The organism is Antarctobacter heliothermus (assembly GCF_900188425.1).
Lineage (GTDB): Bacteria > Pseudomonadota > Alphaproteobacteria > Rhodobacterales > Rhodobacteraceae > Antarctobacter > Antarctobacter heliothermus.
In genome coordinates this window covers 1-115,343 of the sequence record NZ_FZON01000005.1, presented here as the reverse complement: position 1 = coordinate 115,343, position 115,343 = coordinate 1, and the positions used below count along the sequence as shown (strand labels likewise).

The 115,343-nt window shown below is 63.4% G+C and carries 100 protein-coding genes and 2 pseudogenes (1 of these 102 running past the window's edge); 49 read left to right on the top strand and 53 right to left on the bottom strand.

Going from position 1 to position 115,343, the window contains the following annotated elements:
• On the top strand, positions 1-806 hold the 3' end of the coding sequence (locus CHB90_RS04340; protein WP_089276627.1) for a S8/S53 family peptidase. It extends 1,237 nt beyond the left edge of the window; 806 of the gene's 2,043 nt are visible here — the last part of the coding sequence; its start codon lies off the left edge, out of view; it ends in the stop codon at positions 804-806.
• Between the two features lie 24 nt (positions 807-830).
• On the opposite strand, the gene CHB90_RS04335 is transcribed toward CHB90_RS04340, so the two are convergent.
• Entirely contained in the window at positions 831-1,937 is a 1,107-nt protein-coding gene (locus CHB90_RS04335; RefSeq protein WP_089276626.1) for a phosphatase PAP2 family protein, read from the bottom strand.
• 152 nt (positions 1,938-2,089) lie between these two features.
• On the opposite strand from CHB90_RS04335, the gene CHB90_RS04330 reads away from it, so the two are divergent.
• Both CHB90_RS04330 and CHB90_RS04325 read left to right on the top strand, forming a co-directional pair.
• Positions 2,090-3,700 carry an AfsR/SARP family transcriptional regulator gene (locus tag CHB90_RS04330; protein ID WP_089276625.1) on the top strand — a complete coding sequence of 537 codons (1,611 nt, stop codon included), beginning with the start codon at positions 2,090-2,092 and terminating at the stop codon, positions 3,698-3,700.
• A gap of 283 nt (positions 3,701-3,983) precedes the next feature.
• A complete protein-coding gene (locus tag CHB90_RS04325) occupies positions 3,984-9,068 on the top strand; it encodes a Hint domain-containing protein (RefSeq protein WP_089276624.1) in 5,085 nt (1,694 codons plus the stop codon).
• Between the two features lie 52 nt (positions 9,069-9,120).
• On the opposite strand, the gene CHB90_RS04320 is transcribed toward CHB90_RS04325, so the two are convergent.
• From CHB90_RS04320 to CHB90_RS04310, 3 genes are all read right to left on the bottom strand, one after another.
• Entirely contained in the window at positions 9,121-10,371 is a 1,251-nt protein-coding gene (locus CHB90_RS04320; protein WP_089276623.1) for a lytic murein transglycosylase, read from the bottom strand.
• Between the two features lie 374 nt (positions 10,372-10,745).
• Entirely contained in the window at positions 10,746-11,864 is a 1,119-nt protein-coding gene (gene nagA, locus CHB90_RS04315) for an N-acetylglucosamine-6-phosphate deacetylase (RefSeq protein ID WP_089276622.1), read from the bottom strand.
• Positions 11,861-12,739, bottom strand: coding sequence for a glucosamine kinase nucleotide-binding domain-containing protein (locus tag CHB90_RS04310; protein WP_089276621.1), 879 nt, complete (start codon positions 12,737-12,739; stop codon positions 11,861-11,863). The genes nagA and CHB90_RS04310 overlap by 4 nt, the downstream gene beginning before the upstream one ends.
• Before the next feature lie 397 nt (positions 12,740-13,136).
• Here CHB90_RS04310 and CHB90_RS27520 point away from each other — a divergent pair.
• Both CHB90_RS27520 and aroC read left to right on the top strand, forming a co-directional pair.
• Positions 13,137-13,334: pseudogene (locus CHB90_RS27520) on the top strand (IS5/IS1182 family transposase); the annotation flags it as partial.
• A 215-nt stretch (positions 13,335-13,549) separates the two neighbouring features.
• On the top strand, positions 13,550-14,665 hold the full coding sequence (aroC, locus tag CHB90_RS04300; RefSeq protein ID WP_089276620.1) for a chorismate synthase: 1,116 nt from the start codon (positions 13,550-13,552) through the stop codon (positions 14,663-14,665).
• Positions 14,666-14,681: 16 nt separating this feature from the next.
• Here the strand turns inward: aroC and CHB90_RS04295 are convergent, their stop codons facing one another.
• From CHB90_RS04295 to CHB90_RS04265, 7 genes are all read right to left on the bottom strand, one after another.
• A complete protein-coding gene (locus CHB90_RS04295; RefSeq protein ID WP_170940978.1) occupies positions 14,682-16,688 on the bottom strand; it encodes a methyl-accepting chemotaxis protein in 2,007 nt (668 codons plus the stop codon).
• A gap of 106 nt (positions 16,689-16,794) precedes the next feature.
• Positions 16,795-17,685, bottom strand: a complete 891-nt coding sequence (locus CHB90_RS04290) for a DMT family transporter (RefSeq protein ID WP_089276618.1) — start codon at positions 17,683-17,685, stop codon at positions 16,795-16,797.
• Between the two features lie 72 nt (positions 17,686-17,757).
• Positions 17,758-18,429 carry a cupin domain-containing protein gene (locus CHB90_RS04285; RefSeq protein ID WP_089276617.1) on the bottom strand — a complete coding sequence of 224 codons (672 nt, stop codon included), beginning with the start codon at positions 18,427-18,429 and terminating at the stop codon, positions 17,758-17,760.
• A 176-nt stretch (positions 18,430-18,605) separates the two neighbouring features.
• On the bottom strand, positions 18,606-19,721 hold the full coding sequence (locus tag CHB90_RS04280; protein WP_089276616.1) for a site-specific DNA-methyltransferase: 1,116 nt from the start codon (positions 19,719-19,721) through the stop codon (positions 18,606-18,608).
• Positions 19,722-19,810: 89 nt separating this feature from the next.
• On the bottom strand, positions 19,811-20,440 hold the full coding sequence (locus tag CHB90_RS04275) for a ribonuclease HII (RefSeq protein WP_089276615.1): 630 nt from the start codon (positions 20,438-20,440) through the stop codon (positions 19,811-19,813).
• Positions 20,441-20,445: 5 nt separating this feature from the next.
• Entirely contained in the window at positions 20,446-21,576 is a 1,131-nt protein-coding gene (locus tag CHB90_RS04270) for a hypothetical protein (protein ID WP_089276614.1), read from the bottom strand.
• Positions 21,577-21,669: 93 nt separating this feature from the next.
• On the bottom strand, positions 21,670-21,999 hold the full coding sequence (locus CHB90_RS04265) for a hypothetical protein (protein WP_141135798.1): 330 nt from the start codon (positions 21,997-21,999) through the stop codon (positions 21,670-21,672).
• Between the two features lie 171 nt (positions 22,000-22,170).
• Between CHB90_RS04265 and CHB90_RS04260 the strand changes: the two genes are divergently transcribed.
• On the top strand, positions 22,171-22,611 hold the full coding sequence (locus tag CHB90_RS04260) for a gamma-glutamylcyclotransferase family protein (protein ID WP_089276612.1): 441 nt from the start codon (positions 22,171-22,173) through the stop codon (positions 22,609-22,611).
• Between the two features lie 171 nt (positions 22,612-22,782).
• On the opposite strand, the gene groL is transcribed toward CHB90_RS04260, so the two are convergent.
• Both groL and CHB90_RS04250 read right to left on the bottom strand, forming a co-directional pair.
• Entirely contained in the window at positions 22,783-24,426 is a 1,644-nt protein-coding gene (gene groL / locus CHB90_RS04255; protein WP_089276611.1) for a chaperonin GroEL, read from the bottom strand.
• 45 nt (positions 24,427-24,471) lie between these two features.
• Positions 24,472-24,783: a co-chaperone GroES gene (locus CHB90_RS04250; protein WP_089276610.1), complete on the bottom strand. Its 312-nt coding sequence runs from the start codon at positions 24,781-24,783 to the stop codon at positions 24,472-24,474.
• Positions 24,784-25,147: 364 nt separating this feature from the next.
• Between CHB90_RS04250 and CHB90_RS04245 the strand changes: the two genes are divergently transcribed.
• From CHB90_RS04245 to CHB90_RS04235, 3 genes are all read left to right on the top strand, one after another.
• Positions 25,148-26,518, top strand: a complete 1,371-nt coding sequence (locus CHB90_RS04245; RefSeq protein WP_089276609.1) for a metallophosphoesterase family protein — start codon at positions 25,148-25,150, stop codon at positions 26,516-26,518.
• A gap of 127 nt (positions 26,519-26,645) precedes the next feature.
• Positions 26,646-27,566 (top strand): DMT family transporter, encoded by a 921-nt coding sequence (locus CHB90_RS04240; protein ID WP_170940977.1) that lies wholly within the window; start codon positions 26,646-26,648, stop codon positions 27,564-27,566.
• A gap of 54 nt (positions 27,567-27,620) precedes the next feature.
• Positions 27,621-28,493: a sulfotransferase domain-containing protein gene (locus CHB90_RS04235; RefSeq protein WP_089276608.1), complete on the top strand. Its 873-nt coding sequence runs from the start codon at positions 27,621-27,623 to the stop codon at positions 28,491-28,493.
• 3 nt (positions 28,494-28,496) lie between these two features.
• On the opposite strand, the gene CHB90_RS04230 is transcribed toward CHB90_RS04235, so the two are convergent.
• On the bottom strand, positions 28,497-29,168 hold the full coding sequence (locus tag CHB90_RS04230; protein ID WP_089276607.1) for a DUF2161 domain-containing phosphodiesterase: 672 nt from the start codon (positions 29,166-29,168) through the stop codon (positions 28,497-28,499).
• Between the two features lie 84 nt (positions 29,169-29,252).
• On the opposite strand from CHB90_RS04230, the gene CHB90_RS04225 reads away from it, so the two are divergent.
• Complete coding sequence (locus tag CHB90_RS04225; RefSeq protein WP_089276606.1) at positions 29,253-30,245, top strand: TraB/GumN family protein; 993 nt, start codon at positions 29,253-29,255, stop codon at positions 30,243-30,245.
• A gap of 100 nt (positions 30,246-30,345) precedes the next feature.
• Here CHB90_RS04225 and CHB90_RS04220 read toward each other — a convergent pair whose 3' ends face one another.
• The 6 genes from CHB90_RS04220 to CHB90_RS04195 all read right to left on the bottom strand — a co-directional run bounded on the left by CHB90_RS04220 (position 30,346) and on the right by CHB90_RS04195 (position 37,006).
• Positions 30,346-32,367 (bottom strand): M3 family metallopeptidase, encoded by a 2,022-nt coding sequence (locus CHB90_RS04220; RefSeq protein WP_089276605.1) that lies wholly within the window; start codon positions 32,365-32,367, stop codon positions 30,346-30,348.
• Between the two features lie 27 nt (positions 32,368-32,394).
• Positions 32,395-33,486 carry a HesA/MoeB/ThiF family protein gene (locus CHB90_RS04215; protein ID WP_089276604.1) on the bottom strand — a complete coding sequence of 364 codons (1,092 nt, stop codon included), beginning with the start codon at positions 33,484-33,486 and terminating at the stop codon, positions 32,395-32,397.
• Positions 33,486-33,956: a dUTP diphosphatase gene (gene dut / locus CHB90_RS04210; RefSeq protein ID WP_089276684.1), complete on the bottom strand. Its 471-nt coding sequence runs from the start codon at positions 33,954-33,956 to the stop codon at positions 33,486-33,488. The genes CHB90_RS04215 and dut overlap by 1 nt, the downstream gene beginning before the upstream one ends.
• A gap of 4 nt (positions 33,957-33,960) precedes the next feature.
• On the bottom strand, positions 33,961-35,208 hold the full coding sequence (gene coaBC, locus CHB90_RS04205; protein ID WP_089276603.1) for a bifunctional phosphopantothenoylcysteine decarboxylase/phosphopantothenate--cysteine ligase CoaBC: 1,248 nt from the start codon (positions 35,206-35,208) through the stop codon (positions 33,961-33,963).
• 131 nt (positions 35,209-35,339) lie between these two features.
• Positions 35,340-36,131 (bottom strand): ChaN family lipoprotein, encoded by a 792-nt coding sequence (locus CHB90_RS04200; protein ID WP_089276602.1) that lies wholly within the window; start codon positions 36,129-36,131, stop codon positions 35,340-35,342.
• On the bottom strand, positions 36,128-37,006 hold the full coding sequence (locus tag CHB90_RS04195; protein WP_089276601.1) for an RNA polymerase factor sigma-32: 879 nt from the start codon (positions 37,004-37,006) through the stop codon (positions 36,128-36,130). The genes CHB90_RS04200 and CHB90_RS04195 overlap by 4 nt, the downstream gene beginning before the upstream one ends.
• 212 nt (positions 37,007-37,218) lie before the next feature.
• Here CHB90_RS04195 and CHB90_RS04190 point away from each other — a divergent pair, with 212 nt between their 5' ends.
• The gene (locus CHB90_RS04190; RefSeq protein WP_089276600.1) at positions 37,219-38,100 is read left to right on the top strand and encodes a glutathione S-transferase; all 882 of its coding nucleotides are present in this window, start codon (positions 37,219-37,221) and stop codon (positions 38,098-38,100) included.
• A gap of 76 nt (positions 38,101-38,176) precedes the next feature.
• Complete coding sequence (locus CHB90_RS04185; RefSeq protein WP_089276599.1) at positions 38,177-39,691, top strand: YifB family Mg chelatase-like AAA ATPase; 1,515 nt, start codon at positions 38,177-38,179, stop codon at positions 39,689-39,691.
• Here CHB90_RS04185 and CHB90_RS04180 read toward each other — a convergent pair.
• From CHB90_RS04180 to rsmI, 4 genes are all read right to left on the bottom strand, one after another.
• Entirely contained in the window at positions 39,657-40,556 is a 900-nt protein-coding gene (locus tag CHB90_RS04180; RefSeq protein WP_089276598.1) for an alpha/beta hydrolase, read from the bottom strand. The genes CHB90_RS04185 and CHB90_RS04180 overlap by 35 nt on opposite strands.
• Positions 40,553-41,488: a glutathione synthase gene (gene gshB, locus CHB90_RS04175; RefSeq protein ID WP_089276597.1), complete on the bottom strand. Its 936-nt coding sequence runs from the start codon at positions 41,486-41,488 to the stop codon at positions 40,553-40,555. Before gshB ends, CHB90_RS04180 begins: the two co-directional genes overlap by 4 nt.
• Before the next feature lie 104 nt (positions 41,489-41,592).
• Positions 41,593-41,979: a YraN family protein gene (locus CHB90_RS04170; RefSeq protein WP_089276683.1), complete on the bottom strand. Its 387-nt coding sequence runs from the start codon at positions 41,977-41,979 to the stop codon at positions 41,593-41,595.
• Positions 41,966-42,835 (bottom strand): 16S rRNA (cytidine(1402)-2'-O)-methyltransferase, encoded by an 870-nt coding sequence (gene rsmI, locus CHB90_RS04165; RefSeq protein ID WP_089276682.1) that lies wholly within the window; start codon positions 42,833-42,835, stop codon positions 41,966-41,968. The genes CHB90_RS04170 and rsmI overlap by 14 nt, the downstream gene beginning before the upstream one ends.
• Positions 42,836-42,973: 138 nt before the next feature.
• On the opposite strand from rsmI, the gene CHB90_RS04160 reads away from it, so the two are divergent.
• Both CHB90_RS04160 and CHB90_RS04155 read left to right on the top strand, forming a co-directional pair.
• A complete protein-coding gene (locus CHB90_RS04160; RefSeq protein WP_089276596.1) occupies positions 42,974-44,164 on the top strand; it encodes a penicillin-binding protein activator in 1,191 nt (396 codons plus the stop codon).
• On the top strand, positions 44,124-46,919 hold the full coding sequence (locus CHB90_RS04155) for a [protein-PII] uridylyltransferase (protein ID WP_245823159.1): 2,796 nt from the start codon (positions 44,124-44,126) through the stop codon (positions 46,917-46,919). Before CHB90_RS04160 ends, CHB90_RS04155 begins: the two co-directional genes overlap by 41 nt.
• A 4-nt stretch (positions 46,920-46,923) precedes the next feature.
• Here CHB90_RS04155 and CHB90_RS04150 read toward each other — a convergent pair whose 3' ends face one another.
• From CHB90_RS04150 to CHB90_RS04140, 3 genes are all read right to left on the bottom strand, one after another.
• Positions 46,924-47,295: a hypothetical protein gene (locus tag CHB90_RS04150; RefSeq protein ID WP_089276595.1), complete on the bottom strand. Its 372-nt coding sequence runs from the start codon at positions 47,293-47,295 to the stop codon at positions 46,924-46,926.
• Positions 47,296-47,317: 22 nt separating this feature from the next.
• Positions 47,318-48,016, bottom strand: coding sequence for a hypothetical protein (locus CHB90_RS04145; RefSeq protein ID WP_089276594.1), 699 nt, complete (start codon positions 48,014-48,016; stop codon positions 47,318-47,320).
• 202 nt (positions 48,017-48,218) lie between these two features.
• The gene (locus CHB90_RS04140) at positions 48,219-48,647 is read right to left on the bottom strand and encodes a hypothetical protein (RefSeq protein ID WP_089276593.1); all 429 of its coding nucleotides are present in this window, start codon (positions 48,645-48,647) and stop codon (positions 48,219-48,221) included.
• A gap of 153 nt (positions 48,648-48,800) precedes the next feature.
• Here CHB90_RS04140 and CHB90_RS04130 point away from each other — a divergent pair, with 153 nt between their 5' ends.
• The 3 genes from CHB90_RS04130 to CHB90_RS04120 all read left to right on the top strand — a co-directional run bounded on the left by CHB90_RS04130 (position 48,801) and on the right by CHB90_RS04120 (position 52,271).
• Positions 48,801-49,394 (top strand): LysE family translocator, encoded by a 594-nt coding sequence (locus CHB90_RS04130; protein ID WP_089276592.1) that lies wholly within the window; start codon positions 48,801-48,803, stop codon positions 49,392-49,394.
• A 73-nt stretch (positions 49,395-49,467) separates the two neighbouring features.
• The gene (gene murJ, locus CHB90_RS04125; protein ID WP_089276591.1) at positions 49,468-51,015 is read left to right on the top strand and encodes a murein biosynthesis integral membrane protein MurJ; all 1,548 of its coding nucleotides are present in this window, start codon (positions 49,468-49,470) and stop codon (positions 51,013-51,015) included.
• A complete protein-coding gene (locus tag CHB90_RS04120) occupies positions 51,012-52,271 on the top strand; it encodes a phospholipase D-like domain-containing protein (RefSeq protein ID WP_089276590.1) in 1,260 nt (419 codons plus the stop codon). The genes murJ and CHB90_RS04120 overlap by 4 nt, the downstream gene beginning before the upstream one ends.
• Before the next feature lie 19 nt (positions 52,272-52,290).
• Here the strand turns inward: CHB90_RS04120 and CHB90_RS04115 are convergent, their stop codons facing one another.
• A complete protein-coding gene (locus CHB90_RS04115) occupies positions 52,291-52,974 on the bottom strand; it encodes a rhomboid family intramembrane serine protease (protein WP_089276589.1) in 684 nt (227 codons plus the stop codon).
• A gap of 80 nt (positions 52,975-53,054) precedes the next feature.
• On the opposite strand from CHB90_RS04115, the gene trpS reads away from it, so the two are divergent.
• Entirely contained in the window at positions 53,055-54,092 is a 1,038-nt protein-coding gene (trpS, locus tag CHB90_RS04110; RefSeq protein ID WP_089276588.1) for a tryptophan--tRNA ligase, read from the top strand.
• Between the two features lie 127 nt (positions 54,093-54,219).
• Here trpS and CHB90_RS04105 read toward each other — a convergent pair whose 3' ends face one another.
• Positions 54,220-54,855 carry a hypothetical protein gene (locus CHB90_RS04105; RefSeq protein WP_089276680.1) on the bottom strand — a complete coding sequence of 212 codons (636 nt, stop codon included), beginning with the start codon at positions 54,853-54,855 and terminating at the stop codon, positions 54,220-54,222.
• Positions 54,856-55,038: 183 nt separating this feature from the next.
• Here CHB90_RS04105 and CHB90_RS04100 point away from each other — a divergent pair, with 183 nt between their 5' ends.
• Positions 55,039-55,371 (top strand): RICIN domain-containing protein, encoded by a 333-nt coding sequence (locus CHB90_RS04100; protein WP_089276587.1) that lies wholly within the window; start codon positions 55,039-55,041, stop codon positions 55,369-55,371.
• 89 nt (positions 55,372-55,460) lie between these two features.
• Here the strand turns inward: CHB90_RS04100 and ruvB are convergent, their stop codons facing one another.
• Genes ruvB through ruvC form a run of 3 tightly spaced genes read right to left on the bottom strand, consistent with a single transcriptional unit; the run spans position 55,461 to position 57,640 of the window.
• Positions 55,461-56,483, bottom strand: a complete 1,023-nt coding sequence (gene ruvB / locus CHB90_RS04095) for a Holliday junction branch migration DNA helicase RuvB (protein WP_089276679.1) — start codon at positions 56,481-56,483, stop codon at positions 55,461-55,463.
• A 9-nt stretch (positions 56,484-56,492) separates the two neighbouring features.
• Positions 56,493-57,155, bottom strand: a complete 663-nt coding sequence (gene ruvA, locus CHB90_RS04090; RefSeq protein WP_089276586.1) for a Holliday junction branch migration protein RuvA — start codon at positions 57,153-57,155, stop codon at positions 56,493-56,495.
• Positions 57,152-57,640, bottom strand: a complete 489-nt coding sequence (ruvC, locus tag CHB90_RS04085; RefSeq protein ID WP_089276585.1) for a crossover junction endodeoxyribonuclease RuvC — start codon at positions 57,638-57,640, stop codon at positions 57,152-57,154. Before ruvC ends, ruvA begins: the two co-directional genes overlap by 4 nt.
• Before the next feature lie 315 nt (positions 57,641-57,955).
• Between ruvC and CHB90_RS04080 the strand changes: the two genes are divergently transcribed.
• Positions 57,956-58,162, top strand: coding sequence for a DUF1127 domain-containing protein (locus CHB90_RS04080; RefSeq protein ID WP_089276584.1), 207 nt, complete (start codon positions 57,956-57,958; stop codon positions 58,160-58,162).
• Between the two features lie 144 nt (positions 58,163-58,306).
• Here CHB90_RS04080 and CHB90_RS04075 read toward each other — a convergent pair whose 3' ends face one another.
• Both CHB90_RS04075 and CHB90_RS04070 read right to left on the bottom strand, forming a co-directional pair.
• On the bottom strand, positions 58,307-58,651 hold the full coding sequence (locus CHB90_RS04075) for a hypothetical protein (RefSeq protein WP_089276583.1): 345 nt from the start codon (positions 58,649-58,651) through the stop codon (positions 58,307-58,309).
• Between the two features lie 116 nt (positions 58,652-58,767).
• On the bottom strand, positions 58,768-59,643 hold the full coding sequence (locus CHB90_RS04070) for a 50S ribosomal protein L11 methyltransferase (protein ID WP_089276582.1): 876 nt from the start codon (positions 59,641-59,643) through the stop codon (positions 58,768-58,770).
• Between the two features lie 131 nt (positions 59,644-59,774).
• On the opposite strand from CHB90_RS04070, the gene CHB90_RS04065 reads away from it, so the two are divergent.
• Positions 59,775-61,094, top strand: a complete 1,320-nt coding sequence (locus CHB90_RS04065; RefSeq protein WP_089276581.1) for a ferredoxin reductase family protein — start codon at positions 59,775-59,777, stop codon at positions 61,092-61,094.
• Between the two features lie 84 nt (positions 61,095-61,178).
• Here the strand turns inward: CHB90_RS04065 and CHB90_RS04060 are convergent, their stop codons facing one another.
• Entirely contained in the window at positions 61,179-62,588 is a 1,410-nt protein-coding gene (locus CHB90_RS04060) for an MATE family efflux transporter (protein ID WP_245823158.1), read from the bottom strand.
• Positions 62,589-62,590: 2 nt separating this feature from the next.
• Complete coding sequence (locus CHB90_RS04055) at positions 62,591-63,823, bottom strand: MFS transporter (RefSeq protein WP_089276580.1); 1,233 nt, start codon at positions 63,821-63,823, stop codon at positions 62,591-62,593.
• A 198-nt stretch (positions 63,824-64,021) separates the two neighbouring features.
• Between CHB90_RS04055 and CHB90_RS04045 the strand changes: the two genes are divergently transcribed.
• A complete protein-coding gene (locus CHB90_RS04045) occupies positions 64,022-65,083 on the top strand; it encodes a YeeE/YedE family protein (protein WP_089276578.1) in 1,062 nt (353 codons plus the stop codon).
• Between the two features lie 5 nt (positions 65,084-65,088).
• On the opposite strand, the gene hemE is transcribed toward CHB90_RS04045, so the two are convergent.
• On the bottom strand, positions 65,089-66,117 hold the full coding sequence (hemE, locus tag CHB90_RS04040; protein ID WP_089276577.1) for a uroporphyrinogen decarboxylase: 1,029 nt from the start codon (positions 66,115-66,117) through the stop codon (positions 65,089-65,091).
• 144 nt (positions 66,118-66,261) lie between these two features.
• On the opposite strand from hemE, the gene hemC reads away from it, so the two are divergent.
• Positions 66,262-67,212, top strand: coding sequence for a hydroxymethylbilane synthase (hemC, locus tag CHB90_RS04035; RefSeq protein ID WP_170940975.1), 951 nt, complete (start codon positions 66,262-66,264; stop codon positions 67,210-67,212).
• A 137-nt stretch (positions 67,213-67,349) separates the two neighbouring features.
• Positions 67,350-68,204, top strand: a complete 855-nt coding sequence (locus CHB90_RS04030; protein WP_089276575.1) for a DUF2189 domain-containing protein — start codon at positions 67,350-67,352, stop codon at positions 68,202-68,204.
• Between the two features lie 105 nt (positions 68,205-68,309).
• Here CHB90_RS04030 and CHB90_RS04025 read toward each other — a convergent pair whose 3' ends face one another.
• Both CHB90_RS04025 and CHB90_RS04020 read right to left on the bottom strand, forming a co-directional pair.
• Positions 68,310-69,296 carry an NAD(P)H-quinone oxidoreductase gene (locus CHB90_RS04025; RefSeq protein ID WP_089276574.1) on the bottom strand — a complete coding sequence of 329 codons (987 nt, stop codon included), beginning with the start codon at positions 69,294-69,296 and terminating at the stop codon, positions 68,310-68,312.
• Between the two features lie 91 nt (positions 69,297-69,387).
• Positions 69,388-70,065, bottom strand: coding sequence for a COQ9 family protein (locus CHB90_RS04020; protein ID WP_089276573.1), 678 nt, complete (start codon positions 70,063-70,065; stop codon positions 69,388-69,390).
• A gap of 115 nt (positions 70,066-70,180) precedes the next feature.
• Between CHB90_RS04020 and rpsU the strand changes: the two genes are divergently transcribed.
• Together rpsU and CHB90_RS04010 are read left to right on the top strand one after the other, a co-directional pair.
• Positions 70,181-70,387, top strand: a complete 207-nt coding sequence (rpsU, locus tag CHB90_RS04015; RefSeq protein WP_008207378.1) for a 30S ribosomal protein S21 — start codon at positions 70,181-70,183, stop codon at positions 70,385-70,387.
• 190 nt (positions 70,388-70,577) lie between these two features.
• On the top strand, positions 70,578-72,320 hold the full coding sequence (locus CHB90_RS04010) for an alpha/beta hydrolase (RefSeq protein WP_089276572.1): 1,743 nt from the start codon (positions 70,578-70,580) through the stop codon (positions 72,318-72,320).
• Positions 72,321-72,405: 85 nt separating this feature from the next.
• Here the strand turns inward: CHB90_RS04010 and CHB90_RS04005 are convergent, their stop codons facing one another.
• Both CHB90_RS04005 and CHB90_RS04000 read right to left on the bottom strand, forming a co-directional pair.
• Entirely contained in the window at positions 72,406-73,863 is a 1,458-nt protein-coding gene (locus CHB90_RS04005; RefSeq protein WP_089276677.1) for a D-alanyl-D-alanine carboxypeptidase family protein, read from the bottom strand.
• A 332-nt stretch (positions 73,864-74,195) separates the two neighbouring features.
• Positions 74,196-74,894, bottom strand: coding sequence for an HAD family hydrolase (locus tag CHB90_RS04000; protein WP_089276571.1), 699 nt, complete (start codon positions 74,892-74,894; stop codon positions 74,196-74,198).
• Positions 74,895-75,016: 122 nt separating this feature from the next.
• On the opposite strand from CHB90_RS04000, the gene clpS reads away from it, so the two are divergent.
• The 4 genes from clpS to hemF all read left to right on the top strand — a co-directional run bounded on the left by clpS (position 75,017) and on the right by hemF (position 78,176).
• Positions 75,017-75,343, top strand: a complete 327-nt coding sequence (gene clpS / locus CHB90_RS03995) for an ATP-dependent Clp protease adapter ClpS (protein WP_245823163.1) — start codon at positions 75,017-75,019, stop codon at positions 75,341-75,343.
• A 21-nt stretch (positions 75,344-75,364) separates the two neighbouring features.
• Positions 75,365-76,354: a class I SAM-dependent methyltransferase gene (locus CHB90_RS03990; RefSeq protein ID WP_089276569.1), complete on the top strand. Its 990-nt coding sequence runs from the start codon at positions 75,365-75,367 to the stop codon at positions 76,352-76,354.
• Positions 76,355-76,393: 39 nt separating this feature from the next.
• Entirely contained in the window at positions 76,394-77,194 is an 801-nt protein-coding gene (locus CHB90_RS03985) for an SDR family NAD(P)-dependent oxidoreductase (RefSeq protein WP_089276568.1), read from the top strand.
• A gap of 100 nt (positions 77,195-77,294) precedes the next feature.
• Positions 77,295-78,176 carry an oxygen-dependent coproporphyrinogen oxidase gene (gene hemF, locus CHB90_RS03980; protein ID WP_089276567.1) on the top strand — a complete coding sequence of 294 codons (882 nt, stop codon included), beginning with the start codon at positions 77,295-77,297 and terminating at the stop codon, positions 78,174-78,176.
• 7 nt (positions 78,177-78,183) lie between these two features.
• Here the strand turns inward: hemF and CHB90_RS03975 are convergent, their stop codons facing one another.
• The 3 genes from CHB90_RS03975 to CHB90_RS03965 form a co-directional block, all read right to left on the bottom strand.
• Entirely contained in the window at positions 78,184-79,365 is a 1,182-nt protein-coding gene (locus CHB90_RS03975) for a M12 family metallopeptidase (protein WP_089276566.1), read from the bottom strand.
• Between the two features lie 74 nt (positions 79,366-79,439).
• The gene (locus tag CHB90_RS03970; protein ID WP_089276565.1) at positions 79,440-79,994 is read right to left on the bottom strand and encodes an rRNA large subunit pseudouridine synthase E; all 555 of its coding nucleotides are present in this window, start codon (positions 79,992-79,994) and stop codon (positions 79,440-79,442) included.
• A 3-nt stretch (positions 79,995-79,997) separates the two neighbouring features.
• The gene (locus CHB90_RS03965) at positions 79,998-80,447 is read right to left on the bottom strand and encodes a nucleoside deaminase (protein WP_089276564.1); all 450 of its coding nucleotides are present in this window, start codon (positions 80,445-80,447) and stop codon (positions 79,998-80,000) included.
• Positions 80,448-80,551: 104 nt separating this feature from the next.
• On the opposite strand from CHB90_RS03965, the gene CHB90_RS03960 reads away from it, so the two are divergent.
• The 9 genes from CHB90_RS03960 to CHB90_RS03920 all read left to right on the top strand — a co-directional run bounded on the left by CHB90_RS03960 (position 80,552) and on the right by CHB90_RS03920 (position 88,445).
• Positions 80,552-81,391 carry a pseudouridine synthase gene (locus CHB90_RS03960; protein ID WP_089276563.1) on the top strand — a complete coding sequence of 280 codons (840 nt, stop codon included), beginning with the start codon at positions 80,552-80,554 and terminating at the stop codon, positions 81,389-81,391.
• 101 nt (positions 81,392-81,492) lie between these two features.
• Entirely contained in the window at positions 81,493-81,690 is a 198-nt protein-coding gene (locus CHB90_RS03955) for a hypothetical protein (RefSeq protein ID WP_089276562.1), read from the top strand.
• Positions 81,691-81,702: 12 nt separating this feature from the next.
• The gene (locus tag CHB90_RS03950; RefSeq protein ID WP_089276561.1) at positions 81,703-82,551 is read left to right on the top strand and encodes a hypothetical protein; all 849 of its coding nucleotides are present in this window, start codon (positions 81,703-81,705) and stop codon (positions 82,549-82,551) included.
• Positions 82,552-82,742: 191 nt separating this feature from the next.
• Positions 82,743-83,645 carry a 5-bromo-4-chloroindolyl phosphate hydrolysis family protein gene (locus CHB90_RS03945; RefSeq protein WP_089276560.1) on the top strand — a complete coding sequence of 301 codons (903 nt, stop codon included), beginning with the start codon at positions 82,743-82,745 and terminating at the stop codon, positions 83,643-83,645.
• 21 nt (positions 83,646-83,666) lie between these two features.
• The gene (locus tag CHB90_RS03940; RefSeq protein WP_089276559.1) at positions 83,667-84,848 is read left to right on the top strand and encodes a toxic anion resistance protein; all 1,182 of its coding nucleotides are present in this window, start codon (positions 83,667-83,669) and stop codon (positions 84,846-84,848) included.
• 10 nt (positions 84,849-84,858) lie between these two features.
• Positions 84,859-85,830, top strand: a complete 972-nt coding sequence (locus CHB90_RS03935) for a DUF2927 domain-containing protein (RefSeq protein WP_170940974.1) — start codon at positions 84,859-84,861, stop codon at positions 85,828-85,830.
• A 140-nt stretch (positions 85,831-85,970) separates the two neighbouring features.
• Complete coding sequence (locus CHB90_RS03930) at positions 85,971-87,116, top strand: SPFH domain-containing protein (protein ID WP_089276557.1); 1,146 nt, start codon at positions 85,971-85,973, stop codon at positions 87,114-87,116.
• Positions 87,117-87,193: 77 nt separating this feature from the next.
• Positions 87,194-87,787, top strand: a complete 594-nt coding sequence (locus CHB90_RS03925) for a DUF3228 family protein (RefSeq protein ID WP_089276556.1) — start codon at positions 87,194-87,196, stop codon at positions 87,785-87,787.
• 112 nt (positions 87,788-87,899) lie between these two features.
• Complete coding sequence (locus CHB90_RS03920) at positions 87,900-88,445, top strand: YaeQ family protein (protein WP_089276555.1); 546 nt, start codon at positions 87,900-87,902, stop codon at positions 88,443-88,445.
• Between the two features lie 105 nt (positions 88,446-88,550).
• On the opposite strand, the gene CHB90_RS03915 is transcribed toward CHB90_RS03920, so the two are convergent.
• Both CHB90_RS03915 and CHB90_RS03910 read right to left on the bottom strand, forming a co-directional pair.
• Positions 88,551-89,465 carry a hypothetical protein gene (locus tag CHB90_RS03915; RefSeq protein WP_089276554.1) on the bottom strand — a complete coding sequence of 305 codons (915 nt, stop codon included), beginning with the start codon at positions 89,463-89,465 and terminating at the stop codon, positions 88,551-88,553.
• Between the two features lie 407 nt (positions 89,466-89,872).
• Positions 89,873-90,412, bottom strand: a complete 540-nt coding sequence (locus CHB90_RS03910; protein ID WP_089276553.1) for a hypothetical protein — start codon at positions 90,410-90,412, stop codon at positions 89,873-89,875.
• Positions 90,413-90,584: 172 nt separating this feature from the next.
• Here CHB90_RS03910 and CHB90_RS03905 point away from each other — a divergent pair, with 172 nt between their 5' ends.
• From CHB90_RS03905 to dtd, 3 genes are all read left to right on the top strand, one after another.
• A complete protein-coding gene (locus tag CHB90_RS03905; RefSeq protein WP_089276552.1) occupies positions 90,585-91,736 on the top strand; it encodes a TFIIB-type zinc finger domain-containing protein in 1,152 nt (383 codons plus the stop codon).
• 153 nt (positions 91,737-91,889) lie between these two features.
• Positions 91,890-92,789: a carbohydrate kinase family protein gene (locus tag CHB90_RS03900; RefSeq protein ID WP_089276551.1), complete on the top strand. Its 900-nt coding sequence runs from the start codon at positions 91,890-91,892 to the stop codon at positions 92,787-92,789.
• Positions 92,786-93,229, top strand: a complete 444-nt coding sequence (dtd, locus tag CHB90_RS03895; protein WP_089276550.1) for a D-aminoacyl-tRNA deacylase — start codon at positions 92,786-92,788, stop codon at positions 93,227-93,229. Before CHB90_RS03900 ends, dtd begins: the two co-directional genes overlap by 4 nt.
• A gap of 110 nt (positions 93,230-93,339) precedes the next feature.
• Here dtd and CHB90_RS03890 read toward each other — a convergent pair whose 3' ends face one another.
• The 4 genes from CHB90_RS03890 to CHB90_RS03875 all read right to left on the bottom strand — a co-directional run bounded on the left by CHB90_RS03890 (position 93,340) and on the right by CHB90_RS03875 (position 103,126).
• A complete protein-coding gene (locus CHB90_RS03890; protein WP_089276549.1) occupies positions 93,340-94,524 on the bottom strand; it encodes an HlyD family type I secretion periplasmic adaptor subunit in 1,185 nt (394 codons plus the stop codon).
• Positions 94,521-96,692, bottom strand: a complete 2,172-nt coding sequence (locus CHB90_RS03885; RefSeq protein WP_425426587.1) for an ATP-binding cassette domain-containing protein — start codon at positions 96,690-96,692, stop codon at positions 94,521-94,523. Before CHB90_RS03885 ends, CHB90_RS03890 begins: the two co-directional genes overlap by 4 nt.
• Positions 96,693-96,736: 44 nt before the next feature.
• On the bottom strand, positions 96,737-98,053 hold the full coding sequence (locus CHB90_RS03880) for a TolC family protein (RefSeq protein WP_245823157.1): 1,317 nt from the start codon (positions 98,051-98,053) through the stop codon (positions 96,737-96,739).
• A gap of 90 nt (positions 98,054-98,143) precedes the next feature.
• Positions 98,144-103,126 (bottom strand): Ig-like domain-containing protein, encoded by a 4,983-nt coding sequence (locus tag CHB90_RS03875; RefSeq protein WP_089276548.1) that lies wholly within the window; start codon positions 103,124-103,126, stop codon positions 98,144-98,146.
• Positions 103,127-103,456: 330 nt separating this feature from the next.
• Here CHB90_RS03875 and CHB90_RS03870 point away from each other — a divergent pair, with 330 nt between their 5' ends.
• Positions 103,457-103,951 carry a flavin reductase family protein gene (locus CHB90_RS03870; RefSeq protein WP_089276547.1) on the top strand — a complete coding sequence of 165 codons (495 nt, stop codon included), beginning with the start codon at positions 103,457-103,459 and terminating at the stop codon, positions 103,949-103,951.
• A gap of 205 nt (positions 103,952-104,156) precedes the next feature.
• Positions 104,157-105,497: a cytochrome-c peroxidase gene (locus CHB90_RS03865; RefSeq protein WP_089276546.1), complete on the top strand. Its 1,341-nt coding sequence runs from the start codon at positions 104,157-104,159 to the stop codon at positions 105,495-105,497.
• Positions 105,498-105,515: 18 nt separating this feature from the next.
• Here the strand turns inward: CHB90_RS03865 and CHB90_RS03860 are convergent, their stop codons facing one another.
• Positions 105,516-105,977, bottom strand: coding sequence for an NUDIX hydrolase (locus tag CHB90_RS03860; protein ID WP_089276545.1), 462 nt, complete (start codon positions 105,975-105,977; stop codon positions 105,516-105,518).
• A gap of 280 nt (positions 105,978-106,257) precedes the next feature.
• Positions 106,258-107,184: a LysR family transcriptional regulator gene (locus tag CHB90_RS03855; RefSeq protein WP_089276544.1), complete on the bottom strand. Its 927-nt coding sequence runs from the start codon at positions 107,182-107,184 to the stop codon at positions 106,258-106,260.
• A gap of 153 nt (positions 107,185-107,337) precedes the next feature.
• Between CHB90_RS03855 and xdhA the strand changes: the two genes are divergently transcribed.
• The 5 genes from xdhA to guaD all read left to right on the top strand — a co-directional run bounded on the left by xdhA (position 107,338) and on the right by guaD (position 115,025).
• The gene (xdhA, locus tag CHB90_RS03850) at positions 107,338-108,795 is read left to right on the top strand and encodes a xanthine dehydrogenase small subunit (RefSeq protein ID WP_089276543.1); all 1,458 of its coding nucleotides are present in this window, start codon (positions 107,338-107,340) and stop codon (positions 108,793-108,795) included.
• 12 nt (positions 108,796-108,807) lie between these two features.
• Positions 108,808-111,120: a xanthine dehydrogenase molybdopterin binding subunit gene (xdhB, locus tag CHB90_RS03845; protein WP_089276542.1), complete on the top strand. Its 2,313-nt coding sequence runs from the start codon at positions 108,808-108,810 to the stop codon at positions 111,118-111,120.
• Between the two features lie 4 nt (positions 111,121-111,124).
• Positions 111,125-111,973, top strand: coding sequence for a xanthine dehydrogenase accessory protein XdhC (gene xdhC / locus CHB90_RS03840; protein ID WP_089276541.1), 849 nt, complete (start codon positions 111,125-111,127; stop codon positions 111,971-111,973).
• Positions 111,974-112,040: 67 nt separating this feature from the next.
• The gene (locus CHB90_RS03835; protein WP_089276540.1) at positions 112,041-113,612 is read left to right on the top strand and encodes a xanthine/uracil/vitamin C permease; all 1,572 of its coding nucleotides are present in this window, start codon (positions 112,041-112,043) and stop codon (positions 113,610-113,612) included.
• A 75-nt stretch (positions 113,613-113,687) separates the two neighbouring features.
• Positions 113,688-115,025 carry a guanine deaminase gene (gene guaD / locus CHB90_RS03830; protein ID WP_089276539.1) on the top strand — a complete coding sequence of 446 codons (1,338 nt, stop codon included), beginning with the start codon at positions 113,688-113,690 and terminating at the stop codon, positions 115,023-115,025.
• Positions 115,026-115,091: 66 nt separating this feature from the next.
• Here guaD and CHB90_RS26930 read toward each other — a convergent pair.
• Positions 115,092-115,343: pseudogene (locus CHB90_RS26930) on the bottom strand (hypothetical protein); the annotation flags it as partial.

Below are 115,343 nucleotides of genomic sequence, written 5' to 3'. Positions count from 1 at the left end.
CGGGTCTCATGACCCTGAAACCGGGTGAGATCAGCACATTGGAACGGGCCGATGGGGCCGCGCTTGCCCGGATCTACCATGTGCCCGCGCGCCGCCATGACCCGGACACCGAAGGCGCGGCACACTATGTTCTGGCGCTTGCCCCGACGCGGGGACACAAGGCGGGAGAGCCATTGGCTCCCTGCGGCGCATGGGAAATCTCGATCAAGGCAGCGGTCGAGGTGTTGGTGCAGGTGCAGCGCGACGATGCGATCCGGGGCGCGGAAGCCCGCGGGCGGCAATCCTATCTTGACCATTCCGCCGCCTATGCGTGGGATCCCCTGCGCGCCGCCTATGTCGCGCCGGGCGCGGCGGGGCCGATTACGGATGAGGGCAGCCACAACGCCCTTGTCACCGCCGCGTGCCGTCAGGTTTTCTGTGTAGCGGCGGCGCAGCGTGCTGGCCGTGAAAACGGTCCGAACATCGGCAATTTTCGCGCTGCCGCCTATTCAGGACAGGGGGCGACATGGTCTGTGCCGGGGCCGTCCGTCGCCACGGTAGTCGGCCTTGGGGCCTTTGCAGCGGGGGTCCGCGCCGCAGGCACGCTCAGCGGCAGCACCCGACGTCTGACCGGAACCAGCGCTGCGGCCGGTCGTCTGACGCGCGCGCTTGCAGTGTCAGCCAGGCGCATCACCGCCAATGCCAAGGACCCCGCATCGACCAAGCTGGACGATATCGACCCCGCGTTGTTGATCCTGACCGAAACCCCGGACGCGCGTCTGGGCAAGGCCGTGGTCGACCTGCCCGATCCCCTGCCCGCCTGCTGAAAAGCGCGCCTCTGTGGCGCGCGCTTACCATTCGTCCTTGGCCTCATCCCACATCTTGGCCAGCCACCCGGGCACCATGCCGGGCGTCAGTGACAGCGTCCCGGTCTTGATCTCGGGCGGCGTTTCCAGCGCCTGCACCATGCGTCCAAGGCTGAAATCGCCGTCGTATCCCGCACCGTGAAAGACCCGCGTGCGGGTTTGCGTGGCTCCGTCCAGCAGGTTGATCAGTGCCTCGGCCACGGTCACACCCAGCACGGCCCCGGCCATGCTGTCCGTCGGGAAATGCACGCCCGCGACAGTCCGGTTCATCGCGATCCGTTCGGCATGGCGGTACAGTTCGCTGCCTGCCTTGATCTGCTCCACAGGGTCCACCGGCGCGTTCAAGAACAGGCGCGACAACAGCGTCGCGCAGGCAAACGCCTCTGTCGCGTGGCCTGAGGGCCAAGCGCCGTGTCCCGGTGTCTGAATCATCGGTTGCACCTTGCGGGACATGGCAATGGGCCGCGCCACGTCAAAGCCGTGTTTCAGCGGCATCTCGATCATCGTACACAGCCGCAGCATCGCCTGGTTGAGCGCGAGGCTCCATTTTGACGCGTCGGGAGACATGTATCCGACAAGGCCGAAAAAGCTCTGAATGTCGCCGGTCTGCATGATGATCTCATTCAGGCGGTCACCGCGCAGGTCAGCGTAGGTGCGCAGGTAGTGCAATTGCTTTTGCGCAAGATGCGCGCTGGTAGGCGCCTCCAACGTCACCAATGTCGCGCCGTTCAGCGCCACCGTTCCGGTTGTCGGCTTGTCCTTGGCCCCCGTCTCCAGCGTCACCCCGAACATCCCGTGCAGACAGGCATCCATCAGACCCCTGCGCGGCCCGGTTGCCATGGCTTTCAACGCATCCCACCCACTGCGCCCGTCCTGTTTGGGCGTGCGGTCGGCAGAACCATCCCAAAAACCCACGGTTCCATCGCGCGCTGTCCCCAGCGCAGCACTGGAAAACGTGTTGTCCGGCCCGGCTTGCGAATTTTCCGCTGCCTGACTGTTCTGCGAGTTTTGGGAATTCTGTGAGTTCTGCGAATTCTGGCTGCTTTGTGAATTTTGCGAGTTCTGTGAATTGTAGGGACCGGAGACAGGCATGGCATCCTCTTCTTTTTCAAGCTGATTTTTTGGCACAGCCCGACACAGGTCAAAGCCTATCTGCCCTGTTGCGCAAACATTTGCGGAAATTTCACGTCCGTTGCCGCCGCGTCACGGCAATGCTAGCGTTCGAAAGGATTTGGAACAATCGAATGAACCAGACGCACGCCAAGAAGATCACCATCGCCGTACTCGGACCATTTCAGGTCCGGGATTCCGATGACGTGATCGTGCCGCTCAAGGGGGCCAAGAACCAGGCACTTTTGGCGATGCTGGCGCTCAGCCCGGACATGGCCCGACCGCGCCGCTGGCTTGAGGACAAGCTGTGGTCGACCTTTGGCCCGGAACAGGCCAGTGCGAACCTGCGTCAGGCCCTGTCGAAACTGCGCGGTGCATTGGGATCGTCTGCCGGTGTTCTGCGCGCTGACCGCAGCAGCATCTCCTTTGACCCCAACGGTGTGACCGTAGACCTTCTGGAAGAAGTGGTGCCAGAAGACGACCGGGTCGAACTGCTGCAAGGCATTGATGTACGCGACCCTGAGTTTGAGGATTGGCTGCGGCAGGAACGTGCGGCGCTGCAATCCAAGCTGGCCAAGGCAAGCCCCTCGGACAGCCGCGGCATCCTAATCAATTGCCGCGCCCTGACCGAAGATCCGGGGCGGGAACGGATGCTGGGAGAGGTGCTGTCCAATCAGATTGGCGAGAACATTGCCGAACAGGTCCGCGCATGGCGACAATCCGAAGGCGACGGCCCGTTGCCCGAAGGAGCCCCGGCAAGCGACGTTCAGGTCAGCACGCAATTGATCCGAAATGGCGACGGAGGGCACGCACTTTTTATCAAGGCCACCCACCAACCCAGCGCCCGCATCCTGTATTCGAAATTGCAACAGCTGGACCGGCTGGAGGACATCCTGACGGCGGAAATCGCGGTCTCGCGAACCGTCTTCGAGGCCGCCGATCAGATCATCGGCAAGCTGCCGCATGTGCTGGAAAAGGACCGCCCGGAAACGCGGTCCACCGCACTGTCGCGGCTGGGTCTATACCGCATGTTTTCTTTTGAAAAGGACGCGCTGCGCGAGGCTTACGGCCTGATGGATCAGGCATTCAAGCGCGATCAGAATGGCATCTACCTGGCCTGGGCCAGCATGATCCGCCTGACCCAGATGATCGAAATGGCCGAAGCCGATCAGAAACCGCTTCTGGATGAGGCGGTTGAACTGCACTACCGGGCGATGGAACTGGCCCCGGACAACGTGTTGGTGCACGCCATCGTATCCAAGGTGCGTGGCACGGCGTTGGGGGACACCGCGGGGGTTCTGGACCTTGCCCAGAACGCGGTCGAACGCAATCCGGCCAGCGCCTTTGCGTGGAAATCCCTCTCTGAGGCGTTGATCCTGTCGGGGGACCTCGAGGGCGCATTCACAGCCTCGGCGCGGGCCTGCCTGATCGCGCGGACCTCACCGTTCAAACACTTCTGGGACACCGGGCATTGCATTGTCGCCGTTGCCTGCAACCGTCCACAAGAGGCCATAGAGGCGGGAGAGGCAGCGGTCCGCTCAGCCCCCTTGTCGCGGCCCGCACATCGGCACCTACTGGCGCTTTACGCGCTTGAAGGGCAGTTGGACAAGGCGCAGGCCGTGGCCGAGAAACTGGCCAAGATCGAACCCGGCTTTTCCCTCGACCGGCTGGTGAACGATGACAGCTACCCGGTTCGGACGCTGCGCAACAAAGGTATGCTGGAGCCGATCCGGGCATTGCTTTGACCAGCAATGCGGACAGGAAACACTGGTCCTGTCCGGCATGTTCTGTCGTGCCGAACACCAAAAGACAGCCGCCAGAGGGCCTGCACTAAGGCCAAACTGTGACGGCGCGCCGCCAATTATGGCCCAACCAGAAACAGTATCGCGCGTTTTTCTCCAAAAAACCGGCCCACTCCTGCCCCAATTGTCACGTCTAAACGCCTGCGCAGGACGCCGCAATTTGGGGCAGAACGAGGCGAAGCCGTGGTTTTGGCATTCGCGTCGGTAAAAGGTGGGTATTACTGAGATGGCGACATATACGGTCACGAATTTCAACTGGAATTCCGCGTCTTTCTGGAACGGCATCTCACATGGCGGGGCCGGTCATACGCTGGATTTCTCCAACCTTGGACCGGGCTTTACGGTCGACTACAACACTGCCACCGGCGAACTGCAGATCTCGAACGGGTCCACAACCTATACCGTTGGCGACAGGTTTCACAGCGGGTCCAGCGACGCGGATTTGGGGGGCTGGACGCAATTCGAGTATTTCACAACCGTACGCCTGCCCGACGGATCGGATTTCTATGCCGGCAGCGACCGCAGCGAAAACATCGACCTTGGCGGCGGCAACGACACAGTATTCACTGCGGACGGAACCGACACCGTTACCGGCATTGATGGCGGTGATTTCGTCAACCTTGGCGACGGGGACGAAAACGTCTCTGCCACAGGCGGCAACAATACGATCATGGGCGGCGAGGGCGACGATACGCTGACATCGGACGCCGGGTCGGACGAATTGCAGGGCGGCTCGGGCGCGGACGTGATCAACGCCCTTGGCGGCGACAACAGGATTGACGGCGGCACCGGCGCGGACAGCATCACATCCGGCGCGGGTGCGGATCTGATCACTGGCGGGTCGGGCCGGGACACCATCGACGCCGGTGGCGGCAACGACACGATCTTTGGCGACAGCAGCGACATCGGCGTCAGTTCCGGCACACTGTCTGCCTTCGACTTTGACACGGTCAGCGAAACCGGGGACGCGGGCACCGGCGTCATCGGGTCTTATGCGGTCTACGACAACATCGGCGTCACCGACGAAGGCGTGGTGGTACAGGCCCGCCTGACTGTTCTTGACGCCGACGATCCGAATATCCAGATCGAATTCAACACCAACTCTATCTACATCAACCGCGATGGCGAGTCGGACGCAGGCACCGGCGTCACGCTGGGGTTCGAATTCTTTGATCAGGCAACCGGCGAGCCGATCAAGATTACCGGCTCTTTCACCTTTCAGGACATCGACACCACCTCTGAAAGCGTCACCGCCCAGAGCGCCGATGTCGTCAGCGTCGGTCTTGCCTCCGCGCCGACCACCAATCTCAATGCCACGGACACGGGTGAAGAGCTCGGCGCGCAGTCGGACGGCACCAGTTCGGGCAACGCCGACGAAAACCATTGGGCGCAGTTCACCTATGCCGATCAGCAGCAGCTGGTCTTTGAGGTCACGTCGCGCGGAGCGGGCACAAACTACGCCTTTTCGACGGCCGGCTTTTCCAACCCGCCCACGGTGATCACGGCCACCCCCGAAAGCCAGGACGACCTTATCTTTGGCGGCGCGGGCGATGATCTCATTGACGGCATGGCGGGCAATGACACCATCGACGGCGGGGCAGACAACGACACGATTGATGGCGGCGCGGGCAACGATTCACTTTCTGGCGGCGACGGCATGGACTCGCTGAACGGCGGGCTGGATGCCGACACCATCGACGGCGGTGCGGACGACGACGTGATCGCGATTGACGATGGCTTTGGCGCTGACTTAATTCGCGGCGGCGAGGCGATCACCACCGGCAGCGACTACGACACGCTCGATTTCAGTGGTGTGAGCAGTGGCGTCGATGTGACCATGACCGGCGACGAGGCCGGTTTCGCCACCGATGGGTCCGACACGCTTACTTATTCCGAAATTGAACATGTCGTTCTGACCGATCAGGATGACAGCTTTTTCGGCCTATTCGGTCCCGCGGCCAGCGGCGTCACGGTCGAGGGCGGTGCGGGGGACGATTCCCTAGTCGGTACAGAGGGCGCGGATTCCCTTGATGGCGGGATCGATTCAGACACGTTGCGCGGGGGCATCGGCGCGGACACTCTGATCGGCGGCACGGGCAACGACAGCCTTTACGGCAATGAAGACGGCGATGAGATTTACGGCGGCGAAGGCAGCGACACGATCTTCGGCGAGACGGGCAATGACCTCGTGGACGGCGGCATCGGCGACGATACAGTCGAGGGCAACGAAGGCAATGACACGCTTATTGGCGGTGAGGGCAACGACTGGCTGCGCGGCTCCTACGATGAGGACGCTCTATATGGCGGCGCCGGCGACGACTATCTATGGGGCGGCTGGGGCGATGACACATTCTACATCGAAAACGGTTTTGGCAACGACACGGTAGACGCCGAAGGTGTCGACGAGACAACCGGCGACGTGCTGGACATGTCTGCAGTGACCGATGACCTGACCGTTGACTTGACCTCGGGCAATCCAGAAATCGGCACCGTGACTGACGGCACGGATACGCTGAGTTTTCAGGACATCGAGATGATCGTTCTGGGCAGCGGCACTGACACGCTGGTGCTTGCCGACGGGTCCGGCGCTGACAGCGTCAGCGGATTCGCCGCGCCAACCGACCTTGGCGGCGGCAATTATGCCGGCAACGATATGCTGGACGTATCGGGCATGCGCGACCTTGGCGGCGATCCGGTGAACGTAGCTGACGTGACGGTCAGCGACACCGTCGGCGACGGGACTGGTGACGCGATCCTCACATTCCCGAACGGCGAAACTCTGACTCTCATCGGTGTCTCGTCAGCGGACGTTTCCGCGCCCGCGCAACTGGTGGCGATGGGCATCCCACCGATACCGTCGGACTACGTGGTCTCGGGCACGTTGAACGGCGACCTTATCAACACCGCCTATCTCGATGACCCTGAAGGGGATCGGATCGACAACAATGACAATGCCGCACTGACAAACGACGATGTGGTGATGGCAGGTGCCGGCGATGACTCGATCGACGCCGGTGCAGGCGATGATACCGTCTATGGCGAAAGTGGCGACGATGAGATCTTTCTGGATGGCAAGCTCGACAATGACAGCATTGTCGGCGGCGAGGCCGGCGAGACTTTGGGCGACCGGATCAACTTTTCAGCCATCTCGGACGACATTACTATCGTCTACACCGGCGAGGAAACCGGCACGCTGACAGACGGCGTCAGCACCACCGCCTTTGAAGAAATCGAACGTTTTCAGATGGGCACCGGCAACGACAGTGTTGTCGGTTCCGCCGGGGCGGAACACATTATCGGCAACTATGGCGATGACACGATCCTTGGCGGCGGAGGAAACGACACGATCTTTTCCGGCTTTGACGATGACAGCGTCTCCGGAGGCACAGGCAACGACAGCCTGCTGACCTCTTCCGGCGCGGACACCGTCGAGGGCGGCGCCGGAGACGACATCATCGACGTCGGCGCGGGCGATGGTGAACAGGACGTGGTTGTGCTGGCCGATGGGTCGGGCGACGATGTGATTTCCAGCTTTGAGGCCCCCACAAACCTTGGCGGCGGCGCTTTTGCGGGCAACGACTTGCTGGACGTGACCGCGCTGACCGATCTGGACGGCAACCCGGTCATGACAGGGGATGTCACCGTCACCGACACTGCAGGTGACGGATCGGGCCACGCGATCCTGACCTTTCCCAACGGAGAATCCATCACACTGGTCGGTGTTACGATCTCCGAGGTCCAAACCCCGGCACAATTGAACGCTATGGGCATCCCCCTCAGTCCCGGCGATTTCATCGTCGAGGGGTCGGCTGTGGGCGAGGTCATCGACACGCTTTACGCGGGTGACCCCAACGACGATTTCGTCGACAACAGCGACGGCATCGGCGGCAGTCAGGATGACACGATCCTGGCCTATGGCGGCGACGACACCGTACAGGCGGGCCAGGGCGATGACAGCGTTCTTGGCGGAACCGGTGACGATTCCCTGGAAGGGGAAAGTGGCACCGACACGCTTGACGGCGGCGACGGTGCGGATGTGCTGCTGGGCGGCACCGATGGCGACCTGCTCCTCGGCGGCGCAGATGCGGACACCATCGTGCTGGAAACCGGCTTTGGCGCGGACACCATCGCGGGTGGCGAAACCGTCACAACCGGCACAGACAACGACACGCTGGATGCCTCTGCAATTCCCGGCGCGGTCACGGTCACCTACACCGGCGATGAGGCCGGAACGATCACCGATGGCACCGACGGCGCGGGATTCACAGAGATCGAAACCCTGACACTGGGCGGTGGCGATGACAGCGTCGACGGCAGCGCCGACAGTGCGGGCATCGCGGTCTTTGCCGACGGCGGCAGCGACAGCCTGACCGGTGGCTCCGGCGATGATACGCTGGACGGCGGCAGCGGCGCGGACAGCCTGACCGGCGGCGCGGGTGCAGATAATATGATCGGTGGAGATGGGGCAGACACGATCAACGCGGGCTCCGGCGACGTGGCCGAGGGCGGCGACGGCGACGATGTGTTCAACGTCAACGCAGCCGATATGTCCGGCGCAGACCTGAAACTTGCCGGTGGCGAAACCGGCGAAACTGGCGGCGACACGCTGAACATCACCGGACCGGCGGTCGTCACCATGACTGGCGCGGAATCCGGTACGGTCGAATGGGCCGACGGATCCACGCTCAGTTTCTCGGAAATCGAGAACGTAAATTACACGCCCTGCTTTACCCCCGGCACGATGATCAAGACCACCAGCGGAGAGGTCGATGCAGTTGCGATCACGCGCGGAGACCGAGTGTTGACTCGCGACAATGGATACAAGCGGGTACTTTGGACTGGCACAAAGACGCTAAGCGGTGCGGACCTGGCCGCATACCCTGACCTGCGCCCGATCCGCATACTTGCAGGCGCGCTGGGACGCGGTGTGCCTGAACGCGACATGCTGGTTTCGCCCCAACACCGGGTCGTCATGGGCGGAGCGACCGTGGAACTGCTGTTCGGCGAAGATGAGGTTCTTGTCGCGGCGAGCCACCTTGTTGGCCGCACAGGCATCACCCGTGAGTGCCCGCGCGATGGCATCACCTATGTGCATTTCATGTTCAATGCACATGAGCTGGTGATGTCGGACGGAGCCTGGACAGAAAGCTTTCAGCCGGGCGATCAGTCGCTGGCGGGTCTGGACACGGCGCAGCGCAAGGAACTGTTGACCCTGTTCCCGGAACTGTCCAATGCGCCGGGCCGGGACGCCTATACCGCTGCCCGCGCCTCACTGAAGGCTGATCAGGCGCGGATTCTGCTGGCGGCCTGAGCGGATCGAGTTTCGGGACGCGCTGCGGCCCGAAACCGTTCCGCGCTGCACGTCAGCCCAGAGCGTCCAGCAACGCGCGTGACGGCTCACCCGTGACGGCAAGTCCCTTGGCGGACTGATAGGCACTGATCGCGGCCTCGGTCTTTTTACCAAACACACCGTCCGGCGTGCCTGCGTCGAATCCGGCCCGCGTCAATCCGCGTTGCAGCGCCTTGCGTTCATCCTGGCTCAGCCCGTACTTGTCGCGTCCGAAATCCCCGACCAACGGCCCGGCACCGGCCAACCGGTCGGCCAGATAGCCCACCGCCAACGCGTAATTCTCGGATGGGTTGTACCGCATGATCATGTTGAAGTTGTGGAACACCAGAAAGGCCGGTTTGCCCACGCCCATCGGTGCCAGCACCGCCGCTGACCCATGATCGGGCAACGATCCGCCCTGCGCGGTGCGCACCCCAAGGTCACGAAAGCGCGAAACGGCGGCGCGGTTCTTGCGCCCTGTTGGCCCGGAATACCCTTGCGGCAGGCGCACCTCCACCCCCCATGGGGCCCCCCGTTTCCAACCGGCGCGCGACACAAAACGTGCCGTTGTAGCGAAGGCATCAATCGGGTTCTCCGACCATATGTCACGCTTGCCGTCGCCATCGAAATCGACCGCGTTTTCCTGGTAGGCGTTGGGGATCAATTGAGTGTGCCCCATGGCCCCCGCCCAGCTGCCCACCAGTTGGTCAGGGCGGGCATCCCCTGTCTGAACGATTCGCAGCGCGTCCATCAGGTTCGATTCGAAAAAGCGGCCGCGCCGCCCCTCCCACGCAAGGGTCGAGGTTGCCGAGATCACCGGGATCTTGCCGCGCTTGGTGCCGAAATAACTCTCGACCCCCCAGAATGAGGCCATGATTTCCGCCGGGACGCCGTATTGCGCCTCGACCCGGTCAAGCGCGTTGCGCTGCCGCGCATAGGCCGTCCGCCCGAACGCAACCTTTTCCTCTGGCGCGACGATGGCGATGTAGTCCTCAAGCGTGCGGTTGAATTCCGTCTGGTTGCGGTCACGCTCTATCACACCGGGCAAAAAGCCCTGCCCGCGAAAGGCACGGTCCAACGTCCCCTGGGTGATCCCCTGAGACATCGCGCGCGACCTGAACGCGACAACCCATTGATCATACTCTGGATTTGGTTGCGGGCGCAGTCCCGGCTCAAGCGCCGGATCGGGTCGCGCCACCTGCGGAAGCGCCCCGCCGCCCGGCAAGCATCCGGCCAGCCCAAAACCCGCTGCGCCCAGCGCAAATTCCCGTCTGGTCAGACGCATGTCATATCTCCTGCCCGATGTGTCCGCCGCTACGCTAGATCAGCCCCCCGTTCAACCACAACCACATCGGTCGCGGTGCGCGGATCACCACCAGTTGACCGAAACGATCACGCCGACCAAGACAAGAATGACAATCGGCAGCCAAATGCGGTTCCAGACCGGAGTTGGACGAAAACAGTAGCTGCATGTATTGGTGCCATAGCGGAGTTTGTGATTGCACCTGCACCTAAACGGACGGAAACGCACGTCTCTTCACCCCGTTGAAAAATATGAACTAACACTGAACTTAGCATATATTTCAGACTCTTAATGAAAAGCGTAAAAAGGCATCACCTTGCGTCACCTTGCCGGGAACGCGGCGCCTGCAGATCCACCTAAAACTCTGTCGACGACGCCTCGCCACTGTCCGACAAATGGATAAATGGCGCAATAAATCCGGGACCAGCCAAGGTGGATCCGGACAGCAAGCGGGCCGGGATCGTTGTCGCCATGCTCAGCGCCTGAACAAGCGGCACGCCCACCTCCTGCGTCAGCACTCGGATCGCCTGCGGCATTGTCAGATCGGCCCCAGCCAAAGTGCCGTCCTCCAATGTCAGCCGCCCCTCAGCGCGCAGGACACGGCGCCCGCCCAACCGAAACTCCTGCAACTCGGAGGAGAGCGTGGCCATGGCATCGGTCACAAGGAACAGGCCGCCCGGTCCACGCTTGGCCGCAACCGCAGCGCGCATCGCCGCAGGATGGACATGGACACCGTCTGCGATGATTCCCGCACAGGCCGCACCCGAATCCAGTGCCGCGCCAACAAGACCCGGCGCGCGATGCCGCAGCGGGCTCATGGCGTTGAACAGATGCGTGACACATCGCGCTCCGGCGGCAAAAGCCACCATGGCGGTGTCGTAGCTGCAATTGCTGTGCCCGAGCGAGATCAACACCCCAGCCCGCGCAAGCCGCGCGATCTGCGCGGGGCGGGTGCTCTCTGGCGCAACGGTCAGCATGAGCCGGGGCAGCCTGTGCGCCGCGTCCTCCAGAACCGCCACGTCCTGATCCGTCATCGGCCGGATCAGGTCTGCGTCATGAGCCCCCTTTTGTGCGACGTCCAGGTGCGGCCCCTCCAGGTGCAGACCCGCGATGCCGGGCACTCCGTCGGCGATGGCCGCCGCCACCGCCTCGATCGCGGCGCGGGTGCGATCGGGTGTGTCGGTGATCAGCGTGGGCAGGAAAGCCCGCGTCCCCGTAGAGGCATGGGCGGCGGCAATCACGCGCAAACCCTCGACGCTGGTTTCGTCGTTGAACATCACGCCGCCGCCGCCATTGGCCTGCAAATCCACGAAACCGGGCGTCAAAACGCCCCCTTCCAGGACCACAGCTGTGTCTGAGGGGGCCTCCTGGATGGGCAGGATGGCGACGGCGCCATCCTCGACGACCAAAACCGCGTCCTTGTGCAGGGTCACCCCGTCAAAAACCTGCGCGCCGCAGTAAACAATCCGCGTCATGCCCCGCGCTCCGCCGCGCTGCGGGCCATCTGCAGGGCCCCGTCCAGCGCAGTGCCCGCCGGTGCCACAAGGCGCTCCTGCATCTCCGGAGGCAGCCAGTCCGCATAGGCCGGCCCCAAGCCCCCCGCCAGACAGACCGGCGCAGCTTCCGCCGGATCCAGCACCATCAGCGCACGACGCAGATACGCCGCACCATCCTTCATCAGGGCACGACCGTGGGCATCCTCTGGCGCCGCCACGACAAGCGGGGCAAGTTTCGCATAATCCGCGGGCCGCGCCGTGGACGCAAAACGTACGATGGACATCGCCGTACCTCCGGTTTTCTCCAGCACGCCAAGCGTCAGGGCAGAATGCTTCTCCAGCCCATCATGACACAGCAAGACCCGTTCCAGCAGCGCTCGTCCCAGCCATGCACCCGAAGCCTGATCTGAAACCTGCAAACCCCAACCACCGAGCCGAACCAGCGCCCCACCTTGCCGCGCGGCCAATACCGATCCGGTCCCGACAGAGACCAGCACGCCGCTCCCGGCACCCAAAGCACCAGCCGCCGCCGTCTCAAGATCGTCGCTGACTGTCGCCCGGCGCACCCCGCAGCCTGCAGCGATCCGCAAGATCACCTCGTTCGTCAAGGCTCCGGCCAGTCCCAGATGCCCGACAGACGACTGCCAGACGTCCGCCGAAAGCGCCGCCGCATGAATCGCCGCCCCAATTGCCTCCCGCACGTTGGCCATCGCCTGATCCAGATCCGTTGTCGCATTGGCCGGGCCGGCAGTCCCCTCGCCCAATACCTGTCCTGCCAAGGTCGCGACCACCGCGCGGCAACCAGAGCCGCCGCCATCGACTGCGATCAGATAGGTTTCGGATACTTGCACCATAGATGGATCAATGGCACAGGCGTCTTCTTCGAAAAAGCCACAAATCCTGAACGCATGCTCCTTTGGCCTCGAGGCCTTGGATCCATTGATTTCAGTCGGCTGAGGTGATTCACCGTCCGATCACACAGCTGAAACCTGTCTGATCGTTTCTGGTTGAGCGATGTGCAGATGGCGCGTCTGGAACCCCGTTTTCAAATGCCCCACGAGAAGTCATGGGAATGTGATTCCAGTGTTCTGAACGGGACTATCTTCATTCAATCCAATCGGTTGCAATAGCGTGATGCTCCAAAGGCATACCGCCTTCACAAGACCCTGTTCGCCCGTTGAAAGCGGCGCGGACCGCGAACGGCTCGAGAGGTATGGGGAATCGTTGTAAAACAGATGGATAGCCTTCAGAATCCTAGGCTACAGGCAGCGCAAGGCGACGGCGAAAAACGTCAAACGCCGATACAAGCGGCGCAACTGCGTCGAGATTATGTTGTTCGGCAGGACCAAGGACGGTCGTCGCGTTGCGAGCCGATATGAGCACGGCCCAAAGGCCCTTCTCGCGGCAATCGCCCTTATCGCAAGCGGTATCAGGTGGGCAAAATCCTGAGTCTAGAGCAGGGCCCTGTTTGACTGAACCAATAGTGTTTCGGCTGGATGGCGGGTTTCGAATTGCCGCTTTGGCTGTCCACTTTCATCGTCACGACCGCAGACCGCACCACCGGTGCCGTCGCGGATATTGCCCGTCAACGTCAAGAGTTGCTCGAATAGTCTTGGCTTTGGCACCCGGCTTGCGTATTTCGCGCACAAAAGAGGGGACGCGCCATGAGCCTGAACACATTTGGACATCTCTTTCGTGTCACGACCTGGGGTGAAAGCCACGGACCCGCATTGGGCGCGACTGTGGACGGCTGCCCGCCGGGGATCGAAGTCACCGAGGCGCAGTTGCAGCACTGGCTGGACATGCGCAAACCGGGCCAGAACAAATACACGACCCAGCGGCGCGAAGCGGACGCGGTGAGGATCCTGTCCGGCGTGTTTGATGGACGCACCACCGGGACCCCGGTGCAGTTGATGATCGAGAACACCGATCAGCGGTCCAAGGATTACTCCGAGATCGCGCAAAAATTCCGGCCCGGCCATGCCGATATTACCTACTTCCAGAAATACGGCCTGCGCGACTATCGCGGCGGGGGGCGATCCTCGGCACGCGAAACCGCCGCGCGGGTGGCGGCCGGCGGGCTTGCACGGGCAGCTTTGACCGCGTTGATCCCCGGGATCGACCTGCGCGGCTACATGGTTCAGATGGGGCCGCGCAAGGCGGACAGGGCCCGTTTTGACGACGCACAGATATCCGCCAACCCGTTCTGGTGCCCCGATCCGCAGGCCGCCGAGGAATGGGCCGGGTATCTAGATACTTTGCGCAAATCGGGCGAAAGCGTCGGTGCCGTGATCGAGGTTGTGGCGCGCGGCGTGCCCGCAGGGCTTGGCGCACCGGTCTACGGCAAGTTGGACACTGATTTGGCGGCAGCGATGATGTCGATCAACGCCGTAAAAGGGGTAGAGATTGGCGACGGCATGGCGACCGCTGCCTTGACCGGCACCGAAAACGCCGACGAGATTACCATGGGCAAGGACGGGCCAGTCTACAGTTCGAACCACGCAGGCGGTATCCTTGGCGGCATTTCCTCCGGGCAGGACATCGTCGTGCGTTTTGCCGTCAAACCGACCTCATCCATCCTGACACCGCGCAAAACCATCACGGTTCAGGGCGAGAACACCGAAATCGTCACCAAGGGGCGCCATGATCCTTGTGTCGGCATCCGCGCCGTGCCGGTGGGCGAGGCGATGATGGCCTGTGTGCTGCTGGATCACCTGTTGCTGCATCGCGGTCAGATTGGCGACGCCGGTGGCCGGATTGGTGATACCGACCGATCCTGAACCGGATCGCCCGACGTCAGAAATCCGTCCACTGACCTTCGCCGCCCACGGCCTTGCGGCGTGTCGGCGTGGCGTTATACATGTCATGATCCTCCGCGCTGTCTGGGTCGACCACCACCTGAACCGGCGCCGGTTCCAAGGCCCCCGCCGACCAGTTCCCGTGCACCAAGGTCGCGGTGTCTGCGGCGGAAAAGCTGCCGTCCGCTACAGTCGTTTCAGGGCCTGAACGAACCATTTCAGGGCCTGACCGAACGTCTGTTCCGGGTGTCGGCGCTGCGGCCTCCCAAGACGCGGCTTGATCGCGTTTTTCCGCAGCAGAGAATTGCGCGAGGACATCCGACAGGCGCGTGGCCTCGACCCGCAATTCCTGGCTTGCCGTGTTGGTCTGACTGACCATAGCGGCATTTTGCTGAACCGCCTTGTCCAGTTCGCTCACCCCCATGTTGATCTCACGCACGCCGCTGGCCTGATCCTTGGCCGACGTGGCGATGTCAGAGACCATTTCAGAAACCTCTGTCACGCTATCAACGATGTGGTTCAGGGTTTCGCTGGTTTCTTGTACCAGCTTCTCGCCATCCTCTACCTGTTGCGAGCTGTTCAGAACCAGTTCCTTGATTTCGCTGGCAGATTCCGATGCGCGCTGCGCAAGGCTGCGCACTTCGGAGGCCACCACAGAGAACCCCTTGCCGGACTCGCCCGCGCGCGCCGCCTCAACCCCCGCGTTCAACGCCAGCAGATTGGTCTGGAACGCGATGTCGTCAATGACCGTGATGATCTGGGAAATCTGTTCGGACGATTTTGCGATCGACCCCATCGACTGCAGCGCGCGCGCCATGACCTCACCGCCTCTTTCGGCGCGTCGGCGCCCTTCGACGACCTTGGAATCCACATCCTGCGCCCGCTCCGACGCTGATTGCACACTGGCTGACAATTCATCCAGCGCCGCCGCCGATTCCTCCAGCGTGGCGGCCTGCACTTCGGTCCGGCGAGACATCTCATCCGACATTGTAGACAGTTCATTGGCATTGTCGGTCACCGCGTCGGCGCTTTGCTGCAGGGAGCCGACAAGCCCCTCAAGTGCCTCCGCAAGGCTGTTGAAATCTGTGCACAGGGTGACATAGCTCTCGCCCAGGTCATGCCATTCCTCACCGTCGATTCGGCTGCGCAGGTCGCCGTTCCGCAGCTTGCTCATGGCTACGCCAAAGGTCTGAAACAGGTCGATCCGGCGACTGTTTTCTTCGGCTGCGCGTGTCTCGGCGGCATCGGCAGAGATCAATTTGCCACGCAGATCTTCAAGCCCGCGCGAAATCATCCCCGCCTCGTCGGCACGGTTTGTATCGACAAGTTCAAATTCATAGTCGTGATCGGCCAAGCGGGCGACCGCATCGCTGGCGCGCCGAATGGGCAGCGACAGTGACCGGCCAAAGGCAAAGGCAAGAAACAGGGCAACCACCATGACCACCGCGTTGCCCACAAGCTGTTTGATATCAGCGGCTGCGGCGACCTTGTTTGCATCTGCATCCAGCGCCGACACGTTTTGGAACAGGGCCTCAGAGATGACGGCCAGTTCGGCGCGTGCATCCTCCAACCCTGGCAGGATCGCCTTGTAAGCAAACGCCTTGCGGTCGAACAATGAAAGCCCGGCGAGAGCCTCTACCTCAACAGCCAAAGGGCGGAGCTTCGCCGCCATCTCGTCCAGTTCGATCACCAAATCTTCTTCAGAGGCAGAGAACACTTCCGGGACAGCGCCAAAATGGCGCTGGACCGCCGTCATGCTGGTGCGCATTTCGTCAATCTGCGGGTCATCACCGGCAACGAACAACATCATCGCAAGCTCTGCGTTCTGGGCCTGCCGGATAATCTGCGCCAACAGTTCACTTTCCTTGGACAGATCCAAGGTCTGGTGCAGTTTGGCTGTCAGTTCGGATTTCACCGTCCAGGAAATGGCCGACAGAACCAGAAGTGTCGCGATAAAGGCCGATGCCAGCAACATCACCTGTATTCGGATCGTGAACCTGCCCATGAAGTGCCCTCGCGCCATGACGCCAGGCACACAGACACCCGGCTCCTGGAACCGGGTGTAGCGACAGGTCCGTAAACAAACGTTACCAACCCCTCTTCAGGGGCACTCAATTCTTGAGAGTTTTATCTTGTACCGCAGGAATCCTGGCCAATTGCACCGCCAGAATGCCCGCCGCGATCACCGCAACGCCGATCAGGTCCAGCGGCCGCAGCGATTCGCCCAAAAGGACTGCAGCAATGGCCACTCCGAAAAACGGGTTGAGAAAGTGGAACGTGGCCGAACGCACGGCACCGATCCGGTCGACCAACAGGAACCACACCAGCGTCGCGGCCAACCCCGGTACGAGAACCGTGTAGGAAAAAGCCACAACAAGGCTGACGGACCAGTCGATTTCTGGCGTCTCCAGTGCCAGCGCCGGAACCGTCAGGACCGCGCAGCCCACCAGCATCTGCAAGCCCACGACCATCAGAAAGTTCCCGCCCGATGTCGCTCCGCGCAGCGACAGCGTGGCGACCGTCAGCGCAATGACCCCGGCCACGCAAAGCGCCAGACCAAAGGGATCGACCCCACCGCCAAACCGCGCGCCCATGATCAAGGCAACGCCAAGGATACCCGCACAAAGCCCGGCAAGCGCAAGCGGGCGCGGCCTGTCACCGTGGAACATCCACCCCGCCAGCGCGACGAGCAGCGGCATCGTCGAGGCAATGATCGCCGCAAGCGAGGCCTCGACCGTTTGCATGGCGACAAAGTTCAGCCCCAGATACAGCGCGTTCTGGCACAGGCCGAAAATCATGGTCGCCCGCCACTGGCCACGCGTCAGGTGCCACGTCTGGCCCAGCATGCGCGCCACGGCAACCGCCAGCAGCCCGGAAATCAGGAACCGCAGCGCCAACGCCGACAGCGGCGGCGCTGCGGCAACGATGATACGGGCAGAGGTGAAGGCCGAGGACCACATCACCGCAAAGGCGAGGCCCATGAAAATCGCACGAATATCCATGGCCAAGGCTTAGGGCCTTTCAGGCACCTCGGAAAGCCCATAGTCACCCAGCCTGGCCGCCATGTGGCGGGCTCAGCCCCGCGCTCCGGCAGGCAAGTGTCCGGTCTTGATGAAGATGAGACAGCCCTCATCGGAATACGGCGCATGGTGCGACCGATCCGGGCTGCGCAACCATGTGCCGGCCGGGTAGCGCCCGTTTTCATCCTGCAATACGCCCTCGATCACAAAGACCTCTTCGCCCCCACGGTGGCCATGGGATTCCAGCCGGGTGCCGGGGGCAAAGCGCACCAGCCGGACGACCTCGGATCCGTGTGAGTGCAGCGGCAGCACGGTCAGGCCGTCTGCGGAACCGGGGAGAAAGGCCGCCGACCGCGTGTCGATCACCACTTGTTCAGTATCCGCCGGGTCGAACTGACAAAGCTTGACCAAAATGGTCGCGCCCCCTGGACCGATGTGGGGCGTGTGCGCGGTGCCGATTGGATTGCGCACATAGGTTCCGGCGGGATAATCCGCGTGCTCATCCGAAAACACACCGTCAAGGACCAGAAACTCCTCTCCGCCGCCGTGGCTGTGCCGGTCAAAGGCGCTGTCGGGAGCGAATTTCACGATCGTGGTCGCCCGCGCGACCTCATCACCGATCCGGTCCAGCATCATCCGTTCGACCCCGTTCGCAGGCGAGGGCCGCCAGTGATAGTCCTCCGGTCGGACCACCACCGGCTTCGAGAAATCGGCATTCAGTTCCATCCGGGTCTCTCCATATTGGCACCCATTCTATTTAGGGCGACGCGGAAAGGCAGACCAGCCCGGCATTGCCCCATGAAAAATGCCCCGCCTGCCAAAGGGCAAGCGGGGCCAGTTCGAGCCACGCGCATAGGCGCGGCATCGGCGGTGTTCGGTAAAATGTCCGGATGGATCGACGCTCAGCTTGGGCGTTCACTCATCTCCGAGCGGATCTGCTGACGCAGCACGTCGATGGGCACTGTCTTGCCGTCCCGTTTGAAGCACCAGTAGGTCCAGCCGTTGCAGGACGGCGCGCCTTCCAGCTGGGCGCCGACTTGATGGATCGACCCCTTGACGTCATTCCCCACCAGGGTGCCGTCGGCCCGGACCTTGGCCTTGTGGCGGCCATTCATGCTCCACAGTTCTTCACCCGGGCGCAACATGCCGCGCTCGACCAGCTGGCCAAAGGGCACACGCGGTTCGGCGCGTTTCGAGGTGCTGACCTGCAGCGCGGTCTTGTCAAAGGCGCGGACCTTGGCGATGCGCTTTTCGGCAACGGCGCGATAGGCATCCTCACGTTCGATCCCGATCCAGTCGCGGCCCAGCATCTTGGCCACGGCTCCGGTTGTTCCCGTACCAAAGAACGGGTCCAGAACCACATCGCCCGGATTGGTCGAGCCAACCAGAACGCGGTGCAGCAGCGAGGTCGGCTTTTGCGTCGGATGCGCCTTGTCGCCGTTGTCATCCTTGAGCCGCTCACCGCCATTGCAGATTGGCAGCACCCAGTCGCTACGCATCTGGATGCCCTCGTTCAGGGACTTCAGCGCCTCATAGTTGAAGGTGTATTTGGCTCCTTGACCCTTGGACGCCCAAATCATCGTCTCATGCGCGTTTGTAAACCGCTTGCCGCGAAAGTTGGGCATCGGGTTGGCCTTGCGCCATACCACATCGTTCAGGATCCAGTAGCCCGCGTCCTGCAACGCCGCCCCCACCCGAAAGATGTTGTGATATGAGCCGATCACCCAGATCGCCCCGTCGGGCTTGAGCAATCGGCGCGCCGCTGCGAGCCAGTCTTGGGTAAACTTGTCGTAGGCGGCAAAACTCGAAAACTGGTCCCAGTGGTCGTCGACCGCGTCCACCTGGGAATTGTCGGGGCGGTGCAGGGTGCCCTTGAGTTGCAGATTGTACGGCGGGTCGGCAAATATCAGATCAACGGACGCCTCCGGCAGACTGTTCATCACATCGATGCAGTCCCCCGCCAGGATCGTGTTGAGAGGGAGCGCATGCGCGCTCGTTACCTTGGTCATCTTCGTCATTCTCTGCCTCTGTCCCCGGCACGTTTTCGCGCTCATTGGTTAAGGAAAAGATGAGTCAAAGGTGATTCGCGGTCAATTCTATTTTTGAATCAGCCACTTGAGTTTTTCTCTTGCCACAAGATATCGCGCACCGGGGCAAAGGAACGTCTATGCAGAGGGGTCACCCCCAAATCTCGGAGTGCAGATTTGTGACACTTTGTCGGATACCCGGCGTTTGTTTCCCAGCCGTATCCGGGAAACCGTGTCGCGGCCTCTTTCATGACATCATCCCGCCAGTTTTTCGCCACAATTGAGGCCGCCGCAATCGACGGCGACACCCCGTCGCCGCCCACCACCGGTGTCGCGGGACAGGGCAAATCGGTTGGCAGCCGGTTGCCGTCGATCAACAGATGGTCGGGTACAACGGGCAGATCCGCCACCGCGCGCCGCATGGCCAGCAGGCTGGCTTGCAGGATGTTGATGGCGTCGATCTCTTCGACGCTGGCCATGCCCAGCCCCACCAGCGCGCTTTGCCGCAGCAGCGGCACCAGATGGTCGCGGCGCTTGGCGCTCAGCCTCTTGGAGTCGTTCAGCCCCTCGGGGACGGACTCACGGGTCAGGATCACGGCGGCGGCCATCACCGGCCCGGCCAGTGGCCCGCGCCCCACCTCGTCGACCCCGGCCACGCGGGTACATCCACGCGCCCAGAGCGCCTCTTCAAGGCGGAGCGTCAGTGCCATGTGGATCAGCCCGCCATGCGCCGCACGGCGCGCAGGCGCATTACAAGCCCACCCGCGCCTGCAATGGTCAGAACCACCAGCGCGCCCCACCCCAGATACGGGATCAAGCTGATCAGGCCAGCCAGCAATGCGCCAAGGAACGCCGCCGCAACCCGGCCGATCCACGGCACAGGCAGGTTTGGCACATAGCTCAGCGCCCAGTGGCCCAGCGCATAGGCCCCGACAAACAGCCCCGCCGCGCCCAACGCCGCCGCCGCCAGCCAGAAAAATGGCGTCAGTAGCGCACCGATCATCGTCACCGCCACCACAACGCCGCCCCCTGTCAGGACGGACAGGCCGACGAACCCGGCACCGACAAGGCGCAGGGGACGCGCTGCGATCTTGTCCGCCATATCCGTCATCCGTACCGGTGCCGCCAGCGCCGCCAGCGCCGCAATCGCCCAGACCACGAGCACCCAGTACACCATGTCGGACAGCTGTTCGCCAAAGCTGGGCTTTGGCAGTCCGGCTGGGTGCTGGAACGCGCCGCTGACACGTTTGTATTTCAATTCGATCCGGGTGAGCCGGTCCGCCCCGACCACGCTTTCCGGAACAACTGTCGCGCCGACCACGTCCTCGTACAGTGTCAGCGTCCCGTCAATGCGCGCCCCGGACCCGAACGTCAGTTCCCGCGACGAGATGACAGCGTCCCCCGCAACCGCAGCGTTCAGTTCCACAATCTCGCCGTTGGCAATCAGGCTTTCGCCGACGGTGCCGTTCACGACGACCTCGGACCCAAATGCGCGCAGGTCGCCCGCAATCGCCGCGTCCACCGACACGGTATAGCCCGCCAACGCCACGTCCCCGGCCACCGGCGCGCTGACCCGCACGCGCTGTCCGGCAGCGTAGAGACTGCCGCCCAGATCCGCGTCCACATCAACCCAGCGTCCGGCCATATGCGCCGTCCCCGTGACCGGCGCAGCCAGCTGCACCCGCTGGCCCGCCAGAAAGGCGTCGTCGCGCCCCGGTTCGGACATGCGAACGGTGGCCCCCGCCTTGTAGATGTCATTGCCAAACAGTGCCTGTTCGGTCCCATCCTGTGCCAGCGCCGGCGCGGCCAGCAACAGGCCCAGCGTCACCAGACATTTCTTCAACATAGGCTGAACTCCTCTGCTCTGCCGGAGCCGATTCTAGCCGCTGACCATGCCAGCCGCCTTGTTCTGCCTTAAAGCGCGGGTCGCGGGCCGGTCTCAACCCCTTTTGGGATCGACCTGCACGCCTTCGTCCGAAAGAAATGCCGTGATCAAGGTCAGTACGGCCTCTTCTTCGGTCACCTTGCGAGATCCTATCCACATCTCCAGCCGCGCACGTTCTTCACAGCTCAGTTGCACAAGGATCGGGCGCCGGTCGCCAGAAGAGACAGTCTTGGTCCAGCCGGTCCCTGCATCCAGTGCGCGACGCAAGGTTTGCCGCACCAGATAGGCCAGCGGAACATGAGCGGTGGACTGGCGTACCAAAACCTTCCGCAACGGTTCTGGCAGGCCCAAAACCAGCGCCTTTCTAGGGTCCCGGCGACTCATGGCTCTCCTCGTTTTTGGATTTGCGAACCTTAGCAGAATACCCGGTCGCCGCGAGACCCGATCTCGTGAAAGTTGTCATTGACGCAGTCTGCGCACGCGTAATGCCAAACCCTTTCAGCAATGGCCAAAGCACGCTAAGTCTGAGGGGCCAATCCAGCCGAGTGGGGTTTCATGTCACAGTTCACCTATCTTTTTGTCTATGGCACGCTTTTGACCTCCGCCGACCACCCGATCGGCACACGGCTCCGCGAGGGGTCCGATTTGATTGGACTGGGCTGGATTCGGGCCCGGCTGTATCACATCGAAGACCCCGAAGACCCCGGCCAACGCTATCCGGGCGCGGTACCATCAGGCTATGACCATGACCGGGTCCACGGCGAGGTGTACGCGCTGCATGACGGGGCTGAGGCGCTGATCGCCGCCTTTGACATCTACGAGGCCTGTGACCCCTCCCGCCCGGAGCCACATGAATTCATCCGCCGCCGCATCCCCGTGACGCTTGACGACAATCGCGTGATCGAAGCGATTTCCTATCTCTATTCCTGGGATCTGTCGCGTGCAACGCGGGTGCCGTCGGGCCGGTTCAACCGTCAGATTCCTCTAGTCGTCTGAACCACAGGCAACAGCATCCCGCGTCCCTGACCGCCGCGCCACGCCCGGGCAGTTGCAGTGGCGCCCGCGATCCTCAAACGCACAAAGGCGCCCGAGGGCGCCTTTGCTTTGTCTCTTGGCGATGTCGGGGGACTTGCGCCCCCCGGTCCCGCTTCGCTGGGCGAAGCGTGATTACATCATGCCGCCCATGCCGCCCATGTCGGGCATGCCGCCACCTGCGGGTGCGCCGTCTTTGGCGGGCTTGTCGGCAACCATTGCTTCGGTGGTGACCAGCAGGCCAGCAATCGATGCGGCGTCTTCCAGAGCGGTGCGGACAACCTTGGCCGGGTCGATCACGCCGAACTTGAACATGTCGCCATATTCATCGGTCTGCGCGTTGTAACCAAACTTGAGATCATCCGACTCGCGGATTTTGCCAGCCACAACAGACCCGTCAACGCCGGCGTTCTCGGCGATCTGGCGCAGAGGTGCTTCCAGTGCCTTGCGAACGATGGTGATACCCGCGTTCTGGTCACTGTTGGCGCCTGTCAGACCTTCGAGAACCTTGGCACCCTGAACCAGGGCCACACCGCCGCCAACGACGATACCTTCCTGAACAGCTGCACGAGTCGCGTTCAGAGCATCGTCCACACGGTCCTTGCGCTCTTTCACTTCGACTTCGGTCATGCCGCCGACGCGGATGACGGCAACGCCGCCTGCCAGCTTGGCAACACGTTCCTGCAGCTTTTCACGGTCGTAGTCCGAAGTGGTTTCTTCGATCTGGGTACGGATCTGGGAAACGCGTGCTTCGATCTCGGCCTTTTCGCCTGCACCGTCAACGATGGTGGTCTCGTCCTTGGTGATCGTGACTTTCTTGGCGGTGCCAAGCATGTCCATGGTCACCGACTCCAGCTTCATGCCGAGGTCTTCGGAGATCACCTGGCCGCCGGTCAGGATCGCGATGTCCTGCAGCATTGCCTTGCGACGATCGCCAAAGCCCGGTGCCTTGACGGCAGCGATCTTCAGGCCGCCACGCAGCTTGTTGACCACGAGAGTTGCCAAGGCTTCGCCTTCGACGTCCTCGGCGATGATCAGCAGCGGCTTTTGCGACTGGATGACCTGCTCGAGCAGCGGAACCATCGGCTGCAGCGACGAGAGTTTCTTCTCGTGCAGCAGGATCATGCAGTCTTCGAGATCTGCAACCATCTTGTCCGGGTTGGTCACAAAGTAGGGCGACAGGAAGCCACGGTCGAACTGCATGCCTTCGACGACATCGGTCTCTGTTTCCAGGCCTTTGTTCTCTTCGACGGTGATGACACCCTCGTTGCCGACTTTCTGCATCGCGTCCGCGATCTGACGACCGATTTCCGCTTCGCCGTTGGCGGAGATGGTGCCAACCTGCGCAACTTCGTCAGAGTTCTCAACCTTGCGGGCCGCGTCCTTGATCGACTGCACGACTTTCGAGGTCGCCAGATCGATGCCACGCTTGAGGTCCATCGGGTTCATGCCAGCGGCAACGGCCTTGAGGCCTTCCTTGACGATGGCCTGTGCCAGAACGGTCGCGGTGGTGGTGCCGTCGCCGGCCTCATCATTGGTGCGGGAAGCAACTTCCTTCACCATCTGTGCGCCCATGTTCTCGAACTTGTCTTCCAGTTCGATCTCTTTGGCGACAGACACACCGTCTTTGGTGATGCGCGGTGCGCCGAACGACTTGTCCAGGATCACGTTGCGGCCTTTGGGGCCCAGTGTCACCTTGACCGCATCGGCCAGAATGTTGACGCCACGCAGCATTTTATTGCGGGCATCAGTATCGAATTTCACATCTTTTGCAGACATCGCATGTCCTCCTTAGAAGTCTTCGTTGGCGATCACGACTGGCGTTCAGGCAGCGGCTGCTGCTGCGTCGTCAGTGATGATCCCGAGGATGTCGCTTTCCTTCATGATCAGCAGCTCTTCGCCACCGACATTGACTTCGGTGCCGGACCACTTGCCAAAAAGGACTTTGTCGCCTTCCTTGACGCCCATCTCGATCAGCTCGCCGCTGTCCTTGCGTGCGCCTTCGCCACACGAGACAACCACGCCTTCTGCCGGCTTTTCCTTGGCGCTGTCAGGAATGATCAGCCCACCAGCAGTCTTTTCGTCGCCTTCAACGCGACGGACAAGCACGCGGTCATGAAGCGGTTTGAATGCCATCTCCGAGTCTCCTAGCTCAAAGTTTCTTCTTGCCCCCTCACCGTATGAGCGGGGGCATTAGCACTCACCGTAGTCGAGTGCTAACGGCGTCTAGCTAAGGATGAGTCACAGTCCTGTCAACATGGAGACCGGGAAAATTTGGCGCGCTTGCCGCGACGGAGACGGGTGCGGACCGGCCAACCGGACAAACCAGAGGTCGCTGACATATGAGCAGCGCCAGATATTGCCACCCACCGCGCGCAAAAACATCGCTCGACGCCGCACTCTCATCCGACGCGTGCATTTGCAGAACACGACTCGCCTCGAATCGCCTTTTGCGAAAAGCTGTCCCTGATTGAGATCCAAGGTGCCACAAGGATATGCCATGACCATTTTGCCCAGAGTCCTCCGCACTCTTGCCCTTTGTCCCGCTGCGCTGCTGGCCTTTGGGCAACCAGCCAATGCGCAGAGCACGTTTCTCACCCTGTCGGACGTGCACTACGGCATCGCGGCAGAGGAACACGTCTGGGGCCACAGCCATGAAACCAGTAAGGCGCTTTGGGACAAGGCCCAGACCAAGGCCCGCGCCCTGCGCGACAGCGAGACCGCAGCCTTTACGCTGTATCTCGGCGACATTCCCGCTCACAATCAGGCGGATGCCGCGCGCAAGCTGGAGTTCACCACCGTTCTGTCCGGGTTGGCCGCGATCGCGGGGGACACGCATCGGCTCTATTTCCTGCCCGGCAACAACGACAGCCTGGACCGCGACTATTGCGCCTTCGACAGTGGCGGTCAGGTGCCGTTTGTGGCGGACGACAATTACGACCCTACCAAAGGCGGCCCGCCCACCAACCAATGGCCGACCCTGCGCGCCGGAGACACGCTGATCGACGCCAGCCATGTAGACCACGGCTATTACTCTGCCTATCCGCTGTTGCCGGACACCGGGTTGCGATTGATCGCGCTCAACACCGTCATGTTCACCGACGACTATGGCACCGGATTCCACTGGGACGCCTGCGAAAACGCCCTGTCCATCGCGGACATCGAAACCCGGATCGCAACGCAACTGGAATGGCTGGCCACCCAACTGGCGCAGGCCGAAACCACCGGTGAAAAGGTCATTCTGGCCATGCACGTGCCACCCGGCATCGACGGCTATGGCGGCGGTCCGATGTGGACCGATGCGCGCGGGTATTCAGGGGGCGGGTACACCGGCGATGATCCGCTGTTCAAAGCCGCAAGTGCGGCAGGTGACTATACCATTGAACGTGTTTTCCTGGCGCTGACAGCCCGCCACGCCACGACCATCTCCGCCATGCTGACCGCCCATACCCATCTGGACGATCTGCGCCTGCTGACCTCCTGTCAGGGCGACATCGCCGGGATCGCCTATGGCGTGCCGGGGATCACCACGGACCACGGCAACAACCCCGCGATGAAGGTCTTTGGCCTTGACGCCGCCTTTGCGCTGGATCGGGCCACCACCTATTTCGCAACTGAATTCACCGCGCCAAAGTACGATTGGCACAGCGACACGCACTACGGGTTCGCAGCCACTTATTGCCCGACAGGACAGAACTGTTCCGGCTGTCCTCTTTCCGCTGTGCTGGCAGCATGGGACGGCGACACCCCGAGTATTGCCCAGCGGATGCTGACAGTCCTGCGCACCGGGCGTGGCTCTGTCAGCGGTCACTACTACGCGGCAGCGCTGGACGCCGCACCAAACTGCACACGGCCCCGAGCCTTGCGGTAAGTCCCCCGGGCAACGGTCAAGACGGCGGCAGGGATCAACCCCGTCCAGACGGAACGGCGCGGTGGGCATTGCACTTGGCCTCAAAGCTGCACTAGGTTCGCTCCGACACCCCCAGACAGAGCCCCCCATGCCCGCACCGATCGCCGCGCCTCTGCGCCATGCGCCTCCGCCGTCGAGTTCCGATAACCTGCGCGGCATCGTCCTGATGGCGCTGGGGTTCTTTTCCTTTGCCGCCTGCGACGTGATGGCCAAGGTCCTGACCGAAGCGCTGCACCCGGTGCAGGTTGTGTGGTTCCGGCAAATCGGCCTCGCCCTGGGTGTGATCGTCCTGCTGGCTCTGCGCGGGCCGTCCGCGCTGCGCTCACGACTGCCAATCTTGCAGATCACCCGCGGCCTGCTGGCAGTTTGCTCGGCAATCTGTTTCATCATCTCGGTCAGCTTTGTTCCGCTGGCCGATGCCGTCGCCGTGACCTTTATCGCGCCCTTCATCGTCACCCTTTTGGGTGCGTTTGTCCTGCGCGAATCCGTCGGCATCCGCCGCTGGATCGCCGTTGGCATCGGTTTTGTCGGCATGCTGATCGTGATCCGCCCCGGTCTTGGCGTGTTTCATCCTGCCATCGGCTTTACCGTCGCCGCCGCCTGCTTTTTTGCCCTGCGCCAAGTCCTGTCGCGCAGCCTGAGTGGGGCGGACCCGGTCATCACAACCGTTACCTATACCTCGCTCACCTCCATCGTATTGGTCAGCGTCGCCCTGCCCTTTGTCTGGACCACACCGGACCAGCTGTCGCTCTGGCTCGTCGCGTTCGGACTTGCCGCCACCGCCGGACTGGGAGAGGTCCTGGTGATCCGCGCGCTGGACATCGCTCAGGCCGTTGTGCTGGCCCCGATCCACTATTCGATGATCATTTGGGGCACCTTCTACGGCTTTGTGGTCTTTTCCGACCTGCCCGATGGCTGGACACTGATCGGCTGTGGCATCATCGTCGCCTCAGGCCTGTATACGCTGCATCGCGAGCGTCTGGCGGCCAAGGCCCCGCCAAACACTTGACGCAGCGGCACCTGAGCGCGCACTCTGAGGGGTCGCAGCAGAAAGCCCCTCACCATGACCGCCGCCCCACCCGAACCGGCCTTGCGTGACTACAAGGATACGCTCACCGACTCGCGCCGATGGGGCGCCTTCACCCCGCGCGATGGCGATATCGTCGTCTCGACGCCGCCCAAATGCGGCACCACATGGACCCAGGGCATCCTTGCGATGCTGATCGCCGGGGATCCTCTGGTCGACGCAAAAACCTCGATGAAATCGCCGTGGGTCGACATCTGCATCCGCGATGTCGCCGAGGTCATGGCCCGGCTGGAGGCACAGGACCACCGCCGTCAGGTCAAGACCCACACCCCCTTTGACGGCGTCCCCTACTGGCCGCAGATGCGGTACATCACCGTCTACCGGCACCCGATCGACGTGCATTTTTCGTACCGCAAACACGTCGCCAACATGTCCGTCGATTTTGCAGCCGACCTTTTCCCGGACGACCTGTCCAGAGGGTTCCGGCTGTTCCTCGACGGCGATCACATCGACGCCGTCAGCCTTGAATTCATCCTGACCCACTACCGCGAGACCCTGGCACGAGAGCCCCGAGAGAACATCCTGCGCCTGCACTACGCCGACATGACCCGCGATTTGCCCCGCACCGTCGCCCGCATCGCAAAACACGTCGGCATCGACCACCCACAGGCGCTGCTGGACGCAATCGCCGATGCCGCAACCTTTGACAGCATGAAGTCCAACGCCCACCGCTTTACCCCCTCCGCCGGACAGGAATTCTGGCGCAACGACGCAGAGTTCTTCAACACCGCGTCATCGAATAAATGGGAAGGCAAACTTTCGCCCGAAGACCTTGCAGCTTATGACGCACGCATGGCCGCCGCGCTGTCGCCAGAGGACCGGCGCTGGCTGGAATGGGGAAGCGCCTGAGCGTCAGCGCGGCTCCCAGCTATAGGCCCAATGGGTTAGCGCCTTGTGACCATCCTTGGTCAACGCATAAATCCCGGTCCCGACCTTGTCGAACCAACCATAGTGGTTGTCGCGCATGATCCGCGTGGCTTGGGCCACACCCGTGGCCGCCGCCACATCGCGCCCCCGGCACCGTCCCGCCTCTGCCAGATGCGCCGCACAGGCCAGCGCATCCTGCCGGTAGCCGGTGACAATCCCGTGGCGGGTCGCCCCGCCATCGTTGGGGTCGCCCCGGAGCCGCGAAAACTCGCGCAACAGTTTGACCGCCTTTGCCTTGGATCGCCTTGGCGCATAGGGGCCGGGATCGCACATCACCTCAACCGTCCCGTCGGCGCGCACGGTGATGAACCCCAGACCCAACCGCCGACACAGCGACAGGTTGTCCTTCAACGCGCGCCGTGCCGTGCGCCCGGCGGGTCGAGGCACGGCGATATAGACAAAATCGGTCACGCCTAACCGCGCGCAAGCCTGATGAAACAGCGACAGGGTGATCCGCAGTTTCAGTTCGACAATCACCGGCGGTTCGTCCCCGCGCACAGCCACCAGATCGGCGGCGCCGACCTCGCCCTTGACCTCATAGCCTTGCGCCACCAGCAACGCCTTGACCGGCGCATACAAATCGCTTTCCCGCTCCATTTGCGCAGTCTCACCAGCCTGCGCGCCCTTGTCCAGAACCGGCGATGCCGACTATGAAAAGACACCCCTCAAGAAAGGCCCGCCATGCGACCGATCTTCCTTGCCCTGACCTTCCTCGGCCTGATGGCCGGACCGCTGCACGCCGCCTGCGACGGGCAAAGCCTGACCCCCACGCTGACCACCGCCGAACGGGCAGAACTGGACACGCGCCTTGCCGACCTGCCCTATGCCTCCGGCAACCACTGGCGCGCCACGCGGGGCGACGCGGTCCTGCACCTGGTTGGCACCATGCACCTGGGAGAGCCGCGCCTGGACGGCCCGACATCCCGTCTGACCCCACTGGTCGAGGGCGCGGGCCTGCTGTTGCTGGAAATGGCTGCCGACGAAAAAGCCGCACTGGAGACGGCGCTGGCCACCCGCATGGACATACTGCTGTTGCCAGACAAAACGCTGCCCGACCTCTTGCCAGAGGCGGAATGGCAAATGCTGGCCGATGCCATGCGGCAGCGCGGCGTGCCGCCGTTCATGGGGGCCAAGATGCGGCCGTGGTATGTCTCGATCCTGCTGGCGATCCCGTCCTGCATGAAAGAGCAACTGGCCGAGGCAGACGGCCTGGACGCGCGGCTTGAACGTCACGCCGTGGCGGCAGGCGTTCCCGCACGCTCGCTTGAACCGTATGAGACCGGGTTCAAAGCCTTTGCCGACATGCCGTTCGAGACTCAGATGCTCATGGTGCGCTCTGCGCTCAGTGCCCCCGAGGACGGCGAGGACCTGTTTGAAACCATGCTGACAGCCTATTTCGCAGAGGATCACGGCGCCAGCCAGGTGGTGCTTGAGGTGCTGTCGCCCCGTCTGACCCCCCTGAGCGAAGCCGAGAACAAACGCGTCTTTCGCGCGCTGGATGAGGCGTTGATCTCCAGCCGCAACCGCGCCTGGATTCCGGTGCTGGAGGATGCGCTGGAGGAGACCGATGGCTATGTCGTGGCGGCCTTTGGCGCGGCGCATCTGGCCGGACACGAAGGGGTATTGCAACTGCTGGCGGATGAGGGTTTTACCCTCGAACGCCTGCCGTTCTGAGCAGCCCTGTCTGGCAAGTACCAAATTGCCGGGGACGGTGGGCGGGGCGATGTTCGGGCCAAGGGCCCGGACGAGCGCCGTTGCCGTCCCCGGCTGACATTCAGGCGGCCAGACCGCGCCCCTTCAACAGCGCGTCAACCCCCGGCATCCGGCCCCGGAATGCCATGTACAGCTCTTCAGCCTCCGCAGATCCGCCTTTCGACAGGATGAACTGTTCCAGCTTTTGCGCCGTCTCGGGGTCAAACGCGCCGCCCGCCTCCTCAAAGGCCTCAAAGGCATCCGCGTCCATCACCTCGGACCACATGTAGCTGTAATAACCCGACGAATAGCCGTCCCCGGCAAAGACATGGGCAAAATGCGGCGTCGCATGGCGCATGGTGATAGCACGCGGCATCCCGATGCCTTCCAGCACCTCTGCCTGTTTCTGCATCGGATCGGCGGGAGGCGTACCGGAATGGAACTCCAGATCCACCAGCGCCGAGCCAATGTATTCGACCGTCTGAAACCCCATGTCGAAGGTCGCCGCCGACAGAACCTTGGTCAGCAAAACCTCCGGGATGGCCTCGCCGGTGTCCGCATGGGTCGCAAATTCGGCCAACACCTCCGGTACTTCCAGCCAGTGTTCGTACAGTTGTGAGGGCAGTTCGACAAAGTCGCGCGCCACCGATGTGCCAGACACCGAACCGAATTCCACATCCGACAACATCTGGTGCAACGCATGGCCAAATTCGTGGAACAGCGTGCGCGCGTCGTCATAGGACAACAGCGCAGGCTTGCCCGCTGACGGCTTGGCAAAGTTGCAGACATTGACCACGATCGGCGCTTTTTCCACCGGGCGCTTTGCCTGTGACTGGAACGCGGAACACCAGGCTCCCGACCGTTTTGAGGACCGCGCGAAATAGTCCCCGATGAACACCGCTACATGTGTGCCGCCGCGTGTCACTTCCCACGCCTTGCAGTCGGGGTGGTACATCGGCACGTCCAACGCGTTGAACTCCAATCCGAACAGCCGGTTGGCGCAGGCAAATGCGGCCTCGATCATCCGGTCCAGTTGCAGGTAGGGCTTCAGCTCTGCCTCATCCAGATCGTGCTGCGCCTTGCGCCGTTTTTCCGCGTAATAACGCCAGTCCCAAGGCTCCACCGGCCCGTCGATCCCGTCAGCGCGCAGCAACGCCTCGACCTCGGCGGCGTCCCGCTCGGCCGCTGCCTTGGCAGGTTCCCAAACCGCCATCAACAGCTCGCGCACCTTGTCAGGCGTGCCCGCCATTTCCGTCTCCAGCTTGTAGGACGCGAAATCCGCATAGCCCAACAACTGTGCCCGCTCCGCGCGCAGGCCCAGAACCTCGGCGGCTATCCCGCGATTGTCTGTCTTCCCGCCGTTTTCGCCCCGCATCACCCAGGCCCGCCACGCCTTTTCGCGCAGGTCGCGGCGCGGGGAGAATTGCAGAAACGGCACGATCAAGGACCGCGACAGGGTCACCACCGGCCCGTCCGCCCCTGCGGCCTCACCAGCGGAACGCGCCGTATCCACGACGAACTCTGGCAATCCCACCAGATCTGCCTCGGACAGCGCCATCGACCAGGCAGATTCATCCTTGAGCAGGTTCTGCGTGAACTCCGTCCCCAGAACCGCCAGCCGCGATTTGACCGCCGTCATCCGGTCCGCCTCATCGCCCTCCAGCGCGGCACCGGCCCGGACAAAGCCGCGGTGCGTCAGGTATAAAACCCGCGTCTCTTCCTCATTCAGGTCCAAAGCTTCCCGCCGGTCCCACAGATCCTGAATGCGCCCGAACAGCGCCGCGTTTGCATAGATCGCAGAGGAATGCGCCGACAGTTTCGGGCTGAAATCGCGTTGCAGCTCTTGACGCTTGTCGTTGCTGTCCGCCCCGGAGAGGTTGAAAAACACGCCCAACACCTTGTCCAGCGCCTCGCCCGATCCTTCCATCGCCTCGATGGTATTGGCAAATGTCGCCGCCTCGGGGTTGTTGGCTATCGCCTCGATCTCGGCCATGTGGAACGTCAGCGCCTCGTCCAGCGCCGGGGCGAAATCATCATCAGAAATCTCGGCAAAGGGGGCAATGCCGAACGGCGTCTGCCAGTCGGAAAGCAACGGGTTGGTCATGGAAGTCTCCTGTGTGTCGCCGTTTAGCTAGGCGTCGGGACCGCCTGCTTCAATCGCGGCGGTCGATTTCATGTGGCCCGTGCCGCAAACCGGGCAATCCTCGCGGCGCTTCAGCCGGATCTTGCGGGTCTCGCCCCAAAGCGCGTCATAAATCAACATCTCCCCCCGCAGGACAGCCCCGGCACCGGCGATCAGCTTGATGCATTCCACCGCCATCATGGTGCCGATCACGCCGGGCAATGGCCCTAAAACACCCGCCTCGGCGCAACTCGGCGCCAGATGCGCGGCCGGGGCCTCGGGAAAGATGCATTGATAGCAGGGACCGGACTGCGCCGGGTCAAACACCGACACTTGCCCCTCCCACTGGCTGAGCGCGCCTGAAATCAGCGGTTTGCCTGCCGCCACACAGGCGCGGTTCACAAGGTAGCGCGTGTCGAAATTGTCGGTCCCGTCCAGCACCACGTCGTAATCGGCCAGCAAATCAGCCACAACCTCCTCGGTCAGTCGCCGTTTATAGGGGCGCACCTCAAGGTAGGGGTTCAGTGCCTCCATCGCGGTCTGCGCGGAAAACACCTTGGGCATCCCGATCCGCGCATCCGTATGGATCACTTGTCGCTGCAAGTTGCCGCTGTCGACCACGTCATCGTCGATCACGCCCACCGTGCCGACACCTGCCCCAGCCAGATACAACAACACCGGCGAGCCTAACCCCCCGGCCCCCACCACCAGCACCTTTGCCTGTTTCAAACGCTTCTGACCCGGACCGCCCAGTTCCCGCAGCACGATATGGCGGGCGTAACGCTCCAGCTCACCGTCGCGGAACTTGCCCGCGTCCGGTTGCGGCGCATCATGCGTTTCCTTGTCCCGCACCCGCGCCTTGACCCGACGCAGGACCAACGCATAGCCAAACCCCAATGCGGCAAGCCCGCCCAAGATCAGCCATCCCGCTGCCCCGCCGCCTGTCGCCTCACGCAAGGGGTGCCCCACTGGCAGTACAACCTGCACAATCAGGACGACGACATACAGCAGCCCCAGCATGTAAAACCGCGCGCTGCGCGGCACCTTCATCAGGTGGCCAATCGCCCAGATCACCGTGGCAAGCCCTAAAACCAACAGCATCAGCCGCGCCCCGTCGAGCCAAAGCCGCCCGTTCCGCGCGCCGTGTCCTCCAAAGCGCCCTCTTGGAACAGCGCCCGCACCACCGGGGCCACCACCATCTGCGCAATCCGGTCGCCGTGGTGGATCACAAACGCCTCATTGCCGGCGTTCATGACAATCACCCCCAGCGGCCCGCGATAGTCGCTGTCAATCGTCCCCGGCGCATTCGGCAACGTAATCCCGTGTTTCAACGCCAATCCGGACCGAGGCCGCACCTGCACCTCGAACCCGTCCGGAATGGCAATCCGCAGCCCCGTCGGCACCAGCGCCCGCGCCCCCGGCACCAGCATTAGTTGCCCCCGGTCGGGCAGGTTGGCGCGCAGATCCGCGCCCGCCGCCCCTGCCGTGGCATAGACAGGCAGGCCCAGCGCCCTGTCCGCCGCGTCTTCCCACTCAAAGGCAATCGCGACCTGTGCTTCTTCTTGGGTCAAATGCTCATTCTCCGCCCGGGCCTCGCGCACCGTCCCATGGCCCAGGCGCGCGTACGACCGCCCCCAACGCCTCGGCGATCCGGCCCGCCAGCTTTTCGGCCACCGCCCGCTTGGAGGCGCGCGGCCAACTTTCCGCGCCTTTGTCAGAGATCAGTACCACGGCATTTTCGGCCCCGCCCATGATCCCCGTTGCGGGGGATACGTCATTGGCAAGAATCCAATCACACCCTTTGCGCGCGCGCTTGGCAGTGGCATTCTCAACCACATCGTTGGTCTCGGCAGCAAAGCCCACGACCAGCGCGGGCCGCCCCTCATCCATTTGCGACACCTCGCGCAGGATGTCCGGGTTCTCGACGAATTCCAGTACCGGTAACTTGCCACCGATCTTCTTGATCTTTGCATCCGACGCGCTGGCCACGCGCCAATCGGCCACGGCGGCGGCAAAAACCCCCGCCTCGACCGGCAATGCAGCCAGAACAGCCTCGCGCATCTCGCGCGCGCTTTGCACCTCGATCACCTGAACGCCCAGGGGCCGCGCCGCGTCGGCGGGGCCGGTGACAAAAACCACCTCGGCCCCCAGATCGCGCAGCGCCTCGGCAATCGCGGTGCCCTGCGCGCCGGATGAGCGGTTGGCGATATAGCGCACCGGGTCAATCGGTTCATGTGTGGGGCCGGAGGTGACCAGCACACGCCGCCCCCCCAACGGCCCGGCGACAAAGAACCGCTCTATCGCGGCGATGATCTCCATCGGTTCAGCCATACGACCCGGACCATGTTCGCCACAGGCCATGTCGCCCACATTCGGACCGACCACACGCACCCCATCCGCCTGCAAGGTGGCAAGATTGCGCTGCGTCGCCGGGTGCTCCCACATGCGCACATTCATCGCCGGTGCCATCATCACCGGCGTGTCGGTCGCCATCAGCAGGGTTGTGGCCAGATCGTTGGCGTGACCACCCGCCATCTTTGCCATCAGATCGGCGGTGCCAGGGGCCACCAGCACCAAGTCCGCCACGCGGCTGAGCTGGATATGGCCCATCTCTGCCTCCTTGGTCAGGTCAAAAAGGTCGCGATGCACCTCTTCTCCCGCCAGCGCAGAGACGGACAAGGGTGTTACGAACTGCTCTGCCGCGCGCGTCATCACCGGAGTGACCGACGCCCCGCGCTCTCGAACCCGTCGGATCAGGTCAAGACATTTGTAGGCGGCAATGCCGCCGCCGATGATTAGCAGAATGCGTTTTCCGGCCAGCACGTCGCGCCCCCATTTAAGACGTCCGCACTATGCAGCACCCGCGCCTGTCCGCAAGACCCGGCTCCCGCTCAGATCCCCTGCCCCAGACCCGTTCCGGGGTCTCTCGGCCACCAAGAACAACCCCGTCACTGTCAATTTTTTCGGAACGCATCGCAGGGATCGCCTCGGTCCACGGCGGACGCGACCGCCTCTATCAGATCGAATCCCCCTTCGGGTGGGCTACGCCCGACTTCTCCCTGCCCCAGGGCAAAAACCGATACATCCGGCGCGGCTTGCAAGAACAGATAAGTCGCCCCCCAATCCTTGCGCGCATGTCCGTTGCCTGTGATCACCACTACCGGCCCGCCGGTCTCTTGCAAGGCCGACAACGTCGCCGCTGCCAGTTCGGCGTCGCGCAACCTTTGGATATCGACCATTATTGGCAACATTTCAAATGGCAACGCATCGCAATGCGCCGCCATCTGCAACGCTTCACGCTGCGCCTGCTGATCCTTGGCCAAGGGGGCATCCAAACCGAACACTGCGGCGTCGGCACCAAAAATCTCGGCCACGCCTTGCCCCATGACGGCACGCGCCTCTTCCCGCGACAGTTGCGCGCCAAAATGCCGGGCATCCGGCGACGCCGCAAAAATCGGATAATACATCGAGAAATCCGGCCAACCGCTGTCAGACCAAGACAATGCGACCGACAGGGCGGCCACATTGTCGATCAGTTCAGGCGCTACCTTTGCCGCAGCCTCTGGCCCCAGCATTTCCCAGACAACCGCCGTGGGCTGCACCTCTGCCACGATCCGCGCCTGCCGCAGGTGATGGGCAGGATTGTCATGCACCTCACCCAGAAACAGCACGTCGGCATCGGTATAACCCTCTGCTGCAGCAGAGGAGGCAAAAGCCATCAGGCAAGGGAAAATGAAATTTCTCATGCGAGAAAGTGATGCACTTCTCCGCTCTGCGCCTCAAGGGCTTTGCGCATCTTGCCAAAGGCAGCGGCCTCCAACTGTCGCACCCGCTCTTTCGACAGGCCCAGTTCATCGCCCAGCGATTCAAGCGTCCGGGTTTCGTCCCGCAACTTGCGTTCGCGCACGATAAACCTCTCGCGATCATTCAGCGATCCCATCGCCTGAACCAGCCAATCGCGCAACTGTTCGCGGTCATGGGTGTCCTCGACAATCTCCGACGCCTGCGCACCGTCATCCTCGATCGTATCGATCCACTCGCGCCCCTCATCCTCGGCAGACTGGGTGGCATTCAACGAAAAATCCGACCCCGACAACCGCCCCGACATCATCTCGACGTCACGCATCGGCACGCCGATCTCGGTAGCGATCTTGTGGCGCAGCTGATGTCCGTCCAGTTCCTGCCCCGAGGCCGCCGCCTCGCGCTCTATCCGGGCCTGAACCCGGCGCATGTTGAAGAACAGCGATTTCTGCGAAGAGGTTGATCCGGTCCGCACCATCGACCAGTTGCGCATCACATAGTCCTGGATGGATGCCTTGATCCACCACACCGCGTAGGTCGAAAAGCGCACGCCGCGATCCGGGTCAAACTTGTCTGCCGCCTTCATCAGGCCCAGGCCAGCCTCTTGGATCAGGTCGTTCATAGGCGCGCCGTACCGCTTGAACTTTGACGCCATCGAGATCGCCAGCCGCATATAGGCATGGATCAACCTGTGCAGCGCCTGTTCGTCGCGGTCATCGCGCCAAGCATAGGCCAGACGCAATTCCGTCTCCGCGTCCAGCAACTCGGCCTTCATGGCCCGACGCGACATGCTCTGGTCATTGAAAGTATCAAGTGCCATTTTCGTTCCCCTGGTGATCTTGGCCCCCTCGGGTCTGGGGCATTGTACCTGATACGCCGGGTGCCGTCTGACGGATCACTTTGTGGCTAAAAAATGCTGCGTCCTGAAATTTTCGTGACGATTTCGCTCGGTGATCACCCCTTTCACGAAATCTGATTTCCGGATGCCGCTGCGCTTCGTTACTTAAACGCAAACGCAACCGGAGAGGTTCCATGGCGCAAAAGCTTTTTCTTGGCGACTACAGTTATTCCAGCTGGTCCTTGCGAGCCTGGCTGCTGTTTCGCCGCTTTGACATTCCGGTCGGGATCGAACTGATCGACTTCATGAAGGCCGGCGTGGCCGAGCAGATGGCCGCCATGGTTCCCACGCGCACCGTGCCGACGCTGGTCACCGAAGAGGGAACCGTGATCTGGGACAGCCTTGCCATCGCCGAGGAACTGAATGACCGTCACCCCGAGGCTAGTCTCTGGCCCGCCGATCCGGCGCTGCGCGCTTTGTCCAGGGGCCTTGCGTCGGAAATGCACTCCAGCTTTGGCACATTGCGAGAGCTGTGCCCGATGAACCTGCGCGCGGCCTATGCTGAAACCCCTGTCCCGGACGGATTGCAGGCGGATCTGGCGCGGCTGGAGGTGTTGTGGACCCACGCTCTGGACGTGTCGGGAGGTCCGTGGCTTTGTGGCGAATACTCGGTCGCCGATGCGTTTTATGCCCCGGTTTCCGCACGGATCGCGGGCTATGCCTTGCCCGTGTCGGACAGGCTGCGCGCCTATGTTGACGCCCATCTTGCCGATCCGGCCTTTCGCCGTTGGCGTGCAATGGGGCTCGCGCGTGGCGCGACGCTGCCCTGGTATGACCGCGATTACGCAAAGGTGCCCTGGCCCGGTCCGGCCCCCCGCATTGCGCGGCCGGTGGATACCGGCACAGCGGAAAACACCGCCTGCCCCTATTCCGGTGATCCGGTGACGCACCTGATGGAAACCGAAGGTCGCGTCTTTGGTTTTTGCAACGCCTTTTGCCGCGACAAGACGGTGAACGACCCGGACGCCTGGCCGCAATTCGTGGCCCTGCGCGACGGAACAGGCGCGGTTTCTTAACCCGCCCGTGCGCGCGTTAACCAATTGCTAACCAAGACCGGCGCAGGCTCCCTTCGGTTCCGATGCGGAGAGGTTCATGGTTGCGCGCGCCCATACGGTGGCTTTCGAAGGGGTGCAGGCCCGCCCGGTGGAGGTGCAATGCGCCGTCACCCCCGGCGTTCCGGCCTTTTCCATCGTCGGCCTGCCGGACAAGGCAGTGTCAGAGGCGCGCGACCGGGTGCGCACCGCGCTGACCTCTCTGGCCATCGCGCTGCCGTCCAAACGCATCACGGTAAACCTTGCCCCCGCCGACCTGCCCAAGGTCGGATCCCATTTCGATCTGCCCATCGCGCTTGGCCTGTTGGCCGCGCTGGACATCCTGCCCAAAGATGCCATCGCCCAGACCGTGGCCCTGGGCGAGTTGTCCCTTGATGGCGACCTTTTGCCAGTTGTGGGCGCCCTGCCCGCCGCCATGGCCGCCGCGGATGAGGATCGCATCCTGATCTGCCCGCGCGCCTCTGGCGCAGAGGCCGCATGGGTCGACTCCTGCACCGTTATCGGCGCGGGAAACCTGCTGGACATCGTGCGCCACTTCTCCGGGGCCAATGTGCTGGAACCCGCCACACCCGGAGAGATCACACCTGTATCCGCCACACGCGACCTGCGCGACGTCAAAGGGCAGGAACGGGCCAAGCGGGCGCTGGAAATCGCTGCCGCCGGGCGTCATCACCTGATGATGATCGGGCCGCCCGGGTCCGGAAAATCCATGATGGCCGCGCGTCTGCCCGGCATCCTGCCGCCGCTGACACCGATCGAGGCGCTGGAAACCTCGATGGTCCACTCCATCGCCGGACTGCTCACCAATGGTGGCATTTCCCGGACCCGCCCCTTTCGCGAACCCCATCACACTGCGTCGATGGCGGCCCTGATCGGGGGCGGGCGCACGGCCCAGCCCGGAGAGATCAGCCTGGCGCACAATGGCGTGCTGTTCATGGACGAATTCCCCGAGTTTCCGCGCGGTGTGTTGGAAACCCTGCGCCAGCCGATCGAAACGGGCGAGGTCATGGTGTCGCGCGCCAACGCCCACATTCGCTATCCGGCGCGGTTTTTGCTGGTGGCGGCGGCGAACCCCTGCAAATGCGGCTATCTCACCGATCCCGCGCAGGCCTGTTCTCGAGCGCCAAACTGCGGCGAGGACTACCTGGGCCGCATCTCAGGCCCACTGATGGACCGGTTCGACCTGCGACTAGAGGTGCCGCCAGTGGCCTTTGCCGATCTCGACTTGCCCGCCTCGGGCGATACCTCGGCCGAGGTTGCCGCCCGCGTCGCCACCGCCCGCGCCGTACAGGAAGCCCGCTTTGCCGACCACGAAGATCTGCGCACCAATGCCGACGCCGAGGGCCAGTGCCTGGACGAGATCGCGACACCGGACGATGAGGGGCGTGCCTTGCTCACCCGCGCCGCCGACCGTTTTGCGCTGACGGCACGCGGCTATCACCGCGTTTTGCGCGTCGCCCGCACCATCGCCGATCTGGACGACAGCCCGGATGTTTGTCGCCCCCACATCGCCGAGGCGCTCAGCTATCGCCTTTTGTCCGCGAAAGAGAGTTGATCCACACCGCAAGGTCGCGCAGCGTCGCCCGCCCTTCCGGCAGGAGGTTGTGAAACATCGGCCAGACATGCGGCAGATCGTGGGCTATGACTTCGGTGACCACGACCCCCTGTGCGCGCAGCCGGTCCGCCATGCGCCGTGTATCATCCAGCAGGATTTCCGTGTCGCCAGCGCACAGCCAGACCGACCCCGCCCCATCAAAGTCGGCATAGAGCGGTGAGGCTTTGGGATCTCGCGGGTCAGTGCCTTGCAGGTAGCGCTCCAGCGTCTCATGCGCGCGTGCCACCGGTAGGATGACCTCTGCCTCCGCGTTGCGTGTCACGCTGTCGCCCGACAGCGTCAGGTCAGTGATCGGCGAGAAGGCAAAGACCCCGCGTGGCCTGGGCATACCCTGACGCAAGATTTCGGCCAGCGCCGCCAGAACCAATGCGCCACCCGCGCTGTCACCGCCTAGAATGACCCCTTCGGGCCGGTCCATCAGGGCACGGTAACAGGCCAGAACGTCGTCCAGAGCGGCGGGATGGGTGTGCTCTGGCGCCAGACGGTATTTCACCAGGCACGCGGGCACGTCTGCATCGCGTGACAGGCATGCCAGCATCGCTCGATGCGTCCGAGGCGACCCCATGACAAAGGCTCCGCCGTGGACATGCAGGATCACTGGCCCCACTTTGGACGGGTTGACGTGTAACACCGGCACGCCCTCCAGCGCCGCCGATTCAAATCGCGTTCCCCAAGGTGCGCGAAAATAGAACCGCGCCTTGGTCTCGAATGAGCGGCGCAGGGCAACGGCGTCCTGCGTGCGCGCAAGATGGGGCTTTTCCGTCCAGCGCAGCCAGGCGTTCAAGACCGGACGCATCAGGCTCATGGCAGCTTGCGTTCGATCGCTTGCCAGATCTTCTCGGCGACGTTGATACCGTCAAAGCGTTCGAGTTCCTGAATGCCGGTCGGAGAGGTGACGTTGATCTCTGTCAGCCAGTCACCAATGACGTCGATCCCGACAAATACCTGCCCCTTGTCGCGCAGTTCCGGCCCGATGGCCGCACAGATTTCCAGATCGCGCTGCGTCAGGGCCACCTTCTCGGGCCTGCCGCCGACGTGCATGTTGGACCGCACTTCGCCCTCTGCGGGGACGCGGTTGATCGCCCCCACGGGTTCGCCGTCCACAAGGATGACCCGCTTGTCGCCTTTGGACACGGCCGGCAGGTATTTCTGCACAATCAACGGCTCCCGCGAAAAGCCGGTGAACATCTCGTAAAGCGAACTGAGGTTGCCATCGCTGGCCCCCAGCTTGAAAACACCGGCGCCGCCGTTGCCGTATAGCGGCTTGACGATCACATCGCCGTGTTTCGCCCGAAAGGCGCGCAGCACGTCCAGGTCCCGCGCGATGGCCGTTGGCGGCGTCAGGTCCGGAAAGTTCAGCACCAGCAGTTTTTCAGGCGAATTGCGCACCCAGAACGGGTCATTCACCACAAGCACGTCGTCCTTGAGCCGGTCCAGTAGATGGGTCGTCGTGATATAATGCATGTCGAACGGCGGATCCTGACGCAGCCAGATCACATCCATCTCTGTCAGGTCGACGGCCACACGCTCCCCCAGCACAGCCGGACTGGCCTCTACCCGTTGCACGGTCATCCAGTGACCGCGCGCGGTCACACGGCCCTCTTCATAGGCCAGTTGGTCCGGCCCGTAGTAAAACAGTTGATGCCCTCGCGCCTGCGCCTCTTCGGCGAGTCGGAAAGAGCTGTCGGCGTTGATGTCTACCCCGGTGATCGGGTCCATCTGAAAGGCGATTTTCATGTGCTTTCCCTGCAAATCTCTTGCCATAGATGGCGCAGGATGCGGGCGGGCGCAATGCGGGCGCGCCCTTCGCCGCCGCACAGGGCCATTTCACCCGGACCAATTCAGCAGAGCGCGTTTTCAATCACCTTGATGTCACCATATGCATTCACCAACGCCACATCGAACCGCACATCCGTCAGGGAGCCGTGCGGCTGGGTTCCCAGAAATTCCTCTGCCGCCTGCATCAACCGCCTGATCTGGCGTTGCGACAGGCGGTCGGCGGCCCGTGCAAAACTGCGGCTTTTCTTGACCTCGACCAAGATGACCCCATCGCCGTTCTGCATCACAAGGTCAATTTCACCGGACTGACCGCGCCAACGGCGCGCCACCAGCGGATAGCCGCGCCGGGCATAGTCAGACGCGACACCGTCCTCAGCGGCAAGGCCGGTGTGATAGCCGCACAGCCCGGTCGCCTGTCGCCCCGTTTCAGCGGAGTCAGCCAGTCCCATCCCGATCTTCATCCTCTTTGTCAGAGCCCGTTTCAGCGAGGCGCATGGCCAATTGATAGACCGGACGCCGTTTCACCCCGAACCGCGCCGAGACAAAATCCGCCGCATCCCGCACGGACATCGTTTCCAGCGCCTTGTTCACCTCATGTTCTAGGTCAATTTCCCTAACAGACCCTGAAGCCCCTTTCCCGATCAGCACCACCACCTCGCCTTTGGCGGGGGTTTCGCGGTAGTGATCGGCCAGTTCGGACAGGTGGCCGCGTCGGGTCTCCTCGAATTTCTTGGTCAACTCACGGCAAACGGCGGCCTGGCGGTCGCCCAGCACCTCTTGCGCGGCCGCCAACATGTCGGGCAGCCGCCTGGGGGATTCGTAGAACACCAATGTTGCCGGAACCCCCGACAGATCCCGCAAAGCGGTTTTGCGTGGCCCACCCGCGTTCGGCAGGAACCCGGCAAAAAGGAATCGGTCCGTCGGCAGCCCCGCCAGCGTCAGCGCCGTGATCACGGCGCTTGCCCCCGGCGCGCTTGTCACCGCATGTCCCGCCTCCGACGCCGCCCGTGCCAAATCAAAACCGGGGTCCGAAATCATCGGCGTGCCCGCCTCGGAGGCATACAACACCGCGCGGCCCGCCTCCAGTTCCGCCATCAGGCGCGGTCGCATCCGCGCGCCGTTGTGATCGTGGTACGCCAGTAGCGGCCTGTCACCCAGCGCCACGCCTTGGATCTCCATCAACCGCCGCAGGCTGCGCGTATCCTCTGCCACCAGCACATCCGCCGACGCCAGCAGATCCAGCGCCCGCAAGGTGATGTCCCGCGCGTTGCCGATCGGTGTGGCGATCAGGTACAGTCCCGGCATCAATCCGCCACCAGACCCGGCATTGTCCGCAATCGTCACTGGCCCCCCCTTTCTCGCTTCTTTATGATCGGCGGCAAATCGCGCCGCACACTACCCGTGTCGCACCAAAAGCGCAGAACACGAGGGAGCCTGTAGTTCATGTTTGCCATTTTTACCAACCTCCGCAAGGCGCTGCGCCCATTGGCCGGTCTGGCCGCGGCCCTCACGCTGGCTGCTTGCGACCCCTCCGGCCTGCCCGGTCTTGGCGGTGGCGGCGACGGAGGCCCCCGGATCAACACCGGCAAACCGATCCCTGTCGCCCTGTTGGTGCCGCAGTCGGACAGTGGCGCGGCCCCCATTGCCACCGCTCTGGAAAACGCTGCTCGGCTGGCAATGGCGGACCTTGGCGACGCCGTGACCATCGACCTGCGCGTCTATGACACCGGCGGACAGGCACCTGCTGCCGCAGCTGTGGCCCAGAAGGCGGTCGATGACGGCGCCAAGATCATTCTGGGACCGCTGCGCGCCGATGCGGTGAATGCCGCAGGTCTGGCCGTGTCGGACGAGGGCATCAACGTGCTGGGTTTTTCGAACAACCCGACCATTGCGGGCGGCAACGTGTTCATCCTTGGCGCGACCTTTGACAACACCGCGCTACGCATGGTCGAGCACGCCCGCCGCAACGGCAAGTCCAAGCTGGTCATCCTGTATTCCGACGACGTGGCAGGCCAGTTGGGCAAGCTGGCAATCGAAAAGGCCGCGACGGCAGCGGGAGTTCAGGTGGTCGGATCGCAGCCCTACCAACTTTCGATCGAGGGCGTGTCGAACGCCGCACAAGCCGCTGGTCGTGTGGTCAATTCCGGTGCCGCCGACAGCATCTTTATCACCACCGACGCCACCAACGCCGCCATGCAGATGCTGCTGACGCAATTGCCTGAGGCTGGCGTGACTGCGGACAAGGTTCAGTACCTTGGTCTGACCCGTTGGGACGTGCGGCCGGATCTGTTTTCCATGCCCGGCGCGGACGGGGCGTGGTTTGCCCTGCCGGACACCCAGCGCCTTGCGGCGTTCTCGGCGCGCTACAAGACCGCTTATGGCACCGATCCGCACCCGCTGGCCGGTCTGGCCTATGACGGGATCAGTGCCATCGGCACTCTGGCTCTGGCGGGGCGCGCTGACGCACTGTCCACCACGGCTCTTACCTCGACTGGCTTTACCGGGACGGGCGGTGTATTCCGACTGTTGAACGATGGCACCAACCGGCGTGCGCTGGCGGTGGCCACGGTAAAAGACAAGCAGATGGTGATCCTTGACCCTGCCCCAAGCAACCTCTCCGGCGGCGGTTTCTGACACAGAAACCCTCCCCGATGACCTGATCGCGCCCGCCGCCGAGATCTTTGATCTCTCGGCGGTGCGCAGCGCGCTGTTTTCCGGCCTGCCAAAAGGCGCGGCGGAATCCGACATCCGCAAGCACACGGTCGCCACCCTGCGCGACGCCCGCGATGCCGGGCGCGCAGCAGTGGCAGAGGCCTTTGCGTTGGAACCGTTTGGTGCGCGACGGACCACACGATCCTATACCTGGATCACCGACTGCATCGTCCGCCTGACCTTTGAGATCGCCACCGAAGTCCTGCACCGGCGCCCCAACCCGACAGAGGCAGAGCGTCTGTCCGTCCTGTCGGTCGGCGGCTATGGCCGTGGCGAAATGGCCCCCTATTCCGACGTCGACCTGCTGTTCCTGACCCCCTATAAGATCACCGCCTGGGCCGAGAGCGTCATTGAATCGATGCTCTACATTCTGTGGGACTTGCGGCTGAAAGTCGGACACAGCTCACGTACGGTGCGGGATTGCCTACGCCTGGGAGGCGAAGATTTCACGATCCGCACCGCCATGCTGGAAAGCCGCTTTCTCATCGGCGACCGGGGATTGGCCGACGATCTGGAAAAGGCGCTCTGGAACGATCTTTTCAACGCCACTGCACGCGAATTTGTCGAGGCGAAACTGTCGGAACGCGATGCCCGCCACGACAAGCAGGGCCAGCGCTACATGGTCGAGCCCAACGTCAAAGAGGGCAAGGGCGGGTTGCGCGACCTGCAATCGCTGTTCTGGATCATCAAGTATGTCCACCACACCGACGACGTGTCGCGACTGGTGACGGCGGGTGTGTTCCGTCCCGAGGAATACGAAACATTTGTGCAGGCCGAGCGTTTTCTCTGGGCGGTGCGCTGTCACCTGCATCTGGCCGCAGGGCGCGCCAACGAACAGCTCAGCTTTGACATGCAGGTCGAGGTGGCCGCGCGCATGGGCTACAACGACCGGGGCGGGCGGCGCGCAGTGGAATGGTTCATGCAGGAGTATTTCCGCCACGCCACTGCCGTCGGTGATCTGACGCGCATCCTGCTGACCTCTCTGGAGGCGGACCACACCAAGGGCGCGCCGCTGATCCAGCGGCTGTTCAACCGCCCGCCGCAGGTCAAACCCGGCTACCGCGTGGTCAACAACCGCCTTGCGCTGGACGACGATGAGGCATTCCTGTCGGACAAACTGAACCTGTTGCGCCTGTTCGAGGAAGGCCTGCGCACCGGATTGCTGATCCACCCGGACGCCATGCGGCTGGTCAAGGCGAACCTGAACCTGATCGACAACGGCTTCCGCGACGACGAAGAGGCGCGCCGCCTGTTCCTTGACCTGATGCTGAAACACGGCAATCCGGAACGTGCGCTGCACCGAATGAACGAACTGGGCGTGCTGGCCGCCGTCATCCCCGAATTTGCGCCCATCGTGGCGATGATGCAGTTCAACATGTACCACCACTACACGGTGGACGAACACACCATCCAGTGCATCTGGAACCTGTCCGAAATCGAACTGGGCCACCTGACAGAGGAACTGCCCGTCGCCTCGACAATCCTCAAGGAAGGCGTCAACCGTCGAGTCTTGTATGTGGCGTTGCTGCTGCACGACATCGGCAAGGGTCGGGATGAGGATCACTCGATCCTGGGCGCACGCATAGCGCGCAGCGTCGCACCCCGCCTGGGCCTGAACAAAAGCGAATGTGCCACGGTGGAATGGCTTGTCCGCTATCATCTGCTGATGTCCGACATGGCGCAGAAACGCGACATCGCCGATCCGCGCACGGTCCGCGACTTTGCCAAGGCAGTGCAGACACGCGAGCGGCTGGATCTGCTTTGTGTGCTGACGGTCTGTGACATTCGCGGCGTCGGTCCCGGCGTCTGGAACAACTGGAAGGCCGCACTGATCCGCGCGCTGTACCGCCAGACGCGCCGCGCCCTTGAGGGCGGGATGGAGGCGCTCAACCGTGAGAACCGCGGCACCGAGGCGCGCAAAGCCTTGCGTGCGGCGCTGTCGGACTGGGACAAGGACGCACTGGTTGCCGAAATCCGGCGGCATTATCCGCCCTATTGGCAGGGCCTGCATGTCACCGCGCATGTCGTGTTCGCCAAACTTTTGCGCGACCTGCAGGAAGATGAGATCAAGATCGACATCCACCCGGATGAGGATCGCGACGCCACCCGCGTCTGTTTTGCGCTTCAGGACCACCCCGGCATCTTTTCCCGTCTCGCGGGCGCGCTGGCGCTGTCGGGGGCAAACATCGTCGATGCGCGGACCTTCACCACCAAGGACGGCTACGCCACAGCCGCGTTCTGGATTCAGGACTCCGAGGGATCACCTTATGAGGACACCCGCATCCCGCGCCTGCGCGAAACCATCCGCAAGACTCTGAAAGGCGAGGTTGTCACACGAGAGGCGATCCGCCCCAAGGACAAGCTCAAGAAGCGCGAAAAGGCATTCCGGGTGCCGACACACATCACCTTTGACAACGACGGCTCCGAGATCTTTACCATCATCGAGGTGGACACCCGCGACCGTCCCGGCCTGCTGTATGATCTTACCCGCACGCTGGCCAACCTGAACATCTACATCGCCTCCGCCGTCATCGCGACCTATGGCGAACAGGTGGTCGATACGTTCTACGTCAAGGACATGTTCGGGCTGAAACTGCACTCCAAGGTCAAGCGCGACCTGATCGAGAAAAAGCTGCGCGCCGCGATTGACGAAGGTTCGCAACGGGCGCGCGACTGACGTCCTACGAGTCCGGCGCAAGATCCTGGGTCGAGGTTTCGGTGATGCAATAGACCTCACCGTCAATCTCGATCCAGACCAGCCGCGCGTGGGTGACAGCCAGAGGGTCCAGCCCGCGCAGATTGTCACCCATCAATACCCCACCGTCGCGCGTGCTGTCCGGCAGCGTAAAGTCCGGCACCTGATTGCGTAGAATATCTGTCGGATTCTGCATCAACAATTCGATCGGCGACGCCGTGAATGGCGGGCTGACGCCAACGATCTGGTCAGGGTCGAACCCCTGAAGCAACAGCGCCGAGTCCGGCAACCCCTGCCCCTCTGCGGCGGCCTGTGCGGCCAGCAACGCAAACGCCGCGCCATATGCACATCGTCTCATGACCAATCTCCCTGTGGCTGTTTCAATCTCCGTCGCCCGCGTCCTGCGGGGGCGGGGCCGCGCTGACGGGGAATAACGCCGTCAATGACCCTCGGGATGCCACCAGCATGACGCACTTGAACGACGATTGGCCCGCGCCCTGCGCCTTGGTGGAGAAATGCACCGTGCAGGCCGCACCCTTGACGTTCACCCGTGTCGGCACCCCGATAGCCGCCCCATCCCGCGCCCGTGCGGCAAGTTTCTGTTCCGCGTGGTCGATCTGGGCCTTCAGCTGGTAATCGTCGCTGGCCGCATAGACCGGGATCACGCGACTGTTCTCGCCGATCAGGGCAAACACCGGATCCGGTGCCGCCACGGAAAAGGTCCACGGCTCCAACGTGTCGGATTTTTCGACCCTCTGCGCATACAGCCCCCGCGTATCAATCGAAATCGTCTCACCCGGCGCCAGTTCCTGCGCGATGGACACCACGGCGCGGCGCGACACGTCCGCTGGCACGATCTCGATATGCGAGGCAAAGATCGGCAGTTTCCCGGTGTTCCGCAACAGCCCGTCCCGCTCTGTCATAAAGGCTGTCACGCTCAGGCCTGGCGTGGTGAACAGGCGATGATACCCGTCCAGCATTGGCTGCCAGACAAACAACAACGCCGAGGTCACAAAGCCCAGCAGGGTTGCCACGGTGATGGTCTGTTTGGCGCGCTCATAGACCACGTTCTGGCTCATGTTGCAGGCGGTGCAGACCCTGGCATTCTGCGCCGGCAAAGAATTGGAACACCATCTGCAAACGGCGGCGGTCATGAAATCCGGAATCCTCAAAGGGCTGTCTCAATGAGGTCAGGCTACGCGCGGGCCAATCATCTGGCAAGCTTTCCGCGTTTTCAGTCGCCGATGTTCAACCCAGGGGCGCAGCGGCCTGGCTTCGCCCTCAACCCTCCCAGATTGCAGTCACATGTGCCTCTTGCGCGCTGCCCGTCTGGATGTCGGCAAACCCCATGGCCTCTTTGCGGGTCCGAAACACGCCAAAGGCCCACGGACTGTTGCCCTCTGTGATCGATTGATACATGCGCGACATGCCATAGGCCACGTCTCCCGGCGCATAGACCGACGTCTTCGACGACAGATCCCGCACCGTGTAGTAGTTTTTCATCTGGTAGGCGAGACGCAGCATATCGTCGAAATAACTGCTCTCCAACGTACAATCGGACATGTCGATCAGCACATGCTGCATGCCGTCAAACAGCGGATCAGCCGTGTAGGCCTGAAAAGCGGCGATATGCTGCGCGGTAGACACATCCCCACGAAACCAGGACAAAACCAGATTGGCTTCGGGCAGCACTTTGAAGGTGACAGGCACGGCAAAGCCCTTTCCGGGACTGTTTTGACGGTCATTTTCAGAACTTAGCAAAACCCTTCGTCAAGCAAAGCGCAATAGGTGCGCCTTTTGCCAAACATTTACACATATTCGCACGCCCCTTGCGTGCAAAGCACAGCACGGCATTCTGGCCTCATGTCCGATGTGCCGCAGTTCCTTGCCGTTGCCTTTGCCCTGACGGGCAGTCCAGGGCCGAACACCCTGTCGGTGGCGGCCGTCGGCGCAGCCTTCGGGCGCAGGCGCGGGCTGGGCTATATGGCCGGGCTGACGCTGGGCATGCTGGGGGTGATTGCCATTGTGGGCAGCGGGTTATCGGCCCTTTTGCTGGCCTTGCCCGGTGTCGCCCCGGCGGTGACGGTGGTTGCGGCGGCCTATTTCCTCTGGCTGGCATGGCGGATCGCCACCGCGCCGCCCATCGGTCTTGCCAAAGCGCAAGGCCAGCCGCCGCGCTGGACCGAAGGCGCGCTGCTGTCGCTGGTCAACCCCAAGGCCTACGCCGCCATGGCCGCCGCCTTTTCCGGCTTTACCCTTGTGACCGGGGCACCGGTTGGCGACGCGCTGGTGAAAACTGCCCTGCTGATGCTGACGATCCTTGCCGTCAATCTTGCCTGGCTTCTTGCGGGCAGCCTGCTGACCCGCATCGTGCGCAACCCGCGTGCCGGGCGCATCATCAACCTGACCTTTGCCGGTGCCTTGCTGGTTGCGGTCGCCGCCACGGCCCTACTGTAAGCCGCTGCTGCCTCCCCTTTCTCCGACTGCCGCTTTGGGATAAGCGAGGCGCAGAGCAGCAAGCGAGCCACCAATGAAACCCATCCGCCTTGTCGCCGGTGTCATGACCGTCGGTTTCTGGACCCTGATGAGCAGGGTCCTGGGTGTCGTGCGCGAAATCCTGATCCTTGGCCTGATCGGTCCGGGCCCGGTGATGGATGCCTTTGTCGCCGCCTTCCGCCTGCCCAACATGTTCCGCCGCTTTTTCGCAGAGGGCGCATTCAACGCCGCCTTTGTGCCGCTGTTCTCCAAGAAATACGAAGGCGAAGAGCATCCGATGGTCTTTGCCCGCGACGCCTTTAACGGGTTGGCGACAGTGCTCTTGGGGCTGACGGCTGTGGCGATGATCTTTATGCCCGCGCTGGTCTGGGCCACGGCGGGCGGCTTTTATGGCGATGCGCGGTTCGACCTGACGGTGGGCTATGGCCGCATCGTCTTTCCCTACATCCTGCTGATCTCGCTGGCGGCGCTGTTTTCCGGCGCATTGAACACCGCCGGGCATTTCGCCGCTGCCGCTGCCGCGCCGGTTCTGCTCAACATCCTTGTCTGCGCCTCCATGGCCTTGGGCGTGGCACTGGGGGGCGAGGTGATCCAATGGCTGATCTGGACCGTTCCGGTGGCAGGCATGGCGCAACTGGCGCTGGTCTGGGTCGCCGCCGAACGCTCCGGCCTGCGCATTCGCCCCGGCCTGCCGCGTTGGACGCCCGATATGAAACGCCTTGTGGTGATCGCCTTGCCTGCGGCCCTTGCGGGGGGCGTCATGCAGATCAACCTGCTGGTCGGCCAGCAGGTCGCCAGCCATTTCGACAAGGCGGTGGGCTGGCTGTATGCCGCGGATCGCCTGTACCAGTTGCCGCTTGGCGTGGTCGGCATTGCCGTCGGCATCGTTCTGCTGCCCGACCTGTCCCGCCGATTAAAGGCCGAGGATCACACCGGCGGGCGCGCTGCCTTTTCCCGAGCGGGCGAACTCAGCCTTGCACTGACCATCCCGTCGTCCGTGGCTCTGGTGGTGATCCCGCTGCCGCTGGTGTCGGTCCTGTTCGAACGGGGCGCGACCACCGCCGCCGACAGTGCCGCCATCGCCACGGCGGTGGCGATCTACGGGCTGGGCCTGCCGTCCTTTGTGCTGCAAAAGGTGCTGCAACCGCTGTACTTTGCCCGCGAAGACACCCGCAGCCCGTTCCGCTATGCCGTCTGGGCCATGGTGGTCAACGCCACTATCGCCATCGGCCTGTCACCCTTTATCGGCTGGTTGGCCCCCGCCATCGCCACCACGCTGGCGGGCTGGATCATGGTCTGGCAATTGGCCCGAGGTGCGCGAAAAATGGGAGAGGTCGCCCGCTTTGACACCCGCTTTCGCAACCGTCTGTGGCGCATCTGTGCGGCCTCGGCCGTGATGGGGGCGGCACTCTGGGGGCTGAACGTCTTGCTCGCGCCATGGCTTGCCGTTCCATACCTGCGCTTTGCGGTCCTGTTTGGCCTGATCGTGTCTGGGGCACTGGTCTATGGGATCGCGGGCCAGACACTGGGCGCTTTCCGCCTGTCCGAGGTCAAGTCCATGTTCAAGCGGTCCCGCGCATGACCACCCGCGCACTGCTCTCCGCCAACGACGCCGCCGCCGCGCTGGAACGTCTTGTCGCAAATGCGACGGAGGAGTTGCTGCTGTGCCTGCCTCAGCTGTCGCCAACAGCGCCTCTCTTCACGCCCGAGCTGCGCGATGGCGGGCTTGAGACATGGAGCGACCTGCTGGCACTGCTGTCGCGCCGGGGCATCGACTTGCGCATCCTGATCGCGGACACCGACCCATTGCTGGCACCTGACAGACACCGCTCGGCGTGGTCCCATGCGTCGGGGTTTGCAGATGTGTTGCAGGGTGAGGCGCAACTGGTCTGCGCCACCCACGGCCAACGTGCCACGGGCCTGCGCGCCCGAGCCCTGCGCCACCGTATTGCACCCGCGCTGGCCACGCTCCGGGCCGAAGTGCCCGCCAGCCTGACACCGGTACAGCGTACCCTGCTGACCGCTGGCGCAATCCCGCACCCCGCCGACATCCTGCAAAGTTTCGCGATCGCCGATGGTTTGCGTGCAGTGATCGGTGGGCCGGATCTGGGCACCGATGGCCCTGCCGTTCTGGCCCTTGCGGTCGAGGACGCGGATTTCTGCGGCGCGCTGCGCGGACAGTTTGCCGATACCTGGGCCGACGCCCGCACCAGCGGCGCGCCCAGCCTTGCCGCGCGCCTGTCCCCCATCACCTGCCACGCCAGACCGCAAAGCCGCGAAGATCTGCGCCTGTTTCGCACGCTTGCGCGACCGCAACGGGGCCTGGGCCCACGCCCGCTTGCCGATGACATCGAGGCGGCCCTGTCCCGTCTGTTTCGGTCAGCCCGCCGCCATGTTCTGATCCGCACCGCCGCCTTTCGCCACGACGGGCTGGCGCAGGCGCTGGCCGGGGCGGCAACCCCCAACGGCCCTGATGTGACGCTGCTGCTGCCGCCCGCCACCCGGGACACATGGGACGATGCCCGCGCCAGCGCCCTACAGGCCACCGTCCTGCGCGAGCTACAGACAGCCTATGGCCCGCGCCTGACGCTCCGCGCCGATCCAACCGCCTGCGAGAGCGCCACACTGTGTCTGATAGACGATGTGACCTTTCTGGGCTCAGCCACGCTGACTCGCCGGGCCTGCCGCTGGAACACAGAGGCCATGGTGCTGGTGCGTGACCCGGACCTGACACTGGCGCTGCACGCGCATGTCAGCGACACTCTCGCCCGGGGCGAGACGCTGGAGACGCCCGCCCCGCGTCACATTCGGTCCTGGTTGCCGGACGACCTGTTCTAGGGCGACGTTCCGGGCTGCCTCAGCGCCGCCGAATGCGCGCCACCACGCCAGCCGTCCCGCCGGGGGCCAGAACCACCGTCAGTCCAAACCCGACAATGAAACCCGCTATATCGGCGATCCAGTCGTTGGTGCCGCCAAAAAACACGCCAAACACCAGTTGCACTGCCAACAGCATCCCGATCAGCGAAAACGCCCGATACTGGTTTGCGCCGGCCGTGCCCAACCGCATCCACAGCAAAAAGGTAAACCCGCCGATCAGCCCGTAGACCGACGGAAACGCCCCGATCAGCCAAGGATCATCGCTGATCACGCCAAATGCCACCGCGCCGACAATGCCCGACAGGAAAAAGATCGTCACAAAGGCCAGCGATCCCAGCGCCTCTGTCACGATCTTGCCCATGGCCAGCAGGATCACCATGGCAAACAGCGCATGGCTGAAACTGGCGTGCAGGAACAGGTAACTGACAAAGCGCACCAACAGCTCTGGCGGGAATTGCCCGGTCTCCAGCATCCAGTCAAAGGCGCGCCCCGAAAATCCGTAGGATTCGATCATCCCGGTCCGCCAGCCGACAGCCGCCGGACCGCCGACAATCCCCTGCCCACCCAGCCAGATCACAAGCTCTATCACCGCAAGCACAAGGAACAGCGCAACCACAACCGGCGGCAGCGGGTTGACCGGGGCTTCGTTATGGGGATGGGTCATGGGCTGCCTCTTCCTTGACGGTCCTCAGCCGCATGGGTAAGCCAGCCGCGCAGCAATAGCCACACCCTCCGGGAGTCCCCATGTCAGACACGTCAGACGGCCAGCCCAACTCCGCCTTCACCCCGCGCGTTTTCTCGGGCATCCAGCCCTCCGGCGGATTGACGCTGGGCAACTATCTTGGCGCGTTGAAGCGTTTTGCCGACAGCCAGGATCAAGGCGTCCAGTCGGTCTATTGCATGGTCGACATGCACGCGATCACCGTCTGGCAGGACCCGGATGCGCTGCGCCGCCAGACGCGGGAACTGACCGCTGGCTTCATCGCCTCGGGCGTCGATCCGGAAAAATCCATCCTCTTCAACCAGAGTCAGGTGGCCGAGCACGCGCAACTGGCGTGGATCTTCAACTGCGTTGCCCGCATGGGCTGGATGCAGCGGATGACCCAGTGGAAGGACAAGGCGGGCAAGAACACGCAGAACGCGTCGCTAGGGCTGCTTGCCTACCCGGCACTGATGGCGGCGGACATCCTGGTGTATCACGCCACCCATGTGCCGGTGGGCGAGGACCAAAAACAGCATCTGGAACTGACCCGCGACATCGCGATCAAGTTCAACAATGACTATGGCGTCAACTTCTTTCCCATCACCGAACCGGTGATCGAAGGGGCGGCGACCCGCGTCATGTCGCTGCGCGACGGGTCCAGGAAGATGTCGAAATCCGATCCGTCGGACATGAGCCGCATCAACCTGACCGACGATGCCGATACCATCGCGCAAAAGATCCGCAAGGCCCGGACCGATCCGGAACCGCTGCCCGACACGGCCGAGGGTCTGGCAGAGCGTCCTGAGGCGCGCAACCTGGTGAACATCTACGCCGCGCTTGCGAATCTGACGGTGGATCAGGTCATCGCCGACCACGCTGGCCAGCAGTTCGGCACCTTCAAACCCGCGCTTGCCGATCTGGCGGTCGCCAAGCTGGAGCCGATCTCGACCGAGATGAAGCGCCTGACCGCCGATCCGGGAGAGATTGACGCCATCTTGCGGCGCGGTTCCGAGCGCGCGCGCGAGATTGCCGCCCCGATCCTGGCAAAGACCTATGAGATTGTCGGCATGGTGCGCTGAGGTCTTGACCGCTGCGCGGGGTGCGGATGCGGGACCGGGGCCCTGCCCCGGACCCCGGAGTATTTGGACAAAGAAGAAGCCGGGGCGGTTTTTTGGGAACGCGCTGAGCGCCGTCACAGGGCGCGGTTTAGCCTGACTGCTTCGCCGCCGTGATTCGCGCCATCAGGCGCAGCGCATGTGAGGGGTCCGCCGCGGCGACCGGCATCACCGGGTCATAGGCCGCGCGGATGATTTCCGCGATTTCGGGCCGCAGAATCACCTGCCCTCCGTCGAGCCGCGCAAGCGGCGACCGATCGGTAAAGGCGTTGTCCGACCAAAGCAGGATCGACTGTGCCACTTGGCTCAGCGCCAGCGTTTCGGCGGGCAGATTGGCCAGATCCGCATCCATCCGGAGAAAGATGAAGCAGGCCTTGATGCTGCCATCGCGATCGAACCGGAAGACGCGGTATTGGTTGGCATCCGCTGCCTGCAGCCGTGTCACCAGCGCCGGCAGGCCATCAACCATGCGGTCAAGGTCTGGCACGTCCAGCAGCTCTGCCCAATCGCGGCAGAAGAATACCATGACGTTGGCACCCAGTTCCGGGTCCGTTTCCGCCATCTGGTGGCCCGCCAGAACACAGACCGCCTCAAACGCGCCTTTGATCACCTGCAGCGTGGCCTCTTCGACACCAAAGACGATAGGCGACAAGGGGCGCCCCCAACGGGCACACAAATAGGTTCCGTCGGAACGTGTGAAGAGGGCGGCGATGTCATCTGCGATCATGCGCATGCGCGTACATGGCGGCGCGGCAAGCTTCAAGCCAGCACCTGATTTCACCAGTGGCCAGCATAGCCGCCTGCCGCAGGCGTGAGCTTCCGTAAACACCCAGTCAGGGTAACCCTACTTTCCCTTTCCAGCCGGTTGGTGAATAACGGTCCTGCAACGGCGTTCTAAAGGATTTCTTTCATGCGCATTTTATCATTCTTCGCGGCCGCACTGGTAGCCATATCCATGTTGGCGACCACCGCATCGGCTGAAGGGCTGAAACGATTGCAAAACCGCTGGAAGCCGGACCAAATGATCCACATCGAACATGGTCAGGTGCAAGTCGGACAAGTCCAGCCCGGCTGGTGGAGCGCCATGTGGAGCATTGATCCCATTCCCGGCACCAACTTTGTTCGCATCCGCAACCATTGGAAAGGGGACCAGTATCTGCATGTCGAGCACGGTCAGGTGCAGTCCGGGCAAATCCAAAACGGATGGTGGAGCGCCATGTGGACCCTGCAACAGGTTCAGTGAACCAAACTCACAGTCACAAAGAAAGGCCCCACTGTTTTCCCAGCGGGGCCTTAACATGACGGCGTGAAACGCAAACGCCGCAAATGCTATCAGAACAATTCGGTTTGTCCCGGCGGCACAGGCGCGGCAAGGCCAAGGTGCGTCCACGCCTTTTGCGCCAGCATCCGTCCGCGTGGGGTACGGCTGATCAGTCCCTGCTGCAAGAGGTAGGGCTCTACCACCTCCTCCAGCGCATCGCGGCTTTCGGACAGGGCGGCTGAGAGCGTTTCGATGCCCACGGGACCACCGCCATAGTTCTCTGCCACCAGCGTCAGATAGCGCCGGTCCGCGCCATCCAGGCCAAGGTTGTCGACTCCCAGCCGGGTGAGCGCATTGTCGGCCAGCGCGCGGCTGACCACGCCGCCGCCCTCGACAATGGCGAAATCCACCACCCGGCGCAGCAGGCGCCCGGCGATGCGGGGTGTCCCGCGAGAGCGCCGCGCGATCTCTAGCGCGCCGTCGCCCTCCATCCGCACGCCCAGCTTGACGGCATTACCCGACACGATCGTCTCAAGCTCTGGTATGGTGTAAAAGTTCAGCCGCGTCGGGATGCCGAAACGGTCGCGCAACGGCGTTGTCAGCAGGCCGAGGCGCGTCGTGGCCCCGACCAGCGTGAAGGGCTGCAATTCGATCCGCACGGTGCGTGCCGCTGGTCCCTCACCGATCACGAGGTCCAGTTCATAGTCCTCCATCGCCGGATACAGCACTTCTTCGACGGCGGCGTTCAGGCGATGGATTTCGTCTATGAACAGCACGTCGTTGCGTTCAAGATTGGTCAGGATCGCCGCCAGATCACCCGCCTTGGCCAGCACCGGGCCAGAGGTCATGCGAAAGCCGACGCCCAGTTCGCGCGCCATGATCTGCGCCAGCGTCGTCTTGCCCAGACCGGGGGGACCATGGAACAGCGTGTGGTCCATCGCTTCGCCCCTTTGGCGCGCACTTTGGATAAACACCCGCAGGTTGGCCCGCGCCTCTGCTTGCCCGATGAAATCGCCCAACATCTGCGGACGCAGGGCGCGGTCGCGGTCCTCTGGCAGGGGATCGGGACGCAGGGTTGGGTCCGGCTCACTCATGTCCATACCCTACCCCTTCGGCGCCAGCAGTTTCAGCGCAGCGCGGATCAGGCCTGCGGTGTCGGCGTCCGGCGCGGCTCCGGCGGCCTCTGCCACGGCCCCTGCGGCCTCTGAGGGGGCATAGCCGAGGTTGCCCAGTGCCGACAGCGCCTCGGCCTGCGCACTGGCGGCGCGTAGTGGGCCGGGGCCAGCGGCGGGCGCGGTTTCGATCACATCAATCGGCGTCGCAGGGTCAGAACCTTGTGACTCTGCCATGCCCATGGCCATAACCATCGGTGCCTTGTCTTTCAACTCCATCACGACTCGTTGCGCCGTCTTGGGGCCGATCCCGCGCGCCGCCTTGATCGCTGACCAGTCGCCCAGCGCCAGCGCGCGGCTGACCCCGTCCGGTCCCAGCGTTCCTAGGATCGCCAGCGCCGCCTTGGCACCGACGCCCTGCACCGACAGCAGCAGGCGAAACCATTCCTTTTCGATCAGCGTGGGAAAGCCGAAGAGCTGCAACAGATCCTCACGCACCAGCAGATCGGTGAACAGCGCCGCCGCCTCACCTGCACCGGGCAGACCCGCGCGCACCCGGTCGCTGCAATAGACAACGTAGCCAACGCCCTGAACGTCGATCAGAACGTGATCCTCACCGTGGTAGATGACCCGCCCTGCAATCCGCCCGATCATGCCCGCACCTTCATCCGTCGTATCCCCATGTGATGCGCGTGGCAGATCGCAATCGCCAGCGCGTCCGCCGCATCCGGCCCGGCCGGATTGGCGCCGGGCAACTGCAGATTGACCATATGTTCGACCTGATGTTTTTCCGCGTGGCCGACACCCACCACCGTCTTTTTGACAGAGTTGGGCGCGTATTCCCCGATGGTCAGGCCAAACTGTGCCGGCACCAGCAAGGCAATCGCACGCGCCTGACCCAGTTTCAACGTCCCGGCCCCGTCGCGGTTCACAAAGGTCTTTTCCACAGCCGCCTCATCGGGGGCCATTTCGCGGAACACCTCTGTCAAAAGGACATGCAACGACAACAGCCGCTCTGCCAATTCGGTGCCACCCGGCTTGCACAGGCCGTTTGCAACGTGCCTGAGTCGGCTGCCGTCTACCTCGATCACACCCCATCCGAGGGTGCGCAGCCCCGGGTCGATGCCCAATATCCGCATGGATGCCTACTGTTGTTGTTTTTCAGACACGGGTAGCACGAAAGGCGAACAAAGACCAAGGCTAATGCGTCGGCAGACAAATACGACACGGCCTGTTCCCGGACCGACACGCGCGGCCTGATTGCGTCACGCAGATGTCTGAAACCGACGCCGGAAGCGGCGGTTTTTTGCTTGTTTTTCAACAGGGTTAACGGCTGAAATTGCCATGCAAAAAATGCATGAGACCCATGCAGAAAATGCGGCTTGAACGGGCTGAATGCCCAAACTAAGTGCGGTTTCAGAACGAACAACAAACCAGACTCAAGGAGACCAGCGATGGCCGCAACCGACCTGACCCGCCCGTACGCCGCTTCGGGCTCCGCCGCGCGCATCGGCACCATGTTTGCAACTGCTATTGGCACGTTTGCCGCATGGAATGATGCCCGCCTGACCCGCAACAGCCTGTCCGCGCTGACCGATCGTGAACTCGACGATATCGGCCTGCACCGTGGCGACATCGACGGCGTTGCCGGTCGCTACTAACCCTTTGACTTGTGTGGGCCGGGCGGGATGACCCGGTCCATTCGGGCGCCACTCACGGCAATGCAAACGCCCACGCTTCACAAGAAGCGTGGGCGTTTGCATTCTGGGCAATAGGGAAGAAATCCACTGGACTTTCTGCGGGGCTCAACCCATCCGCGGCGTGATGAATCCGGCCACCGCACGCGTCACCGGATCGGCTTGCATGACCCAGGCCCCGGCCTTTTCATGCAAGGCCCCCTGCGACAGGGTGGTGACGCTGCTGAGATATTGGGTCTCACCCAACCAGGCAAAGGCCAGCACCTTGAACGCCATGACGACCAGCGCCAGCCGCAAGACCAGACGAAAGCCAATCCCGCTGAAATGCCGGTCCGGCACTTGTTCGATGATCCCGTTTCGGTTCATCCGGGTCACATAGCCTCGGGACATGCGGATGTGTTTGCGCCGCAGCGCCTGTTCGCGCTTGTAAAAACTTTGTTGGGCCTGATCCATGGCAGCCTCACCTGAAATCGGCCCCCACCGATTAAGACAAGTTTTAGCCAAACTTTACGGCAAGAATGTGGCAATTCAGCTAAAATTCGCCCTGAATGGTGTCGTTAACCCTTTGTTTACTGGTTTTTCCGCAGGGTCAGAGTGACCCATTCACCAATCGTATCGCGGCGCAATTGCGGCATTCCTTGGGCTGTGTAGACGTCAACCACTTCATCGGCCTGCCATGTCAGGATGCCCGACAGGATCGCATAGCCGCCGGGCGCGATATGGCTGGCCATGTCGGGGGCCAGATCAATCAGCGGCTGTTTCAGGATATTGGCAAAGACCAGATCATAAGGTGCGCGGCCATGCAGGTCCGGGTTGTCAAACCCGGCGGCCACCACGCAGGTCACCTTGTCGGACAGGTTGTTGGCGCGCACGTTGGCCTCTGCCACCTCGACGGCGACCTCATCAATGTCGGAGGCAATGACCATGTCGGGCCAGAGGCGCGCGGCCCCCATCGCCAGAACCGCCGTACCACAGCCGATGTCGGCGACATGTTTGCCGGTGAAGCCCTCAGTTGCCAGTCGGTCGAGCGCCTCCAGACAGCCCTGCGTGGTGCCGTGGTGCCCGGTGCCAAAGGCCATCGCGGCCTCGATCAGCAGCGGCACGGCCCCGTCGGGGATCTTGTCCGCGTCATGGCTTCCGTAGACGAAAAAGCGCCCCGCCTCGACCGGCGTCAATTCTCGCCGCACCTTGTCGACCCAATCGGTGTCCGGGACCTTGGACACGACAAAGGGCTTGGCCCCGTAGGCCGCCGCCAGCAGTGCCAGCGCCACTTCATCCGGTGCTTGGGTGAAATAGCCGCCCACCTCGGACATGCCAGAGCCGTCCTCGATCTCAAAGACGCCGATCCCCATGGGCTCCGGGTCCATGTCCTCAATTGCGAGGCCCAGCGCCTCGGCCTTATCCTTGTCGGCAAGCGTGGTGAAGGCGGTCCATGTCTTGGGCATTTTGGGCGGTCCATTCGGGGAAGAACGCCCTCGCTGTTGCACGAATGCCCTCCCGCTGCAAGCCGCAGAGCCACGGGTGTGAAACCGGTGTCATGGCGTGGTATCGCCGATGAAACAGATGAGATGATATCATGCCTGCAGCCCTGCTTGTCCTGTTCTACCTCGGTCTGACCTGCGCACCGCTTGTGATGGCCGCGGTGCAAGGCCATGCGCCGCGTCCCTTGCGCGATGAACTGGCCAGCGGTGTGGCGCTTGCCGGATTGGCCATCATTCTGGTCGAGTTTGTCCTGTCGGGACGGTTCCGGGTGATCTCGGGGCGGATCGGCATGGACGTCACCATGCGCCTGCACCAATTGCTGGCCCGCGCCGCCACGGTGATGATCCTGCTGCACCCATATCTGTATGCCGGTCCGCAAAGCCTGCGCGCAGGCCTGACACCGCCGGGCAGCGCGCCGCTCAACTTTGACTGGCTGGGACTGTGGCCGGGGATCGTCGCCTGGCTGCTGCTGGGCGCGCTGATGGTCATGGCGTTGGGGCGCAACGGGGTTTTCCGGCACGAACACTGGCGCGCCATGCACGGGATCATGGCGCTGATTGTGGCCGGGTTCGGTGTGCTGCATGCCACCCGTGCTGGCCGTTACAGCGCCGATCCGGCGCTGGCGATGCTGTGGTGGGGACTGTTTGCGGTGGCCGCCTTTTCGCTGTTGTGGGTCTATGTGATCAAACCGGCCATGAAGGCCCGCCGCCCCTGGAGGGTCAGCGCCGTATCCCGCCTAGCCGATCGGACCTGGGAACTGTGCCTGAGCCCGGTGGGCCACAAGGGCCTGCGCTACCGACCCGGCCATTTCGCCTGGATCAGTGTTGGCAAACTCGCCGTATCGCTGGATGAAAACCCGTTCTCCATTGCCTCCGCCCCGGCGGACGGGCCGGACCTGCGCTTTGTCATCAAGGAACTGGGCGATTTCACAAGCCGCCTTGGTGAGATCAAGCCCGGCACCCCTTCCTATGTCGATGCGCCCTTTGGGTCACTGACGCTGGACCGGCACCGCGACGCGGCGGGCGTTGCCCTGATCGCGGGCGGCGTGGGCATCGCCCCGATGCTGTCGCACCTGCGCCAACTGGACGCCGATGCGGACCCGCGCCCGCGTCTGTTGCTCTACGCCAACCGGACCGTCGATCAAATCGTCTGCGGCGCGGAACTGGACGCACGCGCCAAGGGCGGGCCATTGCAGGTCACCCATGTGCTGTCCGAACCGCCCGAAGGCTGGACCGGAGAGACCGGCTTTGTCACCGCAGAGGTGATCCAGCGCCATTTCGCTCAGGACGCGCTGCGCACCTGGGTCTTTGTCCTTTGCGGGCCGCCGCCCATGCTGCACGCCGTCGAAAAGGCCCTGATGAGCCTTGGCGTCGCGCCAAAAAACATCCTTTTGGAGCAGTTCAGCTATGACTAGCCGTGGACGTATATCCCGCACCTTCTGGGCGCTGACCGCCGTGATCGTGCTGGCGATTCTCGCCTTTGCCCTGCGCGGTGCGCTCTAGCGCCGCCGCCAGCGGTTGGGGTCACGCCATGCGCGCCGTTCCCGCAGGTTGACCTGCGGCAACTGCCCCTCACCGATTGAGCGCACATAGCGCCAGCCCAGCGCCCCAGCCAAAATGCCCATGCCCGCGCCCACCAGCGCCTGTGCATAGATCACGCCCTCTGCCGCGTACCTTGCCGTCAACCACAGCGCGGCGGGCCACAACAACAACCCATCCCGCAACCAGCTGAGGACAGAGGCCCAGAGCGGGCGGCCCAGCGTGTTAAAGGCGGCATTGGACACAAACAGCAGCCCGCCAAGGGTAAAGGACAGCGCACCGATGTGGGTAAAGGCGCGCAGCACCTCTGCCCCCTCTGCCGTCAGGCCGAACCCCGTGGCAATTGTCTCCGTCAGCGCCATCAGGATCAGCCAGACCACACCCGCGTAGCAGATGCAGAAAAGCGATGCGTCCCGATAGGTCTGGCGCAGGCGGTCGAACTGCCGTGCGCCAAAGTTCTGGCCAAAGATGCCGCCAATGGCCCCCGCCAATGAGAACAGCCCGCCAAAGGCCACCACCGTCAGCCGGTTGATCACCGCCCAGGCCGCAACCGCGTTGTCGCCGTAGACCGCGATAAACCCTGTTAGCAGGAAGTTTCCAAAAGGTGTGGCCATTTGCGTCACGATGGCAGGCACCGCCACCCGCAGCAGGGCGGGCGCGTGGCGCACCAGTAGGACCAGAGAGGGCCGCGCCAGCAGACCGTGCCGATACCCCGCATACCAGATCGCCAGCCCGGCCATGATGCTGCGAAAGATCCAGACGCTGAGCGCGGCCCCGTCCAGACCCATCCCCAGCACGTAAATCAGTACCGGATCCACCCCCAGCATGATGATCCCGCCGCCCATGGTGACCATCATCGCCTGCCGCGCCAGCCCGTCGGCGCGCAGCACGGCACTGCCGCACAGGCCCACCGCCATGACCGCGAGGGACGGCATCGACAGCGCCACATAGCGCGCGGCCAGGTCCAACACCTCGCCACTGGCACCGACACTGCCCAGCAGGTCACGGCGCAAGGCAATCACCGTGCTGGCCGTGACGGTCTGTACCAGAAAGGTCAGCAGCATCCCCGCCGCGCCCTGTTCACGCGCCAGCGCCCGTTCCCTGCGCCCGATGCTGCGGGACACCAGCGCCGTGGTGGCGACCATCAGCCCGACGCCGACAGAGACGGTAAAGAACTGGATGGCAAAGGCATAGCCGATGGCCGCCATCAGGATTGGCTGACCCAGTTGCGACACCCAGAACAGGTTGGCCGCATCGACGACAAAGACAAAGGTGATCCCCGCCGCCCCGGCCAGGGTCATGCGGACCACATGACCCAGCGTAGAGCCGGTCAGGAATCGCCCGTCCGCCTGCGTGGGGCGTGCCGCCACGCCTACTCGGCCGGGGCCGCCAAGACCCCGCCAAAGACCGTTTCATTGCCGGGTTCCGGGTGCCGTGGGATCATCATGGCCAGTGCAAGACTGATCATCGCCATGCCTGCAGCAAGACCAAAGACAGCGCCCGGTGAGATCAGCCAGAGAGCCCCCAGCAGAAAGGGAAGAAAGACCGCCGCGATATGGTTGATGGTAAAGGCCACGGCGGCCGTGGGTGCGATGTCCCCCGGATCGGCGATCTTCTGGAAATAGGTTTTCAGCGCCAGCGCCATGGCAAAGAACAGGTGGTCGATGACATACAGCGTTGCGGCAAGGATGACGCCCCAGCCAAACCAGTAGATCCCGCCATAGAGCAGGAACACCACTGTCAGGCCGACGTATTCAAAGATCAGCGTGTTCCGCTCGCCAAATTTGAATACCGCGCGGCCAAAGACCGGGCCGATCACCATGTTGGCCACAAGGTTGATCAGGTACAGCGCCGTGACCTCATGCACCTCGAACCCGAACCGTTCGACCATCATGAACCCGGCAAAGACCACAAAGATCTGCCGCCGCGCGCCCGACATGAATTGCAGTGCGTAATACAGCCAGTAGCGGCGACGCAGGATGAACTTCTTTACCTGCGGATTGGGGCTTTCGAATTGCGGATAGGCCAGCGCGCAAAAGGCGACGATGGCCACCGTCAGCCCCCCCGACACCATGTAGACAAAGTTGTAGGACAGGTTCCACGCCTCCCACGTCATCACGATGGCGATGTAGGCGATCAGCGTGGCCCCGGACCCGGCGGCGATCAGCCAGCCCAGCATCTGCGGCGCGCGGTCCTTGGGCAGCCATTGCAACTGCAGGCTCTGGTTCACTGTCTCATAGTAGTGAAAGCCGATGGAACTCAGCAGCGTGATGAACAACAGCCCGCCCATGCTGGGAAACAGCGCGGTCAGTCCTGTGGCCACCCCCAGCAGCACCAATGACACCAGCGCCAGCACCTGTTCGCGCATCACCAGCAGAACGGCGATCACCCCGATGGCCAGAAAGCCGGGGATCTCACGCACCGTATGCAGCACACCAATATCCTGACCGTCGAAATTCGCGGCCTCGATGACAAAGTTGTTGAGCAGCGCCGACCAAGTGGCGAACGACAGCGGCATCGCGATCGCCATCAGCGTCAGCAAGGCTGCGGGACGCCGCCACAGTGGCAACTGGTGCGCGTCATTGAGGGAAACAGGGGCCATGATCTGGCCTTACGCCGAAATCGACAGGTTGGCGAGAGGCGCGTATTCTGCATTCGCGCACAGTGCGGGGGCCGTTGACGCAAATTGTGTCGTTGCCGCCACGCCCGCCTGTCCCTGCCCGCCGCCTCATGATCTGCATCAAGGCAGTCCGGCCTTTTTTTGGTGCATCACGCTGCGCAACACGCGCAAGGAGCTGCTGTGATGGATATTGTCCCCCTGATCGACCGCATCGGCGAAAACCCGACTTCGGCGCTGTTTGGTCTGATCACCGGCGTGATCTTTGGCGTCGCGGCACAGCGGTCGCGGTTTTGTCTGCGCGCCGCCACGGTCGAATTTGCGCGCGGCATGATGAAGGACAAGGTCGCGGTCTGGCTGCTGACCTTTTCCACCGCCGTGGTCTGGGTGCAGGGGGCGCAACTGCTGGGCCTTCTCGACACATCCGACGCGCGCATGATGGCCGTGCCGGGCAGTTGGTCTGGCGCGATCATCGGCGGACTGCTGTTCGGCGCGGGCATGGTGCTGGCGCGCGGTTGTTCGGGCCGTCTGCTGGTGCTGGCGGCGACAGGCAACCTGCGCTCTGTCGTCTCGGGCCTGATCTTTGCCGTGGTGGCGCAGATGTCGCTGACCGGCTGGCTGTCGCCCGTTCGGGACAAGCTGGCGGCGCTGTGGGTCACATCGGGCGGGCGCAACATGGACCTGCTGACCGCTGCTCACCTGCCGCGAGAGGCGGGTCTGGTGATCGGCCTTTTGATCGCGCTGCTGGCGTTGGAACTCAGCCGTCGCAACCGGATCGGGGTTTCGCGGCTTGTCTTTGCCTCCGGCGTGGGGTTCGCCGCCGCTGTCGGCTATGGCCTGACCTATGCCCTCAGCCAGGTCGCGTTCGAGCCGGTCCAGATCGAAAGCCTGACCTTTACCGGCCCCTCGGCCAATACGCTGATGTTCTTTCTCGACCGCAATTCGGTGCTGGAATTCGACATCGGGCTGGTGCCGGGCGTGGTGCTGGGATCGTTCCTGGCCGCCGCCGTGACCCGAGAGTTGAAGTTTCAGGGCTTTGAGGGGCCGACCCCCATGCGCAACGCCATGATCGGCGCGGTGCTGATGGGCTTTGGCGGGATGCTGGCGGGGGGCTGCGCCATCGGCGCGGGCGTCTCCGGCGGGTCGATCTTTGCCGGCACCGCATGGCTGGCGCTGTTTTGCATGTGGATCGGCGGGATGAGCATGGACGCCATCCTGGGTGGGCGGGGACAACCCGCCCACGTCTGAGCGCGTTACATTGCCCGCACGGTGTCAATCATCAGCTTGACGTTCTCGGGGTCCGCATCCGGCGTGATCCCGTGGCCAAGGTTAAAGATATGCGGCCCGTTGCGGAACGCCTGCACCACGCGCTGCGTCTCTGCGACCAGCGCATCGCCGCCCGTGACCATGTGCGACGATGCAAGGTTGCCCTGCACACAGCCCGACACCTGCACATGCTCCGCCGCCCATTCCGGCGTCACGCTGTCATCCACCGCAACGCAATCCGCGCCCGTCGCCTGATGAAAGCCGATGTATTTGTCGCCCGCCTGACGCGGGAAGGCGATGACCGGCACGCCCGGATGCCGCCGCTTCAGCTCTTGCGTGATGATGCGGGCGGGTTCCAGCGCGTAGCGGTCAAAATCCGCGCCCTTGAGCGACCCGGCCCAGCTGTCGAACAGCTTGACCACCTCGGCGCCCGCCTTCACCTGCTCGGACAGGTAGTCAATGGTCGCCTCGGTCAGCCGGTCGATGATCTTTTCGAACAGCGCGCGGTTCTCTGCCTTCAACGCGTGGGCCGGTCCCTGATCCTTGGTCCCCTGCCCCGCGATCATGTAGGTCGCCACGGTCCAGGGCGCACCGGCAAAACCGATCAGCGTCGTCTCGGACGGCAGCGCGCCGGACAGGTTGCGCACCGTCTGGTAGATCGGGTTCAGCGTGTCGTGGATCATCTCACCGCGACCCAGCTTGTCAAAATCCGCGTCCGTGGTGATGGTCGACAGGCGCGGCCCCTCGCCGGTCACAAACCACAGATCCATGCCCAGCGCCTGCGGCAGCAGCAGGATGTCGGCAAACAGGATCGCCGCGTCGAATTCATAGCGACGGATCGGCTGCAAGGTCACCTCTGTCGCCAGCTCCGGGTTGTAGCATAACGACAGGAAGTCGCCCGCCTCGGCCCGCGTCGCCTTGTACTCCGGCAGATAGCGCCCCGCCTGACGCATCATCCAGATCGGCGGTGTCGGCAGTGTCTCGCCCGCAAGGGCCCGCAGGATCGTCTTGGTCATTCGGGTCGCTCCTCAATTTCGTTCGTCTTGGTCCAATGCACACCCGCCGGTGTCAAGCGGCGACCATCAACCGGGCGCGCATGACGCATCCCGCAGCGCGCAAATCCCGTTTCCTTTCCGGCCGACCCGCGCTAACCCTTGGCCATGACCGATCTGCCCACACCCCAATCCCCGCTGAAACTCGGCACTCGCGGCTCTCCGCTGGCGTTGGCCCAGGCCCATGAAACGCGTGACCGTCTGGCCAACGCCTTTGGCCTGCCACAAGATGCCTTTGAGATCGTGGTGATCAAGACCACCGGCGATGACCGCAGCATGATCGACGCCGACCGCCCGCTGAAAGAGATTGGCAACAAGGGCCTGTTCACCAAAGAGATCGAAGAGGCGATGCTGTCGGGCCGGATCGACATTGCCGTGCATTCGATGAAGGACATGCCGACGGAACAACCCGCCGGCCTGGTGCTGGACTGCTACCTGCCCCGTGAGGACGTGCGCGATGCGTTCATCTGCCCGGATGCCAACAGCCTGCAGGATCTGCCGCAGGGCGCGGTTGTCGGCACCTCATCGCTGCGCCGCCGGGCGCAACTGCTGCACCGCCGCCCCGACCTGCAAGTGGTCGAATTTCGCGGCAACCTGCAAACCCGGCTGAAGAAACTGCATGCAGGCGTGGCCCGCGCCACCTTCCTTGCCTGCGCGGGCCTGAACCGGCTGGGCATGACCGACGTACCGCAAAGCCCGATCTCCCCCGAGGACATGCTGCCCGCCGTGGCACAGGGCGCCATCGGCATCGAACGCCGCGTCGACGATGCCCGCGCGCAACAGATGCTGGCCGCGATCCACGATGCGCCCACCGCCCTGCGCCTGTCTGCGGAACGCGCCTTTCTTGCCGCGCTGGATGGGTCTTGTGAAACGCCCATCGCCGCTCTTGCCGAGCGGGATGGCGACACGCTGCGCCTGCGCGGCGAAATCCTGAAAACCGATGGATCCGCCGCCTACGCCGGTGACATCTCCGGTCCCGTCGATACCGCAGCAGACATGGGTCGCGCGCTGGCCGCTGACCTCCTGGCTCAGGCCGGTCCGGGGTTCTTCACTCACTGAGCCTCTCATCAGCGTGATAGGTATCGCGGCCAATCCGTGCTACCCTTTGCCGCACAAGCGCGTCTGTCCGGTCCGGCCGTCGCCGCGCGACGGCCTCTGCCAGGTTGGCGCCTTGCCACGCCATTAGGAGAGGACGCATGACACAGACAATCGGGAATCCCGGCACCTGGCTGGCGCAGGCCTTTGGGCGTGCCGGTCGACACGCGGCACAATCGACGCAGCGCCTTGGCGGGACCGAGGTCGCCGCCCCGCCCGGAATCCGCGATCTGACCACCGAGGATCTGCGAGAGGCGCTCAAGGCCGGATGGCACGACTTTCAGACCTGCCGGACGGACGTCATGTTCCTTGTGCTGCTCTACCCCATCATCGGGCTTGTCCTTGCGGTTTCGGCGCTCAACATGTCGCTTGTGCCGCTGATCTTTCCAATGATCGCGGGCTTTGCCCTGCTCGGGCCAGTCTCCGCCGTGGGCGTCTACGAGATCAGCCGCCGCCGCGAAGAAGGCGAACACATCGGCTGGCTCGGCGCGCTCAAGGTGATGGAACGGCCGCGCTTTGCGTCCATCGTCGTGATGGGCCTCTACCTCGCGGCGATCTTCTGCCTTTGGCTGGTGGTGGCGGCACACCTCTATGGAGCGACACTTGGGCCTCAGGCCCCTGCCTCGACAGGCGCTTTCATCAATAGCCTCATGTCAGCCCCCGGGACGATCATGATCGTTCTGGGCTGCGCCATCGGTGGCGTCTTTGCCCTGACTGTGCTGGCCACCAGCGTTGTGTCCTTCCCGCTGCTGCTGGACCGGAACCTCGGACTGCCGGTGGCAGTACAGACCTCGCTCCGGGTGACACGCCAGAACCCAAAGGTCATCCTGACTTGGGGCGCAATCGTCGCCGCCGGGCTGATACTCGGCAGCCTGCCGTTCCTGCTGGGACTGGTGATCGTCCTGCCGGTGCTGGGTCATGCCACATGGCACCTCTACCGCCGCGCCGTGATCTGATCAGACAAACAGGGCGCGGCCAAAAAGTCTGCGCCGCGCCCGCATTTCTTCTGGCCAAAAATATCCAAAGGGGTCGCCAAAGGCGACGGGGGGGGCATGCCCCCCCTACCCGCCCACCTTCAACACGATCTTCCCGATATGGCCGGAGCTTTCCATGCGCGCATGGGCGGCGGCGGCCTCTTCAAACGGGAACTCGCTGTCCATCACCGGTGCCACCAGCCCCGCATCCAGCAACGGCCAGACCTGCGCCCGCAGAGCGTCCGCGATACGCGCCTTGGCCAGATCGCTTTGCGGGCGCAGCGTGCTGCCGGTGATGGTCAACCGCCGCATCATGACCTGCGCAAAGTTCAACTCGATCTTCGGTCCCTGCAGAAAGGCGATCTGCACCAACCGCCCGTCATCGGCCAGCGCCTTGACGTTGCGCGGCAGGTAGTCGCCCCCCACCATGTCCAGGATCAGGTTTGCCCCGCCCACTGCGCGCAGCACCTCGACGAAATCCTCATCGCGGTAATTGATCGCCCGCTCGGCACCCAGATCGCGGCAGGCCTGACACTTGGCCTCGGACCCGGCCGTGGCAAACACGCGCGCCCCGAAATGGCTCGCCAACTGAATGGCCGTCGTCCCGATCCCGCTGGACCCGCCATGCACAAGGAACCGCTCCCCCGCCTGCAGGCCGCCGCGCTGGAACACATTCGACCAGACCGTGAAAAACGTCTCCGGCAGGCAGGCGGCCTCTTTCAGTCCCATCCCCTTGGGGACAGGCAGGCAATGGGCGGCGGGTGTGGCGACATATTCGGCATAACCGCCCCCCGGCAGCAGCGCGCAAACCGGATCGTCCAGCGACAGGCCGTCCACCCCGGCGCCCAGCGCGACCACCTCGCCCGAAGCCTCCAGCCCTGGCAGGTCTGACGCCCCGGCGGGCGGCGCATAGCTGCCCGCCCGTTGCAGCGCGTCGGGGCGGTTGACCCCGGCAAAGGCCACCTTGATCACCACCTGCCCGGCGGCGGGTTGCGGCACGGGCCGCATTGTCTGTTGCAGAACCTCCGGGCCGCCCGGCTTGGTGATCTCGATGGCGCGCATGGTGTCGGACATGAATAGGCCTCCCTGTTTGGGATTTGGTATCAAGCGGCGCGCAGGGGGCAAAGCGGTTTCGGACCGCGCCGCCTGTGCCCTATAGGCGCGCTCAGCGGGGCGGCGTGCCGCCGGGCAGATCCGCGTCCACGCCCGACGGCGCCTTGATCCGCTCAAGAATTTTCGCCGGCCCCGCCGTCAACGCGCCAAACAGTCGGTTCTCCCGCAGCTGCCCCTTTGCCTTTTCAAACCGCATCACGTCCTCGATCCGCCGATCCAGAAAGGCCCATGTCGCATCACTGCCCAGCGAATCGTCCCCCAGCCAGTACAGCACGGTCGAGGAATAGACCGCCGACAGCGTCGCCCGCTTGGTGTACCAGTTGAAATCGCGCGAGGTGTCACCCAGCGCGGTCCAGATCGCATCCGCTGTGCCCCAGATCAGCCGCGCGCCATCCGGCGCATAGGGTGGCAAGGCAAACAGCGTTGTGCCCCGCCGCACCACCTCACGGTCCTCCGCGGCCTCGATCCGGGCCCGCACGGCAAAGCTGACGCGGTCACGAAACCGCATCTCCGCAAGGTCCGCCACGGCGATACGGCGCAGCATTTCCACGTCACCCCGTTTGTGATAGGCCACCGCCAGATCGACGGCCCCGCGCGGGAACAGCCCTTGCGCCACCACCCGGTCCACACCGGCATCTGCCACGGCGGCGCGAAAGCTGGGCTCTGACCAGCCGTCAAAGGGCACATGCAACAGCGCGGCGTCCAGAATCCTGTCTGTGATATCGGGCATCGGGGGCATCCTTCGTGTTCCGTCTACACCCTAGACAAATAGAACGGTGCTTGCTATACGGCCACCTCCTGCAAATTCCCTTGCAACTCAAATCTAGAAAGGTGGTGAAAACCACATGCAGGTCAGTGTTCGTGACAACAATGTCGATCAGGCGCTCCGCGCTCTGAAGAAAAAGCTGCAGCGCGAAGGCGTGTTCCGCGAAATGAAGCTCAAGCAACATTTCGAGAAGCCGTCCGAGAAAAAAGCCCGTGAAAAGGCCGAGGCAATCCGCCGCGCCCGCAAGCTGGCTCGTAAAAAGGCCCAGCGCGAAGGCATGCTGTAAGCGTACCGAACGCTTTTAGTCAGATACGAACCCCTGCGGCCCGCCCGCGGGGGTTTTTCGTTTGCGGGACCGCTGTTGTGGGGCATAGGTGGCAAAGCAACGCGGCAAGCCCCGGAATACCCCACTTTGTAAAAACGCCGCGACGCCGCATACTCGACACCTAGAAGATCTCCCATATTGCGAGGGAACAATGACATTGCTGGCCCGATCCATCCTTTTCACGATCTGCGCCTGCGTGGCGGTGATCCCGGTGCCCGGTCGGGCGCAGGACATCAGCCGGGTTGTCGCGCTTGACACGCTGGCCGGAAGCGATCCGTTCCAGGCGCTGCAACAGGTCGACATCGCCATGCGCGACCCGCTGGTGCTGGGGACGCCACCGCAAATGCGGATTCTGGTCGATCTCATGCAATTGCGCGCCGAGCTGCTGGACGGGCTGGGCTATGTTCAGGCCAGCGACGCATGGGCCGATCTGGCGCGCACCCGCGCCTTTGCCCGGACCGAACTGGGTGAGGACCCGGTGCCCGCCTATCTCAAGGCCGCCCAGATCTATGAGGCGCAAGGCGCGCTGGCCTCGGCCCGCACGATGATCGAGGCCGCGATTACAGCCGAGCAGGAAACCGGCCGCAGCGATGATGCGCTGATCGACCTCTACACGGAACTGGTGCGCCTGGCCGACCTGTTGGGTGACGCCGAGGCCGCCGAAAACGCACGCGCCACGCTGAAGGCGCTTGGCAGCCCATCGCTGGAAACCGCCTTTGGGACCGACGATGGCGGGTTTCACGCGGTGGACGTCTATTATGCCACCGACCGCGCCCGCACCGGAGAAACCCACCCCGCCCGCTTTTACGGCGGCGACCGGGGCGACCGTCTGGAACTGGGCATTGCCACGGTGACCATTCCCGACAGCCACGTGGCCGGCAAGGTCGAGCAACCGTCGATCTGGCGACTGGAGTTTCGCGCCACCCCGTCCAAGCATGTCCTGCTGAAATCGGTCGAGCCGGTGGACCCGGACAGCTTCTTTGGCAAGTTGCAGGACGAATTTGCCGAGGAGGATCAGCGCGATCTCCTGCTGTTCATTCACGGCTACAACACCAGCTTTGAATACGCCGCCCAACGCACTGCGCAGATGGTCCATGACATGGGCAACGACACGGTCCCGGTGCTGTTTTCATGGCCGTCGCGCGATACCACCATCGGATACAACGCCGATGCGGCGGTGGTACGGCTGTCGGGGCGCCGTCTGGCCCGGTTCATGGAGGATCTGGTGCTGCGCTCTGGCGCGCGGTCGATCAACGTGGTGGCGCATTCCATGGGCAACCGTGCCCTGACTGATGCGCTGGAGATCATGGCGCTGAAGCGCGATGCGCGCCCCGGTGATGCGCCGATTCTGGATCAGGTGATGTTTGCAGCACCCGATGTGGATGCCGATCTCTTCAGCGAGATGGCCGGCACCTTCGCGCCCTTGGCGCAGCGCATGACGCTGTACGCCTCGTCGACCGATTGGGCGCTGGTGTCCTCGGGCAAACTGCACGGATCCGCGCCGCGCGCAGGCATTGGCGGGGACATCCTGTTGGCGCATCCTGCTCTGGATAGCATCGACATGTCCTCGCTGGGCGACGACATGCTGGCGCACAACTATTTTTCCAACGACAGTTCCGCGCTGGTCGATATCATGACCCTGTTCTGGCAGGATGTCCCGCCGGAACGGCGCTGCGGGCTACAGGCGCGTGCCGCCCGCAACGGCACCGTCTGGGAATACCGCGAAGGCATCTGCCCGTCGAATGACCTCATCGGGGTGATCTCGAACGCGCAGGCCAAACATTTGCGCACCAGTGACGAAATCCGCCTGCTGGTGTTTGACCTTCTGGCGGATCAGACCCGGGTGGACCGTGTCATGAGCGTGCTGGAACGCATCCTGCTCGCCATTCGCTGACACCCTTGCCGCGTGTAACAGAACCGGGCCCGCCTTTGAAAAAAGGGGGGCCCGTGTTGTCTGACGTCATGCACTCGGTACAGGCTCAGCCCGGTCCAACCATGAAACAGGTGATCTGGCGCGCCTGAAGCCGCCGACAGGCCAGTTCGGCGCTGTCCCGGGTCATTCCCATAAAGTTGGCGTCAAAGCCCGTCTTGCCCCGGACCACCTTGCGCGACGCGCCATCCAGCGACGCGGTTTCGGCAAGCGCGGTCTGCAACAGGATCTTTTGCGCGGCATATTCGCTGGGATAGCGGCCCACATTGATGCCCCAATGCCGACCGCCCGAGGTCGACAGACGGGTCACCACCTCGGCCTTGCGCGCCGGGGTCGGGGTATCCTTGAACGTCAGTGTCGCCGCGGCGGCGGCCACGCCGACGGGCCGCTGCACCGGCTTGATGGAGGCGGTCGGCGCGACCGCGCTGACCACCATGGCCTCTGGTACGGGGTCTGGTGCCGCGTCTGGGATCGGGCTTGGCGCCGTGTCAGAGACCATGGCGATCTCTTGTAGCTCCCGCTCGATGTCCTTGCCCACCGACGCCACAATCGGCGCCACCATGCCGGGTGTGACAACGCTACCGGGACGGGCCTGCGGCCGCAGGCTGCGCGTGACCGCCGCCGACGCGACGCGGATCGACTTGGCCCGCGTTCCGGGGACGGGGTCCGATGTCTTGGCCACGACAACCGCGCCTGCCCCCTTGCCCAGATAGGGCGGTGCCTTGGGCGCACGATTGTTGGCCCATGCCGGGGATTTCTTGAACCCGAGGTCCAGCAGCTCTTCGACCCGTGCATTGCGCGATGCGGTCGAACGGCCACCAAAAACGGTTGCAATGACACGTTCCTTGCCACGCTCGGCTGAAGCCACAAGGTTGAACCCCGCAGCGCGGGTATAGCCGGTCTTGATGCCATCCGCGCCCTTGTAGGAATTCAGCAGCCGCGAATTGGTGTGCGACACCTGCCGCACCCCGGCATCCGCCGTCTTGCGTGAGAACAGATTGTAATACTGCGGATAGTCATAGATCACATGCCGTCCCAGGATCGTCATGTCGCGCGCCGTGGACAGGTGTCCGCTTTCGGTCAGGCCGTGCGCGTTTTTGAAGGTGGTGCGGGTCATGCCCATGGCCTGCGCCGTGCGATTCATCCGCCGGGCAAAGGCCGCTTCGGAGCCTTCGATCGCCTCGGCCATCGCGGTGGCGGCGTCATTGGCGGATTTCACCGCCGCCGCCCGCACAAGGTAACGCAGCTTGATCTTCTGCCCCGGCCGCAAGCCCAGCTTTGACGGCTCCTCAGAGGCGGCCTTGCGCGACACCGTGACCAGCGTGTCCATTGTGATTTCGCCGTTCTGCACCGCCTCGAAGACGACATAGAGCGTCATCATCTTGGTCAGTGAGGCCGGATGCAGCCGGGTATCGGCGTTCTGCGCATGCAGAACCTTGCCGTTGCGCGCGTCCATCACCATGGCCGCATAGGGTGCGGCGGCCACGCTGAGAGGCACGAGTACCATCAGCCAAACAAACATGAAGATGAGCAGGCCAAAATGGCCCGGAGTCCTGCGACGTCCCGTCACGATTCACTGCCTTTCTGCCTCGTCCCCCCGATTTTTCGGTTGGGGTTCTTTTCTTTGTCCCGATGCGACTCTGCCAGCACCGTGGTTAAGGTCATGTTAACATGAGAGCGACTTCAAGAGAAGGCGGCAATATACTGATTTCTAATGGTTTTACTGCAGGCACGTTTCTACATGTTGCGATTTTCCCCGATCCGCCCCCTAGACCGTCCAATGCGGCGGGATTGTGACGAATTAAGGCAGGAATGTGGCGACTCGGCTGTCCTGCGGGATCAGCCGATCTCGGCCACAAGGTCCGGCAGATCACCCAGATCCGCAACGGTGCGAAAGCGCGGTGTTTCGGGGGCGTCGGCGTGTTCCAGCGCCCAGGCCAGATCATGCGGCACATGTACGCCCCACGCGCCCGCAGCGATGGCCGGAACCACATCCGATTTCATCGAATTTCCGACCATCATCGCCGCGCTGGCCCCGCCCGGCGTTGTTGCGAAGATGCGCGCATAGGTGTCCGGCTGCTTGTCCGACACGATCTCGACCGCGTCAAACAGCTCTCCCAAACCGGATTGCGCCAGTTTGCGTTCCTGGTGCAGCAGGTCGCCCTTGGTGATCAGGACCACGCGGTGCGTGCCGGCCACCGTCTCGACCGCCTCACGGGCATGGGGCAACAGCTCGATCGGGTGGGCCAGCATCTCACGCCCCGCCGCCATCAGCTCTGATATGACAGAGGCCGGCACGCGCCCCTCTGTCACCTCGATGGCTGTCTCGATCATCGACAGGACAAAACCTTTTACACCGAATCCATAGTGGCCGATATTGCGCCGCTCCGATTCGATCAGCCGGTCGGCCAAATGGTCGCGCTCTGCGTAGTCACGCAGCAGATCTGCGAAACGGTCCTGAGTCAGCACGAAAAAGCGTTCGTTGTGCCACAGGGTATCGTCGGCATCGAATCCGATTGTTTGCAGTTTTCCCGCCATCCTGTATTCAGCCCCAACGGCCCCCTTTTCGGCAACACGCCTTAGCCTATATAAAGAGGCCGTACCTGGAAACCCAATGCGCGAACGGTTCGATGACAGACGCCTCCATCACACGGACGTTCATGATGACGGACACCCCGCCCACTGACGGCGAGGACGATGTCGGCGTGGCCGTCCAGACCAAGCCCAAGACAAAACGCCCGCCGCTGTACAAAGTGCTGCTGCTGAATGACGACTACACGCCAATGGAATTTGTCGTGCATGTGCTGGAACGGTTTTTCGGCATGACCCACGCACAGGCGTTTGAGGTCATGTTGACGGTCCACAAGAAAGGCGTCGCCGTGGTCGGTGTCTTCAGCCATGAGATCGCAGAGACCAAGGTGGGACAGGTGATGGATTTCGCCCGCCGCCACCAGCACCCCCTGCAATGCACAATGGAGAAGGAATAGGCGCCCGCGCCGTTCCGCCCCATGTCAGCAGATCGCCTCTCTTACGCCCTTGCCACCGGTGGCCTTGTCCTGCCGGACAGCGGGACCATTGCCCTGTTCGGTGCGCCGGGCGATGCCCTCCTTGATGCGCTTGATCCCTCGCGCGTCGAGGTCATCCAAGGCTTTTTCCCCGATCATGCCGCCTGGCAACGTCGCGGTGTGACCACCCGGACCGATGTCGTTGGGCCCTACGCCGCCGTTGTCGTCACCCTGCCCCGCGCGCGCAATCTGGCCGAACTCCGCATCGCTCAGGCCAGCGCGCTGACGCCGGACGGGCTGGTCATTGTCGACGGGGCCAAGACGGACGGGATCGAATCCATCGCCAAGGCGCTGCGCGCCCGCCTGCCCCTTCTTGGTCAGGTCTCCAAGGCGCATGGCAAATGCCTGTGGTTTCAGGGCGGTGTGGACCTGTCTGACTGGCACCACGCCCCCGCGCGCCTGCCGTCGGGCGATCTGACCGCGCCCGGCGTGTTTTCCGCCGACGGCCCGGACCCGGCCTCGCAGGCGCTGGCCGCCGCCCTGCCCGACACGCTCAAGGGCCGCTTTGCCGATCTGGGTGCTGGCTGGGGCTGGCTGTCGCGCGCAGCGCTCACCCGTCCCGGCCTCACCGAACTTCATCTGGTCGAGGCGGACAAGACCGCGCTGGACTGCGCCCGCGAGAATGTCACCGACCCGCGCGCCGCGTTTCACTGGGCCGATGCCACCGACTGGACCCCGCCCGCGGCGCTGGACGGTGTCATCATGAACCCGCCCTTTCATCAGGGCCGCAAGGCAGACCCGCAGATCGGGCGCGCCTTTGTCACTGCCGCCGCGCGGATGCTGGCCCCGCATGGGCGGCTCTGGCTTGTTGCCAATCGCCACCTGCCCTATGAAACCGCCCTTGGCGAGACGTTCCGCGAAACCTCCGAGATCGGCGGCGACACCCGTTTCAAGATCCTTCATGCCGCCAAACCGACGCGCCAGCGGCGCTGAACCCGGCCTGATTGGCCGGACAACCCCAACGAGGCACACATGAGTTTCTCCATCCAAGGCAAGACCGCCATCGTCACCGGCGCCGCCAACGGCGTGGGACTGGCCATCGCCCGGCACTTTGCCAATAAGGGGGCCAACGTCATGCTCGCCGATATGGACGAGCCTCAGTTGATGAAGGAATGCGGCGACACGTCCGAGGACAGCACGCTCCGCTATTTCGCCGGCGACCTGCGTGAGCGTCTGACCATGGCCAACCTGCTGTCGGCCACGCTGGACGCCTTTGACCGGGTCGACATCCTGATCAACGGATCGCGGCAACTGCTGACCTCTGATCCGCTGGACCTTGAGGATGACACCGTCGAACAGCTGTTGTCGCAAAACCTGACAACCGCCTATCGCATGACGCAGCTGGTCGCGCGCCGCATGATCAAACAGGCCGAGGGACAGGAAGAGGGGCAGGTGGGCGCCATCGTCAACCTGTCGTCCATCGCCGCCCGCCGCACCCACCCGGAACTGCTGGGCTATTCGGTGTCCTGCGCCGCGCTGGACCAGATGACCCGCTCGATGGCGGTGGCGCTGGCCCCGCACCGCATCCGCGTCAATGCGGTGGCCTTTGGCTCTGTCATGTCCGCCAGCCTCAAGGACACGCTGCGCGAGCACAAGAGTTACCGCTCCGACATTGAGGATCACACCCCGCTGGGCCGGATCGCGGCCCCGCGTGAACTGGCCGAGTCGGTGCAGTTCCTGTCCTGCGAAGGCGCAGGATTCGTCACCGGCCAGATCATGACCGTGGACGGCGGGCGTACCCTGCTGGACCCGGTGGCCGCCCCGGCGCACTGACACGGGCGCACTGACACGGGCGCTTGAACCGGGCGCTTGAACCGGGCGCTTGAACCGGGCCGGGCGTCGCCCTAGACATCCCCAAAACGGAGGACGCCGCATGATGGACGCCGAAAAGACCCGCACAAGCGACTGGTTCCGCCAGTTGCGCGATGAGATCGTCACCGCCTTTGAGACGCTCGAGGACAGCCACGCCAACGACCCCTTTTCAGACATGACCCCGGGCCGATTCGAGGTGACGGAAACCAAACGCGCCTCGGATGACGGCTCTGACGCGGGCGGTGGCTTGATGAGCGTGATGCGCGGCGGTCGGGTGTTCGAAAAGGTTGGCGTCAACGTCTCGACCGTCTACGGCACGCTGGGCGACGCTGCGCAAAAGGCGATGGCCGCGCGCGGCGTTCCGGGCATGGACAGCGACCCGCGTTTCTGGGCCTCTGGCATCAGCCTTGTGGCGCATATGCAGAACCCGCACGCCCCTGCCGTCCACATGAACACCCGCATGTTCTGGACCCCCGGCGCCTGGTGGTTCGGCGGCGGGTCGGATCTGAACCCCTGCATCGAATACGACGCGGACACCGCGCATTTCCACGCCACCCAAAAGGCGCATCTGGACCCGCATGGCGATACTCTGTACCCGGAACTCAAGGCTTGGGCGGATGAGTATTTCTACATCCCCCACCGCCACCGGGCGCGCGGCGTCGGCGGCATCTTCATGGACGACCGCAACACCGGCGATTGGGAGGCGGATTTTGCCCTGACCCAGGACATTGGCCGTGCCTTTCTGCCCGCCTATCTGCCTCTGGTGGAACAGCGCCGCACGCAGGAGTTCACCGATGCGGACAAGGACACGCAGCTGGTCCATCGCGGCCTGTATGCGGAATACAACCTTGTCTACGACCGGGGCACCAAGTTTGGTCTGGCGACAGGCCACGACGCAAACGCCGTATTGATGAGCCTGCCGCCGCTGGCAAAGTGGGTCTAGGCGCCCCCTACCAGTACATCACCGCCACCCGGCCGCTGCCGAAATGGGACATCATGCGCACGCGCAGGATGTACTCTTCCCCCTGCAACAGGCGGATGGTGATTTCCGCGTTGTCCTCTGTGCCGGCGTCGTCCGATCCGGCCATGAAACGCGCCGTCTCGCCGTCCTTGCGGAACAGGACCATCAGCATGTCGGCCCGACCGAAAGAGCGGATGGTGTAGTCCCGCGTCGCCGTCGGTTGCAGCAGGAAATTGACCTGATCGGCGGGCATCATGTCCAGAACCGCCGATTTGAACGGCTCCAGCAGCGTGGTCTTTTCTGCCTCTGCCTTGGGGTAGAACTTTTTCACCTCGGCCTTGTCCGTATCGCTCAGCCCCAGTTCGGGCCGCAACCCGGTGCGGTATTCATCCGGCTCCAGGATCAGCCCGGGACCAAACCCATAGTGCATGACGGAATCCGGGTCCCACTCCGACCCTTCCACATCGGCAGATGTCAGCTTGCGCAGCACATTGTGAAAGGTCTGCTCCCGACTCCAACTGTTCGGCGGCCCGGCGAAATAGGCATAGACCGCGTCCTCGTCCCAGACGATGCCGGAAAACGGGTTCTGGTGTTCATGCGGAAAGCCCAGCGTATGGCCGATCTCATGCACCGCCGTATCAACGCCGCGCGGGTCGTTGCGCAGATCCCAGCCGATGTTCATCGTGCGCTCGTTCTGGCCGGGAATGTCGATCACGTCGCGCCCTACATAGGACCACGACCCGCCGGGTTGAAAGCCGATCCGCACCTCGGCCTCGTCAATATCTTCGGTTTCCTCGAAATTCAGCCCGATGCCCACATCGGCCCAGATCTGGAACCCCTCGCGCACCTTGTCCATGTTGAACGCATCCCCGGCAAAGGGACCGTCATCGAACAGGAAATAGCGCAGGGTGGTGCCGTTGACCCATTTGCGGTCAACATAACGGATCAGGCTGGCGCGTTCGTCCGACACGCCGGGGCCCAGCACCCGTTCCGGCACCTTGGGCATGTCGCATTGCCCCAGATGCGCCGCATCGCCGGGGTTTTGCCCGCCCGGCCCGCCACCGTTTTGCGCAGAGAGTTGCGCCAGAACCTCCTCTATCTGGTCAAGCCGCTGAGACAGGTGCCTGTCATATTTGGACGTCGGACGTGGGTCCGCTGTGGGTCTGGCCATGTCAAATCTCCTAAATGCTGAAAATGCACCGCTATGGTATCACAATTGGCGCATTCTTCAACTTTAAGGAGATTTCAGCCTGTGAAGGCGTCCGTCCACTGACCCGGCTCCAGCCCGTCCAGTGTCCAGTCTCCGACCGACCAGCGCACCAGCCGCAGGCAGGGCAGACCCACATGGGCGCACATCCGGCGCACCTGCCGGTTGCGGCCCTCGGTGATGGTCAGTTGCAGCCAACCGTCCGGCACCGTCTTGCGAAACCGCACCGGCGGATCACGCTCCCACAGATCGGGCGGGTCGATCCGGGCGACCTTGGCCGGGCGCGTCGGCCCGTCCTTCAGCGTCACCCCCTTGCGCAGCTGCGCCAGTTGGTCCTCCGACGGCACGCCCTCGACCTGCGCCAGATAGCTTTTGGGGCGCTTGTACTTGGGGGACGAAATGCGCGCCTGCAACGCGCCGTCATCGGTCAGCACCATCAACCCCTCGCTGTCCCGATCCAGCCGCCCCGCCGGATAGACGCCGGGCAAGTCGATATAATCGGACAGGGTGGCGCGCGGGCTGCCTTCGGTGCCCTTGTCAGTGAATTGCGACAGCACGCCAAAGGGTTTGTTGAACAGGATCACCCGCGCCATGATTTACCTCCGCGCCGCAAAGAAGTCTCGCAACAGCGCGGCGGACGCCTCTGCGCCGATGCCGTCATAGATCTCTGGCGCATGGTGGCATTGCGGATGGGAAAACACCCGCGCCCCCTGCGCCACGCCGCCGGATTTCGGGTCCGCCGCGCCGTAATACAGCCGTCGGATGCGGGCAAACCCGATGGCGGCGGCGCACATCGGGCAAGGCTCCAGCGTGACGTACAGATCATGGTCCGGCAGCCGGTCTGCCCCCACAGCGGCGCAGGCGGCGCGGATCGCCAGCACCTCGGCATGGGCGGTGGGGTCGTTCAAGGCGCGCGTTCGGTTGCCCGCCCGCGCGATCACCTGACCAGAGGGCGCAACAAGGACGGCACCCACCGGCACCTCGCCGCGTGTCGCGGCGGCGCGCGCCTCGTCCAGCGCCGCGTCCATATGGCTGCGAAATGTCATTTCCGGTGCTTACCGCGACAGCGCGACCGGGGAAAGCCGCTTGCGACCCCCTTCCCCCTTGCACCCCCTTCCCCCCGGCCCTGTCGCCGCGCTATGGGACGCGGATGGAAAACAAGACCCCTCCCGGAGACCGAATCGCCAAGGTCATCGCCCGCGCCGGTCGCGCCAGCCGGCGCGAGGCCGAGCGCATGATCGCCGAAGGCCGCGTCACCGTGAACGGCAAGAAGATCGACAGCCCCGCGCTGAACGTCACCGACGCCGACCAGATCACCGTCGACGACACCCCGCTCAAGGCGCCCGATGCCGCGCGGCTGTGGCTGTATCACAAGCCCACCGGCCGCGTGACCACCACCCGCGACGAACAGGGCCGCCCGACGATCTACGACGATCTCCCCGAAGACCTGCCCCGCGTCATGAGCGTGGGCCGCCTTGACCTCAATTCCGAGGGGTTGCTGCTGCTGACCAATGACGGCGCGATCAAGCGTAAACTGGAACTGCCCTCCACCGGCTGGCTGCGCAAATACCGGGTGCGCGTCAACGGTCGGCCATCGGACGACACCCTCGCCCCGCTGCGCAAGGGCATCGAGGTCGATGGCCAGCGGTTTCAGCCGATGCAGGTCACGCTGGACCGCCAGCAGGGGGCCAACGCCTGGCTGACCATCGGCCTGCGTGAGGGCAAGAACCGTGAGATTCGCCGCGCCATGACCGACATCGGCCTGACCGTGAACCGGCTGATCCGCACCTCTTACGGTCCGTTCCAGCTGGGTCAGTTGAAGGCGGGCGAGGTTGAGGAAGTGCGCCGCAAGATCCTGCGCGACCAACTGGGCATGGACCCCGAGCCTGTCGGCACCGCCACGGCCGCTAAACCCGGAAAACCCGGCAAACCCGGTCGGGCAGCCAAGCCCACCGTCCAGCGGCGGCGGCGTCCCCCCAAAAAGGACTGACCCCCCAAAAAACCGCATCCGGCTTCACACTTCGTTAACTCTTCTTTCTTTTTCCCGGCGATTGCCCCGTTTTCGCCCGGTTTCGCACGAATGTTGGCCTCATGGTGACAACATTCATAGCCCTCGCGATTCTCACGGCCTCGGCGCTCTTGGTGCTGGGAAACCTGCGCACGGTCGCCGTCGATACCTTCGACGCCGTGGCAACCTATGCGCGCCGCGCCCGCCAGACCGGACAAATGACCCGGCATGTGGCCTATTTCGCGCTGTGGCTGATGATCTTCATCATGAGTTACGCCTGAGGGGACACACGCATGGCAACGGAGCAGACCCGACAAACCGACACGGCAGAGGACGCCGACGAACTGGAAATGCCCCGGCTGGACCGGGCGCAGCTCGACTCGGGGCTAAACTTTCTGTTTCTCGCCGCCTTTCCGCTGCTGCTGTGGGTGTTTCAGGACTCCTTTGCCGGGATCGCCACCGCCATTGCGCTGATCTGGGTGCTGTCGCTGGCGTTGCGCCTGATTTCGGTCGGGCAGCATTTGCACCACGACTATGAGCGTGCCGAAGTGGCCCACGCCCCCCGGGTTCCGCGCAAGCTGATCGGCTCTGTCATGGTCGGGTTCGTGGTGCTGGTTCTGGCCGGATTCAAATACGACAGCCTGTGGATGCCCGCGCTGGCCGGGATGGTTGCCTGCGGTCTCAGCATTGCCGCCTTCGGGCTGGACCCGATGCGCAACAAAGGCTCTGAACGGGCGCGACAGGTGGCGGCGGCGGACATCGCCGAACTGGTGCTGGCGTCGCTGGCGGACCGGATTGCCGCGCTTGAAGATACCGAACTGACCACAAAGACCCAGACCGCACGGCACCTTGTCCTGCGTCCGATGCGACGCAGCACCGGTGATCCGGGGAAATCCGCCCGCCTCGCGCGGCCGGTGAACAAGGTCATATCCTTGCTCGACCAAGAGGTGATCCGCCTCGAATCCGCCTGGAACACCCCCGGTCAGGATTTCGCCCGCCGCCGCTATCTGGCCAAGCTGGACGTCATGACCGACAGCTTTGAGGCATTCGCCGTACACAGCGGCATTCGCGGCGCGCGCGATGCCTTTGAACGGCAGGCGGATCAGCTGATCGACCGGATGCCCCGAGAATCCGCCGCCTGAGCGGCGCGCCCCGGACTTCCCCCTAGCAAGTGCAGCATTTTGCCCTTAAGTTCTGCGTTGAAAAGGCGCGGCAGAGCGCCGGAAAACGGGGAGTCTGATGTCGGGAAACGCCTTGCAGAAGGTGAGCTATGTCTTGCTGATCGTGCTGCTTTTCGGAGTGGCAACCGGCTTATTCGGGGGGCTCTGACGTCATGGCCCAGCGATTTGGCGGAAAGCACAGCCCCGATGGCGCGTCAGGCGGACTGGATGACCGTCCCCGCGACGAACGCCCGGCGTATCACGGGGCGCGCGTGGCCCCTGCGGGCGCGCGGTCCAACGTGTTGTTCATTCCCGGTGTGATCCTTGCGCTCCTGTCGATCAATGACGGGGCTGTCGGCATGGCCGTGGGCCTTGCCGGTGCCGCCGTGCTGGTGCTGGGCGCATGGCTGTTGCGCGACGGCCTGCTGGCCGAGGCCGCATTCCATGACCGCAAGGTGGCGCGCCGCCCGGCGATCCCGCGCAAGATATTCGCCGCAGCCCTCTGCGGCATCGGGGCCGGGTTGGCCGCGTGGCGGTCCGAACCAGGGCTGATCGCGCCGCTGATCTTTGGCGGCGCGGCCGGGGCGCTCCACCTTGGCGCCTTCGGCATCGACCCGATGAAGGACAAGGGGATGGAAGGCATCGACACCTTCACCCAGGACCGCGTGGCGCGGGTGGTGAACGAGGCCGAAAGCTATCTCAGCGCCATGACCGATGCCGTCAGACGCGCCGGAGACCGTCAGGTCGAGGCGCGCGTGGAACGGTTTGTCACCAAAGCGCGCGAAATGATCCGCACGGTAGAGGAAGACCCGCGTGACCTGTCCGGGGCCAAGAAGTTTCTCAGCGTCTATCTGATGGGGGCCCGCGACGCGACGGTGAAGTTTGCGGATGTCTTTGCCCGTTCCAATGACCGCGCGGCGCGCAGTGATTACATGATGTTGCTGACAGATCTTGAGGAAAGCTTTGACAAGAAGACTGACAAGCTTTTGGCCGACAACAACGAAGACCTGAATGTAGAAATCGAGGTGCTGCGCGACCGTTTGCAGCGCGAAGGCGTCCATCTCGATCGAAGATGATTTTAGTGAACGGGGAATCTCATGTCTGAAAACACACGCCAGGAAGCCGAAAAGGCCGTTGCCTTGGTCGATGAAATCAATGCTGTCGTGCTGCCCGATCCGGCTGAAGCGAACGCCGTTGTGCCGCTCAAGGACGCGCCCGCCGAGGTGAGCGCAGAGATCCGCAGCCGGATGGAAGAGCTCGACATGGGCGACACCAATTCGATTGTCTCTTTCGGCTCTGCCGCGCAGGCCGAATTGCAGGAAATCAGCCAGGCGATGCTGGCGGACGTGCGCAACAAGGACGTCGGCCCGGCAGGCGACAGCCTGCGCGGCATTGTCACCACCATCCGCGGCTTTTCCATCTCGGAACTGGACGTCCGGCGTGAGCGCAGCTGGTGGGAAAAGCTGCTGGGCCGCGCCGCGCCTTTTGCCAAGTTCACCGCGCGCTACGAGACGGTCCAGAGCCAGATCGATAAGGTCACTGATGACCTTCTCAAGCATGAACATGTCCTGCTGAAAGACATCAAGTCGCTGGACCTGCTCTATGAAAAGACGCTTCAGTTCTACGACGAACTGGCGCTGTATATCTCTGCCGGTGAGGCCAAGCTCGAAGAGCTGGACACCCAGGAGATCCCCGCCAAGGAGGCCGCCGTTCAGGCCGCGCCTGAGAACGATCAGGTCATGGTGGCGCAGGAACTGCGCGATCTGCGCGCCTCGCGCGACGATCTGGAACGCCGGGTGCACGATCTGAAACTGACCCGTCAGGTCACCATGCAGTCGCTGCCGTCGATCCGCCTTGTGCAGGAAAACGACAAGAGCCTTGTGACCAAGATCAACTCGACCCTCGTGAACACCGTACCGCTGTGGGAAACCCAATTGGCACAGGCGCTGACCATCCAGCGCTCGAAACAGGCCGCCGCCGCCGTGCGCGATGCCAACGACCTGACCAACGAGTTGCTGACCTCGAACGCCGCCAACCTGCGCGACAGCAACAAGATGATCCGTCAGGAAATGGAACGCGGCGTCTTTGACATCGAGGCGGTCAAGCAGGCCAACGCCGATCTGGTCGCCACCATCGAGGACAGCCTGCAAATCGCGGATGAAGGCAAGGCGCGCCGCGCCAAGGCCGAGGAAGAACTCAAACGGATGGAATCCGAACTGCGCGACACGCTGGCCTCTGCCAAGTCGCGCCGTCAGGGTGCCGGCGCGGTTCCGTCCTGAGGTGAGCAGGGTGCGGGGCGGCCTGAGATCGGCGTTTGCGGTGGCGGTGGCCCTGACCTTGTCGGGGTGCATCGGGTCTGATCTTGCACCGCGCAAGACCTCGGTCACACCAGAGGCGCGCCCCCCCGGGGCCGCGCCCGCCGCCCGTGCCGCAACGCCAGAGGCGTCTCCTGCCAGCAAGGCGCTGACGCAGTATTACGGACGCGTCCAGAACGATCTGGTCGCGCGCGGCCTGTTGCGCACCGACGGCGGCGGCCCGGACACCGCCTATACCGACACGATGCTGGTGCGCAATTTCGCCGCCATCGCGCTCGAAGAGGAATATGAACGCGGCGCCGGCCTGCGCCCGTCGTCCGGCACGCCCAGCGCGATCAAGAAATGGAACATCCCGATCCGCATGACGACAGAGTTCGGCCCCAACGTGCCAAGGGACCAGATCGCATCGTCAAAGGCCGCGGTTGCCAGCTATGCCGCCCGCCTGTCGCGCATCACCGGGCACCCGATCTCGATGGTCGACAGCAACCCCAACTACCACGTCCTGTTCATGTCAGAGGATGACGCGGACCAGATCGCCCCGCGCATCCGCCAGATCGTACCGGACGTGAACCCCAACGCCCTGCGCATCTTCAACAACCTGCCGCGCGGCATCCATTGCGTCGTCGTCGCCTTTTCGCGCAGCCCGGGCGGCTATGACTACGGCACCGCCATCGCCATCATCCGCTCGGAACATCCGCCCCTCCTGCGCCGCTCCTGCATCCATGAGGAACTGGCCCAGGGCATGGGCCTTGGCAACGACAGCCCGCGCGCCCGTCCGTCGATCTTTAACGACGATGACGAATTTGCGCTGCTGACCACCCATGACGAATTGCTGCTCAAGATCCTCTACGATCCGCGCCTGAAACCGGGCATGCGCGCCGAAGAGGCCATGCCGATCGTGCAGCAAAAGGCGGCGGACCTGATGGGCACCAGCGGACCTAGCTAGGCCCGCCGACAGGCCACGCGGCATTTTCACCGTCATTTCCCCGTGACGTGCCGAAGGGGCTTCCGCTACTCTGAGGATCGCGTACCCTGTGCGCAGCATCGCACCCGCGACGATTAAAGCTAACGATTGGAGGCCGCACCATGGGCATCTGGGATTTTCTATCGGGCCAGTTCATCGACGTCATTCACTGGACGGACGACACCCGCGACACGATGGTCTGGCGTTTTGAGCGTGAAGGCCATGAAATCAAGTATGGCGCCAAGCTGACGGTCCGCGAAGGACAGGCCGCCGTCTTTATCCACGAAGGCCAGCTTGCGGATGTCTTCACCCCCGGTCTCTACATGCTAGAGACCAACAACATGCCGATCATGACCTCGCTGCAGCATTGGGACCATGCGTTCCAAAGCCCGTTCAAGTCAGAGATCTATTTCGTCAACACCAACCGTTTTACCAACCTCAAGTGGGGCACCAAAAACCCCATCATGTTGCGTGACCCGGAATTTGGGCCGACCCGCATTCGCGCCTTTGGCACCTATGCGATCAAGGTTGCCGACCCCGCCGTCTTTATGTCCGAAATCGTCGGCACCGACGGCGAATTCACGATGGATGAGATCAGCTTTCAGATCCGCAACATCATCGTGCAGGAATTCTCCAAGGACATCTCGCGCAGCGGCATCCCGGTGCTCGACATGGCCGCCAACACCGGCGAAGTCTCTGAACTGATCCGCAAGGCCATCGACCCGGTGATCCACCAGTACGGTCTGGAACTGGCAGAGCTGTATATTGAAAATATCTCGCTGCCGCCGGCCGTCGAAAAGGCGCTGGACGCCCGCACCAGCCGGGGGTTGGCCGGCAATCTCGACGACCACATGAAATGGAAAGCGGCCGAGGCGATGGGCCAGGGCGGTGCAATGGATCAATCCATGGGCATGGGCTTTGGGGCCGGGATGGGGATGCAGATGGCCAACTCGATGGCCCAGCAAGGTCCGTGGGGTGCCGCCCCCGCGCAGCAGCCCGCCGCCGCTTCGCAGGCCCAGCAACAGCCACAACCCGCCGCCATGGCCCCGCCGCCGCCGCCCGTCGAACATGTCTGGCATATGGCCGTGAACGGCCAGACCACCGGACCGTTCTCCAAGGCGGACCTGGGCAAGATGGTGTCCAGCAAGGAACTGACCCGCGAAACCCACGTCTGGACCCCCGGTCAGGATGGCTGGAAACGCGCCGGAGAGGTGACGGAACTGGCGCAACTCTTCACCGTGATGCCGCCGCCCCCGCCGCCGATGTAAACGCGCCGCGCGGCCAAAAAATCCCGTCCCGGGCCTGACCCGGGACCTCCACCCACAAAACCACCAAAAGGCCGCTCTTGACCACGCCCGCCATCGCCATGACCGATTTTGCGCTGCGCAACTGGCAATCGGATGCCAGCGGCACGCGTATCCTTGGCCTCACGCCGCAGGATCTGACCCAGCGCTGCAACGCGGCTCTTGCTGAGGGCGCGCCGCTGGTCGACGGCTACGCGCCCTTCTGCAAACACCTCTTCCTAGAAAACGATAGCCCCACCCTCTGCGGCTTTGCCCCCATCACGGCGGAAAACGCTCATCTGCTGCGCAGCGGCTACCGCCCCCGGCGTGAGGGTGAAATGCCGGTGCTGGAACGCTGGTTCGACACCCCCGCCCCCCGCGCAAACTGGCTGGACGTGATCCTCTACAGCCACGCCCAGATGCTGCTCGAGGCCGCCGATTACCCCGAGGATCAGGCCGTGCCTGACTGCGACTGGGGCATCGTGTCGATCATCGGCACACTGGACCCGACAGAGCCGCCGATGCCGCCCATCACCCAATGGCGCAACGCCCTTGGCCGCGCGGCGGGGGGATCAGGCCAGCCGATTGACCCCGCGTCTTATGCGAGGGCCGTGGATTTCTGGGACCGCCACGCCGCGGTGAAACCGGCCGAATAGCTGCCAAACCGCCCCAGCTCGTCAGCCCGGAACGCGGCACGCCCCCTATCCGCTTTTCAATACCCCCCGGACAGAGTACGCATCCCAATCCATTCAAGGGGCGGGACAGATCATGGCGCAAAAAGCCACCATTTACAAAGTCGAACTCTCTGTCTCGGACATGGATCGTCACTACTATGAGACTCACAAGCTGACCGTCGCCAAACACCCGTCAGAGACGGATGAACGGATGATGGTGCGTCTTGTGGCCTTTGCGCTGAACGCCCACGAACATCTGGAAATGACCAAGGGGCTGTCCACCGATGATGAGCCGGACATCTGGCAGAAAAGCTTGAGTGGTGAGTTGGACGTCTGGGTGGCACTGGGCTTGCCCAGCGAAAAGGTCTTGCGCCAATCCTGCGCCAAGGCGGGGCAGGTGATTGTCTATCCCTATGGTGGCCGCACCGCCGAGATGTGGTGGGACAAGGTCAAGAACAGCACCACGCGGTTTGACAATCTTCAGGTGATCAATTTCTCCGAGGCCGACACCACCGCGCTGGCCAATCTGGCCAGCCGCGCGATGAAGCTTCAGGTCAATATCCAGGACGGCGATGTGATGGTCAGTGTCGATGACAACATCGTCTACCTCACCCCGATCAAATGGAAGAGCGCGCCCTGACCGCCAGCCATGTGCGTTTCGTGGTGCGCTCTGGCGACAACTGCCCGGGGGCATCGAGCGATTGGTCGGGGCCATATTGACTGATATCCACCCGCTCAATTGGCTCTAGTCGACCTCGCTCCTCAGAACCTCTTCAACCAAAAACATGTCTCGAATGACCTGTTTGTCCGCTTCTCGGATTGTCACATTATCGTAATATTGCCGTCCGTTAAACCGAACGATTGTTGACTTAGAAGCGGAAATCTTTTCCAGAGTGGCGCGGAGACTGGAATCTACAGTAACGTCAATCCACTCCCATATTTCTGAATCGTTATCTCGTTTCCAATCCATATATGGCAGCCTTACGGTCTTACCATCTATGTTAAGAGCAGCAGTCTCAACGAAAAGCCAACTGTCATTGGTGTAGTTCAAGCGCATTCGAAGCCATACTCTCTCCCCGTTCTGTCCAGCATAAACGGCTAAGTAGGATCGAGTATCGGTATAGCGCGGAGTATTGGGGTGCTCATAAAAAACGTTACCGTTAAACTCATCGGTTTGTTTTTTCATTCTCCGAAGAATTGACGCTCGCTTTTCTTCTACGGCAACAGCATATCGGTTCGCTTTTTGTTTATAGATCGGATCACTCGCATCGAGCGTCGCTAATGCGTTGTATCCGTCCCTGTTCGCTTCAGCATTAGACGCTGGCAAAGGACGGACATGACCCAATATAATGTCAATCGCCTCAATGCGCATTTCATCTTGCAAGCCGTAAAGTCCGCTTGCATTGTTCACTGCTTCAATCAAGTCAACGGCAGACTTGATTGACAAAGCTTCCAAAAAGGCGGTGGGAATTTTGCCAGTAGTTATGACTGGCAACACGTCTTCCGAACTCGAACGCTTGCTCTCGTCTAAATCTTGCCTGCCGAATGCACGATCATAGCAAGAGAGCCGAAACGCATCGTCATCGAACTTCACACAGTCTTCTTGCGCGACCACAGGCGTAGAGACAGTAAAAATAAGTGCCAAGCGGGCAATTCGCATACTTTTGCCCCCCCCCTCATAGTTATAGATTTTTCGATCTTCGACTACTGATCACGCTCAGGGACAAACCTTGGCATGATCTAAGCAGGTCATCAAGCCGTAGGCAAGAAGCGAACTCGTCGGCCAAGTCCCGCACAGCGGTCGCCCATCCCACCCCAAGAACCGTCAAGGTGGCTCCCGAAAAAACCTGCGTGAGCTGCGCCTCGTCGTGCTGCTTTGGCTGGTGGGCCCGTTCATAGGGTCTGGCCCCGAATTGCATCACGAAATGCAAAAAGTTGACCCATGACGCCACGAAAAACCTGTCTGCACAGGCCGCTGTCGCGCCACCCGTTTCTTAACGAGACGTAAAAACGCCTCTATAACCCATTGGAATTCCTAAGCCGCCCCTCTGTCCACGCGTGGACAGATCAGTTTTCCGTCCGCACCCATCCCAACAAAGGCGGCGCGATGCAGGCATCACGCGGGAACTCAAAATCATCCAATCGAACCGCCGGAAACGGCTCTTCGGGGGTCACCTGGCTTTCAAAAATCAGCTGATTGTCGACACAGATATCCTGCGCCGCATTGCCGATGTTAAAGCCAAATCCACCCGTCCCGCAGTCGATCCCATCCCCATCCATATTCCAAGCCTGAGGCATCCAGACGCCCTCGCCCTCCACCAGAAAGCGGCCCGTTACGGGATCAAAATGCAGCCGCCACGACGTCTGCTCATTCAGCATGGTCAACGCCCAGCGCCCCACATCCTCACCGTCTTTGCTGCCCTCGATCACAAAACAGCTCAGGTCCTGCTCGCGCACATATCGCCCGGTGTAGGTCGCGTCATCATACTGCAACGCCCCCTTGATCGCATAGCCGCCACCGCCCGCCCACTCAAAGCCATAGATGACAGGATCAGCCACGGCATGCCCCGCCGCAATTGTCAGGCCAAGGGCCAGAACCCGCTTCATCCACCGCCTCCACATTGCTCCGGACACAGGCTAGCGCCCGCATGCCAATCCGCCAAGGGGCGTGGCGCAGCCCCCCTGTATCCGGCCCGAAGCCCGACTATTTTTCCTTTCCCTCGGCCACGATCCGCGCAAAGATGCAGCCAAACTCCACAGATTGATGTCTATTTCCGATATGAGTGATCTTCCCCCGCCGCCACCCAATCCCGCCCCGCCGCCTTCCTCGCCAAAGGATCCGACGGATGAACACCGCTTTCCCTGTGACCAGTGCGGTTCGGATTTCCGTTTTGATCCCGACGACGGCAAGCTGGTCTGCGAGCATTGCGGCAACACAGCCGAGATCGCGGACGCCGCCGGTCCTTGGGGCGGCGGCGGCATCCGGGAACTGGATTTCCAGGCGGCCATGGCCGATCTGCTGCCCCTGCAGGAGATGGAGGAAACCCGCGTCTCCACTTGCCCCAATTGCGCCGCACAGGTCGAATTCGACCCGGATGTCCACGCCGCCGAATGCCCGTTCTGCGCCACCCCGGTCGTCACGGATACCGGCACCCACCGCCATATCAAACCGCGCGGCCTGTTGCCCTTCGCACTGGACGAAGCAGCGGCGCGCGAGGCAATGACCGGCTGGCTCGGCAAGCTCTGGTTCGCACCCAACGGGTTGCAGGAATACGCCCGCAAAGGCCGCAAACTGACGGGCATCTATGTGCCCTACTGGACCTTCGACGCAGATACCTCATCGGATTACCAAGGCGAGCGCGGCACCGTCTACTATGAGACCCGACAGGTTGTGCGTGACGGCAAGACAGAAACCCAGCGGGTGCAAAAGATCCGTTGGACGCGTGTTTCGGGACGGGTCCGGCGCTTTTTCGACGACGTGCTTGTTCTGGCCTCCAAGGCGTTGCCCAAACGGTTTACCGACGCGCTGGAACCCTGGGATCTGGCGGCCATGGAACCCTACCGGCCGGAATACCTCGCCGGGTTCCGGGCCGAGGGCTATCAGGTCGATCTTGACGCAGGCTTTGTCGAGGCCAAGGAAAAGATGGACCGGCAAATCCAGCGGGACGTGAAATTCGACATCGGCGGCGATCGTCAGCGCGTACATCACGTCGATACGGACATGCGTGACATCACTTTCAAACATGTTCTGCTGCCGGTCTGGATGGCCGCCTACAAATACCGCGGCAAGAGCTTTCGCTTTGTGGTCAACGGACGGACCGGCCGGGTGCAGGGGGAACGCCCCTGGTCGGCGTGGAAAATCACCATTGCGGTGATTCTTGGGCTGATCGTTGCGGCTGGCGTGGGCTACCTGATCGCAGTCAACCAATGATCTTGACCGGGTCAGGTGTGGTCCCGGGCCCAAACATCGCGGTGGCATAGTGGTGGTCCGATGCATTTCTGTGTTTGGCAACGCGTCACGGGCTTTGACCAAGGGGCGGTTTCGGGATAGTTAGCGCAAACATCTTCACGAAGGAGACACGCCATGATCCTCTGCTGCGGCGAAGCGCTGATCGACATGCTGCCACGCCAGACCGACGCGGGGGAGCCAGCCTTTGCCCCCTACGCAGGCGGCGCGGTGTTCAACACGGCCATCGCACTGGGTCGGCTCGGGGCGCCTTCGGGCTATCTTGGCGGGTTGTCGAACGACCTGTTCGGACAAATGCTGGCCGAGGCCCTGACGGCCTCAAAGGTCGATTACAGCCTCTGTCCGCGCTCCGGACGGCCCAGCACGCTGGCCTTTGTCACGTTGACGGACGGACAGGCGCGCTATGCCTTTTACGATGAGAACACCGCCGGACGGATGCTGTCCGAACCAGAGCTGCCCTCACTGGACGACACGACCGAGGCGCTGTTTTTCGGCGGCATCAGCCTTGTCTCGGAACCGCAGGCAAACAGCTATGCCGCGCTGTGTTCCCGTGCGGGCGACCGCGTGGTCATGATCGACCCCAACATCCGCCCCGGGTTTATCACCAATGAGGCGTCCTACCGCGCAAGGCTCGCAGCCATGCTGGCGCGCGCCGATATCGTCAAGATCTCGGACGAGGACATGGACTGGCTGGGAACGGATCCGGCGTCCTTGTTGCAGGGCGATACCTCTGTGGTGCTGGTGACGCTGGGCGCAGAGGGTGTCGATGTGATGACAGCCAAGGGCACGCACCGCGTGCCTGCGCGGCGGGTCACCGTGGTCGATACTGTCGGCGCTGGAGATACTTTCAACGCGGGCTTTCTGGCCGGGTTGCACAAGGCAGGGCTGCTGTCCCGAAAAGCACTGGCAACAGCACCGGCGGAAAACCTGGGCAGCGCGGCAGAACTGGGCGTCCGCTCGGCTGCCGTGACCGTCAGCCGCGCAGGTGCAAACCCGCCGTGGGAACACGAACTGTGAGAGCCTTGATCCAACGTGCCTCACAGGCGCGGGTGGAGGTTGGCGGCGCAACGATTGGTGAGATTGGCCCCGGCCTGCTGGTGCTGATCTGCGCCATGCAGGGCGACACAAAGGCCGAAGCTGACAAACTCGCCGCCAAAATCGCCAGGCTCCGGATCTTCAAGGACGACGAGGGGCGGATGAACCGCTCGGTCCTCGACATCCACGGCGCGGCCCTTGTGGTCAGCCAGTTCACCTTGGCCGCCGACACCTCCCGTGGCAACCGCCCTGGCTTTTCCGCCGCCGCCCCGCCGGATGAGGGCGAACGCCTGTACGAATACTTCGCCAGTGCGCTTCAGCAGCAGGGCATCCCCGTGGCAACGGGCCGTTTTGGCGCCGATATGGCGGTCAGCCTCACCAATGACGGGCCTGTCACGATCTGGATGGACACCAACAGCTAGGCGCGTGGGCCCGCCCGGGCTTCTTCTTGGCAAAAATACTCAAAACCCCGAGGATTTTGCCATAGGCAAAGCCCGAGACAACCAGCGCCGCCGCAGGCGGCCCAATTGGATCAGGGTTCCCGGAACGCCTCGCGCGATTTGTAGAGCGGCTTCAGCAGGTACTGCAAAACGGTCTTTTCGCCGGTGTGCAATTCGGCCTGCGCCTGCATGCCGGGACGGATTTCCATGCTGACCTGCCAGTCCGTCATGGACGACATGTCCACCCCCACCGTCACCTTGTAATGCGGCTCTGACTCCGGTCGCCGCTCATCCTTGAAGGTATCGGCAGAGATCACATGAACCCGCCCCTTGAGCGTGCCATAAATCGTATAGTCATAGGCCGTCAGCTTGATCGTCGCCTCCTGCCCCGGACGGATGTTGGCGATGTCCTGCGGGCGGACCTTGGCCTCGACAAACAACTCCTCATCCACCGGGATGATCTGCATGATCTCTTCACCCGGTCGCACCACGCCGCCGATTGTCGTCACCGACAGCTTGTTCACCACCCCGTGCATCGGCGACATCAGCACCGTCCGGTTCAGCTGATCCTGCGAGGCCTTCAGGTTCTGTTGCAGCGTCGCCAGTTCCTTGAGCGTTTCGGAATACTCCTCGGCCCGGACAAGTTCCGTCTGGGTGATAATCTCATCATAAGCTTTTTGAGCATCCGCATGGGACCGGCGGGCGCGTGTGACCTCGATTAGCGCGACCACTTTCTTGTCCAGCAGATCCTCCATCAGCTTGCGCTCGGACGCGGCCTGTTCCAGCACCCGTTTCGTGCCCTCGCGCCGTTTCAGATAGTCCGACTGACGCGCCGCCAGCAACGCCTGCTCAGAGGCCACCAGCGCCGGAGAGCGCGCCGCGACCTCCGGCGGCACCTCGACCACGGATGCCCCCTGTAGCTCTGCCTCCAGCCGCAGGCGACGCACCTCCAGCGCGGTGATCTGGTCGCGCAGGTCATCGACAGACGACCGGAACTGCGTGCCGTAAAGCCGCGCCAGTACATCGCCGCGCAGCACCTCGTCGCCTTCCTTCACAAGCAATTCCGACAGGATACCACCCTCAAGGTTCTGGATGATCTGCGGACGTGAGGAAGAGATGATCTCTCCGTCGGCGCGCACGATCTCATCCAGCCAGGCAAAGCTGGCCCAAAGGATAAACGCCCAGACTGTCAGCGCGCACAGCCAGATCGTCAGAGATGGCCCCTTTAGGTTCCGCGCCAGTTGCGCTGACAGGTTGGTGGTTGTGGTCGCCATCATGCCACTCCGGTCTGGGTTGTGCGCAGATGATCCAGCACCTGATCCCGCGGGCCGTCGATCGCCATCCGGCCGTTGGCCAGGATCAGCGTGCGCGAGGCCAGGCTGAGGATCGGCACGCGGTGGGTCGCAATCACCGCCGTGCGCCCGTCCAGCCAGCTTTCCAGCCGTGAGATCAGCGTCTTTTCCAGCGTCTGATCCAGTGCGGCGGTTGGTTCATCCAGCAAGCAGATATCAGGATCCTGCAACCACAGCCGCGCCCAGCCGATGGATTGGCGCTGTCCGACAGACAGGCCCTCACCGCCGTCACGAATGTCCAGGTCCAGCCCCTTGGGGTGCGCCTTGACGAATTGACCAAGGCCCGCAAAATCCAATGCCTCGAACAGCCGGTCGTCGTCGCGTTCCAGCAGGCTGAGATTCAGGTTGTCGCGCAGCGTGCCCTGAAACAGGCGCACGTCCTGCCCCAGATAGCCAATGGCGCGGCGCAGATCCTTGGGGTCGATCTGGGCCATTTCGGTGCCGTCGATCATCAGCTTTCCGCTAACGGGCGAGTACAGACCCGACAGCATCTTCAGCAGCGTTGACTTGCCCGACCCGTTTGCGCCCAGAACAGCGACCACCTGCCCCGGCTGGATCACCAGTTGCGACAGGTCCAGCACCGCCGCCCCCTCGGGGTCATAGCGATATGTGGCGTCGCGCAGTTCATACTGCCCCTTCAGCTTTTCACGCCGCAGGTAGGTGCGCGTCGCAGATCGGTCCTGCGCCACATGCGCCACCGCGTCCAACCCGTCCAGCGCCGCCTTGACGTTGCCCCAGCGGGCCAGAATGCCCGACAGTTGCGTCAGCGGGGCCAGTGTCCGCGAGGACAGGATGCCAACGGCGATGATCGAGCCCACGGTGAACTGCCCGGCAAAAACCAGATAGGTGCCGGTGATGACGGCGGCCACATAGGTGCCTTGCTGGATCGCCTGGCTCCAGAAGCCCAGAGACGCCGCCAGCTTGCGCTGGTCCGAGCTTTTGAGCGCCTGAACGGCAGTCAGTTCCTCCCAGATGCGGGCGAAACGATCCTCTGCGCGCTGCGTCTTGATCGTGTCCAGCTCTACCACCGTTTCCTGCAACAGGCGGGATTGCTTGGCGCTGGCGCCCTGCATTTCCTGCGTCAGGCGGATCATGCGTTTTTGCAGGAAAAAGCCGGGAATGACCATCAACAGCCCGCCCGCAATCAGCACCCAGACGACACTGCCCGCGATCGACCAGACCAGCAGCAGAAAGACAAAGATGAACGGAATGTCCGCCAGCGCGCCCACGGTGGAGGCGGTAAAGAACTCTCGCACCGATCCAAATTCACGCATGGCGGAAAACAGCTGCGAGGGCGACCGCCCCGGCAGGTCCGACCGCATTCCCAGCAGGCGTTTCATCAACAGCCCCTGCACACCCATTTCGATCTGGCGCCCGGCCCCGTCCAGCAGTTGTGACCGCGCGACCTTGAGGAACGTCTCCAGCAGCAGCGCCATGCCGGCGCCCGCCGCCAGCACCCACAGGGTTGCCTCGGATTGGTGCGGGATCACCCGGTCATAGACCTGCAATGAAAACAGCGCGACAGAGACGGCCAGCAGGTTGGCGACAAAACTGCCCAGCGCCACCTCGGCGAAATGCTTGCGGAACCGCAGGAACTGGCCCCAGAACCAATGTGTCTCTGCCTCAAGGCTGGCGTGACTGTCCGACAGCGCCTGAACCGGGGCTTCGGCGCGCAGGATCTCACCGGAAAAGACGGACCCGAATTCCGCCAGCCCGACGTCGGACCGCCGGTGGGCTGCGCTTTCGTCGTAGATCGTAAGCGATCCGCCCTCTTGCGACAGAACAAGAACGGCCTGCCCGTTGCGCATCAACGCCAGCGCGGGCCAAAGACCGGGCACCAGCGTATCCGGCGCATCCCGAAGCGACAGCAAGCCCGCCGCCTCCAGCCCTGCCTGCAAGGCAGCGGTGCCATAGCTGTCGCCGTCTCCGGCCTTTTGCGACAGCGCCTCAAGGATATCCGCCTGTTTCGCCTCGACACCCAGCCGTCCGGCCAGCACGCGGATCAGCGCGGCGCGGGCGCGGGCGCGGTCGGTGTGGCGCGGCGCGCGGCGGGCCGTGTTGGCGACCGTTCCGACCGGCACCGCCCGCAGCATCGCCTTGCCTGCTTTTCCGGCCATCTGGAGCACGCTGTCCTGGGTCACAATTGCGCCCCTTCTGCCAGTGCACCACGCAGCCGGGCCAGTTCCAGCTCCGCGCGCGCGGCCTTGTATTTCAGGTCAATCGCCCGCTCTAGCGCGGCGGCATAGGTTTCATACACGCCCACCACATCCATGACTTGCCGCTGGCCGCCGTCGTACTGGCGTTGGAAGAGATCAAGGTTCTGCTTGGCCTGCCGGGTCAGCAGATCGGCCTCTTTGGCCTGTCGCGTGTACGCCGCCAACTGGCTGGCCTGACTGCGGATGGCGCGCTCTGCGGTTTCCTCGGCTTCGACGATCTTGCGCGCGGCGGCGTCCTTGCTGGCCTCGATCGCCTTCAGGTCGGATACGGTGCCCAGCGAAAACAGCGTGTCTGACCCGATGTCCAGACTGCCCGCCAGTGCCGATTGCCCGCCAGAGCCGCTGGCCACAAGGCTGGGCAGATGGCTGGCGCGGGCGATCCGGGCCTCTGCCACGGCGATGTCCCGTTCGGCCTGTGCCCGCAACACGCCCAGCGCCGGGCCGCCCGAGGCATCGCGCAATCCACCAAGGCCGCGAACATCGCTCAGCGGTGTCGCGGCCATGGCGTCCAGTTCGGCCATGGCGGTGCGGGCGGTTTCCTGCGCTTCGCTGCGGCGCGCGCGGATGCTGGCCAGTTTCTGGCGCAACACGTTGAGATCGGATGTATCGGACACGCCGCCTTTGACCCGCTCATTCATGATCCATTCAAAATGGGTCATGTCCTTGAGCGCGAATTCCAGGTGGGCATCCAGTTCGCGGCTTTCCTGCGCGCGGACATACAGCGTCAGCGCGTCATTCACGCGCCGGTTGCCATCTTCGACCAGTTTGACGGCGGCCAGTTCGACGTGGGATTTCGCCAGATCGCGCTCTGCCTGCTTGCGACCATTGTCGAACAGCACCTGGTTGATCACCAGATCGGCAACAAAATCCCCCAGAGAGTTCAGAGAGATGCGCGGCCCGATGCTGGGCAACCAGTTGTACTTGGCCGCCTCGGCGCGCATCCGGGCGATGTGCAGCTCCGCCTCTGCCACCCGCGAGTCCGAGGCGATAACCGCATCGGCAACCCGCGCATAGGGCGTCCCCGGCTCGACCACAGAGCCGCGCAGAGACAATGCATGAATGATGGGGGCGGCCACAGCTGCATCGGGGCGTGCCGCAGATGCTGCACGCGTGACCGTTTCCTCCGCCGGTGGATCAGCGCGCCCGCCAAAGGGCAGCCCCGCTGTCATGTCCTTCATGCAGCCCGAGAGCGTGACCGCCAGGGCGATCAGGCTCAGGCTCCGCCTGCCTATGCTCATCCGTGCCCCCGTCTCGGCTCGATTTATCGTTATGTAGCGGGATCCGCGGCCCGGTTCTGTGCCGGGCCTGCGGACGGTACTGGTACGCAATTACACGACGCCATGGACCTGCGTGATGTCGTCGTCGATCAACAGGCGCGCGTCGCCCAGGGTAAAGACGTTGAAGCCTTCGCCATTGACGGTCTCTGTTCCCTGCGCCGACGCCCCCGTGATGGTCACGCTGTCGTCAGATCCACCCCGGATCGTGACAGTGTCAGTGGTGTCCGACAGCGCCTTGATCTGCGCCTCTGTGATGGTCAGGCTGCTGTCTTCGGCGAAATGCAGGTCGATGGTATCGATCTGGAAATCCGACAGCGCGTCGGCAATGTTGTCGGACATCAGCACCGTGTTGGTCGCCGGATCATCGGTGACCAGATAAGACCCCGAGGTGTTGCCAGCCGCGTCGGTGGCAGCAAGGACCAAGTGCGTGCCATCCGGAACCGACCCGGTGAGGTCGATATAGGTCTGGCCCAGTGCCGTGATATCCGTGCTGGCATCAATATTGACCGCCGTCACATCCGGCGTCCCCGACGGGTCATTGAGTTGACCGAGGAAGACATCGTCGGTGGTGATCTCCGTGCGGATCAGATCCACACCAGAACCGTCGCGGCCATACCCGACCCAGCCCAGCGCGTCGGGCGCGTCTGTATCGACGTTCAGCGACTCTGTGATGGCGCGGGTGTTACCCGCCGGATCGACTGCCTCGATCAGAACCGGGGCCGATTGGGTGCCGGTGGGCATCGCACTTGGCGGGATGTCCACGGTCCAGTGGCCCAGCGCATCGACAGCCGCCACATGGGCCATGCCTCCCACGGTGACCGTGACGGTCGATCCCTCTTCGACAGTGCCGGTGAGGGTGACGCCCTGACGGGCCTCTGCCGCGTTGATGACGTTGTCCGGCGTGACCGGGTCTGCCGACATGGTCAGGGTGTTCACCACAGTGTCGATGGCAAACCCAACCGAGGTCGTGGCCGTGTTGCCCGCCGCATCCGTGGTGTTGATCACCGCCGATGTGGCTTTTTCGCCCGTGGGGATCTCGGCGGCGGTGAAACCGACGCTCCAGTTGCCGCTGGCGTCGACGCTCGCGGTGTGGGTGACGCCCTCGAACGTGACGGACACGGTGCCGCCCGGCTCTGTGGTGCCGGTCAGGACAAAGCCGTCGCTGGCCTCATTCGCGTTGATGACATTGTCGCCCTCGACCGGCGTGCCGGAGGCGGCAAAGTTCTGCACTTCGGTGTCGATCTGGACGCTGTCTGTGCGGGTCAGGGTATTGCCCGCGCTGTCGGTGATCGTGGCCGAAATGGCGGCGGTATAGGTGCCCGGCGCGATCTCACCGGGGGCATAATCGACAGACCAATTGCCAGAGGGGTCGGTGAGAACCGAATGGGTCACGCCGTTCAGCGTCACGTCGACCATCTGCCCTGCATCCGATGTGCCGCGCAGGGTCACGCCGTCCGACGCCTCGACCAGGTTGACCACATCGTCGCCTTCGACCGGGGCGGGGCTGATGGTCAGCGTACCGGCATCGGTGTCGATGGTGACGGGCTGGGTGATGGTCTCGACGTTGCCGGCCGGGTCCTTGGACACGGCGGTCAGGGTCACGGTCTGCTCTCCCGACGGCAGTTGCCCCGCATTGAACGCCGCGGACCAGGTGCCGCTGGCATCCACCGTCGCCTGCACCGTATGGCCGTTCAGGGTCAACGTGACGCTGCCGCCCGGCTCTGTTGTGCCGGTCAGGGTCAGGCCCTGCGCCGCCTCATCGGCGTTGATCACCGCATCCGCCCCGCCGGGGGTAGAGGTGATGGCAAAGTTGCGCACCAGAGTATCGACGTCGATGCTGCCATTGGCTGTCGCCGTGTTGCCAGCCGGATCGGTCGAGACGGCGGTCACGTTCAACGCCCGTTCCCCGGTGGGGATCTCGGCAGTGGCAAAATCGGCGGTCCAGCTGCCGTTGGCGGCAACCGTGGCCTGATGTGTCACGGTGCCCAGCGTCACCATGACGGTGCTGCCCGGCTCTGCCGTGCCCGTCAGTGTCACCCCGTCGGCCCGTTCGGCGGCGTTGACCACGCCGTCGCCCTCGACCGTTGCGGTCATGACGGCAACATTGGTGGTGGTGTCGATGGCAATGCTGCCCGTGGCCGTGGACACGTTGCCCGCCCCGTCGATCGAGGTGGCCAAGACATCCAGCGAGGTTTCGCCCTGAGGGATTTCAGAGGCCGGGATCACAACCGACCAGTTGCCGTTGAAATTGATGGTCGCGTCATAGGCGGTGCCATTGACCATGACGGTCACGCTGGACCCTGCGGTCGTGGCCTCTGTATAGCCGGTCAGCAGTACACCATCGGCGCGCTCGGCGGCGTTGACCACGCCATCCCCCTCGACGTTCGAGGTGTAGACCTCGACGTGGTTGGTGACGTCGATCTCGAACCCGCCCGAGGCGAGGGCCATGTTGCCCGCCGCATCCGTCGAGACAACAGTGGCCAGAACCGCGATGCTGTCCGCTTGGCCGGCATTGGTCGGCAGGACGCTGGCCGGGAAGGGCATGGACCATGTGCCGTCGGAGCCGACAACCGCGCTGGCCGACTGGCCGTACAGCTCCAGCGTCACGGTGGCGCCGGGCTCTCCGGTGCCGGTGAAGGCGATCATGCCTGCGTGTTCCGTGCTGTTGACGATGCCGTCCACCGCGACAGTGGAGGTGTCGATGGTCAGCGCGATTTCGGTGTCGATCCCCACGCTGCCCGTCGCCGTGACGGTGTTGCCCGCCGCATCAGTTGCCGTGGCGCTGATGTCCATGGAGGTGGTGCCAGAGGGCAGGTTCCCTGCGGGGACATCCACCGACCAGTTGCCGGACGCATCCGCCGTAGCGGTGTAGTCAAAGCCGTTCGCGCTGACGACAACGCTTGCGCCCGCCTCGGCGGTGCCGGTCAGGACGGTGCCATCTGCAGCTTCGGCGGCATTGATTACGCCGTCACCTTCGACGGTGGCGGTGTTCAGCGTCACGCCGATTTCGGTGTCGATATCGACCGTCCCGGTCTTGGTGATCGTGTTCCCCGCCACATCCGTGGCCGTGGCGGACACATCCATCGTCGTGGTGCCTCGGGGCAGGCTGACCGACGGAATGTCAACGGACCAGCCGCCGCCCGCATCCGCCGTGACTGTATAGCTTGCGCCATTTGCGGTCACGACAACGCCTGCGCCCGCGTCAGCGGTGCCTGTCAGGGTGACGCCCCCATCGGCCTCAACCGCGTTGATCACACCGTCGCCCGCGACGGTGCCGGTGTTGATCGTCAGGCCGATCTCCGTGTCGATTGCAACGCTGCCCGATGTGGTGACAGAGTTGCCAGCCCCATCCGTGGCAACCGCCGTGATCTCTAGCGACGTCGTCCCGCGTGGCAGGCTGACCGAAGGAACATCGACCGACCAGCCGCCGGTTGCGGTGGCCGTGGTGGTGAAGCTGTCGCCGTTGGTCGAGACGACAACCGTCGCGCCGCCCTCGGCGGTGCCGGTTACGACACCACCGCCGTCAACCTCGACCGCGTTGATCACGCCGTCGCCGCCAATGGTTGCGGTTTCGATGGTCACGCTGGTTTCGGTGTCGACGTCAAAGCTGTGGCTCATGGTGGCGACGTTGCCCGCCGCGTCGGTCGAGACAATCTGCGCCGTGGTCTGATAGGTGCCGCCGGGCAGATCGCCCGCGTTGAACGTCACACTCCAGCTGCCATCCGCTGCAGCGGTCGCGCTGTAAGTCACGCCTTCAACCGTGACAATGACCGTCGCCCCCGCGTCCGTGGACCCGGTGAAGGTAAAGCCTGCTGCAGCCTCGGCCTCGGCGATCACGTCATCGCCGGTCAGCGGCAGATTGGTCAGCGAAATGCTGTTTTCGGTGTCCACCTCGACCACATCGACAACGGTCGTGCTGTTGCCGAAACGGTCCGTCGCCGTGAGCGTGATGTCCTTGGTATAGGTGCCCGGAGGAAAGATGGTGCTGTCAAAGTCAAAGGACCACCCGCCATCGGCGCCAACTTCGACCACCTGCGTGGTGCCATCGACGGTGATGGTCACGGTTGACCCCGGCTCTCCCTCACCCGTGACGGTGACGCCATCGCTCTGGTCGTCCTCATTGACAATGACGCCCGTGGACACGGTGCCATCTGTGACATCGATCGGCGGCGGCGTTGTGTCGATCTCGAACGACGGACCGAAAAGCTCGGACACCGTGCCGTCGGGGTCTGTCACGATCACCGGGATATTCTGATAAATGCCGTCTGGCGGGAAATTCTCGCCTTCAAAGACAATTTCCCAGACGCGATCATCGCCCGCGACACCGGTCAGGGTAATTCCGCCGATGGTGACCATGATCTCAGAGCCGGGGTTGGCCGTGCCGGTGATGGTAATGCTGGGCGTGTCGCCGCCTGCGATATCATAGCTGGCCTCGGGATCGTCCACGGTCGGCGGGGTCCATCCGACAGTGCCACCACCGCCGCCGCCGCCGCCACCGCTGCTTACGCCACCGCCCAACAGGGCCGCGCCGCCCAGCGCCGCCGCGCCAAGGCCCGCAGCACCGATCCCGCCAAGGCCCAAAAGACCGGCCGCCAGCATGCTGACGTCGTTGTCACCACTCACCACCACGGGCGCTTCGGCGACCACGGTCGGTTCATTGATAAAGATCAGCGCGTCGTCCGGGCTCCATTTGCCCCAGCTTTCGGTCGGTCCGTACTGGGCAAACAGCGCGCCGCCTTCGGCCTCGACAAAACTGACTTCGTTGAGCACGCCGTCCGAGCTGAGGAACAACCGGCTGGCCATCCCGCCGCCGTCGTCAAAGTAACCCTCAAGGACAATCACCCGCCCGTCGGCCAGGGTGATAAGCAGATCGTTCGCGGCGCGGTCGTATCCGCGCACGTCGGTCTGGCTGATGTTCAGGGAAATATCCTGGCCGCCGGTCGCACCTATCAGGAACCCTTTACCGTCCCCATCAACTGCGCCACGCTCAACGTCGCCCGTACGGGTACGGGTCACGAAATTAATCGCGTTCATAATTTGCACCGCTCTACCTCTGTGCTCACCTTGTTTGGGTCGGCAAGCTTGTTATTACACTTCGCGAATTATCTTATTTTCGGAAACGTCGCTACTGTCAATTTCCCGAAGTCCCGGAAATGAGGGGGAATTGGGCCGAAAAACCACAACATTGCGGCCAGTTGTGACAAAAATGTGGCGGGTCACGGTGCAAGGCCACACAGAACCGACGCTAACCCCGCATCGGCGGAACATTCTGGACCGCGCGTCCCACATCGAAGAAAGTGCCCGCCAAAATGTCAGAAAGACGCCGGCGCGCCCACCGAGAGACAGCCGGGAAAGCAAGAGTTGATGACGCAAAACTTTGATCCAGCAAAGGCCGGCAGCCGCGCTTTTCGCGATGCATTGGGCCGTTTCGGAACGGGGGTGACCGTCGTCACCTGCATGACACCCACTGGACCGCTGGGCATCACCGCCAACAGTTTTTCCAGTGTCTCGCTGGATCCGCCCCTTGTGCTCTGGGCCCCGGCCAAGTCGTCGTCGCGTTATCCGTTTTTCATGGCCGCGGATCGTTTCGCCATTCACGTCATGGGGACCGCGCAGTTTGACCTGTGCACGGGGTTTGCCCGCAGTGGCGACGCGTTTGACCGAACAGACTGGACGACAAACGCATCGGGAGTGCCCCTGATCGAAGACTGCCTTGCCCGGTTCGAATGCCGACAAGTGGCTGCGCATGATGGCGGCGATCATGCGATTGTCGTCGCGCATGTGGAACGGGCCATGGCGCGCGACGGAGCACCCCTGCTGTTTCATGCCGGGCGCTACGGCAGCTTTGCCCCGACCTGAGCCCACGCCAGCCGAGTCGCGCCAATGCCGACCGAATTGGCGGGACCGGGCGGCGTGGACGCATTTCCCGAAGACGAAACCTGTTGTTTGCAATGAACAAATGAGATTGCGAAACATCGGCTTACTTCCAAAACTTGCCAAGCCGCCACAGAATGATCACACTTTTGTTATCCGCTAAGTTCCGGCATTTCAGAACAGGTTTGGCATGTTTCGCATTTTTCACACACCTCTCTTTCTCCGGTCCTTGCGGGCCGGTTCCGCAGCCCTTCTGACGTTGTTTCCGGTCGTCGCGCAGGCCGATGCGATCCGGTCAGCGGACTACCTGACCTTTGACCAGCAGCAGGCGCAGCTAGGCCAATTGCTGTTTTATGACAAGATCCTGTCAGGCAATCAGAACATCAGCTGCGCCACCTGCCACCACCACTCTTTGCACGGTGCCGATGGCGTCAGCCTTGGCATTGGCGAAGGCGGTGCCGGGCTTGGCGCACACCGCACTCCCGGCGACGGTCTGACCCGGATATCCGAACGCGTGCCGCGCAATGCGCCTGCATTATGGAACCTTGGGCACTCCGGCGTGCGTGAGATGTTCCATGACGGGCGGGTCGAGATAGCGGATGACACCGGCACCCGGTTCAAGACACCCGCCGGGGCCCGCACGCCCGAAGGGCTCAATTCAATTCTCGCGGCACAGGCGCTGTTTCCAATGAGTTCCGCGACAGAGATGGCGGGTGCCCCGGACGAAAACCCGGTTGCGGCGGCATTTGCGACGCGGATCGATCTTGGCTGGGCCATGGTGGCCGATCGCGTCCGCGATGTGCCTGAATATCAGGAACAGTTCATTCGCGCCTTTCCCGGCGTGCAAACGGCGCAGGACATCACCATTGTCGAGATCGTAAATGCCATGGCCGCCTTTATCGGCACCGAATGGCAAAACCATGACAGCCCCTATGACAAGTGGCTGACGCTGGGCGAACCTCTGTCGCCGCAGGCGGAACAGGGGCGACAGCTCTTTTTCGGGGAGGCGGGATGCGCCGGGTGCCACAGCGGGCCGCTGTTTTCAGATCAGGCATTTCACGCCGTGGGCGTGCCGCAATTCGGTCCGGGCCGCCCGTTTGACGGGGACACCATCCCCCGGGATCTTGGCCGCATGGAAACCACACGCGACCCCGACGACGCGTACAAGTTCCGCACCCCCAGCCTGCGCAACGTCGCGCTCAGTGCGCCCTATGGCCACAACGGCGCCTATCCGGAATTGCGTGACATGATCCGGCACATGTGTGATCCGATCACCGCGCGCAAGGAATGGACACCGGGCATGGCACGGCTGCCCAACGTGGACTGGCTCAACGACCATGACTTTCGCCTGATGAGTTTCGGCGACGAACTGGCCGATCAGATCGCCTATCTGGACATCGCTCCGGTCGAGATGGTCGACAGCGACATCGACGCGCTAGAGGCGTTCCTGAACGCCCTGACCGGAGAAACCGCCGACAAACGCCCGATGGGGCGGCCTGCCAGCGTGCCAAGCGGCCTGCCGGTGGATTGATCCCGCCCCGGCTGCCGTTCAGGCCATGCGATCAATCAGCTTTCGGATGGCCGGCACCTTGTGCGGGTTCTTGTGCAGGCTTTGCAGCAGTTCCGCCAGGTCCGGTTCATCCACACGCAGCGCCGCCGCCTTGGGCGCGAACCACTTGCGCTTGCGCTCCTTGCGCTCTTTCCAGTCGCGCATCAGCTTTTCGACGAACATCGGATAGACCTCGACCAGACAAGGGATCACCTGACCGTCGTCCAGCACCTTGCCATAGCGATAGGTGCCGATCATCTCGTTGCCGATATGCCCCTTGGCCCCGGCCTCTTCCAGCGCCTCGATCTCGGCGGCACGCCAGGGTTTCTTGCCGTCCATCTGCCAGCCTTTGGGCATGACCCATCGCCCCGTATCGCGCGAGGTGACCATCAGCACTTTGACTTCATCCTTGGCATCCCGCCGCATGGGCAGGGCGGCGATTTGCTGGCCGTGTTCCGGCACTCGAGTCCTCCTTGGGACACCCTGTCTGGCCCGACGCCTCTCGACGCGCGCCATCATCCGCCCCCACCATATATTTTTCACGTTAAGTGAGGAGAGCTGCCAGAGACCGCTCCCGATACGTTTGGCGCATTTAATGGAATTGAACGTTTGAACATAGGGCCTGTCGTGGTCTGGTCAAAAAAATACTGTCTTTGGCAAGCATGGTCTGGCACGCAATGCCTGTTGGTCGCGGGGGACGCCCTTGTCGCGGGGCGTGCCCCTTGCCCGTCGATCTGTGCGGTCAAACCGGGGCCGCAGAGCTCATCTCCTGTTTCATGGCGGCCACGGCGCGATCCGCGACAAAGTCCACAAACAGCCGGATCTTGGGGTCCTGCAGTTTTCGGTGCGGATAGAGGCAGCCAAAGATCGACGGCACCGGGCGTGCCTGCGGCAACACCTCGACCAGCCGACCGGACTCCAGATGGTGCGCCACGTCGAACAGGGGCTTATTGGCGATCCCGGCCCCCGCCAGCGCCCAGCCCGTCAGCACGTCGCTGTCATCGGCGTCATACTTGCCCGACACCTCGAACTTGCGCTGACCGTCCGGCGTGTCGAGCAGCCAGAAATACTCCGGTGAACGCGGGTAGCGCAGCAGCAGGCAGTTGTGGCCGCGCAGCAGATCCTCGGGAAATTGCGGCACGCCGTATCGTTCCAGATAGGACGGCGCGGCACAGAGTACCCGGGCACAATCGGCGAACTTTCGCAGTTTCAGGCTGGAATCGTGCGGCGTGCCGACAAACAGCGCCAGATCCATGCCATCTGCCAGAATATCCACCTTGCGGTCCGACATCCGCATCCGGATGCGGATGTCCGGGTGCCGGTCGACAAATTCCGGCACCAAGGGCGCGATGATGCGCCGCCCAACGCCCAGCGGCGCGGTCAGGCTGATCGTGCCGCGCGGTGCCTCTGAAAACCGCGCCACAACGGCCTCTGCCTCATCGACCGTCTCCAGCACGCGCCGCGCCTCTTCGTAGAACTGTTTGCCCACCTCGGTCGGCGTCAGCGACCGGGTGGTGCGGTTGAACAGCCGAACGCCCAACCGCTGCTCCAACTCCTTGATGCGCTTGCTGGCGACGGCAGGGGTCAGGCGCTGATCGCGCCCGCCAGAGGTGATGCTGCCCAGTTCCACCACCCGGACAAAGACCCGCAGACTTTCAAGATAGGCCATGGCCCGCCCTCCTGTGACGCCCGAAACAGGCGGTCAGGCCAGTCTACTATTTTCAACGATCCGTTGAAAGTATTTCCCAACACGCACCGTTTTTCGACTCAGTGAGCGGGGGTAGCGTTGTCTCATCCCTTCCCCAGCCAGAGCGGAGCCCCGATGGACCAGCAGACCGACATCCGATTTCTCCTGAACGGACAGGAGATCATCGCCCGCGACGCGCCCGCAACCCGGACGTTGCTGGACTTCCTGCGGATCGAACAGCGCCTGACCGGCACCAAGGAGGGCTGCGCCGAGGGCGACTGCGGCGCCTGCACCGTGCTGGTGGGACGTCTGCAGGACGGCGCATTGCGCTATGAGACCGTCAACGCCTGCATCCGGTTTCTCGCCTCTCTCAACGGCTGTCATGTGGTCACAGTGGAACACCTGACGGGGCCAGAGGGGCGTCTTCACCCGGTTCAGCAGGCCATGGTGGACCATCACGGCAGCCAATGCGGCTTTTGCACGCCCGGTTTCGTGATGTCGCTTTATGCGCTCTGGATGCAAACCCCGCAGCCCACCGTCACAGAGGTAGAGACCGCCATTCAGGGCAATCTCTGCCGCTGCACCGGGTATGAACCGATCGTAAAAGCGGCGCTGGCGGTCAATAGCTACGGCAGCCCCGTCCATGACCACCTGACGCGTGAGCGTGACACGATCACCGCGCGCCTTGCCGCCCTGCAACCGGCGGGCCGCGTCGTCACCGGACCGGATGACGACCGCGCCATCCTGCCCGCAGACGTGGACGACCTGGCACAGGTGCTGGCCGAGACACCGCAGGCGACCATTGTCGCCGGGGCCACGGATGTGGGCCTGTGGGTGACCAAGCTCATGCGCCCCATCTCTCCGGTAGTGTTTGTCGGCCATCTGGAGGAGCTCAAGCGCATTGACTTGACCGACACGGCGCTGACCCTTGGCGCGGGCGTCACCTATTCCGAGGCCGAGAGTGCCATCGCCACGGCGTTTCCCCATCTGAACGACTACTGGGCGCGCATCGCCGGGTGGCAGGTGCGCAATATGGGCACGATTGGCGGCAATATCGCCAACGGCTCTCCCATCGGGGACACGCCGCCCGTTCTGATCGCGCTAGGCGCAACGCTGACCCTGCGCAACGCCGCCGGACAGCGCACCCTGCCGCTAGAGGCGTTCTTTATCGACTACGGCAAACAAGACCGTGCCAAGGGCGAATTTGTCGAAAGCCTGAGCATTCCGCGACCACAACCGGGCCAGATCAACGCCGCCTACAAGATCTCCAAACGCCGGGATGAGGATATTTCCTCTGTCGCGGCGGGCATCAGCGTCACCCGGACGGGGGACATCATAACCGACGCGCGCGTCGCCTTTGGCGGCATGTCCGCCACGCCACGCCGCGCCCGCGCCGCCGAGGCCGCCCTGATCGGGCAGCCCTGGACCAAGGCCGCATTTGACGCCGCCGCCAACGCGCTGAGCCAGGATTTCACCCCGCTGTCCGATTGGCGCGCCTCTGCCGATTATCGCCTGCTGGTCGCGGGAAACCTGCTGCGGCGGTTTTTCCTTGAACAGGACGGTCAGACCTCCGTCCGGCTAGACGTTGCATAAAGGAGCCCCGCCATGAAAGACCTCTCCCCCCTCACCGGCGCGGTACATCACGACCGGATCCACGACAGCGCCATCAAACATGTCACCGGACGCGCAGATTACACCGACGACATCGCAGAACCCGCAGGCACGCTGCATGCCTATCTGGGCGTTGCCACCGTCACCCACGGCACCATTCGCACGATGAACCTTGACCGCGTGCGGCAGGCCTCCGGCGTTGTGGACGTGCTGACCGCGCGCGATGTACCCGGCGTCAATGACCTCAGCCCCACGGGCCGCAATGATGAGCCGATCTTTCCCGACACCGTCGAATACCACGGCCAGCCGATCTTTGCCGTCATCGCCCACAGCCGCGATGCCGCGCGCCGCGCCGCCGAACTGGCCGATGTCAGCTATGACATCCTGCCCCACGCCACCGATGCGCTGAGCGCGCAGGCGGCGGGCCTGCCGCAGGTCACCGACCCGCTGAAACTGGAACGCGGCGACGTGGCGGCGGGACAGGCCACCGCCCCGCACCGGATCAAGGCGCGCATGACTGTGGGCGGGCAGGATCACATGTACCTAGAGGGTCATATCGCCTTTGCCATTCCGGGTGAGGACGACGACGTGATTGTCCACTGCTCGACCCAGCACCCCAGCGAGGCACAGCACATGGTCGCCCATGCGCTGGGTGTGCCGCTGAACGCGGTCACGGTGAACGTGCGCCGCATGGGCGGCGGGTTTGGCGGCAAGGAGAGCCAGATGAACCTGTTCGCCGCCGTGGCCGCCATCGCCGCCAAGCGGCTGCACCGCCCGGTCAAGATCCGCCCCGACCGCGATCAGGACATGACCGCCACCGGCAAGCGGCATGATTTTGTGATCGACTACGATGTGGCCTTTGACGACGATGGCCGCATCCACGCCGTCGACGGCCATTTCGCCGCGCGCTGCGGCTATTCCTCGGACCTGTCGGGGCCGGTGACGGACCGCGCGCTGTTCCACGCCGACAACGCCTATTTCTACCCGCATGTCCGGCTGACCTCACGCCCGCAAAAGACCAACACCGTGTCGAACACCGCCTTTCGCGGCTTTGGCGGCCCGCAAGGGGTCATCGCCGCCGAACGGATGATCGAGGAGGTCGCCTACGCCCTTGGCAAAGACCCGCTGGAGGTGCGCAGAACCAATTTCTACGGGACAGAGGGCCGCGACCTGACGCCTTATCACCAGCAGGTCACGGACAATATCATCGGACGGGTGGTCGATGAACTGGCAGACAGCGCCCGGTATCAGGCCCGCCGCGCCGAGATCCTGCAACACAACGCGCAGGGCGGCATCCTGCGGCGCGGTATTGCGTTGACGCCGGTCAAGTTCGGCATCTCCTTCACCGCCACCCACTACAATCAGGCCGGGGCCTTGGTGCATGTCTACAACGACGGCTCCATCCACCTGAACCACGGCGGCACAGAGATGGGTCAGGGGCTGAACACCAAGATCGCGCAGGTTCTGGCGGATGCCTTCCAGGTGGATTTCGACCGCATCAAGATCACCAAGACCACCACTGAGAAGGTCCCCAACACCTCTGCCACCGCCGCCTCCAGCGGATCGGACCTGAACGGCATGGCGGCGCTGGATGCCGCCGACCAGATCAAGGCGCGGCTGGTTTCCTTTGCCGCCGAAACATGGGGCGTGGCGGCGGATGAGGTGCGGTTCCTGCCCAACGCGGTGCAGATCGGTGCAGAAGTGGTGCCGTTCGATACCCTCATCCGCCGGGCCTATATGGCGCGGGTGCATCTGTCGGCGGCGGGCTTCTACAAGACCCCGGACATTCACTGGGACCGCGCGGCGGGCAAGGGGCGGCCGTTCTTCTACTACGCCTATGGCGCCGCCTGTTCAGAGGTCACGATTGACACGCTGACCGGCGAATACCGTGTCGACCGGACCGACATCCTGCATGACGTGGGCCGCTCGCTGAACCCGGTGCTGGACCGTGGTCAGGTCGAGGGCGCGTTCCTGCAAGGCATGGGCTGGCTCACGACTGAGGAGCTTTGGTGGGACGATCAGGGCCGCCTGCGGACGCACGCGCCGTCAACTTACAAGATCCCACTGGCCAGCGACCGTCCCCGCATCTTCAACGTCGCCCTGGCGGAGTGGTCGGAAAACCGTGAGCGCACAATCAAACGGTCGAAGGCGGTGGGTGAACCGCCGTTCATGCTGGGCATTTCGGTGTTCGAGGCGTTGTCGATGGCGGTGGCCAGCGTGGCCGACTATCGCGTCTGCCCGCGTCTGGACGCGCCCGCCACGCCCGAAAGGGTTCTGATAGCTGTCGAACGGCTGAAGGCGGGGTGAACCAATGGCGCGCGAAACTCTGTCCTGTTTTCTCAACCGCCCCGGCCCGGTCGTGTGCCTGCACCTGTCGCGTGTGCGCGGCTCTTCCCCGCGGGAGGTGGGGGCGCAGATGTTCGTCACCGCCGAGGCGCTGTTTGGCACCATCGGCGGCGGTCAACTGGAACACCGCGCCATCGACGCCGCGCGGCAAATGCTGCGCTGCGGGGACATGGCGCGCCACCTTGACCTGCCGCTTGGCCCCGAGATCGGCCAGTGCTGCGGCGGACGGGTCGAGGTCACTCTGACGAGGATGAGCCGCACCGACCGGCAAAAGGCCATCGCCGCCGACAGGACCGCGCAAGAGGCACAACCGGCGGTCTATATCCTTGGAGCGGGCCATGTCGGGCGCGCGCTGGCAGGTCAGTTCCAACACCTGCCGGTGCGCACCATTCTGATCGACCAACGCGCCGAGGAACTCAGCCAGTCCGACGCCACCGTCGAAACCCGGCACAGCGCGATCCCCGAATTTGACATCCTGACCGCCCCCGCCGGCAGCGCCTTCATCGTGCTGACCCATGATCACGGGCTGGACTTTCTGCTGGCCTCCGCCGCGCTGGAACGGTGCGACGCCGCCTATGTCGGGCTGATCGGATCGGCCACCAAGCGGGTGAAATTCCGCAACTGGTGCCACACACACTGCGATGGCCTGTCCATCGCGCCCCTGATCTGCCCCATCGGGGCAGCCGGTAGCCGCGACAAGCGGCCAGCCGTGATCGCCGCCTTTGTGGTGGCCGACGTGATCGCGGCGCTGACCTGTGAACCTGCCGAAACCCACCCCGAACGGGGCACCGCACCGCATTTCGCGGCGCAGTGAACAGCGCCGACGCCGGACGCCCTGAGGAGGGACGCGCCCGGTGCCGGATCACAAAGAGGAGGTCCCGATGAGGGATGGGAGTTACACCTACAGGCTGTTTCACCGCAGCGACTTCAGCGCGTTCTGGGCGCTGTTCACCGACAACCTGATCAACCTGATGGTGCTGGCGGGCATCTGCCAGTTCGTCTTTCAGATGCCGGCAGAGATTGTCTTTGGCCGCATCGTGCCGGGCGCGGCGGTTGCCATCCTTGCCGGGATCGCGGTCTATGTCTGGCTTGCCAAACGCGCCGCCGCACAGCATGGCCGCGACGTGACCGCCCTGCCTTACGGCATCTCGACCCCGGTGATGTTTGTCTATCTCTTTGGCGTGATCGGCCCCATCTACTGGAGCACAAATGACCCCGTTCTGGCCTGGCAAGTGGGCATCGGTGCGGGCTTCATGGGCGGCATCGTGGCGGCGATGGGCGCCATCGTCGGCCCTTGGTTGAAACGGGTGACACCGCGCGCGGGCATGCTGGGCACGCTGTGCGGCATCGCGTTGGTGTTCATCGGCACCGTGCCGCTGGCCATCGTGTTTGAGAACCCGTTTGTCGGCTTTGCCTCCATGATCATCATTCTCTGGGGCCTTGTCGGGCGCTTTCGCCTGCCGTGGAACATTCCCGCCGGTCTGCTGGCGCTGATTGTGGGCACGGTTGTGGCCTTTGCCATGGGTGAGGCCACCATCAGCGCCGAGGGCGTCGGCTTTTACCCGCCGCTGCCCTACGTCGGCGACCTGATCGCGGGCATCCAGCATCTGTTTGCCAACCCCGAGCTGTTCCTGGTGCTGGTGCCGGTGCAGATCTACAATTTCATCGAAACCATGAACAACGTCGAAAGCGCCGAGGCGGCAGGCGATCACTATCCGGTCGCCACCTGCCAGATCACCGACGGCGTCGGCACCATGATCGGCGCGGTCTTTGGCTCTCCCTTTCCAACCACCGCCTATATCGGTCACCCGGCCTACAAACGCATGGGCGCACACGCGGGCTATATCATCGGCGTCGGTGCGGTCATTCCGCTGGCCGCCTTTTTTGGTCTGCTGGCGTTCCTCAACAACCTGATCCCGGTGGCCGCTGCCGCGCCCGTGCTGGTCTTTGTCGCGCTCAGCCTTGTGACCAACACCGCCCATTCGGTGAAGCCCGATCACATGGCCGCCGTGACCATCGCGATGATGCCGCATGTCTCGGCCTTTCTCATGGTCAAATGGGGCTCGCTCATGGGCGCGCTGGGGGCCAGCGGCGTCGAGGGTCTGCCGCAACTGGGCGACCCGGCACTGACCGCCGCGCTGCTACAACAGGGCGCGCATTTCGAGGGCCACCTTGCGCTCAGCCAGGGCGCGATCCTGACCGGGTTGATCTGGGGTGCGATCGTGGCCTCGGTGATCGACGGACGGTTCCGCAATGCGGGCGGCTTTGCCCTCGCGGCGGCGGCGATGTCCTCTGTCGGCATCATCCACGGTGCCAGCCTGCATTGGCCATCCTTGGGCGGCGTGTCCGCAGGCTACCTGATCGCGGCGACCTTCCTCTATGTCTACCCGCTGTTCCACCGCGACGGCACCCCCCAGCCCGCGCTGGATGAGGCCACGACCCCGGCAGAATAGCGGACCCAGACCAACCGGGCGGGCCGGACACGGCCCGCCCTCCCCTGCCCTTCCCCCCAAAAACGGACATGCCAAATGACCCAGACCCCCAACCGGGTGCTGCTGCGCGGGCGCATCCTTGATTTCAAGGCAGAGCCGCAGGACGACCGCGACACCGATGCCTTTACCTATCATGAGGACGGCGCGATCCTGATCCGGGACGGCCTGATCGAGGCCACAGGCCCCTATGCCAGCGTTCAGGCGCAGGCACATGACGTGCCGGTGATCGACCACAGGCCGCACCTGTTGATGCCCGGTTTCATCGACACCCACATCCATTTCCCACAGGCACAGGTGATCGCCTCATGGGGAGCGCAGCTGCTGGACTGGCTCAACACCTATACCTTTCCCGAAGAGACGCGGTTTTCAGATCCGGCGCACGCGGCAGACATCGCCTCCAGCCTGTTCGACCTGCTGATCGGGCATGGCACCACCTCGGCAGTGGCCTTCTGTTCGGTCCACGCCACCTCGGTCGATGCGTTTTTCACAGAGGCCGCGCGGCGCAACATGCGCATGATCGGCGGCAAGGTCATGATGGACCGGAATGCATCGGACGGTTTGCTGGACACGCCGCAATCCTCCTACGACGACAGCAAGGCGCTGATCGCCAAATGGCACGGCAAGGGGCGTGCGCATTACGCCATCACCCCCCGCTTTGCCATCACCTCGACGCCCGCCCAACTGGACATGGCGGGCGCCCTGGTGGCCGAACACCCGGACTGTCACGTCCAGACCCATCTCAGCGAAAATGCCGATGAAATTGCCTATACCGCGCAACTTTACCCCGATGCGCCGGACTATCTGGGGGTCTACGAGGCGCATGGCCTGCTGACGCCGCGCACTCTTCTGGGCCACTCCATCCACCTGACCCCGCGTGAGATCGACGTGCTGTCCGGCACCGGCGCCAAGCCCGTGTTCTGCCCGACCTCCAACCTGTTTCTGGGCAGCGGCCTGTTCGATGATGCGGGCCTGCGCGGGCGCGGCATCTGCAATGCCATTGCGACGGACGTGGGCGCGGGCACCAGCTATTCCATGCTTCAGACCCTGAATGAAGGCTACAAGGTGCTGCAACTCCGGGGGCAGAAACTGCACCCCTTGCGGGCGTTTCACTGGATCACACGCGGCAATGCGCTGGCGCTGGGGCTGGAGGATCGCATCGGCACATTGGCACCGGGGACAGAGGCGGACATTGTCGTGCTGGATGCTGGCGCGACGCCCGCAGCGGCGCTCAGGATGGACCGGGCCGCAACCCTGTCCGAAGAGCTGTTCATCCTGCAGATGCTGGGGGATGATCGCGCGGTGGCAGAGGTTTATCTGGCCGGTCAGGCGGCCAAGAACGGCACTGTCGCGGCGCGTGCTCTGGTCGGTGCCTGAGCCCGCGCCAAAACAAAAGCGGCGTGCCCGGCACGCCGCTTTCTACATTGCCCTCAAACGTCACCCTCAGACGTGATTGTCCTTGACCAGCGATCCCTTGGCGTGGCCGGACATGCCGCCAGAGACCTCTTCGGTGGACTCGTCGGTCAGCTCTTCGGGCAGCACCAGGTTGAGCACGATGGCGATCACGGCGGCGGGCAGGATGCCCGATGTCGCCAGCACCTTCATCCCGCAATATTCACCGGCGGTCCGTGTGCGGTGTGATTTCGGGGCGCGGTCGGGTTTCTTGACCTTGCGTGTGGCAGGAAGGGCGATCAC

Coding starts and splice junctions, on each gene's coding strand:
- CHB90_RS04270 (WP_089276614.1), bottom strand. CDS start 21,576: ATGTTGAAGAAATGTCTGGTGACGCTGGGCCTGTTGCTGGCCGCGCCG.
- CHB90_RS03855 (WP_089276544.1), bottom strand. CDS start 107,184: ATGGCCTATCTTGAAAGTCTGCGGGTCTTTGTCCGGGTGGTGGAACTG.
- hemC (WP_170940975.1), top strand. CDS start 66,262: ATGACCGATCTGCCCACACCCCAATCCCCGCTGAAACTCGGCACTCGC.
- CHB90_RS04145 (WP_089276594.1), bottom strand. CDS start 48,016: ATGAGCCAGAACGTGGTCTATGAGCGCGCCAAACAGACCATCACCGTG.
- hemE (WP_089276577.1), bottom strand. CDS start 66,117: ATGACCAAGACGATCCTGCGGGCCCTTGCGGGCGAGACACTGCCGACA.
- CHB90_RS03885 (WP_425426587.1), bottom strand. CDS start 96,692: ATGCTGCGGGCGGTGCCGGTCGGAACGGTCGCCAACACGGCCCGCCGC.
- CHB90_RS04260 (WP_089276612.1), top strand. CDS start 22,171: ATGTCACAGTTCACCTATCTTTTTGTCTATGGCACGCTTTTGACCTCC.
- CHB90_RS03915 (WP_089276554.1), bottom strand. CDS start 89,465: ATGCGAATTGCCCGCTTGGCACTTATTTTTACTGTCTCTACGCCTGTG.
- CHB90_RS04070 (WP_089276582.1), bottom strand. CDS start 59,643: ATGCCCAAGACATGGACCGCCTTCACCACGCTTGCCGACAAGGATAAG.
- CHB90_RS04100 (WP_089276587.1), top strand. CDS start 55,039: ATGCGCATTTTATCATTCTTCGCGGCCGCACTGGTAGCCATATCCATG.
- guaD (WP_089276539.1), top strand. CDS start 113,688: ATGACCCAGACCCCCAACCGGGTGCTGCTGCGCGGGCGCATCCTTGAT.
- CHB90_RS04295 (WP_170940978.1), bottom strand. CDS start 16,688: ATGGGCAGGTTCACGATCCGAATACAGGTGATGTTGCTGGCATCGGCC.
- CHB90_RS04225 (WP_089276606.1), top strand. CDS start 29,253: ATGCGACCGATCTTCCTTGCCCTGACCTTCCTCGGCCTGATGGCCGGA.
- ruvC (WP_089276585.1), bottom strand. CDS start 57,640: ATGCGGATATTGGGCATCGACCCGGGGCTGCGCACCCTCGGATGGGGT.
- CHB90_RS03950 (WP_089276561.1), top strand. CDS start 81,703: ATGGCAACGGAGCAGACCCGACAAACCGACACGGCAGAGGACGCCGAC.
- CHB90_RS04030 (WP_089276575.1), top strand. CDS start 67,350: ATGACACAGACAATCGGGAATCCCGGCACCTGGCTGGCGCAGGCCTTT.
- CHB90_RS04325 (WP_089276624.1), top strand. CDS start 3,984: ATGGCGACATATACGGTCACGAATTTCAACTGGAATTCCGCGTCTTTC.
- CHB90_RS04280 (WP_089276616.1), bottom strand. CDS start 19,721: ATGACGAAGATGACCAAGGTAACGAGCGCGCATGCGCTCCCTCTCAAC.
- CHB90_RS04290 (WP_089276618.1), bottom strand. CDS start 17,685: ATGGATATTCGTGCGATTTTCATGGGCCTCGCCTTTGCGGTGATGTGG.
- CHB90_RS03835 (WP_089276540.1), top strand. CDS start 112,041: ATGAGGGATGGGAGTTACACCTACAGGCTGTTTCACCGCAGCGACTTC.
- rpsU (WP_008207378.1), top strand. CDS start 70,181: ATGCAGGTCAGTGTTCGTGACAACAATGTCGATCAGGCGCTCCGCGCT.
- CHB90_RS04265 (WP_141135798.1), bottom strand. CDS start 21,999: ATGAGTCGCCGGGACCCTAGAAAGGCGCTGGTTTTGGGCCTGCCAGAA.
- CHB90_RS03910 (WP_089276553.1), bottom strand. CDS start 90,412: ATGAAGCGGGTTCTGGCCCTTGGCCTGACAATTGCGGCGGGGCATGCC.
- ruvB (WP_089276679.1), bottom strand. CDS start 56,483: ATGAGTGAGCCGGACCCAACCCTGCGTCCCGATCCCCTGCCAGAGGAC.
- CHB90_RS04020 (WP_089276573.1), bottom strand. CDS start 70,065: ATGCCCGATATCACAGACAGGATTCTGGACGCCGCGCTGTTGCATGTG.
- CHB90_RS04150 (WP_089276595.1), bottom strand. CDS start 47,295: ATGAGACGATGTGCATATGGCGCGGCGTTTGCGTTGCTGGCCGCACAG.
- CHB90_RS04230 (WP_089276607.1), bottom strand. CDS start 29,168: ATGGAGCGGGAAAGCGATTTGTATGCGCCGGTCAAGGCGTTGCTGGTG.
- CHB90_RS04200 (WP_089276602.1), bottom strand. CDS start 36,131: ATGAGAAATTTCATTTTCCCTTGCCTGATGGCTTTTGCCTCCTCTGCT.
- CHB90_RS04185 (WP_089276599.1), top strand. CDS start 38,177: ATGGTTGCGCGCGCCCATACGGTGGCTTTCGAAGGGGTGCAGGCCCGC.
- CHB90_RS04005 (WP_089276677.1), bottom strand. CDS start 73,863: ATGGTACTCGTGCCTCTCAGCGTGGCCGCCGCACCCTATGCGGCCATG.
- groL (WP_089276611.1), bottom strand. CDS start 24,426: ATGTCTGCAAAAGATGTGAAATTCGATACTGATGCCCGCAATAAAATG.
- CHB90_RS04010 (WP_089276572.1), top strand. CDS start 70,578: ATGACATTGCTGGCCCGATCCATCCTTTTCACGATCTGCGCCTGCGTG.
- CHB90_RS03955 (WP_089276562.1), top strand. CDS start 81,493: ATGGTGACAACATTCATAGCCCTCGCGATTCTCACGGCCTCGGCGCTC.
- CHB90_RS04310 (WP_089276621.1), bottom strand. CDS start 12,739: ATGGTGCAAGTATCCGAAACCTATCTGATCGCAGTCGATGGCGGCGGC.
- CHB90_RS03880 (WP_245823157.1), bottom strand. CDS start 98,053: ATGAGCATAGGCAGGCGGAGCCTGAGCCTGATCGCCCTGGCGGTCACG.
- rsmI (WP_089276682.1), bottom strand. CDS start 42,835: ATGCCGGGACTGTACCTGATCGCCACACCGATCGGCAACGCGCGGGAC.
- CHB90_RS04195 (WP_089276601.1), bottom strand. CDS start 37,006: ATGGCACTTGATACTTTCAATGACCAGAGCATGTCGCGTCGGGCCATG.
- CHB90_RS04190 (WP_089276600.1), top strand. CDS start 37,219: ATGGCGCAAAAGCTTTTTCTTGGCGACTACAGTTATTCCAGCTGGTCC.
- CHB90_RS04075 (WP_089276583.1), bottom strand. CDS start 58,651: ATGGATCAGGCCCAACAAAGTTTTTACAAGCGCGAACAGGCGCTGCGG.
- CHB90_RS04115 (WP_089276589.1), bottom strand. CDS start 52,974: ATGACCCATCCCCATAACGAAGCCCCGGTCAACCCGCTGCCGCCGGTT.
- CHB90_RS03940 (WP_089276559.1), top strand. CDS start 83,667: ATGTCTGAAAACACACGCCAGGAAGCCGAAAAGGCCGTTGCCTTGGTC.
- nagA (WP_089276622.1), bottom strand. CDS start 11,864: ATGACGCGGATTGTTTACTGCGGCGCGCAGGTTTTTGACGGGGTGACC.
- CHB90_RS04065 (WP_089276581.1), top strand. CDS start 59,775: ATGCCTGCAGCCCTGCTTGTCCTGTTCTACCTCGGTCTGACCTGCGCA.
- CHB90_RS04170 (WP_089276683.1), bottom strand. CDS start 41,979: ATGGGACTGGCTGACTCCGCTGAAACGGGGCGACAGGCGACCGGGCTG.
- CHB90_RS04330 (WP_089276625.1), top strand. CDS start 2,090: ATGAACCAGACGCACGCCAAGAAGATCACCATCGCCGTACTCGGACCA.
- CHB90_RS03875 (WP_089276548.1), bottom strand. CDS start 103,126: ATGAACGCGATTAATTTCGTGACCCGTACCCGTACGGGCGACGTTGAG.
- CHB90_RS04320 (WP_089276623.1), bottom strand. CDS start 10,371: ATGCGTCTGACCAGACGGGAATTTGCGCTGGGCGCAGCGGGTTTTGGG.
- CHB90_RS04120 (WP_089276590.1), top strand. CDS start 51,012: ATGACCACCCGCGCACTGCTCTCCGCCAACGACGCCGCCGCCGCGCTG.
- gshB (WP_089276597.1), bottom strand. CDS start 41,488: ATGAAAATCGCCTTTCAGATGGACCCGATCACCGGGGTAGACATCAAC.
- CHB90_RS04235 (WP_089276608.1), top strand. CDS start 27,621: ATGACCGCCGCCCCACCCGAACCGGCCTTGCGTGACTACAAGGATACG.
- trpS (WP_089276588.1), top strand. CDS start 53,055: ATGTCAGACACGTCAGACGGCCAGCCCAACTCCGCCTTCACCCCGCGC.
- CHB90_RS04335 (WP_089276626.1), bottom strand. CDS start 1,937: ATGCCTGTCTCCGGTCCCTACAATTCACAGAACTCGCAAAATTCACAA.
- CHB90_RS03900 (WP_089276551.1), top strand. CDS start 91,890: ATGATCCTCTGCTGCGGCGAAGCGCTGATCGACATGCTGCCACGCCAG.
- CHB90_RS03870 (WP_089276547.1), top strand. CDS start 103,457: ATGACGCAAAACTTTGATCCAGCAAAGGCCGGCAGCCGCGCTTTTCGC.
- CHB90_RS03960 (WP_089276563.1), top strand. CDS start 80,552: ATGGAAAACAAGACCCCTCCCGGAGACCGAATCGCCAAGGTCATCGCC.
- CHB90_RS04220 (WP_089276605.1), bottom strand. CDS start 32,367: ATGACCAACCCGTTGCTTTCCGACTGGCAGACGCCGTTCGGCATTGCC.
- CHB90_RS03990 (WP_089276569.1), top strand. CDS start 75,365: ATGTCAGCAGATCGCCTCTCTTACGCCCTTGCCACCGGTGGCCTTGTC.
- CHB90_RS03970 (WP_089276565.1), bottom strand. CDS start 79,994: ATGGCGCGGGTGATCCTGTTCAACAAACCCTTTGGCGTGCTGTCGCAA.
- CHB90_RS03920 (WP_089276555.1), top strand. CDS start 87,900: ATGGCGCAAAAAGCCACCATTTACAAAGTCGAACTCTCTGTCTCGGAC.
- CHB90_RS04180 (WP_089276598.1), bottom strand. CDS start 40,556: ATGAGCCTGATGCGTCCGGTCTTGAACGCCTGGCTGCGCTGGACGGAA.
- CHB90_RS04245 (WP_089276609.1), top strand. CDS start 25,148: ATGACCATTTTGCCCAGAGTCCTCCGCACTCTTGCCCTTTGTCCCGCT.
- hemF (WP_089276567.1), top strand. CDS start 77,295: ATGATGGACGCCGAAAAGACCCGCACAAGCGACTGGTTCCGCCAGTTG.
- CHB90_RS03965 (WP_089276564.1), bottom strand. CDS start 80,447: ATGACATTTCGCAGCCATATGGACGCGGCGCTGGACGAGGCGCGCGCC.
- CHB90_RS03945 (WP_089276560.1), top strand. CDS start 82,743: ATGGCCCAGCGATTTGGCGGAAAGCACAGCCCCGATGGCGCGTCAGGC.
- xdhA (WP_089276543.1), top strand. CDS start 107,338: ATGGACCAGCAGACCGACATCCGATTTCTCCTGAACGGACAGGAGATC.
- CHB90_RS04215 (WP_089276604.1), bottom strand. CDS start 33,486: ATGCTGTTGGTTTTAGGGCTTGCCACGGTGATCTGGGCGATTGGCCAC.
- CHB90_RS03890 (WP_089276549.1), bottom strand. CDS start 94,524: ATGATGGCGACCACAACCACCAACCTGTCAGCGCAACTGGCGCGGAAC.
- CHB90_RS03985 (WP_089276568.1), top strand. CDS start 76,394: ATGAGTTTCTCCATCCAAGGCAAGACCGCCATCGTCACCGGCGCCGCC.
- CHB90_RS03865 (WP_089276546.1), top strand. CDS start 104,157: ATGTTTCGCATTTTTCACACACCTCTCTTTCTCCGGTCCTTGCGGGCC.
- CHB90_RS04080 (WP_089276584.1), top strand. CDS start 57,956: ATGGCCGCAACCGACCTGACCCGCCCGTACGCCGCTTCGGGCTCCGCC.
- murJ (WP_089276591.1), top strand. CDS start 49,468: ATGAAACCCATCCGCCTTGTCGCCGGTGTCATGACCGTCGGTTTCTGG.
- CHB90_RS04025 (WP_089276574.1), bottom strand. CDS start 69,296: ATGTCCGACACCATGCGCGCCATCGAGATCACCAAGCCGGGCGGCCCG.
- CHB90_RS04160 (WP_089276596.1), top strand. CDS start 42,974: ATGTTTGCCATTTTTACCAACCTCCGCAAGGCGCTGCGCCCATTGGCC.
- CHB90_RS04130 (WP_089276592.1), top strand. CDS start 48,801: ATGTCCGATGTGCCGCAGTTCCTTGCCGTTGCCTTTGCCCTGACGGGC.
- ruvA (WP_089276586.1), bottom strand. CDS start 57,155: ATGATCGGGCGGATTGCAGGGCGGGTCATCTACCACGGTGAGGATCAC.
- CHB90_RS04045 (WP_089276578.1), top strand. CDS start 64,022: ATGGATATTGTCCCCCTGATCGACCGCATCGGCGAAAACCCGACTTCG.
- CHB90_RS03975 (WP_089276566.1), bottom strand. CDS start 79,365: ATGGCCAGACCCACAGCGGACCCACGTCCGACGTCCAAATATGACAGG.
- CHB90_RS04285 (WP_089276617.1), bottom strand. CDS start 18,429: ATGGAACTGAATGCCGATTTCTCGAAGCCGGTGGTGGTCCGACCGGAG.
- CHB90_RS04000 (WP_089276571.1), bottom strand. CDS start 74,894: ATGGCGGGAAAACTGCAAACAATCGGATTCGATGCCGACGATACCCTG.
- CHB90_RS03930 (WP_089276557.1), top strand. CDS start 85,971: ATGGGCATCTGGGATTTTCTATCGGGCCAGTTCATCGACGTCATTCAC.
- CHB90_RS04105 (WP_089276680.1), bottom strand. CDS start 54,855: ATGATCGCAGATGACATCGCCGCCCTCTTCACACGTTCCGACGGAACC.
- CHB90_RS04275 (WP_089276615.1), bottom strand. CDS start 20,440: ATGGCACTGACGCTCCGCCTTGAAGAGGCGCTCTGGGCGCGTGGATGT.
- CHB90_RS03905 (WP_089276552.1), top strand. CDS start 90,585: ATGAGTGATCTTCCCCCGCCGCCACCCAATCCCGCCCCGCCGCCTTCC.
- xdhB (WP_089276542.1), top strand. CDS start 108,808: ATGAAAGACCTCTCCCCCCTCACCGGCGCGGTACATCACGACCGGATC.
- CHB90_RS04240 (WP_170940977.1), top strand. CDS start 26,646: ATGCCCGCACCGATCGCCGCGCCTCTGCGCCATGCGCCTCCGCCGTCG.
- CHB90_RS04250 (WP_089276610.1), bottom strand. CDS start 24,783: ATGGCATTCAAACCGCTTCATGACCGCGTGCTTGTCCGTCGCGTTGAA.
- clpS (WP_245823163.1), top strand. CDS start 75,017: ATGATGACGGACACCCCGCCCACTGACGGCGAGGACGATGTCGGCGTG.
- aroC (WP_089276620.1), top strand. CDS start 13,550: ATGAGCCTGAACACATTTGGACATCTCTTTCGTGTCACGACCTGGGGT.
- xdhC (WP_089276541.1), top strand. CDS start 111,125: ATGGCGCGCGAAACTCTGTCCTGTTTTCTCAACCGCCCCGGCCCGGTC.